Origin of the sequence: Arthrobacter sp. Leaf234 (genome assembly GCF_001422665.1) — a bacterium.
In the GTDB taxonomy this organism is placed as follows: Bacteria; Actinomycetota; Actinomycetes; order Actinomycetales; family Micrococcaceae; genus Arthrobacter_D.
In genome coordinates, this window is record NZ_LMLU01000001.1 from 1,186,881 (window position 1) to 1,299,158 (window position 112,278).

A 112,278-nucleotide genomic window follows, 5' to 3' on the forward strand; every position below is an offset into this window, starting at 1 on the left:
AGATCCTCGAGACGGCCACGGGGGAGAGCTTCGACTTCGCCACCTGGCTCCTGCTCGGCCTCCCGCTGGCGCTGGTCGCCTCGCACGTCTGCGCCGAGATCGTGCTGCGCATGTTCACCTCGGCTGCTGATCGCACCGAGCGACTGGGCATCAGTGCCCGGGACCTCGAGCGGCACTCCGCCACTCCCGTCACCGGGCCCCTGACCGTCGCCGAGTCCCGGGCCGCCCTCCTGCTCGGGGCCGTCGTCGTGCTGTGGTGCACCGAGCCCCTGCACGGGCTGGACCCGGCCCTCGTGGCACTGATCGGGGCCCTGATCGCGGCCTCGCCGAGCTACGGCTCCGTGGAACTGGCCAAGGGACTCAAGTCCGTGCCCTGGTCACTCCTGCTCTTCATGGCCGCGACCCTCGCCCTCGGCAACGCCCTGGTGTCCACCGGTGCCGCCGAGTGGCTGGCCGGCGGGGTGCTGGAGCCGATCCGGTCCCTGGGAGCGGCTGCGGCACCCCTCTTCGTGGTCCTCGTGGTGCTGCTGTCCACCTTCGCCCACCTGGTCATCCAGAGCAGGTCCGCGCGCTCGGCCGTCCTGATCCCGATCGTGATCGCCCTGTCTCCGGCCGTGGGCGTGGACCCGATGGCCGCGGCCTTCGCCTCCACCGCCGCAGCCGGGTTCTGCCACACCCTCACGAGCTCGGCCAAGCCGGTGGCCATGTTCGCCGCCGTGGACGACGTCGAGACCTATGCGGCCAGGGATCTGCTCCGCCTGTCCTCGCTCCTGGCACCCGTCAACGTGGCCCTCGTGCTGCTCTTCAGCTTCCTCGTCTGGCCGCTCCTGGGCCTCCCGCTCTTCCCCTGACCACCCGCACCACAGATCCTGCATCGTCGATCCCGACCGCCACATCCCGAGGAGAACCACCATGTCAGTTCCCCAGCGCGTACTCATCGCCCCGAGCGGCTTCAAGGAATCCCTCAGCGCCGAGACGGTGGCCCGCTCCATCGCCGCCGGCGTCCGGCGCGTCCTCCCCGGCGTGCAGATCACGGCGGTGCCGATCGCCGACGGCGGTGAGGGCACCGCGGCCACCCTCGCCGCGGCAACGGGTGGCGTGCTGGTACCGGTGAACGTCACCGGTCCGGTGGGCGAACCGGTGGAGTCCCACTTCGCGAGGCTCGGCGGCAGTGCCGCGGGGACGGCCGTGGTGGAGATGGCGGCCGCTGCCGGGCTCCGACTCGTCCCCCGTACGCTGCGTGATCCGGGCGCCACCACCACCTACGGGGTGGGTGAGCTGATCCGCGCAGCGCTGGACGAGGGTCTCCGCACGATCATCATCGGGTGCGGCGATTCCGGGACGAGCGACGGCGGCGCCGGTGCCCTGCAGGCCCTCGGCGCCCGCGTCCTCGACAGCAAGGGCCGGGTCCTCCCCGCCGGCGGCTCCGCGCTCATCGACGCCGACCGGCTGGACCTCTCCGACCTGCACCCCGCCGTGCAGGAGGCCACCCTGATCGTGGCCTGCAACCAGCACAACGTCCTCTGCGGCAAGAAGGGCGTGGCACGGGTCTTCGGGCCGCAGAAGGGAGCCTCCCCGCAGCAGGTGGAGGACCTCGCCAAGGCCATGCGGCAGTGGGCCCGGGTGCTCGGGCGGGACGGCCTGGCCACCGGCGTCGACTACCGCTCGGGTCCGGGCACGGGAGCCTCGGGGGGCCTCGGTGCCGGACTCGCCGCCCTCGGAGCGAAGCTGGTGCCGCGCTTCGAAGCTCTCATCGACAGCGGCCTCGCTGGGCTGGATCTCGAGACGTTGATGCGCGGCACCGACCTCGTGATCACCGCTGAAGGCGCGATCGACTTCCAGACCCCCAACGGCAAGGTGCCGGCCGTGATCGCCCGCCGCGCACAGCTCGCAGGAGTCCCCGTCCTGGCCCTCGCCGGGTCGCTGGGCAAGGGAGCACCGGACGTGCATGACATCGGCATCGACGCCATCGCCTCCATCATGACCATCCCCATGAACCTCGAGGACGCCGTGGCCAACGGCGAGCAGCTCCTCATCGAGGCGACGGAACGCACCATGCGGCTGCTCCTCCTGGGTGCGGCGGTGTCCTCGTCCATCGACGCTCGACGCCTCGTCCGCCCGTCCGCCTGACACCGACCGGGGGTCTCCTGCCGGCCCGCGGTGGGTGCGCTACCCCTGGCTCCGGCCCTGGCCCTGGCGCGGGCTGCACCCGGCCCGGTGGTGGTCCGTCACCACTCGGCCGACGCCGGCACGAGGACCCCGTGCGCCGCCGGGAACTGATCGGACGGACCGTCCAGGAGCCTGACCGGCAGTCCTGCGAGATGCCCGCCGGACAACCAGACCCGGGCGTCACCGGTCCGGGCGAAGTACCGGGTGTGGCTCCTCGACTGCGCGATGAAGGCGGCCAGCACCCTGTCCACGGGATCGCTCCCCGTGAGGGCGATCGGTCCTGCGTGGTGGTAGGCGACGAGCATCTGGCGCGCGTCCGGCGTGATGTGCCGGACCAGGTCCAGGTGGATGAGCAAGGGACGGGACCGCCAGCGCGGCGCATGCGTGATCGTGTTGGCGAGCACGTCGAGTTCCGGAGGCCCGATCACGATGCCCGGACGCCAGAGCACCTCGGCGATCCCGGCGTCCTGGGTGATCGTGAAGTCCTTCTCGATGGTGTCTCCTTCATCAGGGCGCCGGCCGGCAGGCGTGATCAACTGAAGTCTTCCACCGTCCTGCCCGGCGCGCTACATCGGGGACGGCGACCGCGTGGTGCGCCAGGCCTCGATCTCGCCGAGCAGCAGGTCGCGTCGTGCCTGGCCGAGGAAGGCGGACCGGACGGAGTTCGAGGCGAGCAGGGCCAGGTCGGCGGGGCCGAACCCGAACACCTCCTCCACCGCGGCGAGGTTGTCGTCCACGTATCCGCCGAAGTAGGCGGGGTCGTCGGAGTTGACCGAGACGTTGAGGCCCCGCTCCAGCATGCGGGGGAGGGGATGGTCGGCGAGGCCGGTGACCGCCCGGAGCCGGACGTTCGAGAGCGGGCACACGGTGAGCGGCACCCGGTCCCCGACGAGCCGCTCCACCAGCGCCTCGTCCTCGAGGCACCGGATGCCGTGGTCGATCCGGTCCACGCGGAGGACGTCGAGGGCCTCCCACACATACGACGGCGGCCCCTCCTCACCCGCGTGGGCGACGCACCGGAGGCCGGCTGTACGGGCGACGTCGTACACCTCCGCGAAGAGCGAGGGCGGGTAGCCGACCTCCGCCGAGTCGAGGCCGATCCCCACGATCGGCGCCTTCATCGCGATGAGGTCACGCAGGACCACGAGGGCCTCCGCAGCGGGCCTGTCACGCAGGAAAGCCGCGATGAGGAGGGTGCTGATGCCGAACTCGGTCTCGCTCGTGGCAAGGGCCGAGGCCACGCCGTCGACACATGTCTTCAGCGGGATCCCGCGGGCTAGGTGGGCCTGCGGGTCCATCATGATCTCCGCATGGCGCACGCCCGCTGCTGCCGCCCTGCGCAGGTAGGCGCGCGTCATGTCCGCGAAGTCCTCCTCGGTCCGCAGCACGTCCATGGTGTCGTAGTACAGGTCCAGGAAGGACTGCAGGTCGCTGAAGTCGTACCGTGCGGCCAGGTCGGCGGCGTCCGCGTAGGGGAGGGTGATGCCGTTGCGGGCGGCGAGTGTGAACACGAGGTCGGGCTCGAGGGTCCCCTCGATGTGGAGGTGCAGTTCGGCGCAGGGCGGCAGGGAGGGCATCACCCCAGCCTACGAGAGCCTGCGAGGCAGGGGGCGCCGTGCCCGTCGTGGTCCCGTGCCGGCCCTGCACGGGCAGCGGGGTCAGCGCCCGGCCGGCTGGTCCGCGTTCCAGCTCGCGAGGAACGGGAGGGTGCGGGCGGTCGGGGAGTCCGGCTGCACGGTGTAGACGATCAGTACCTGCTCGGCGGTCCGGGGAGGCAGGACGGTCTCGATGTCGAAGGACAGTTCACCGGCCACCGGGTGCAGGATGCGCTTGGGAGCCGAGGCGTAGTCCTGGACGCTGTGGTCCGCCCACCAGCGGGCGGCGTCGGGATCCCCGGCGCGGAGCTCGTCGATCAGGGCCACCAGCTGCGAGTCCTCCGGATGACGGCCGAGCTCGCCGCGCAGGGCCGCCATGGTGGTGGCGGCGAAGTGCTTCCAGTTCACGATCCGCTCTCGCGCCACGGGGTCGAAGAACATGAACCGGACCAGCGACGAGGACGGCGGCAGGTCGCGGAGGACCGCAGTGAGCAGGGTGTTCGTCGCCAGGACCTCCCCGCGGCGCCCGAGGATCAGTGCGGGCACGTGGTCGAGCGTGGTCATGAGGCGGAGCAGTCCGGCATCCGGCCGCTGCGCGTCGGGGGTGTGCGTGCGCCGCGCGGGCGTCGGGTCGGCCAGCGCGGACAGGTGCGCGCGTTCCACCTCGTCGAGCCGGAGCGCCCGCGCGAGCGCGTCCAGCACGCTGCGGGAGACGTTCGCCTGCCGGCCCTGCTCGAGCCTGCTGTAGTAGTCGGCACTCACGCCCGCGAGGACGGCCAGTTCCTCCTTGCGGAGGCCGGGGACCCGCCGGGGGCCGGGGAAGGCCTGCATGCCGGCGTCGGTCGGTGTCAGGCCGTCGCGGCGCGCGCGGAGGAAGGCGCCGAGCTGGGACCGGTCTGCAGGCATGGTCCAACCCTAGGTCGTAAGCGCTCGCCCGGCATGGTCCTGCCGTGCCCCGGTTGGTCCTGCTCTGGTTCCTGTCGCGCCTCCCGGACTAGAACAGGACCATGACATCCATCGCTTCACCCTCACCGTCCCCTGCGACGCACGCCCTCCTCGACGGCCGGACGGCCCTCGTCACCGGAGCCACCAGCGGTATCGGTGCGGCCATCGCCCGGACCCTCGCAGCGGCGGGCGCCACCGTCCTGGTAGCCGGCCGCAGCGAGACGCGCGGCCGGGAGGTCGTGCAGGAGATCGACGACGGAGGCGGCAGTGCACGCTTCCTCGCCGTCGACCTCGGTGGGTCCTACGCCGACCTCCGCGCCTTCACCGCAGTGGCGACCGCCCTGCTCGGCGGCCGGATCGACATCCTCGTCAACAACGCCGGCATCTACCCGGCACCCAGCACGCCCGGCCTCGCCGATGCGGACCTCGACGCGATGCTCGCCGTCAACATCCGCGCCCCCCATGTCCTGGCGGCGGAGATCCTGCCGGCGATGGCGGAGCGCGGCAGCGGGGTGGTCATCAACGTGGGGTCGTGGATGGCCTCGGTCGGGCATCCGTTCGCCGCCCTGTACACGGCGACGAAGGCCGCCGTCGAGCAACTGACACGGTCCTGGTCCGCGGAGTTCGGCCCCCGGGGAGTGCGGGTGAACACCGTGTCCCCCGGCGCGACGCTCACGCCGGGCAACGAGGGGGCGCGCGCCGTGCTGGACGCGATGACCGCCGGCACCCCGGCGGGCGTCGTGGTGCAACCGCAGGACATCGCCGACGGCGTGCTCTTCCTGGCCTCGGACGCGGCGCGCATGGTGCACGGGAGTATCGTCGCGGTCGACGGCGGTATCTCCTCGACGCGCGCAGCGTGAGGGCCGACCGCCATGCCACGACGACGGTCAGGAACATCACGATGAACACCTTCGACTCGCCCTTCACCGCAGCGAGCACCGCCCTCGAGGTGGTGCGGGGCATCGACCTGGCCGGCCGCACCGCCGTGGTCACGGGTGCGGCCTCGGGGATCGGGATCGAGACCGCGCGGGCGCTGGCCCATGCCGGCGCCGAGGTGACGATCGCGGTCCGGGACGTCGACGCCGGCCGTCGCGTCGCCGGGGACATCGCCCGGTCCAGCGGCGGCGCCGTCGTGCACGTGCGTCCGCTCGATCTCGCGGACCTCTCCGCGGTCGACCGCTTCACGGGTGGGTGGTCCGGTCCCCTGCACCTCCTGGTCAACAACGCCGGGATCATGATGACCCCCGAACTGCGGACGCCGCTCGGGTGGGAGCTCCAATTCGCGACCAACCACCTGGGTCACGCCGCGCTCGCGATCGGTCTGCACGGCGCCCTCGCAGCGGCCGGCGGAGCGCGGATCGTCTCGCTGAGTTCCAGCGGGCACGGGATGTCGGACATCGTGTACGAGGACCTCTTCTTCCGGCAGCGGCCCTACGACGCGGGGCACGCCTACGGGCAGTCCAAGACGGCGAATGCACTCTTCGCCGTCGGGGCGACGCACCGCTGGGCTGCGGACGGGATCACCGCGAACGCCGTCATGCCGGGCGGTATCTGGACGAACCTGCAGCGCCACTGGGATCCGGACGTCCTCGCCGCGACGAAGGAACGGGTGATCGCCGCGGGGATGAGCGCCAAGACCCCGGAGCAGGGTGCGGCGACCTCGGTCTTCGCCGCGACCTCGCCGCTCCTGGACGGCGTGGGCGGACTCTACCTCGAGGACTGCCGGGAGGCGGAGGTCGTCCCCGCCATCATCGACGGCATCTCCGGCGTACGGCCCTATGCGATCGACCCGGAGAACGCGGACCGGCTGTGGGACGTCACGCTCGACCTGCTGGCCGGGGCACGCCGCTCCGTGTCCTGAACGCACACAGGAGGGCGGACCCTGTGGGCCCGCCCTCCTGTGTGGTCCTGCCGTGCCGCGGGAGGCTCTAGTAGAGCGCTGCCTCGGACTCGGTGGCCGGCGTGACGCCGTGGCCGAGGTTGGCGGCCAGCTTCGCACCGAGTTCTGCGTCCACGTTCGCCCAGTACTGGATGGCCCGGGCGCGGATGTCGTCACTCTGCACGCCACCCACGGCACCCGTGATCGTCTCCAGGAAGCGGGCCCGCTGCGCGTCGTCGAACACGTCGCGGTAGAGGGTCCCCGCCTGGCCGAAGTCGTCGTCCTCGGCGTGCAGCGAGTGCGCCGCGTACACGAGGTCGCCGTCGTTCTCCCAGCCGCCGTGCGCGCCGTACTGCGCCGGGTCGGCCGCGGGTCCGCCCACCGAGTTCGGTGCGTAGACCGGTGTGGCGGCGGAGTTGAAGTGGTAGCGCGCAGCGCCGTCCTTCGAGTAGTTCCGCACCTCGTTCTTCGGCATGTTGACGGGCAGCTGCGCGTGGTTGGTGCCCACGCGGTAACGGTGCGCGTCGGCGTAGGAGAAGATGCGGGCCTGCAGCATGCGGTCGGGGCTCGCGGCGATGCCGGGGACGAAGTTCGACGGCGCGAAGGTGGCCTGCTCGATCTGCGCGAAGTAGTTCTCCGGGTTGCGGTTCAGCGTGAGCTTGCCGACCGGGATGAGCGGGTAGTCGCCCTGCGGCCACACCTTGGTGAGGTCGAACGGGTTGAAGCGGTACGCCTTCGCATCCTCGTAGGGCATGATCTGGACCTTCAGGTCCCAGCTCGGGTGGTTGCCCTTCGCGATGTTCTCAGAGAGGTCGCGCAGGTGGTGGTCGGCGTCCGAGCCGGCGAGCGCCTCGGCCTCGTCGACGGTGAGGACCTCGTGGCCCTGGTTGGACTTGAAGTGGTACTTCACCCAGAACTTCTCGTCCGACTCGTTGATCCACATGTAGGTGTGCGAGCCGTAGCCGTTCATGGTGCGCCACGAGTTCGGCAGGCCGCGGTCACCCATCAGCCACGTGACCTGGTGGGCCGATTCCGGGCTGAGCGTCCAGAAGTCCCACTGCATGTCGGCGTCGCGCAGGTTGGTGCCGGGCAGGCGCTTCTGGGAGTGGATGAAGTCCGGGAACTTGATGCCGTCCCGGATGAAGAACACCGGCGTGTTGTTGCCCACGAGGTCGTAGTTGCCCTCTGAGGTGTAGAACTTCAGGGCGAAGCCGCGGGGATCGCGCCACGTGTCGGGGGAGCCCTGCTCGCCTGCCACGGAGGAGAACCGCAGGAGGGTCTCCGTCGTCGTGCCCTTCTGGAAGAGTGCGGCGCGCGTGTACATGCTGACGTCCTCGGTGGTCTCGAAGACACCGAAGGCTCCGCCGCCCTTGGCGTGGACCACGCGCTCGGGGACGCGCTCACGGTTGAACTGCGCGAGCTTCTCGATGAGGTAGTGGTCGGTGAGCGGGATGGCTCCGTCGCGGCCGAGGACCGACGAGTTGCTGTCGTCGATGACGGGTGCGCCGGACTGGGTCGTGCTGAAGTTGGCGGACATGGTGCTCCTATTCCTGTGGTGCGGATCGTGGACGGCTGTGGGCTGCCGAGCGGCAGTCGTCACAGAGGCCCTGGTACAGGACCTCCGCGATCTGGATGGTCATCCGGGATGCCCCGGGCGACCATTCGGGGGTGAGGCAGGGGGCGTGGCCGACGGCGCAGTCGACGTCCTCGATGCGTCCGCACCCGGTGCAGACCGCGTGGTGGTGGTTGTCTCCCACGCGGGTCTCGTACCGGGCAGGGGAGTGCGGCGTCTCGACGCGGCGCAGTAGGCCGATGTCGGTGAGGTCGGCGAGGATCACGTAGACGGACTGCACGGTGATGTGGGGCAGGCCGGCCCGGACGGCGGCGGCTGCGTCGTCCGCCGTCGCGTGGGGAAGGCGGTCGACGGCGGTGAGGACGGTGAGCCGCTGGCGCGTCACGCGGCGCCCGGCGGAATGCAGGGCGGCGGTCCACAGGGCCTCCCGGTCCTGCAGGGCCATCGCTGTGTGCGTCATGGGACCAGTCAACCAGTAGATCTGAATAACTCACAATAAGGCTCGGCTAAGTTGTGCCCCATCCACCCTCGCGGGTCGGTACCGTGGACGGGGTGAACCTCATCAGACGCGGCTGGGCCTGGGCGCTGGACTACGCGTACGTCGGGTTCTGGCAGGCGCACGCCTTCCTCGTCCGGGCCGACCCCGCGCAGTACCTGATCACCGACCCCGGTGCCCCCGAGGGCAAGGCGCCCGTCCTGCTGATCCCGGGCATCTACGAGACCTGGCAGTTCATGCGGCCCGTCGCGAAGCACCTCCACGCCGCGGGGCATCCCGTCCACGTGGTGCAGAAGCTCGGCTACAACCGCGGAACGGTCGAGGCGATGGCGCAGCTCGCCGCGGCCTACCTGGAGGAGCACGACCTGACCGACGTGGTGGTCGTGGCCCACAGCAAGGGCGGCCTGATCGGCAAGTTCCTCATGACCATGTCCGGTTCCACCGGGCGCGTGAGCCGACTGGTGGCGGTCAATTCGCCCTTCTCCGGGTCCGTCTGGGCCAACTTCTTCATCCTGCCGAGCATCCGCGCGTTCTCCCCGCACAACCCGACGCTGCTGAGCCTGCGGAACAACCTCGAGCTCAACGGCCGCATCACGTCGATCTACAGCCGCTTCGATCCGCACATCCCCGGCGGCAGCTTCGTCGACGGTGCGCGCAACATCCAGCTCGACACCATGGGCCACTTCCGTCCGATCGCCGATGCGCGGGTCCTGCAGGAGATCGACCGGGCCATCGAGGCGGGGGAGCGCGACAGCGCCTGACCGGCCGGCGGCCGTTCCTTGCGGCTGGGCTACGGGGCGGGCAGGGTAGGGGCATGCGAGGAGTCGAGGACGGCACGCCAGGGGCGGCGGACGCGCTGATCGGCGACCTCCGCGCTCCCGTCGATGGACCGGTGCCGGCGGGGAAGCGGCCGGCCCGGCCACGACACTGTCCGCTCCTCGCCGTCGCCGGGATCCTGGCCCTGACGGGAGCCGCGTACAGTGCGACGGCGGCCGTGCCGCCGTCGGTGGGTCCGTCCGCGCCGGGTATGCCGGCGCGCCACGCGGACGCCGGACCCGCGGTTCCCGGCGGTGTCGGCGTGCCCCCGGATGTCTGCTCCGTCCACCCGGGGGCCTGCCCCTCGCCGCCCGGAGCCGGCCCGGACGGGACGGCGCGGTTCCTCCCCGACGAGCTGACCGGGACCACGGGCTCCGTGATCATCTGCGAGCCGTCGACGGGAGCCTGCAGACCGCTGGGCCGGCCCTCCACGGACGGCGATGCGCCGCGCACACGGCAGCTCCCGGCGGACGAGGAGCCCGGGGTTCCCGACCACGGAGAGAGCCACGCCTACCGCACGGTGCCGCCCGGGCAGCTCGAACTCGCGGGAGTCCGCCTGCCGGACGGAGCGGTCGTTCCGGACGAGCCGTAGCAGGCACGTCGGATAGTTGCTGGAGTGAATCATCCCGCCGCTAGACTTCTTCCGTGCCCAGACTCCTCGCCGACATCACCCCGCTGCGGGAGTCGCCGGCGTTCCGTCGGCTCTATGTCGGCACGGCGCTCTCGGCGATCGGCACGCAGCTCACCATCGTGGCCGTCAGCCTGCAGATCTACTCGCTGACGCAGTCCACCCTCAGCGTCGGCCTCCTCAGCCTCTTCGCCCTCGTGCCCCTCGTGGTGGCGGGACTGTACGGCGGCGCGATCGCCGACGCGCAGGACCGCCGCAAGGTCGCGCTGTACTCCGGCTTCGCACTCTGGGCCACCACCATGGCCATCGCGGCGCAGGCCTGGATCGGCGTGGACAGCGTCTGGCTGCTGTACGCACTGATCGCCGTCCAGTCCGGTGCGGCCGGCATCAACCAGCCCACGCGCAGCTCGATCATCCCGCGCCTCGTCCGGCCGGAACTGCTGCCTGCGGCCAACGCCCTCAGCATGATCACCTTCGGCCTCGCGTTCACCGTCGGCCCGCTGCTCGCGGGCCTGCTCGTCGCGCAGGTCGGCTACGCCTGGACCTATACGGTCGACGTCGTCACGTTCACCTTCGCGCTGTGGGCGCTCTACCGGTTGCCGCCCCTGCCCCCGGAGGGTCCGCAGCGGCGCGCCGGGCTCGCCACGGTCCTCGAGGGCTTCCGTTTCCTCGGAACACGGCCGAACATCCGCATGACGTTCGTGCTGGACCTGATCGCCATGATCACCTCACAGCCCCGGGCGCTGCTGCCCGCAGTCGGGGCGGTACTGATCGGCGGCGGCGAGCTGACCGTCGGGATCCTCCTCGCCTCCGCCGCCTTCGGATCGGTCCTGGCGGGTCTCTTCTCCGGACCCCTCGGTCGCATCCACCGGCAGGGCCAGGCCGTCATCTGGTCGATCGTCGGATGGGGGGCGTCGGTGTCGGGGTTCGGCCTCGTCGTCGTGATGGCAGGGTCCTCGTCCCTGCCGACCCCCGGCGAGGGCGAGTTGTCCGTCTGGGTGCTCCCGGCGGCGGCGTGCCTCGTGCTGTCCGGCATCGCGGACTCCATCAGCAGCGTCTTCCGCAACACCATCCTCCAGTCCGCCACGCCGGACGCGATGCGCGGGCGCCTGCAGGGCGTCTTCATCGTGGTCGTCGCCGGGGGGCCGCGCCTCGGGGACATGGTGGCGGGCGGCCAGGCCTCATGGCTCGGCGAGGGCTGGACCGCCGTCGTCGGGGGCCTCGCGTGCATCCTCCTGGTGCTCGCCGTCGCCCGGTGGCAACCGCGGTTCGCGCAGTACGACTCGCGGCGCCCCGAGCCCTGACCCCCTCGCCCTCCCAGCGCGCGTGCAGAGCCACGTCCTACCATGAGGGGACAGGCAACAACCGTGCGCCGTCCACCCGGACGGAGCGGTCGGCGTCCACAGCGCAAGGAGTACGACGTGCACAACCATTTCAACGGTGCCAAGACGGCGTTGTTGTTCGGCGCCCTCATGGGCATCTTCCTCGTCTTCGGTGCGGTCATCGCGGGAGCGACTGGCAGCTCCATGTTCATCTGGCTGTTCGCCCTGCTCGGCGTCGGCTCGATCGCCTACAGCTACTGGAACAGCGACAAGATCGCCATCCGCAGCATGCGCGCCGTCGAGGTCACGGAGCAGCAGCAGCCAGCCATGTACCGCATCGTCCGCGAGCTGAGCATGCGGGCGCAGAAGCCCATGCCGAGGCTCTACGTCTCGCCCACGCAGGCGCCCAATGCGTTCGCCACGGGCCGCAACCCCGAGAACTCAGCGGTCTGCTGCACCGAGGGGATCCTCCAGCTGCTCGACGAGCGCGAGCTGCGCGGTGTCCTCGGCCACGAGCTGATGCACGTGTACAACCGCGACATCCTCACCGGATCCATCGCGGCGGCGGTCGCCGGCGTCATCACCTCGGTGGCACAGATGTTCGCCTTCACCGGCATGATGGGCGGGAACCGGAACCAGAGCGGCGGGAACGCGATCGGCGCGCTGCTGCTGGCCATCCTGGCACCTCTCGCGGCCGGCCTCATCCAGACGGCCATCGGTCGGACGCGTGAGTTCGACGCCGACGAGGACGGCGCGATCCTCACCGACGATCCGCTGGCCCTCGCCTCGGCCCTCCGCAAGCTGGCGGCCGGCACCCAGCGGGCGCCGCTGCCGCAGGAGCAGCGCCTCGTCAACACCTCGCACCTCATGATCGCCAACCCCTTCAAGGGCGGCGGGGTGGGCAAGCTGTTCGCGACGCACCCGCCGATGGACCAGCGCATCGCACGCCTCGAGGGCATGGCCGGGCGGCCGCGGGGCTGAACCCGACGATCCGGCACGACGACGGCGGCCCACCTCCCCGAGGAGGTGGGCCGTCGGCTTCCTCGAAGCCGCGCAGGAGGGTCATGGTCTCCTGCAGGTCATCACGGGACTTCGAGCTGACCCGCAGCTCGTCGCCCTGGATCTGGGACTTCACGCCCTTGGGGCCCTCGTCGCGGATGAGCTTGTTGATCTTCTTCGCGATGTCCTGGGCGATCCCCTCCTTGATGGAGGTCTCCAGGCGGAACTCCTTCCCCGACGGGAACGGCTCGCCGGTGTCGAGGGACTTCAGGGAGATGCCGCGCTTGATCATCTTGGACTGCAGGACGTCGAGGACGGCCAGTACGCGCTCCTCGGAGTTCGCCTTCATCAGGATCTTCTCGCCGCTGAAGTCCACCTCCGCGCCGACCCCCTTGAAGTCGTACCGCTGGGCGATCTCCTTCTGCGCCTGGTTCAGCGCGTTGGCGACCTCCTGCTTGTCCACTTTGCTGACGACGTCGAACGTGGATTCGCTAGCCACGATGCCTCCTGGGGTGATGGGGATTCTTGCCCCCAAGACTATCCGCAACGCCTGTCGCGGAGCGCGCGCGGTCTCACAGGAAGCGGACAGCCGTCTCCGGGTACGTCCACACGGACGGGTGAAACGGTTGGTCTTACCACCTGAGATCCAAGGAGCCAGAACGATGCTCGAAACCGCCCGCCGCCGCTACCGGGTCCGCCTTCGGCGAGCCGTGGCCGGCTCGTTCCTCGCCGCCGCGAGTGCGGCGGCCCTCTCGGGAATGGCTCCGGTGCCGGCCCTCGCCGTCGCGCCGTCGTCCGTCATCGAGACCTCCGACCTCGCGGAGTCGCCGGACTACGACACCGACGGCCTGGTCCGCGGGTTCGACACGGGGTCGACCGTGGGTCTCGCTGTGCCTGCACCGCTCGTACTGGCCGGTCCTGCCGTCGCCGGTTCCGCGAACGCCGGCCCAACAGCGGCCGAGCGCCTGGCCGGGGTGCGATCCGACCTCGACCAGGCCGTCCTCCTCCGCCTCGTGACGTCCGAGCAGGCCGACGGGTTCTACGCGAAGATCCAGCGCCGGGTCGCCGCCGGTCTCTGAGCTGCGCCGTCCCGTGGCAGCCTCCTGGCCCGGTACCTCGGGCCGATTCGTCACCGGGCTGGTTTGTCTGTAAAGTTGTCTTGCCCGCGCTTGCTGCGGGCGGTCTTCCTGTGAAGACGTTCGGCAGATTACCCGAGCGGCCAAAGGGGGCTGACTGTAAATCAGCTGGCAACGCCTACGGGGGTTCGAATCCCTCATCTGCCACAGCAAGGAGAGGCCGGTACAGCCACTGGAAACGGTGGAGGTGCCGGCCTCTCGCGTTGAGACTCCAGGGCCGAGCCCACGGTCTGCACCAGCGCCGACCCTGGAGTCACTGTGGCCCGCCGCACCGCTATCGATCGTGGCGGGCACGCTGCCGTCGCCATGGCCATCCACGCCACGTCAGGGCACGTGAACCGTCCCGGGCTCACCATCTCCGGGTGGACGGGCGCCGACCAGGACGTATCCATCACCAAGGGGGACACGGTGAACGCCTCCGGTCTCGCGTCGGGCGGTCTCCACGGGGTCGGCGGTGACAGCGGTGAGCATCAGGGGGATTGCCGTTCCGGCATCGGCCGCGGGCGCAGCGTACGGGGTGGATCGTCGGTGACTTGGTCCCTGTTCCAGGGATACTCGCTGCCAGGGTCACCACGCGACCAGCAGTAGCCGCACCCGGTCCAGTGTGGTCGCTCGACAGCGCCGTCTCCATCGCGCAGAAACCAGGTGGGGCCCGCCGCTCACCGGGCGGGCCCCACCTGGAATCGACCGTCGGCTAGCAGTTCAGTTCGTCTGGGCCTGCAAGGACCGCAAGGTTGCCCTGAACCCGCTCGATGCACCGGCGGACGATGCTCATGCTCTTCTTCACAATCACCATGGCTGAAACCAACTTCCTTGTCGTACTGCCAGTGAGACCACTACACCTGTCTACCCGACGAACATGGGAACTGGGTGACAACAGCGACCGTGGCGGATGAACGGATGATGACGACGTAGTAGCCGGGATTCTTTTCCTCCGCGATGATCTACCCTTCGGCTTCGGACCACGGGAAACAGTGGAGGTACCGGCCTTCCGTGGTGAAGTGACCATGGCTCTGCCTGCACTCACCGCCCGAGACATGACGTTCCCGCACCGTTCCGGGTGGACGGGTGACGACCTCCACCGTCGCCGCGTGTGCCTGCCGGTTCTACGCGGGGCTTCGATCCACGTGCCCGGCTGCGCCGTCGGCAGTGCCGCCCGGACGCGCCGACGAGCCCACCGGGGGAGGGCGTCCAGCGATCGTCAGGAACGGATCAGTAGCTCAACTCGTCGGGGCCGGCGAGTACGGCGAGATTCTCCTGGACGCGCTCGATGCAACGCCGGACGATGCCCACACTCTTCGACACGATCACCATTTCCCGTACCTGACCTTCGACTTCGACGCTGGTGACACCACATCACCTGTCTACGCGGCGAAGATGAGAACCAGATGAGAAGAATCCAAGGGGCACATGAACGATCGGTGACGAGTACGGTGTCCAGCGGCGCCGGCCCCGCCCGGATCAGGCCGGGGGCCTACCGGAGGCGGGGCGTCCCGAGCAGCGGGCGGGACAGGGCCGACCGGTTGAGCGCCAGGGCGACGGTCCACGGCGCAACGAGTGCCGTGACGAGGACCCAGGCGGAGCGTTCCGCGTCGGGGATGTCCAGTAGCCAGAGGACGTACGTGTGGGTCAGGACGACCATCAGGCACCCGACGGCAAGGCGGGTCGCTCCCGCATGGACCACTTCGGGCAGCCGCGTGAACACGCCTTCGAGGATCAGGAGGAGCCCGCCACTGATCAGCACCGCGACCACGATGCTGAGGACCGGGGTGCCGAGTTCGCCGTACTTGATGTCCAGATGCGCCGAGGCCCCCGCGAGGATCGGGGCCGCACCGGCCAGCAGGCACGCACCACCCGTGCGGACCGGATGCCGGACGTGGTCGCGGACGTGCTGCAGTCCCTGGCCTCCGAGCATGAAGACGAGGGCTGCACCGGCGACCCCGACCGACAGGGGTAGCGGAGCGAGGACGTCGCCGAAGCGGTGGATGACCGCGGTGATCCCGATGATGATCCCGATCCGGAGCGCGAGGGGAACGGCTTCGAGCGCGCGGTAGGCGATCGCCGAGAGGAACAGGGCGGGCATGAACCAGTAGGCGCCGAAGGGCCCCGCATTCTCCGAGCCGCCCACGAGGGGCAGGGCCACCCCGTCGCCCGTCAGTTGGCCCCGGTGATCGAGCATGACGAGATGCACGACGAGGGTCAGCCCGAGCCAGGCGATGTAGGGAACCATGATGGTCGCGAACCGCTTCCTGGCTTCCGCGGAGACCGTCCGACGACTGCCCGGCTCGCGAGGTTTCCAGAGGTACCCCGAGAGCAGGAAGAAGGCGGGCACGTGCCACGTGTACAGGCCGGCATCGACGAGCGGCCCGGACCACACGTGTCCGGCGACGATCCCGACGACCGCGAGGACCCGGAGCGCATCGATGGCACCGGACCGGGACGCCGTCGTGCCGGGCGCATACAGGGTTGCCACGTCATCCTCCGAGGTCTCAGGTGCCCCCTCATCGATTCTAGGCTCGGCCCGGTCACCGAAGTCGGTCCGCACCGGCGCCCGACGGCGCGCTATAGTCCCGCGCCGCCGTGACCTCGAGCGGGGATGCCGGGCCGCGCCGGTCCAAGCACTTCTCCGATCTCCCGTCGACCCGGCCATCCCCGCGGGCGTTCTCCACGAAGAGTCGGTAAGCCCACTTAGGGTGGAGACGTAACGGCAGGGGAGGCCACGATCGGGGACACCGCACACACACGCGTCGGTTGGCTGGACAGCCTGCGGGGCGCCGCCATCCTGCTCGTCGTCCTGCTGCACGCGGGCGAGGCGATCCGCGTCGCCGTGGGGCCGACCGCCGGGGTCGACGAGGTCAATCTCTTCCTCGAGCCGTTTCGCATGCCCGTGCTGATGTTCCTCTCGGGCGTCCTGCTCCCGCAGTCGGTCGCGAAGCCGGGCGGGCGGTACTTCGCCGGCAAGGTCTCCATGGTGGCCTGGCCCTATCTGCTGTGGTCGGTCCTCATCCTCGCCGCGAGCGGGGACATCCACCCGGTGTCCGTGCTGCAGATCTTCTACCTCTCGCCGACCTACCTCTGGTACCTGTGGTTCATCCTCGTGTTCTACGCGCTCGCCTACCCGCTGCGCCGCGTACCGCCGCTCGCCGTCGCCGCCGTCGGGCTCGGTGTGTCCCTCCTGCTCCCGGACGGCAGCCGCCCCGAGACCATGGCCTTCCTGTCGGCGTTCTTCTTCTTCGGTGCCTGGTGCGCGCAGCATCCGGGCCGTGTCGAGCGCGCGATCAACCGCCCGTGGGTTCTGGCCGTGGCGACAGGATCCGCTGTCGCGGTCGGTCTGCTCAACGTCTCCGGCCACGAGGTCCTCTACCGCGCGGAGTACGTGTGGGGCGTCGTCGGTGGGTTGGCCGTGGTGTGCTGGATGTTCCCGCGGCTCGGCAGGAACTGGGCGACGTCGGCCCTCGAGTTCGCGGGGCGCTACTCGATCGTGTTCTATGTCGCCCACCTGGGTCCCATCATGATCACCCTGGCGCTCGCCGATGCCCTCGGGGTCGCGGAGGCCTGGTTCATGCTGCCGCTCCTGCTCCTGGCCGGTGTGGGGGTCCCGCTCGGGCTCGCCTGGATGTATTCCACGCGAAAGCACGCGTCCGTCAACCTGCTGTTCGAACTGCCTGCGCTGAAGCGGCGCCCGCGCGAGCCTGCGCGGCGGACGCGGCGGGCGAGGACCTGATCATGCGGACGGGCAGATCGGTCCGGATACGGTCCGCGTCCGTCCTGCCGGGCCGCGCGTAGCCTCCCCCCGCGTCAGGGTCGTGCTGAGCAGGAGGTCCTTGGCCGGTCCGGTCACCTCCCAGCGGTAGTCGATCCTGCTATTGCTCCCCACGGTGAAGTCGACCAGATAGGTGTCCGGCGGGCAGTCGTGGTGGTCGCGGGCGGATCCTGCGGAGAGATCGAGACGGCAGAGCAGCCGCCCGTCCTCGAAGAGCACCTCCACCGCCGTCCCGACACCGGGCATGACCCGGTAGGAGCGCGATGCCGGCCCCTCGAAGGACGGCCATCGGACCGTGCCCAGCTCTGCCCAGTGCAGGCCGTCGGCGTCGGGGGTGAACGTCGTGGTCCCCGTGAAGGTCCCTACGGCGTTCGTGCTGCGGTCCAGAAGATACCGCCGCGTGGTCCATGAGCCCAGGAGGAAGCCGATCGGGTCCGGGACAGCGAAGGGCGGAGGGATCACGGCAGGACCGAGCCTCGCCCACCGGGTGGACCGTCTGCATCCGTCGGATGCACTTCGTAGGCGCCACATGCGGAACGTGTGGGCACTGCTGGTACCGCTGGTTGTGCCGGATTTGCTGGTTCTGCTGGTTCTGCAGGCCCCGCGGGCGTTGCGGAACCCTGTGACGCGATGTGCTCCGCGGCGGGCCGCAGTCGCGCCCGCAGGTCGGCATAGGCCGTGGCGCCCGCCTTCGTGAGGGAGACCGGGGTGTTGAGGCCCGGACGGGTACCACCCCACCCGAGGTTCACGAGCTCGCGCCGGTCGAAGTCGTCGAGGATCCGGTCGAGGTCCGCCGCCGGCATGCCGGTTGCCTCCCGCAGGGCTCGGAGACCCACGCCGTCGACGGATGCGAGAGCAGCCAAGACCACGAAGGGATTCGACGTCGCGCCGTCCGCCGATGGCGGCAGCGCCGGGCGTCTGCGAACCAGCCACACCCCGCTCGCGGCGAGGGGCGCCATGAGGACTGCGGCAATCACCACCGCGCCCCAGACCGGAACACCGGGCCGGACACCGAACAGGACCCGGGCGCTGTCCACCACGAAGACGGCGAGGTAGGGGATGAGGGCACCTGCCCCGAGCCGGCGGTCCCAGCCTCGCGGCAGGGTGCTTCGTGCGCGGCGGGCGCCCACGGTCAAAAGAATCAGGGCCAGCAGCACGACGAGCGTGAGCGGCAGCGCTGTCGACGGATGGACATTCGAGAGCATCAGGGTCAATCCTGCCGCACCGAAGGCGGCAACCACGATGGTCACGATGCCGGTTCCGGTCGACGGCAGGGACCCGAGCCGGTCCGCGGCGGCGTCCGCCTGCGCCAGTAGGGTCGCGCCAGCGCGGGCGCTGGCCGGCAGTGCGGCGTCCTGCATGGCGTCCCCCTCGGCGTCGTCGGCTCCCACGCTAGCCCGTCGTGGACGGCCGTGCACCTTGTGCGGCACCGTATAAACTGTTAGGCTACCTAACTATGAGCGTCCCCCTGATTGACTCCGAGCTGCTGGTCCTTGCGCAGTCCTTCCGTACCACGCTCCGCCACGCGGTGTACCTGAGCCGCTCGATGGACGGGGACGGCGAGCTCACGACCATGCAGATGAGCACGCTGAGCATGGCCGCCGAGGAGCCGCTCCGCGTGAGCCGCATCGCGGCGAACCTCGGCATCCGGGTCCCGTCCGCCACCGAGCAGATCATCAAGCTCGAGCAGGCCGGGCTCGTGAGCCGCACGCCCGATCCCACGGACTCCCGTGCTGTGCTCGTGCAGCTCACGGAGACGGGCCGCTCCGCCTGGGAGGATGCCGGCCGGCGTCGCAACGAACGCGTCGCCGCACTCCTGGCACATCTGGACGACGACGACCGCGCCACGCTCGCAGCGGCGCTGCCGGTCATCGGCAAACTGAGCCGTACCGCCTGAGCCGGACGGCCAGGGGCGGCGACTCCGCCGGTCCGGCCGGCACAACCACCCCGCCGTACCGCCTGAGCCGGCGGCCGCATCGCGTGAACGGCGCCTTTGCGGGCACTGTCCAGGCGCCCGAACCACCTGACAACGCATCGAGGAGTACCCCAGTGACCACCCATGCCTCCGCAGAGGCACCAGACAACGCATCCGTCCTCGCCGAGGAGAAGCAGTCCTTCTTCCGCCAGCCCAGGGCCGTCTGGGCCACGGCCCTCGCGGCCGTCTTCGCCTTCATGGGCATCGGTCTCGTGGACCCCATCCTGCCTGCCATCGCCGAGAACCTCGATGCCTCGCCCAGCCAGGTGTCGCTCCTGTTCACGAGCTACTTCCTCGTCACCGCCGTCGCGATGCTCGTCACCGGCGTCATCTCCTCCCGCATCGGAGGCAAGCGGACCCTGCTCCTCGGTCTCGGGCTGATCGTGGTCTTCGCCTCCCTCGCAGGCCTCTCCGGCGACGTGGCCACACTGGTCGGGTTCCGCGCCGGCTGGGGTCTCGGCAATGCGCTGTTCGTGGCGACGGCGCTCGCCGTGATCGTCGGGGTCGCCAGCGGGGGCACAGCGACGGCGATCATCCTCTACGAGGCCGCACTGGGCCTCGGCATCTCACTCGGTCCGCTACTCGGGGCACTGCTGGGCGGCTGGCAGTGGCGCGCACCGTTCTTCGGGACCGCGGGGCTGATGGCCGCGGCTTTCATCGCCCTGGCCGTCCTCCTGCCGGCGACGCCGAAACCCGCGACACGGACCTCCCTGCGGGATCCGCTGCGGGCCCTCCGGCACCGCGGGCTGCGCACCACGGCCTCGAGCGCCCTGTTCTACAACTACGGCTTCTTCACGATCCTCGCCTTCACGCCGTTCGTCCTCGGGATGGACGCCTACGGCATCGGCGCGGTCTTCTTCGGCTGGGGACTCATGGTCGCGGTCTTCTCCGTCCTGGTGGCCCCCGTCCTTCAGCGGCGGCTCGGCACCACGCGCGTTCTGCTGCTGACCCTCGGGTCCCTGGCGCTGGTCCTCGCGGGACTCACGCTCGCCGCGGAGCGCTCGGTGACCGCCGTCGTCGTCCTCGTGATCGTCTCTGGAGCCCTGCTCGGCATCAACAACACCCTGTACACGGAGCTGGCGATGGGCGTCTCGGACGCGCCCCGTCCGGTCGCCTCGGCCGGTTACAACTTCGTCCGCTGGCTGGGTGGGGCGCTGGCCCCGTTCGCTGCGACGAAGCTGGCGGAGCTCTACAGCCCGCAGGCCACCTACGGCGTCGCCGCGGCCATGGTGCTCGTCGCGGCGGGCGTGGTGCTGGCCGGTCGGGCCTCGCTCACCCACGCGGCGGAATAGTCACTCCGCCTCCGGCACGACGGCGTCATCCTGCGAGGATCGACGTCGTCGTGCCGTCCGCCTCACCCGAGTAGAACCGGTCGATGACCGCCCTGAACCACGGCTCCTGCGGTGCAGCCTCGTCGAAGAGGGTCATGGAGGACTGCAGCTTGCGGGCGTCGATACCGCCGAGGATCGCCTGCGGATCGTTCCCGTCCAGCTCGAGCAGCGCGTGGACACACTCCATGAGCCGCGGCCCGAGAACCGGGTGCGCCAGGTAGGCGACCGCTTCGTCGAGCGAGGAGACGGCGTAGCGGACCGACGTCGGGCTGCTTCCCAGGCCGGCGACCTGCGGGAAGACGAACCACATCCAGTGACCCGTCTTATGGTCCTGCCGCAGTTCCGCGAGCGCCTGGTCGTAGGTGCCGTGCGCGTCCTGGGCTTCGACGAAACGGCTCAGGCGGTAGGGATCGGCGGTCATGCGGGCCTCCGTGGCAGAGCAGTGGTGGTGGGGGTGGAATCTTCATCGGTAGCGAACAGGCCTGACACGGCGCCGGGTCCTCGCTAGCCTTTAAGGATGTCGACAATCAATATCACCGAGGCAAGCTTCCCGGAAACTATCGAGGGCAACGACATCGTGTTCGTCGACTTCTGGGCCGAATGGTGCGGGCCGTGCAAGCAGTTCGCCCCCGTGTACGACGCCGTGTCGCAGCAGCACGAGGACGTCACCTTCGCGAAGGTGGACACCGAGGCCGAGCAGTCCCTCGCCGCCGCAGCGGGCATCACATCGATCCCCACGCTGATGGCCTTCCGCGACAAGGTTCTCGTCTTCTCGCAGCCCGGCGCGCTGAACGCCACGCAGTTCGGCGAACTGGTCGACGCCGTGAAGGGCCTGGACATGAAGGCCGTCCACGAGCAGATCGCCCAGCAGCAGCAGCAGCCCGGCGCCGCTGCCGGCGAGTAGCGGTACCCGCACAGGCTCCGCCCGCTCCATCTCCACACAGAAGCCCCGCACTCGAGGAGTGCGGGGCTTTCGCTGTCCAGGGACGGCGGGTGGCCGTCAGGCCGTCGCGCCTCAGGCGGGCTGGTCCGAGCGGACGACCTCCGCGGGCTTCGCGAGCAGGGCGCTCAGCGACTCACCGAGGTCCTGGACCGCGGCACCCTTCAGGTGCGTGTCGAGCACCTCGGTGGATTCCCACTGCTCGGTGAGGACGATCCGCTCCTCCTGAGCATCGGTGATCTCGTAGCGGATGCAGCCCGGCTCCTGCACCACCTGCTCGATCGCGATGTCGAGGGCGAGCTTGACGCGGAAGAACTCTCCGTCCAGCGGGGTGAACACGGCGGTGACGTCTACAGGTTGGGTCATGCCTCCCAGCCTAGTGGTGGCCCGGGCACCCCACCCATCGGTGCGGCACCGGGGCGGGAACAGGTGCGGGAACAGGGGTGGCGGCGGCGTGCCGTCGGCGTATCCGAGGCACGGGACGCCGCCCTCCGGTCGCGACCTACCGGCTGCGGTGGTCCTCGGGGGAGAGGCGCGGGCCGAACGTGGGCTTCCGGAACCCGCTCGAGTAGAGCGAGCGCACCACACGCTGCCGCTGCCCCTTCCAGGGCTCGAGCAGCTCGATCATTCCGGCGTCGTCCGTCCTGCGGCCCGTGAGCGCCGCGCCCACGTAGGCGGCGAGGTGGTAGTCACCCACGGAGATCGAGTCGGGGCAGCCGTGCGTGCGCTGCACCACTTCCGCGATCGTCCAGACGCCGATCCCGGGAACGGAGCGCAGCCCGGCGCGGACAGCATCACCGCCCGGCCGTGAGGCGAGTCGTTCGAGTCCGCTCGCCACGAGCGCCGCCTTGAGGATGGTCGCCGACCGCTTGGAGTCGACGCCGGCGCGGTGCCAGTCCCAGGAGGGCACCCGGCGCCACTGCTCGGGGGTCGGCGGGAGGCGCAGCCCTGCCGGTGCCACCTCACCGGTGCCGGGCGCCGCGTCCCCGTACCGTGCCAGCAGGTAGCGCCATGCCCTCTTGGCCTCGATCCCGGTCACTTTCTGCTCCAGGATCACGCGGGCCACGGTATCGAGCATCCGGCCGGACGCCGGAAGGCGCAGGCCCGGATTGAGGTAGCGGCCCTTGCGGGCCAGTTCTGGCAGCGTGGCGCGGAACTCGGCGGTGTCGAAACCGCTCCAGTCGTCGTCGGCGCCGAGGAGCCGGGGCAGCGTGGCGAGGGCCGCGGAAGCGCCGGGGCCCCAGGCCCTCGCCTGCACACGGCTCTGGTTGAGCGACCCGCGCTGCCGGAGGGCGAGCGTCACGGGACCGTCCACCGTGCGGAAGGCCAGCCAGTGGTCGGGGCCCTGGCTGATGAAGCTCGGATCGTGGGCGCCGCACTGCAGCGTGCCGATCGTCCGCGTGAGGTCGTAGGGCCCCTCGGGGATCCACTCGGTCGCCTCCGCGCCGGAGGGGACGACGGCGGGGGCGATACTCATGCGTCCATGGTGCCACGGGCGCGGCCTCCGGCCGAGGCCGCCACGGCGCGACACCTACCCCGCGACGGTACGGGCGATGCTCCCGCCGAGCGACGCCGTCGTGCCCTGGCCGCCGAGGTCCCGCGTGAGCGCGTCCCCACCGGTCGCGAGGGTCGATTCGATCGCGGCCAGGATGCCGGCCGCCGCCTCGGGCTCGCCCAGGTGGTCCAGCATCATGGAGGCGCTCCAGATCTGGCCCACCGGGTTCGCGATCCCCTGGCCCGCGATGTCCGGCGCCGATCCGTGGACCGGCTCGAAGAGGCTCGGGAAGGTGCGGTCCGGATTGATGTTCCCGCTCGGTGCCACGCCGATGGTGCCGGTGCAGGCGGGGCCGAGGTCGGAGAGGATGTCGCCGAAGAGGTTGCTGGCCACCACGACGTCGAACCAGTCGGGGTGCAGGACGAAGTTCGCACACAGGATGTCGATGTGGAACTTGTCCACGCGGACGCCGTCGTAGTGCGCGGCCATCGCCTCCACGCGCTCGTCCCAGTACGGCATGGTGATGGAGATGCCATTGCTCTTGGTGGCCGAGGTGAGGTGCTTCTTCTCCCGCTTCTGTGCGAGCTCGAAGGCGTAGCGGAGGATCCGGTCCACCCCGGTGCGCGTCATGACGGTGTCCTGGATGACGGTCTCGCGCTCCGTCCCCTCGAACATCCGCCCGCCGACGCTCGAGTACTCACCCTCGGTGTTCTCCCGGACCACCCAGAAATCGACGTCGCCCGGCTTCCGGCCGGCGAGCGGGCTCGTGATGCCGGGGAGCAGACGCACCGGGCGGAGGTTCACGTACTGGTCGAAGTGGCGGCGGAACTGCAGCAGGCTGCCCCACAGCGAGACATGGTCCGGGACGACGTCGGGCCAGCCCACCGCGCCGAAGAAGATGGCATCGAAGGTGCGCAGTTCCTCGAACCAGCCGTCGGGCAGCATCTGCCCGTGCGCCTGGTAGTACTCGGCGCTCGCGTAGTCGAAGTCCACGGCGTCCACCCCGAAGCCGTAGCGGTCCGCTGCCGCCCGGAGCGACCGCAGGCCCTCCGGCATGACCTCCTTGCCGATGCCGTCCCCGGCGATGACGGCGATGCGATAGGTCTTCGTCATGGTTCGTGCTCCTCGTCGGCAGGGTGCTTACCGTTCCAGCCTAGGCGCACGGGAGGAAGCGGGTCCGGCCGGTCCGCGGGGCCTTGACGCGGGTCCGGACACCTCGGGGTCCGCGGGAGACCGGCCCGGGTGGGCGTCAGGGGCCCAGCCAGGCCAGGACGGCGACGGCGGCGGGCAGCAGCAGTGCGGTCACCAGCAGCCCGGCGACGGCGAAGGGCACCCATCGGACGGTGACGCCCAGCGACCGGAGCCGCTCGGCCCACAGCAGCGTCGCGAGGGAGCCCCAGGGCGTGACGAGTGGCCCGAGGTTGACGCCGATCAGGAGCGCGGCCAGGCGGAGCGGCGTCGTCCCGGACGGCTCGAGCGCCAGGTAGGCGGGCAGGTTGTTGACCGCGTTGGCACCACCGGCGCCCACCGCGGCGAGTTGCAGCAGGTCCACGAAGCCCTCGCCGTCACCGGCGGCCGGTGCGAGGAAGGCGTCGAGCCCCTGCGCGTGCGCGGTGGTGACCAGGACGAAGAGGCTGAGCGCGAGGAGGAGTGGATTCACCGGGATCAACCGGAAGGTGAGCGTGCCCCGCCGGCGCACGGCGAACAGGACGGTCAGGACGGCGGCGGCGACGGTCGCGCTCAGGGCCACCGGCACGCCGCTGACGAGCGCCGGCAGGAGGAGCACGAGGACGGCGTACCCCGCACGCAACAGCACCGGATCCTCCGTGGCGCGGGCCGGCGCCGGGCTGAAGCGCCCGACGAGATCGCGCCGGAAGATCAGGAGGAGGACTGCGCAGGGAACCACGACACCGACGATCGCCGGGCCCCACACGAGGCCGGCGAAGGCCACCGGACTCAGCCCGAGACGCTCCTGCACCAGGAGGTTCGTCAGGTTGGAGACGGGCAGGAGCAGGGACGCCGTGTTGGCGAGCCACACGATCGTCACGGCGAAGGGGAGCGGCGGAAGCCCGGCGCGCCGGGCGAGGAGGACGACGAGCGGCGTGAGCAGCACCGCCGTCGTGTCCAGGGAGAAGAACACCGTGCACACGACGGCGAGGAGGACGGTCACGAGCCACAGCGCGAGCGTCCGGCCACGCGCGAGACCCGCAGCGGCGGCGATGACCCGCTCGAAGACGCCGGCGGAGAACAGCAGGTCCGTCACCACCGTCATGGCGGCCACGAACAGCAGGATCGGCCAGATCCGGGCCCACAGCTCCGAGAGCTCGGCCCCCGGCAGCAGGCCGGTGACGATACACAGGACGGCGAGGCCGGGCAGGATCGCGCGGGAGGCACTGCGTAGGTTCAAGGGCGGGCTCCGTTCCGCCGGAAAGTATGCCACGCGGCGTCGGCCGCGAGCCCTGCGTGACCGGAGGTATCGGCCGCCCCTGCGGCCCCTGCCGCCACGACCGGGGCTCCGGCGCGGGCCGGGCGCGCATCACGGGATCGTCCCGCGGCGTAACCGGGGCGCGGAGGATCGTTCCCGCAGCCGGTAGCGTTGTGGTCATGAAGTACGCCAATTCCATCGTCGAGCTGATCGGCAACACCCCGCTGGTCAGGCTCAACTCCGTCACCGACGGCATCGCAGCCACCGTCCTCGCAAAGGTCGAGTACCTCAACCCGGGCGGATCGGTGAAGGACCGCATCGCGGCGAAGATCATCGACGCAGCCGAGGCCGAGGGCAAGATCAAGCCCGGTGGCACCATCGTCGAACCGACCTCCGGCAACACCGGCGTCGGCCTCGCCCTCGTCGCGCAGCAGCGCGGCTACAAGTGCGTGTTCGTGGTGCCGGACAAGGTGGGGGAGGACAAGCGCAACGTCCTGAAGGCCTACGGCGCCGAGGTCGTCGTCACGCCGACCGCCGTCGCGCCGGACAGCCCCCAGTCCTACTACGGCGTCTCCGACCGCCTGGTCCGCGAGATCCCGGGCGCCTACAAGCCCGACCAGTTCTCCAACCAGAACGGGCCCCTGAGCCACTACGAGACCACCGGCCCCGAGATCTGGGACGACACCGAGGGCAGGCTCACGCATTTCGTGACCGGCGTCGGCACGGGCGGCACCATCACCGGCACCGGACGGTACCTCAAGGAGGTCTCCGCCGACCGCGCGTCGGGCCCCGTCCGCATCATCGGTGCGGATCCCGATGGCTCCATCTACTCCGGCGGCACGGGCCGTCCCTACTTCGTCGAGGGCGTCGGCGAGGACATGTGGCCGGGCTCCTACGATCCGACCGTCCCCGACGAGATCCTCGCCGTGACGGACGCGGAGAGCTTCGAGATGACCCGTCGCCTCGCCCGCGAGGAGGGCCTGCTCGTCGGCGGCTCGTGCGGCATGGCCGTCGTCGCGGCGCTGCGCGTCGCGCGCACCCTCACGGCCGACGACGTCGTCGTCGTGCTCCTGCCCGACGGCGGCCGCGGCTACCTCGGCAAGATCTTCAACGACGACTGGATGAAGTCCTACGGCTTCATGGACAGTGGCGACGACGCCAGCGTGGGCGAGGTGCTCCGCTCGAAGTCGGGCTCGCTGCCGGATCTCGTGCACACGCACCCCACCGAGACGGTGCGCGATGTCATCTCGATCATGGACGAGTACGGGGTGTCCAGCATCCCCGTGCTGTCCCAGGAACCGCCGGTCAAGATGGGCGAGGTGCTCGGGTCCGTGGACGAACGCTCCTTGACCGCCAAGATCTTCCACGGCGAGGCCAAGCTCACCGACAAGATCTCCGAGCACATGGACGCGAAGCTGCCCCTCATCGGGTCGCTCGAATCCGTCGGGACAGCGCGTGAGCGGCTCCAGGACAGCGACACGCTGATGGTGACGTTCGTCGGGTCCCCGGTGGGAATTCTTACGCGCCACGACTTGCTGACCTATATGAGCAAGTAATCCCCCACCACCATTCGCAGGAGCATCGTGACGCACTCTGACGCCCAGGGTTTCAACACCCGAGCCGTCCACGCGGGCCAGACCCCCGACCCTCTCACGGGAGCGGTGATCCCGCCCCTGTACCAGACCACCACGTTCGCGCAGGACGGCATCGGCCAACTGCGCAACGGCTACGAGTACGGCCGCGGCGGCAACCCCACGCGCGACGCGCTGCAGGTGCAGATCGCCGCGCTCGAGGGCGGGAAGCACGCCTTCAGCTTCTCATCCGGCCTCGCCGCCGAGGATGCGCTGATCCGTGCTGCGCTCCGTCCGGGCGACCACATCGTCCTCGGGAACGACGCCTACGGCGGCACCTATCGCCTGATCGACCGCGTGCTGTCCCAGTGGGGCATCACCAACTCCGCCGTCGACATGGCGGACAACGACGCCGTGCAGGCCGCCATCAGCGCGAACAACACCAGGATGGTGTGGGTCGAGACGCCGTCGAACCCGATGATGAAGATCACCGACATCGCGGCGACCGCTCAGCTCGCCCACGACGCCGGGGCCCTGCTCGTCGTCGACAACACCTTCGCGTCGCCCTACCTGCAGCAGCCGCTGACCTTCGGCGCGGACGTCGTCGTGCACTCGACCACCAAGTACATCGGCGGTCACTCCGATGCCAGTGGCGGTGCCGTCGTCGTCGACGACGACGAGCTGGCGGAGAAGATCGGCTTCGTACAGTTCGCCGTCGGAGCCGTGTCGGCGCCGATGGAGGCCTGGCTGACGACGCGGGGACTCAAGACCCTGGGCGTCCGCATGGACCGGCATTCCTCGAACGCCCTGGCGATCGCCCGCTGGCTGCAGGAGCAGGACGAAGTGGAGCGCGTGTACTACCCGGGCCTGCCCGAGCACCCCGGCCACGACCTCGCCGCGGCGCAGATGAAGGACTTCGGCGGCATGATCTCCGTGACGTTCAGGGGTGGAGCGGAGGCTGCGAAGAAGGTTGCGGAGAACACGAGCGTCTTCATCCTCGCAGAGTCCCTGGGTGGCATCGAGTCGCTCATGAACTACCCGTCGGACATGACGCACGCCTCCGTCAAGGGCACCGAGCTCGCCGTTCCCGAGAACCTGATCCGGCTGTCCGTCGGCATCGAGGACCTCGAGGACCTCATCGGCGACCTCGAGCAGGCCATCTCGGCACTGCGCTGACAGCTGCTGCACGTGAAGGGCCCCTCCGGTCGGAGGGGCCCTTCGTGTTCTCGGGATCCGCGGGCTCGGAATCGGGCTCGGCGACGGGCTGCGGTGTCGTGCACGTCCTCGGCCCGCGGCGACGCTGATCTGCGGCGTGCCGCGGCCCGACCCGCGCCGGGTCGGGTCGGTTGAAGCGCGCACGACGCCGCGGAGAGTGTCGAGTGCCCGGCAGACCCTAGCGGGACCCGGGCAGCCTGAACCGCTTCTTCGCCTTCGGCTGCGTCAGCTGGAAGTAGTCGCTGCTCTGCGGCAGCCACATGAGCAGCACCGCGACGAGCATGGCCACCGCGACCAGGGACAGCCCCGGGGTGCCCCGCACGATGATGGGGACCCCGACGATGATGCCGATCGTGGAGAGCAGTTCACGCCCGCCCCTCCTGCCCCGCCGCAGCGGGAGCAGGAGGATCAGCTGCAGGACGGCCAGCGCCCCGAACAGTGTGCCGAGCCCGATGAAGCCTGCGCGGTCCGAGTCCTCCATCACCGCGGACGCGATGAACGAGCCGGCCGCGACGGCGAGGAGCACCGAGATCACGAGCCACAGGATGATCGCCGCCCGCAGCGTGAAGGGCCTCGGCGGCAGGGGAGCGGCCACCGATGACGGCCTAGACGCGCGGGGCAACGGTGGCGCTGTGCGTCTCGGTGTCGTAGGAGTAGACCTCCGTGCCGCCGATCCAGACCTGCAGTGCGCGCTGCATGACGTCGAGGGGATCGCCGCTCCACAGGACGAGGTCCGCGTCCTTCCCGACGGCGAGCGAGCCGAGGCGATCGGCGAGTCCGAGGACCTTCGCAGGGTTGATGGTGATCGACCGCAGCGCGGTCTCCCGGTCCAGCCCCTCCTTGATGGCCAGGGTGGCCTGGTGCACCAGGAAGTTGATCGGGATGACCGGGTGGTCGGTGATGATCGAGATCTCGACGCCGGCCCTCGCCAGCTTGCCCGGGTTCGCGATCGAGCGGCCGCGGAGCTCCACCTTGGACTTGGTAGTGAAGAGGGGGCCGATCAGGACAGGGGTGCCCCGCTCCGCGAGGACGTCCCCGAGCAGGTGGGCCTCGGTGCCGTGGTCCAGCACGAGATCGTAGCCGAACTCGTCGGCGATGCGGATCGCTGTCGCGATGTCGTCGGCACGGTGAGCGTGCTGACGCCACGGGATCTCGCGGCGGAGCACCATGGCCAGGGCCTCCATGTGCGGATCGCGGGCGTTCTCGTCGGCCTTGCCCATGTAGTTCTGGGCCTTCATGAAGGCCTCGCGGATCACCAGGGCGGTGCCGAGGCGCGTGGACGGCGTCTTCCCCTTGGCGCCGTAGACCCGCTTCGGGTTCTCACCGAGGGCGGACTTCAGGCCGCTGGGGGAGCGCAGCACCATCTCCTCGAGGTAGCGCCCGTGCGTGTGGAGGGCGACGGCGAGGCCGCCGATCGGGTTGCCCGAGCCGGGGTTCACGTTCACCGTGGTCACGCCGCCCGCGAGCGCGTCGTCGAATCCGGGATCGAAGGGGTTGATGGCGTCGATCGCGCGGACACCGGCGGTGTTCGGGTCCGTCATCTCGTTCGTGTCGTCACCGGCGACGCCCTCACCCTCCTCGTGCGTCCCGAGGTGCACGTGGGCGTCGACGAAACCGGGCAGCAGCCACTTGCCGGCGGCATCGACGACGACGGCGCCGTCGGGCACGGTCGCGGAAGCGCCGAGCGCGGAGATCCGCCCGTCCTCGACGACGACGGTGCCGTCGAACGGCTCGCCGTCGATCGGGACGACGTGGGCGTTCGTGATGGCGACGATCTGGGGGGAGGACATCGGTGGATGGACCTTTCGCAGCGGGAGGGGTGATTTCCACCATATCCGCACGGGAGCAGCTTCCCGAGGGGGCGTGCCTACACTGGATGAGCCGTTGCCCGCCGAATCCGCCGTGCCCGGCTCCATCCCCGTCCTTCGGAAGGCACGCATGAGCCAGCGCACTGTCCCGGCGACCCGGCGGGTGCTCGGCGTCGTCGTCGCCCTCGTCGTGGCCGCCGCGCTGGCGACGTGGGCGTACGCCTGGGCCGACTTCATCGGCCTCGACTACCGCGTCTACCGGATGGGTGGCCAGTCCGTGGTCGACGGCGACGGTTCCCTCTACACGCGGTCCTTCGGGGAGGGAGAGGGCTCGCTCCTCTTCACCTATCCGCCGTTCGCGGCGCTCGCCTTCACGGCGCTGACCCTCGTGAGCGCCGAGACCGGGGCCGTGCTCTTCGTGGGATTGTCGGTCCTGATCGCCGCCGCGACCTCGTTCCTCATCACCCGATACCTCGGCGGCTTCCGGTCGGTGCGCGCCGTCATCGCCCATCCGTCCGCCCTGCCCCTCGCGATCGTCGGGACCGGGCTCGTGTGCCTGCTGGGGCCGTGGCGCGAGACGATGGCCTTCTCCCAGGTGAACATCCTGCTGTTCGCGATGATCGCGGCCGATCTCCTGTCCGGACCGCACCGCCGCCTGCCCACGGGCCTGCTCACGGGGATCGCGGCGGGCATCAAGCTCACCCCGCTCGTCTTCGGCCTCTACTTCCTGGCACGCGGCGAGTGGAAGCAGCTGTTCACCATGGCCGCGGGCTTCTTCGGGACCATCGCCCTCGGTTTCCTCCTGCTGCCCGCCGAGTCGGCGACCTACTGGCTGCAGATGCTGCGCGATACGGGCCGCATCGGCGGCGAAGGATATGTGGACAACCTGTCGATCCGTGGCGCCATCCTGCACGTGATGGGGCCAGATTTCCCGTCGACCGTCCCGTGGCTCATCATCTCCCTGCTCCTCGTCGCGGGGACCACGTACGTCATCCGCACAGCGAAGCAGCGCGGGGACCGTTTCCTGCCGATGGCCATGACGGCGCTGCTCATGCTGCTGATCTCACCGATCTCCTGGTCCCACCACTGGGTCTGGATCGTCCTGGTCCTCGCCGTCCTCGCGGGCCAGGCTGCCGGCCTCCCCGCGGAGCTGAAGGCCTACCGGACGACGGCGGCCGTCCTTTTCGTCTCCACCCTCGTGGTGTTCATCTACTCGCCCAAGACCATCGGCCTGCTGTTCGGCGCCGTGGACCTCAACTCGCAGCTGACGACCGGCTGGCTGGTAGCCGCCAGCGCCGGCGTGGTCTGCGCCCTGGCCACGACCGTGTTCTGGGTGCTGCTCTCGCGCATCCCGGCACCCCTGTCCACCGGGGGACGGGCCGCGCCGGGAGCCGGCGCGGACGGGGGAGGCACCGGCGGGGAGGACGTCGTGTCGGAGGACGCACTCCCGGACGACCCCCTCCCCGAGGACACCGCGCGTCACCACGCGCACGGGGACGCCACGGACGAGGCACGGCAGGACGGCGCGTACGACAACGTCGCGCCCGGCACCCGCCGCCGCTGATGGTGCCCGCAGCGCGGCGGACCCTCGTGGCCCCCGTGGGCCGCGCGCGCGTCGCCGCCGGATGCGCGATCGCGCTCGTCCTCCCGCCGCTGCTGGAACTGGCCGTCTTCTCGGTGGGCGGCTCCCTGCTCGCCGTCGACGTCCTGTTCCAGATCGCAGGCGTCATCGCGGTCGCGCTGATCGGCGGATTGTGGCCGGCTCTGCTCGCCGCCCTCTGGAGCAGCATCATCCTGAACTACACCTCGACCGAGCCGTTCGGCTCCCTCGAGATCTCCGAGGCCGAGAACGTCGCCACGGTGCTGATCTTCATCGCGGTGGCAGTGACGGTGTCCCTCGTCGTCGGACTGTCCGCACGGCGTTCCCGAGAAGCGGCCATGGCGCAGCAGGAAGCCGCGTTGCTCGGTGACCTCGCGCGGGGAGCGCTCGCGGAGGAGGACACGCTGCAGGGTTTCCTCCGCCACGTGCAGGCGCAGTTCGATGCCGACGCCGTCGCCCTGTTCGCCGGTGCAGGGGACGGTGGGTCGGCGGAGGGTCGGTCGGTGGGGGGTGGCCCGGCGGACGGTGGGGCGGGCCGCGGTGGGTCGGCGGGGCAGGGGCACGACCAGAGGACCGGGATGGAGCGCAGGGCACTGGCCGTCCGGCCCGGGCCGGAGGGCAGCGCCGCGGGTGAGCCGGTCCGCCGTCAGGACCGGCAGGACCGGGCGGTCCGGCGGACTCCCGCCGGCCCCGCCGATCCCTGGCCGATCGGTGCGGCGACCGCCGTAGAGCAGGTGGGCGACGACGTCTCGCTGGCTCTCTTCGGCACCACCCTCTCCGCCCGGGAGCGGGGGCTCCTGCGCGCCTTCGCGGGGCAGCTCCGCGCCCTGTTGCAGCGCCAGGAACTCCTCGCCAGCACGCGGACCAACCGGAGGCTGGTCGAGGGCAACGTCATGCGCACCGCCATCCTCAGATCCGTCTCGCACGATCTCCGCACGCCGCTGGCCGGGATCAAACTGGCCGTCAGCAGCCTCCGGCGCGCGGACGTCACCTTCTCGCAGGAGGACGAGGACGAGCTGCTCGCGACCATCGAGGACTACTCGGACCGCCTGGACGCCCTCGTGAACAACCTGCTGGACATGTCGCGCATCAGCGGCGACGCCGTCAACCCGCACCTGCGGCCGCTCAGGTGGACCGACGTCGTCGGCCCTGCGCTCGCCAACGTGCCGGGGGACCGCGTGTACGTGGCCATCCCGCCGAACCTGCCGGCCGTCGACGCGGACCCGGGACTGCTCGAGCGTGTCGTCGCGAACATCGTCGAGAACGCCGTGAAGTACGCACCGGGCTCCGCCGTCGAGATCACCGCTTCCGCGGGTGGTACCGGCCGCGCCCTCGTCAACGGCTTCCCGGCCGGTGAACTGCGCGTGATCGACCACGGGCGCGGGGTGTCGCGCGGCGACGTGGAGGCCATGTTCCGGCCGTTCCAGCGGCTCGACGACGCCCCGTCCGGCGCCGGCGTGGGGCTGGGCCTCGCGGTCGCCAAGGGATTCACGGAGGTCATGGGCGGGATGCTCGACGCCGAACAGACACCGGGCGGCGGCCTCACCCTCGTCATCAGGCTGCCCATCTCCACCGGAGCGGTGGAGCTGTGACGCGCGTGCTGGTGGTCGACGACGAACCGCAGCTCCTTCGCGCCCTGGAGATCAACCTCCGCGCGTACGGCTACCAGTGCGTGACGGCAGTGGACGGCGAGACGGCGCTCGGGGCCGCGGCGGAGCACCACCCGGACATCATCGTGCTGGACCTCGGCCTGCCGGACATCGACGGCGTCGAGGTCATCCGCCGCATCCGCGGCTGGTCGCAGGTCCACATCATCGTGCTCTCCGCCCGGCACGGCTCCGAGGACAAGGTGGACGCGCTCGACGCCGGAGCCGACGACTACGTGACGAAGCCCTTCGGACTGGACGAGCTCCTGGCCCGGCTGCGGGCGGCCGCGCGGCGTGCAGCGGTCGAGGCCGAAGCGCCGGTGATCACCACGCCGGACTTCACCCTCGACGCAGGGGCCCGGAGGGTGATCAGGGGCGGCAAAGACGTCCGGCTCACCCCCACGGAGTGGAAGATCGTGGACCGGCTGATCGCGCATCCCGGGAAGCTCGTCACCCAGCAGCAGCTCCTCCTCGACGTCTGGGGGCCCGCCTACGCGAAGGACGTGCAGTACCTCCGGGTGTACATGGCGCAGCTGCGCAAGAAGCTCGAACGGGACCCGGCGGCGCCGCGCCACTTCGTGACGGAGAGCGGCATGGGGTACCGCTTCGAACCCTGACCCGTGCCCGCCCGGGCCGACCCCTAGGATGGTCCCCATGACCACCGGAACGCTCCTCGCCGTCTGTCGTGTGCACGGGCTCCTGCCCACGAAGGACTCCACCGGTGTGACCGCCATCGACAAGCGGCCGGTCGAGGGTCCCGTCACGGTGCATCCGCTCGGTCTCACGGGGGACATCCAGGCCAGCAGGAAGCACCACGGCGGTCCTACGAAGGCCGTCTATGCCTATGCGCAGGACGACGCGGACTTCTGGTCGGCAGAACTCGGACGCGAGGTCACGCCCGGGCTGTTCGGCGAGAACCTCCGGGTCTCCGGCGTCGACGCCTCGCACGCGGTGATCGGTGAACGCTGGAGTGTCGGGGATCAGGTGGTGTTGGAAGTGACCATGCCCCGGACGCCGTGCGTGAACTTCGCGCGCTACCTGGGCGAGCGGTCGTGGGTCAGGCGTTTCGCCGAGGCCAACCGCGTGGGCACCTACCTCAGCGTCGTGACGAAGGGGAGTATCTCGGCCGGGGACACCATCCGGGTCACGGACGTCCCCGACCACGGCATCACCGCGGCACAGGTCTACGCCGGCCTGTCGGAGGGGCAGGCGCAGTCCCTCCTCGGAGCCGCCGACTCGACAGGACTGAAGCTCACCCCCCAGGTGCGGAAGGCAGCGCTGCAGGCCCTGAGAGTGGCGTCGTTCGCCTGACGTGCCGAACGTCACGCGCCCCACGTCGCCCTCCCGGCGCGCGCGGGGGCCCGCATGCCGTAGACTCAAAACATCCCCCACACCGGTATTCCCTTTATTTCCGCCCCTCATCGGGCCGGATAGGTTGTGTTGGGGCTCGGAGCACAGACTCGCGAGCAGATTCATCAGGGAGCGCCGGCTAGAAGAAAAGTCACACATCACTGCTGAGAGAGCAGCGAACCACGTGTGACGAGAAGTCCTGCCGCGGGATTGAAACAGTGCCGGATTTCTATGTTCATTCGGCACTCCGGGCTCCACCCCGTAGGGCCGACCGGCACCTACCTGGAGGATTTTTCCCGTGCCTGAAAACCTGTCCGAGCAGATCATCGACACCACTCCCGTCACCGAGGCGGCCGCAGCGGCTCCCGCCGGCGCACCGGAGGACGACGACGTGAGCATCCGCTTCACCGAGCTCAACCTCGACGGCCGCATCCTCGCAGCCCTGACCGACCTCGGCTACGAGAAGCCGTCGCCCATCCAGGCGGCTACCATCCCCGCACTCCTCGAAGGCCGCGACGTCGTAGGCCTGGCGCAGACCGGGACCGGCAAGACCGCGGCGTTCGCCGTCCCGGCGCTCTCGAAGATGGCGGAGCTCGCCGACGTCAACGGCGGTCCCAGCAAGAACACGCAGGTCCTGGTGCTCGCACCGACCCGCGAGCTCGCGCTCCAGGTGGCCGACGCCTTCACGTCCTACGCCAAGCACATGGACGGTTTCACCGTCCTTCCCGTGTACGGCGGATCCCCGTACGGCCCGCAGCTCAACGGCCTCCGTCGTGGCGCGCAGGTCGTCGTCGGAACGCCCGGGCGTGTCATCGACCACATCGAGAAGGGGTCGCTCGACCTGTCCAACCTCGAGTACGTGGTGCTCGACGAGGCCGACGAGATGCTCCGCATGGGCTTCGCCGAGGACGTGGAGAAGATCCTCTCCTCCACGCCCGAGGAGAAGCAGGTCGCCCTGTTCTCCGCGACCATGCCCCCGGCCATCCGCCGCATCGCCAAGAAGTACCTGAACGATCCGGCCGAGATCTCGGTCAAGGGCAAGACGACCACGGGCACCAACACTCGTCAGCGCTACCTGCAGGTCATGGGCCCGCACAAGCTCGATGCGATGACCCGCATCCTCGAGGTGGAGGACTACGACGGCATCATCGCCTTCGTCCGCACCAAGGCGGCTACCGAAGACCTGGCGGACAAGTTGCGTTCACGGGGCTTCTCGGCAGCAGCCATCAACGGGGACATCCCGCAGCAGCAGCGTGAGCGCACGGTCGAGGCCCTGCGTGACGGAAAGATCGACATCCTCGTCGCCACGGACGTCGCCGCCCGTGGCCTCGATGTGGAGCGCATCTCGCTCGTCGTGAACTACGACATCCCGAACGACACCGAGTCCTACGTCCACCGCATCGGCCGCACCGGCCGTGCAGGGCGCTCGGGTGACGCGATCCTCTTCATCACCCCGCGTGAGAAGTACCTGCTGCGGTCGATCGAGAAGGCCACGCGCCAGCCGGTCGAGCAGATGCAGCTGCCCTCCACCGCCAAGATCAACGAGCTGCGCCTCAGCAAGTTCGCGGACAAGATCACGCAGACGCTCGCCGGCAAGGACGTGGCCCTGTTCCGCGACCTCATCGCCACCTACGAGCGCGAGCACGACGTGCCCGCGACCGAGATCGCTGCCGCCCTCGCCGTCATGGCGCAGAACGGCCAGCCGATCCTCGTCCAGGACATCCCCGTCGCCCCCGCCGGACAGCGTGAGCGTGCCGAGGGTCGCAAGGACGCCTTCGGGTCCCGTGGCCCGACGCGAACGCTCACGGAGGGCAACGCCACCTACCGCATCGCGGTGGGACGTCGCCAGCGCGTGATGCCGGGCTCGATCGTCGGAGCCATCGCCAACGAGGGTGGAATCTCCTCCTCGCAGATCGGCGGCATCGACATCCGGGCCGACCACAGCCTCGTGGAACTCCCGGCGGACCTCTCGACCGATCAGCTGCGGGCTCTCTCCCGTACGCGGATCGGTGGCGAGCTGATCCACCTCGAGTTGGACAAGGGCCGCAAGCCCGCGGGCAACCGCGGCGCGGGCGAGTTCAAGAAGCCCTTCAAGAAGGACTTCCCGAAGCGCGACGGCGACACCCGCTTCTCGGGCGATGCCAATCGCAAGCCACGCTCGAAGGGCGCGGGAGCCGGGGCCGGACGCTCCAGCGCCCAGTCCGACCAGTGGTAGGAATCAGCTCGTAGAACCCCGTCGGACCCGTGCCTGGCACGGGTCCGACGCGGAACCGCGGTACCGCTCCTGAGGGCGGCCCACGATTTCGCACCAACGGTCGGGAACTGGTAAAGTTTCTTGCTGTTGCCCCCCTAGCTCAGTGGTAGAGCGCGTTCTTGGTAAGAACGAGGTCACCGGATCGATTCCGGTGGGGGGCTCGCAAATGAGGGGCCCGTGACGATCAGCCGATCGGTGCGGGCAGCCTCGTTTAGGGCGGTGTAGCTCAGCTGGTTAGAGCGCACGACTCATAATCGTGAGGTCCCGGGATCGAGTCCCGGCACCGCTACCTCGCAGGACAGGGAAGGCCCCGGAGCTTCGGCTCCGGGGCCTTCGGCGTTCCGTCCGCTGCGGCGTCAGCCCGCGGCGCTCTCCGCGTCCTCGGATGCCGGCGCGTCGCCCCTGAGGGCTGCGTCGCGATCCACCTGGCGGCGATCGAGCTCCTCGCGAAGATCATGGTGCCGGCCCTCCGTCTCCGCATCCACGTCACCGTCGCGGATGTACTGGAGATCCCGGTCACGGTGGTTCCTGCTGTTCAGGATGTCGAGGTCATCCCGATCGACGGACGAGAGATCCTCGGGGAAGTCCTTCTCCGGGTCCAACCTGCTGCTATCACTCACGAACTGCCTCATTCACGCGCTCAACCCGATGTGCCCCTTCTTCTAGAGGCGAGACAGACACTACCGCAGCACTCCGACCCCGGCTGCACGCGTCAGCAGGACAGGGGGGGTGCGCCCGCGTGGCTCCCACCGCCCGGCAGCGCTACGGTGGCACGGTGGATGATCGACGGCAGGGCTGGAGGCTGACGGCGGTGCTGGTCGCCGCGACGGCGCTGATCGGCGGCTGCTCCGCGGCGGCCGAGGCGCGGCCCTTCCCTGCAGGGGTGCCCTGGGACTACCAGCTCGGCGGATCCTATCCGCCCGCGGAAGGCACCGGCGTCGTCGTCCGGGAGCTGTCCGACGGACCGGCCGACGGTGTGTACTCGATCTGCTATGTCAATGCCTTTCAGACGCAGCCCGGCGCGTCCTCCGGGTGGCTGGCCGACGGCCTCGTCCTGACGATCGACGGCGAGCCGCTCGCCGACCCCGACTGGCCGGACGAGTACCTGCTGGACACGGGGACGGAGGCGAAGCGGACCGCCATCGCCGCCCGGACCGGAGCCGTCCTCAAGGAATGCGCGGACCGTGGCTTCGACGCCGTCGAACTGGACAATCTCGATTCCTACGTCCGGTCGGACGGGCTGCTCGTCCTCGACGACAACAGGGCGCTGGCGACGACGCTCGTGGCGGCGGCGCAGCGGCTGGGGCTGCTGGTGGGCCAGAAGAACGCGGCCGAGGACACGGCGGAGCTGGCGGGCGCCGGTTTCGACTTCGCCATCGCCGAGCAGTGCGTGGAGTTCGGTGAGTGCGGGGAGTACGCGGCGCAGTACGGTGACGCGGTGCTCGCCGTCGAGTATCCGGGACCGACGACGGACGCCTGCGCCGATGGGGACCGGCCGTCGTCGACGGTGGTGCGGGACCGGGAACTCTCGAGGCCCGGCGATGTCGGCTATCTGTTCCGGAGGTGCTGACCGCGTCCGCAGCGATCCGTCCCGGCGCGGGGGGAACGGCGAAGCCCGGCAGGTCCTCCTGCCGGGCTCCGTGCCGTCGGGTGATGACTAGCGCCTGCCCCGGGCGGCGTCCTTGACGGACTGCGGGGTCGGGCGACCGAGTTGCTGGTCGAGGGCGACCCGCAGCCGGGCCTTGGCGGCGGTGACCCGCGATGTGTCGGCCGGCCGTCGGTCGGTACCCGGGGCGGGCGGAGGTGTCCGTACTGGTGCCCTGTCGGTCATGCGACCTCTCCTTCCACTCGTCCTGCCCGATTCTCCGGTACCGCCGTCGGGCAGTCCAGCGCCCGCACCCTCGGGATCGGCCGTGGGGTTGCCCCCCCAGATCGCGTCCAGGATCAGCCGGTCCTCCTCGGTGGACAGCTCGCTGTAGGACAGCTGCAGCAGCGCCTCGACACCCGCCTCCTGCCGGACGGGGTCGAGCGACGTCGCGGCGTCGATCGCCCACTGGGTCCGCCGCCACCATTCCGCACGGTCGTCCGCGCGCCGTTTCTGGTCGAGGGCGGCGCGGTCCGCCGCGGCGCGCTGGCGCAGGGTCGCGAAAGCCGTCAGCGTCGCCAGCACGGCCGCGAGGAGGACGGCGAAGGGCGCGAGCGCACCGACCTCCTCCCACCAGGACGGCCCGTCGGACACCAGGTCGACGACGATCGGATCCGGCTGCAGGGTGAGGGCTGGGGCGGACATGGCGCCAGCGTAGTCTCCGCCCCTGCCCCTCGGAGGTTCGTGCCGCATCCGGCCCGGGCGCCCACGTCGATCAGCCCGTGCGCACCGCCAGGAGGACGGCATCGCTGATCGCGTGATCGTGACCGTCGGGCGAGCGCTCGACGCGCGGACGGGACTCGCACACGCGGACATCCCAGGAGTCGTCGAGGAGGGCCGCGATCTCCTGGGCCGTGAAGTAGAGGTCGGCCTGGTGCGGCCGTCCTACCCCGGAGTGCAGGTCGGAGGGATCGTGCGCCACGATCAGCAGCGTCCCCCCGACGGCCACGCGGCTCGCGAGTTCCCCGAAGACCCGTGAGCGGTGCGGCTCGGGCAGGTGCATGAACTGGATCGACACGAGGTCGAGGTCGCGGGGCAGGTCCGGTGAGGCCAGGAGGTCCACCTGCTGCCAGTGCAGGCGTTCCGCGAGGGACGGGTCGAGTGCCGCCGAGTGCGCCCGGGCCCGGTCCAGGGCGACCTCGGACACGTCGATCCCGAGGATGTCCCAGCCCTGATCGGCGAGCCAGGCGGCATCCGCGCCCTCCCCGCAGCCGACGTCGAGCGCGGAGCCCGGCCGCAGGCCATCCACCTCGGCCACGAGATGCCGGTTCGGCTTCCCGCTCCAGATGCGGTCCCGCTGCCGGTACCTCTCGTCCCAGAACTCCTGCGTGTACTCAACCAGCACGGCGTACTCCTTCGTCCAGTGACTGCGTCGTCGCTCCCGCAGCGGCGCTGATGACCGCCCCATCATCCAACCCGTGGCGCCGGTCGCCAAGGACACCGGCCGAGACCTCGGCCTCCACCGCCGCGGAGAAGGGCCCGCTCCGGCCCTCGACCGCCCAGGCCGTCTCCTCCTCGATCAGGTGGGCGTTGATCATCGCCCCGGCCGTCATGCCCTCCGCGGCCGCGACGATCACCTGGGCCGAGACGTTCGAGACGTTCCCCGCCACGTAGACGCCCGGCACCGCCGTGGTGCCCATGGGGCCGGGTTCGAGGAAGGTGCCCATGCCCGTGGGGTGGTCCCGGAGCTCGAGGCCCAGCTCCTCGGCGAGTCCGCCCCGGGCGTTCATCCTGCTCCCGACGGCGAGGGCCTGGAGGTCGAAGCCCGTCCCGTCCGCCAGGGTCACCCCCGTCAGTCCGCCGTCGATCGAGTCCACGGAGGCGACGGCGCCGTCGACGACGCGCACGGACCGCGCCGCCAGTTTTTCCCACTCCTCGTCGGAGGGGATCAGCGTGTCGTTCAGGAAGAGGGTGATGTTCTCCGACCACTGCCTGAACAGGAGGGCCTGGTGCGCGGACAGGGCGCCGGTCGCGAGGATGCCGATGTTCTGCCCACGGATCTCGTAGCCGTGGCAGTAGGGGCAGTGCACGACGCCCGAGCCCCACTGCTCCCGGAGACCCGGGATGTCCGGGAGGCCGTCCTGCAGGCCCGTGGCCAGGAGGACCCGACGCCCCGTCACGGTCCGGCCGTGGTCGAGCTCCACCTCGAAGCCCTCGGCCACGCGGCGTGCACCGACTGCCTCGGCGGTCACGACGGCCGTCCCGTAGGCCTCCGCCTCGGCACGGCCGGCGGCGAGGAGGGCGAGAGGATTCATGCCCTCGCGCGAGAGGTACCCATGGACGCCGTCGGCGGGGGCGTTGCGGGGGGTACCGGCGTCGATGACGAGGACGCGGCGCAGCGCCCGGCCCAGCGTGACGGCGGCGCTCAATCCCGCTGCGCCGCCGCCGATCACGACGACGTCGTACCGGGCGCTGGGGGTGTCGATGGTGCGTGGCATGCGCGTTCTCCTTCGGAAGTACTGGTCCACCAAGCATCCGCAGTCACGACCAGAAGGGCAAAGTATCTTGCCGCTATGGCAAACTGGCAGCATGACGACTGAACTCGACGCGGTCCTCGGGGCCGTCGGACCCCGGCTTCGCGCCCTGAGGGCCCAGCGGAACCTGACCCTGACCGAGGTGTCCGCGGCGTCGGGCGTCTCCGTCAGTACCCTCTCGCGGCTCGAGGCGGGGCGGCGCCGCCCCAATCTCGAGCTGCTCCTGCCCATCGCGAAGCTCTACGGGGTGCCCCTCGACGACCTCGTGGGCGCACCCCCCACGGGGGACCCGCGCATCCACCTCCGTCCGATCGAGCACCGGGGGATCACGGCGATCCCGCTGACCAGACGACCGGGCGGGGTCCAGGCGTTCAAGATGGTGCTCGCCGGGGACGCGCGCGGCGCGGACCCGGACCCCCAGGTCCACGAGGGCTACGAGTGGCTCTACATCCTCAACGGGTCCCTGCGGCTCGTACTCGGGGAGAACGACTTCGTGCTCGGGCCCGGGGAGGCGGCGGAGTTCGACACGCACACGCCGCACTGGTTCGCCAGCGCCGACGGACGCACCGTGGAATTCATCAGCCTGTTCGGGAAGCAGGGGGAGCGGATGCATGTCAGGGCGCGTCCACAGCGCGCCGGCAGGGCCGGGACCACTCCATCGGCGTCCTTATAGGATGAGCGCAGTCGGAACGACTGACAGCGGCCCGTCGCAGGGCCGGCGGGGGAACGGAACACCAATGACGCAAGACCAGTCTGCCTGGATGCCGGACGACGCCCCGGAGGGGGCGGGAGGCACACGACGACGCCGGGCCGCCTCGGACGCAGGCCCGCCCCGCTTCGTCGACCGTTTCGCTCCCGAGGACACGGTCGGCGCCGACGCCCCGACGGGCAGCGCCCCGCACCCCGACGACGACGTCGACCTGACGGTCCGTCGGGCACCGACCCCGACCACCCCCGCATCCTTCACGTCCCCCGCACCAGGCACGCCGGACGGTCCCACGCCGGACGGTCCGCCGCCGGGCGCCAACGCGCCGTCCTCCGTGCGCGGACCCGCGGGGGTCCCGGTCTTCGAGGCGCCTGCCTCCGGGCCGGTCCGTATCTCGGTGTCCTCTCCCGGTCCGATCGGGGAGCCGGCACCAGGTGCTGCGAGGGATGGCGGGATGGTCCCGGATCCGATCCCCACCGGCCCCCAGCCGACTGCGCCCGGTCGTCCTGCCACGGGACCGGACGCCGAGAACTCCTCGGTCTCCCCGGCGGAGTTCCCGGTACCGCAGCCGCTCCCGGTGCCCCCGGCGTCCCCCGGCCCGCCCGCCCCGGTGCCCGGTGCCCCGTCCGCACTCGTGTCCAGCCCCTCCGGTGGCCCGGCAGCAGCCGCCGCCGTATCAGCGCCCGCCACGCCTGCCACGCCCGCCGCCCCCGCATCAGCGTCACCGACGGCAGCCGCCCCCGCATCAGCGTCACCGACGGCAGCCGCCCCGGCCGCGGGCGGGGCCTCCGGGCAGTTCGCCGCCATGGCGGCGTCCACCGCGGCGACGGGGCTGCGTCCGAGGGATGGCCGCAAGTCCTTCCTCTCTGCCGACACCGCCGTCGTTCCCGCCGAAACGGGCCTCCGCGGCGTCCTCTCACGGCTCGGCATGCGCATGCCACCGTCCCCTGCCGAACTCTCGATGCGCGAGGATGTCGCGGCGGTCAGCAGGCACTGGCCCGGCCCCCGGACGATCGCCGTGGCGAACGGCAAGGGTGGAGCGAACAAGACACCCACCACGGTGATGCTCGCCGCGGTGTTCGCCCGCAACGGCGGGGCGCCCGTCCTGGCCTGGGACAACAACGAGACCCGCGGCACGCTCGGGTGGCGGACGGAGCAGGGCCCGCACGAGGCGACCGTCCTCGACCTCCTGCCGCAGACGGACGCCCTCCTCGCGCCCTCCGCGCAATCGGCCCTCCTGGCGCGCTACGTCCACCACCAGACGGCGGACAAGTTCGACGTTCTCCGGTCCAAGCCGGACGTCCTCGCCACGCAGCAGAAGGTGACCTCCCAGGACTTCGACGCCCTGCACGAGGTCGCGTCCAAGTACTTCAGGCTGAACGTCATCGACTCGGGCAACGACGAGACGGCCGAACGCTGGCTCCGCATGATCCACCACACGGACCAGCTCGTCATCGCCACCACGACCCTGGAGGAACACGCCGAGGCGGGTGCGCTGCTGCTCGAGGCGCTGCGGGCGCGGGGCGGTCGCTACGGCGAGCTGTCGGAGCGGGCCGTCGTCGTGGTCAGCCAGTCGGACAAGAACGGGACGCAGGCCCAGGCCCGGGCGATCGCCGACGGGTTCGGCGACCTGGCCCGACGCGCGGTGACCATCCCGTTCGACATCGCACTCCTCAAGGGGCGCATCCGCTTCTCCGCGCTGCGACCGGCGACGCAGCGTGCCTGGCTCGCAGCCGCGGCCGCCGTCTCGGAAGGGCTCTGAACACAGATACTCAGCTTGCTTATCACTTCGTTGGTTCCTAGGCTGGGTGGACGTACGCCAGCCACGCTCTACGCAAGGGAGAACAGCATGTCCACACACGACATCTCAGGCAAGAAGGTCGCCTTCCTGCTGACCGACGGGGTGGAGCAGATCGAGCTCACCAGCCCCTGGGACGCGGTCAAGGAAGCGGGCGGCGTACCCACGCTCGTCTCGCCCGCAGCGGGGCCGCTGCAGGGTTTCAACGGCATGGACAAGGGTGACACCTTCGACGTCGACCTCGCGGTCTCCGACGCGAAAGCGGAGGACTACGACGCACTGGTGCTCCCCGGCGGCGTCGTCAACGCCGACTTCCTGCGCGTCGACACGGACGCCCAGCGTTTCGCCCGCGCCTTCTTCGAGCAGCACAAGCCCGTCGCCTCCATCTGCCACGGGCCCTGGCTGCTGATCGAGGCGGGCGTGGTCGATGGCCGTGACCTGACGTCCTTCCACACCCTGGCCACCGACCTGAAGAACGCCGGCGCCAACTGGAGCGACGAGGAGGTGGTTGTGGACCAGGGACTGGTCACCAGCCGCAACCCCGGCGACCTCGACGCCTTCAACGACAAGCTCCTCGAGGAGATCGAGGAAGGTCCGCACGAGGGCCAGACCGTCTGAGTCGACGGCGAGATGCCTCGCGAACGGCGACCCGGGTCCATCCGGGTCGCCGTTCGCGTGACCGGACCTCCACCGGCGCACGGCGTGCGAGGGGCGGCGGCTGGCCGGATCCGCCTCCGATGCGACAGGATCAGGGCATGACAGAGCTGCCGTTCCCCCTCCAACCGATGCTGGCCAAAGCCGTCGACGCCGTGCCGGACCAGGACAGCGTGCCGGGCGGGCTCGTCTACGAACCGAAGTGGGACGGCTTCCGCGCGATCATCCGCATCCAGGACGGGACGTGCGAGATCGGCAGCCGCGGGTCGAAGATGCTCACGCGCTACTTCCCCGAACTCGTCGACGCCCTGCTCGAGCACCTGCCGGAGCGGTGCGTGGTCGACGGTGAGATCGTGGTGCGCCGCGGCGAACCGGGGGCGGAGCGCCTCGACTGGGAAGCCCTCTCCCAGCGCATCCATCCCGCGGAGAGCCGCATCAGACTGCTGGCGGCCCAGACGCCGTCCTCGTTCGTCGTCTTCGATCTCCTCGCCATCGATGAGACGGACCTCACCGCCCTGCCCTTCCGCGACCGGCGCGAGGCACTGGAGGGCATCGGCCAGTCCTTCGGCGGAGCGGTCCACCTCTCCCAGGTCACGCGCGACGTCGAGCTCGCCCGCCGCTGGCTCGTCGAATTCGAGGGCGCGGGGCTCGACGGCGTGGTGGCCAAGCCCCTCGCGTCCGCCTACGAGCCGAACAAGCGCCGCATGCTCAAGGTCAAGCACCACCGCAGCGCGGACACCGTGGTCCTCGGGTACCGCGTCCACACGTCCGGCCAGGGCGTCGGATCCCTGCTGCTCGGGCTGTACGACGAGGACGGCGTACTGCAGAACGTCGGCGGCATCTCCGCGTTCTCCACCAAGCGGCGGCTCGAACTCGTCGACGAGCTCGAGCAGGACGTCATGCTGGACGACGACGGCGAGGTGCAGCGGGGTGCCACCGAGCGCAGCAGGTTCGCCCCGGGCAAGGACGTCTCCTATGTGCGGCTGCACCCGCGCCGCGTGGTCGAGGTGCGGTACGACCAGATGGAGGGCTCCCGCTTCCGGCACACGGTGCAGTTCGAGCGCTGGCGGCCCGATCGCGACGCCGGCTCCTGCACCTTCGACCAGCTCGAGATCCCCGCAGCCTACGACCTCAGCCGGGTCCTGGCCTGACCGCGCCGCGCGGCCCGTCGCCGTCGTCGGTGACGCCTAGGCTTGGACGATGACTCCGATCCTCCTCTGCGGCGGCCCGACCTGGGGGGCCTCGGTCCCCGCCCTGTCGCTGCATGCCGTGCCCGGGCAGGGCGGGGCGGAGGACGTCCCGGGCGTGCCGGACGGGGATCTCCCGCTCGACGTCGGCACCCGGGTGGCCTTCGAGGTCGCCGGGGAGGACCGCTACTGCCTCGGGTTCCACCGCGTGCACGGCCGCGACGACCGCACGTGGGTGCGCTGCGTCGGCCAGGCGCCGGCGGACAGGGGCCACCAGTGCGGCCGGTGCTTCGTGCAGGACGATCTGCGGTTCATGCATGACATCCACCGCTCGGGGATCGCCCCCGCCGGGCTCAAGCGCTATCTCGAGCAGCCGCACTGGCTGTACGTCGCGACCTTCGCCGACGGCGCCACCAAGGTGGGGACGGCATCGCACCTGCGCAAGCACGCGCGCCTCGTGGAGCAGGGCGCCGTGGTGGCCCAGTTCGTCGCGCACGCAGCGGACGGCCGCGTGGTGCGGGTCCTCGAGGACGAGGTCACGCGGACCGTCGGCCTGCAGCAGGCGGTGAGGTCCGGAGCCAAGGCCGCTTCCCTGTGCACGCCGCTGCCGATGGCCCGGCTCGAGCACCTCAACGACGGGTTCGCCCTGGCGGCGCGCGGCCTGCTCGACGGCGGTCTGGGGATCGACGGCTACGAGGTGGTGCACGAGGAGTTCGAGCCGCCGCCCTCCTGGGGCGCCGTCCTCGGGCACCCCGCCCTCCAGCCCTACCCCGAGCCCCTGACGCATGGCCGGCACGGCTTCACCGTGCGTCAGGTCCTCGGTCCCTCGGCGCTGGTCGCGATCGACGGCACCGAGGTACTGTTCGTCGTCGATCTCGCGCAGCTGAAGGGCAGGCGTCTCCGCTTCGGGGACTTCAGCACGCCCGTCCCTGCCGTGCAGGAATCGCTCTTCTGAGGTCCCGCCCGTCGGCAGCGACGCGGACGGCGGTAGAATCGCATCATGCTGAACACGCCCTGGGAGACCGGCTCGGACCTGTACCGGAAGCTGGTGGTCTCCGCACTCGTGACCACGGGTATCGGCATCCTCATCGCGGTCCTCGGCGCGGCGACCGACCAGAGCGTCCTCGTCGTCACGGCGATCCCGATCATCGTCGCCGGTATGGTCTGCCACCTCGCCGGCATGGTGGTGCGGTCCCGGGACGTACGCCGCCGCCTGCGGGACCGCAGCTGACCCACCCCGGCTCCGTCCGCCGGTTCCACCCTGCGCGGCCGTCCATCCTGTCCCCTTCCATCGGAGGATCCATTGACCATCGACCCAGACCTGCAGGGACGCAGCTACCCTGCGGGTGAGATCTACTCCGTGGGACGCGAGGCCATCCGCGACTTCGCCCGGGCCGTCAAGGCGACGCACGCCGCGCATTTCGACGTCGACGCAGCGGTGGCGCTCGGACACGCCGACCTCGTCGCGCCGCCGACCTTCGCGATCGTCGTCGCGCAACGGGCGGATGCGCAGCTGATCGCGGACCCGAGCGCGGGCATCGATTTCACGCGCGTGGTGCACGCGGACCAGCGCTTCGTCCACCACCGTCCCATCGTCGCCGGTGACGAACTGGTCGCCGAACTGCACGTGGACCAGGTCCGTGCGATGGGCGGGGGCGCGATGATCACCACGCGCGCCGAGATCTCGACGGTCGACGGCATCCACACGGCGACGACGACGTCGTCGCTCCTCGTCCGCGGAGAGGACCAGTAGCCATGAGCGCACGATTCGCCACCCTCGAGGTCGGTCAGCAGATCGGCACCCGCACCATCGACGTGACGCGGCAGGACCTCGTCCGCTATGCCGGTGCGTCCGGGGACCTCAACCCGATCCACTGGAACCAGTCCTTCGCGGAGGGAGTGGGCCTCCCCGGCGTCATCGCCCACGGCATGTTCACCATGGGGGCCTCCGTCCAGCTGGTGACCGACTGGTGCGGGGACCCCGCCGCCGTCGTGGACTACCAGACGCGCTTCACCAAGCCCGTGGTCGTCGAGGACACCACGGCCCGTCCCGGCGAGCCGGGCGCCGTCGTCGAGGTGACCGGCACGGTCGGCGCGCTCGACGCCGAGCGGTCGACCGCGCGCATCGACCTGACCGTCACCTACGGCGGTCAGAAGGTCCTCGTGAAGGCGCAGGCCGTGGTGAGGCTGCCATGAGCGCCCCCGTGACCGGCCCGCGCCTGGCCGACCTCACCACCGCGCGCGTGGGCGGTGCCGCCCGGACCCTCGTGGAGGCGGCTACCGAGCAGGAGATCGTGGCGGCCGTCCGGGCGGCGGACGCAGCGGGCGAGCCGCTGCTGATCGTGAGCGGGGGATCGAACCTGCTGATCGGCGACGACGGCTTCGACGGGACCGTCGTGCGCATCACGTCCTCGGGGTTCACCGTGGACGACGACGACGCCACCTGCGGCGGGGTCATGGTCAAGGTGCAGGCCGGCCACGACTGGGACGACCTCGTCCGGTACACCGTGCTCCACGCGTTCTCCGGGCTGGAAGCCCTGTCCGGGATCCCGGGCTCCACCGGGGCGACGCCGGTGCAGAACGTGGGCGCATACGGCTCGGACGTGGCGCAGACCATCGCGACGGTCCGCACCTTCGACCGCGAGACGGACAGCATCAAGAGCTTCACGAACTTCGAGCTCGGGTTCGGCTACCGGGACTCGCTGCTGAAGCGCAGCACCGTCGGCGGGTCTCCCCGCTACGTGGTCCTCTCGGTGGAGTTCCAGCTCGGTCTCGGCCGGATGAGCAAGCCCGTGCGGTACGCGGAACTGGCGGCCGCCCTGGGTATCGGGGTGGGGGAACGGACCTACGCGAACGATGTCCGCCGGGCGGTCCTGCGCCTCCGTGCCGGCAAGGGGATGGTGCTCGACGCACCCGATCCCGACACCTGGAGCACCGGTTCCTTCTTCACCAACCCGATCGTGTCCGAGGACGTCGCCGCAGCGCTTCCCCCCGATGCGCCGCGCTATCCCGCCGGTCTCGAGGGCCAGGTGAAGCTCAGCGCGGCGTGGCTGATCGAGCGGGCGGGCTTCTCGAAGGGCTTCGGCCTCGGGGACGACGACGGATACGCCGCCGCTGAGGGCCGGGCCTCCCTCTCGACGAAGCACACGCTGGCGGTCACGAACCGGGGCGGGGCCACCACCTCGGACCTGTTGTCCGTGGCGCGGCTCGTACGGGACGGCGTCGAGGCGCGATTCGGCATCCGCCTCGAGCCCGAGCCGCTGCTCATCAACTGCTCGCTCTGAGGCGAGGACGGGTCACAGGGCGGGAGAGCGCCGGGCCTGCTCAGCGGCGGCCCGGGTGAGGACGACGTCGTCCCAGCTGTCCTCCCGCTGCACGAGCCGGCGCGAGCACAGCCACTGGGCCAGCCGGGAGGCGACGCTGATCTGGGCCAGCCGGTCGTGGAAGTCGGGGAGCAGCTGCGGGACGGCGAGGAAGTCCGGGAGCGCGTGGAGCAGCTCCCGCGCTCCGAGGAGCCGTGCGTAGGGAGCCTCGGCGTCGAACTGGCGTTCCAGCTCGAGCAACTCGCGCGCGGGTCCCTCGAGCCCCGCGGCGGCCACCTCCTCGAGGTATCCACGGAGGTGGGACTGGACCCGCTCGTAGCGCAGCAGGCTCTCCGGATGCCGGGTGTGGCCGCTCACGGCGAAGAAGCGCCGGAGGATGGTGTCTGCGTTCATCGGGTCCATGCGCCCATGGTGCCGCCGCCCACCGACTTTTTCAGACACCCGCCACGACTGCCCCTGCCGGTCCACCGGGTTGCCCGGTCCCGCCCGCCGGGGGACGGGCGGTGTCCTCGCCGTCGTCGGACCCTGCGACGGGCCGTGCGGGCTAGAGGTTGCCGGTCGCGATCATCAGCATGCGGCGCAAGGGCTCGGCCGCACCCCACAGCAGCTGGTCACCGACGGTGAACGCACTGATGTAGTCCGGGCCCATCTCGAGCTTGCGGATACGCCCCACGGGGACGGTCAGCGACCCGGTGGCGGCGACCGGCGTCAGGGACGCCAGCGTGTCCGTCTTCGTGTTCGGGATGACGCGGACCCAGTCGTTGTCCGCCGCGATGATCGCCTCGATCTCACCGACGGGCAGGTCCTCGGTCAGCTTCAGGGTCAGGGCCTGCGAGTGCGAGCGCATGGCGCCGACCCTGACGCACAGTCCGTCGAAGGGGATGCGCGCGTCGGTGCCGAGGATCTTGTTGGTCTCCGCGCCCGCTTTCCATTCCTCGCGGGACACGCCGTTGCCGAGGTCGCTGTCGATCCACGGGATGACGGAGCCGGCCAGCGGCACACCGAACTGGGAGGCCTCCAGGCTCGGGTGGCGCTGCTTCGCGAGGATGGCCCGGTCGATGTCCAGGATGGCCGACGCGGGATCGTCGAGGTTCATCGCCACGGTGCCGTGGAGGTCGCCGAACTGCGTGAGGAGTTCGCGCATGTGCCGGGCGCCGCCGCCCGAGGCCGCCTGGTAGGTCATGGACGTGCCCCACTCCACGAGACCGTTGCGGAAGAGCCCGCCGAGGCCCATCAGCATGCAGGACACGGTGCAGTTGCCGCCGATGAAGTCGCGGACGCCGCCCGCGAGGCCCGCGTCGATCGCGGACCGGTTGACCGGGTCGAGGACGATCACGCTGTCCTGATCCATGCGCAGGGTGGAGGCGGCGTCCAGCCACAGCCCGGACCAGCCCGCGTCGCGCAGCTTCGGGTACACCTCGGAGGTGTAGTCGCCACCCTGCGCCGTCACGATGATGGGGAGCGTGGCGAGGGTCTCGACGTCGTAGGCGTCCTGCAGGGGGTCCGCGCCGTCGGCGAAGGACGGCGCCGCGCCGCCCGCGGCCGACGTCGAGAAGAACACGGGGTTGATGCGGGCGAAGTCGCCCTCGTCCTGGAGCCGCTGCATGAGGACCGAGCCGACCATGCCGCGCCAGCCGACGAATCCGACGGACGGCAGGGCGGCGCTCTCGGGTGCTGAAGTCATACGCCCAGTTTAGGCGGGAGGGGGAGTCCGGCCCGCTTTGTGACCGGCCCGGCTCAGTCCTGCCTCGTCCAGAGACTGATCCGGTACCGCGGACCCCTGGAGGACTCCAGCCAGCCCGTCTCGGGCGTCAACGCGGTGAGCGACCAGTCCGGACCGAGGGCCGGCGCCAGGGTGTCACCCTCCGCGGCATCCTCGACCACCGTGACCAGGGCGGCGTGGGCGTGGGCCATACCGTCGGCGTACACGCGCCCGCCGCCGATGATCCAGACCTCGTCCGCTCCCGGGGCAGCCGCAGCCGCTGCCAGCGCGGCGTCCAGCGACGGGACGACGACGGCGCCGGGCAGATCGGTGACGGAGGTCGAGATGACGATGTTGGTGCGGTCCGGCAGGGGCCGGAAGCGCTCGGGGAACGATTCCCAGGTGCGGCGGCCCATGATCACCGGGTGCCCCGTGGTGGTCGCACGGAAGTGCGCGAGGTCTTCGGGGACGTGCCAGGGGATGCCGCCGTCCTTCCCGATCACCCCGTTCTCCGTCTGCGCCCAGATCATGCCGATCACGGGCCTGGCCCGGACCGCGTCGGAGACCGTCACGGCCCGGGGCGGGCTGTCCTGGCTCATACCGCGACCGGCGCCTTGATGGTGGGGTGGTGCCGGTAGTCGAGCACGGCGAAGTCCTCCAGCTGGTAGTCGAAGATGCCGGCCGGCTTCCGGGTGAGCTCGACGCGCGGGTACGGGTACGGGTCGCGGGACAGCTGCTCCGCGACCTGCTCCACGTGGTTGTCGTAGACGTGCACGTCCCCGCCCGTCCAGATGAACTCGCCGGGCTCGAAGCCCGTCTGCTGGGCGACCATCAGGGTCAGCAGGGCGTAGGACGCGATGTTGAAGGGCACGCCGAGGAAGGTGTCCGCGGAGCGCTGGTACAGCTGGCAGGAGAGCTTGCCGGGAGTGCCGTCCTGGCCGGGTGTCACGTAGAACTGGAAGAACACGTGGCAGGGCGGCAGGGCCATGTCCTTGATCTCGGAGACGTTCCAGGCCGAGACGAGGTGGCGGCGGGAATCGGGGTTGGTCCGCAGGGCCTCGACGACCTGCGCGATCTGGTCGATGTGCCCGCCGTCGGGCGTGGGCCACGAGCGCCACTGGACGCCGTACACGGGGCCGAGCTCGCCGTCGTCGTCCGCCCACTCGTTCCAGATGGAGACGCCGCGTTCCTGGAGCCAGCGCACGTTCGAGTCGCCGCGGAGGAACCACAGCAGTTCGAGCGCCACCGACTTGAAGTGCACGCGCTTGGTGGTGATCAGCGGGAAGGACTCGGCGAGGTCGAAACGCAGCTGGCGGCCGAAGACACTGCGGGTCCCGGTGCCCGTCCGGTCGCTCTTCGCCGCGCCGTTCGCCATGACGTCGCGCAGCAGGTCCTCGTACGGGGTGGGGATGGGGGAGCTCACCCGGCAAGTCTAGAGCGGATGAGGCGCCGGTAGACTTCCGGGGCCGGGGGAGAGCGCCGGTCATCTGCCGTTCACCTTGCACCGGAAGACTCCAGCCGTGACCATCCCCCCGCCCGAGGCAGCCCCCACCGTCGATCCCGCCGTCGATCCCGCCGTCGATCCCGCAGTCGATCCCGCCGTCGATCCCGCCGTCGACCCCGCTGTCCGGCAGGCGCAGTTCGCCGCCGCCGGACGCGCGCCGGAGCCCCGGACGCTGCTGGGCATCCTCCACGCGACCGCCGCGGCACACCCCAGCGCCTCCGCGCTCGACGACGGCACCTCGGCCCTCAGCTACGCGGAGCTGGTTGCTGCCGCGCAGGCGTTCGCCGGCACCCTCCGGCGGGCGGGGGTCGGCCGCGGGGACTCCGTCGGCGTCCGCCTGCCCTCGGGTACCAGCGAGCTGTACATCGCGATCCTCGGCGTCCTCGCGGCGGGCGCGGCCTACGTCCCCGTGGACGCCGACGATCCCGACGAGCGTGCGCTCGTCGTCTTCGCCGAGTCGCGGGCCGCCGTCGTCGTCGGGCCGGGCCTGGCGCTCACCCCCGCGGGACGCCCCCGGGGGATCGACGGAGGACCGACGCCCGACGACGACGCCTGGATCATCTTCACCTCCGGCTCCACCGGCACGCCCAAGGGGGTCGCCGTCACGCACCGCTCGGCCGCGGCCTTCGTCGACGCCGAGGCCCGCCTGTTCCTGCAGTGCGAGCCGATCGGCCCCGCCGACCGCGTGCTGGCGGGCCTGTCCGTCGCGTTCGACGCCTCGTGCGAGGAGATGTGGCTGGCCTGGCGCCACGGTGCGTGCCTCGTCCCGGCGCCGCGTGCCCTCGTGCGGACCGGCGTCGACCTCGGTCCGTGGCTGATCGCCCGCGGCATCACGGTCGTGTCCACGGTGCCGACCCTCGCAGCCCTGTGGCCCGAGGATGCGCTCGAGAACGTCCGGCTGCTCATCTTCGGCGGCGAAGCCTGCCCGCCGGACCTCGCGCAGCGCCTCGCCGTGCACGACCGCGAGGTGTGGAACACCTACGGGCCCACCGAGGCGACCGTCGTCGCCTGCGCGGCGCGCCTCGGCGGTGGTGGACCCGTCCGCATCGGTCTGCCGCTGGACGGCTGGGACCTCGCCGTCGTCGACGGATCGGGCGTGCCCGTGCCCGAGGGCGCCGTCGGCGAACTGATCATCGGGGGAGTGGGCCTCGCCCGCTACCTCGATCCTGCGAAGGACGCCGAGAAGTACGCGCCGCTGCCGACCCTCGGCTGGGACCGCGCCTACCGCTCCGGGGATCTCGTGAAGCTGGAGGCGGCGGGGCTGGTGTTCGTCGGCCGCGCGGACGACCAGGTGAAGCTCGGCGGGCGGCGCGTCGAGCTCGGGGAGGTCGACGCCGCGCTGCAGGCCCTCCCGGGCATCGCCGGGGCGGCCGCCGCCGTGCGGACGACGCCGTCCGGCAACCAGCTGCTCGTCGGGTACCTCGTCGCTGCCTCCGCCGCCCCCGACGTCGCGGTGCTCCGCGCCCTGCTGGCCGAGCAGCTCCCCGCGGCCCTCGTGCCGCTCCTGACCGTGACCGACGCGCTGCCCACCAAGACCAGCGGCAAGGTGGACCGGGACGCGCTGCCCTGGCCGCTTCCCGGCAGGGAGGAGGCCGGGGGCGCGGCGGCGCTCGAGGCCCTCGACCCTCAGGTCCAGTGGATCGCCGACCAGTGGGCCGCCGTGCTCGGCACCGTCCCGGTCGACGGGGACGCCGACTTCTTCCTCCACGGTGGCGGCTCCCTCGCCGCGGCCCGGCTCGTCTCCCTGATCCGCGCCCGCTACCCGGTCGTCACCGTCGCGGACGTCTACGCGCACCCGCGGCTGGGCGCGCTCGCCGCGCTCGCGGCGAGCACGGGCGACGGCGTCGAGCAGCAGGCCGCCCCCGTCCGGACCGTGCGGCGCACCAGCTGGAGGGCGCAGGCCTTCCAGACCCTCCTGGGGATCCCGCTGCAGTTCCTCGCGGGCATGCGCTGGCTGACGTACGCCATGATCGCGACGAACGTCCTGGCCGGCCTCGGCGTCCTCACCGCGGCGCCCACGGTGTCGTGGCCCTGGGTCGCCGCGTCCTGGCTGGTCTTCGTGAGCCCCTTCGGCCGCATGGCCCTCTCCGTCGCCGCCGCCCGTGTCCTGCTGCGGGGCGTCCGGCCCGGTGTGTATCCGCGGTCCGGCAGGGTGCACCTGCGGCTCTGGCTCGCCGAGCAGATCTCGGACAGTGTCGGCGCCGTGGGTCTGGCGAGTGCCCCGTGGGTCCCCGTGTACGCCAGGGCCCTCGGGGCGAGGATCGGGCCCGACGTCGACCTCCACTCCGTCCCGCCCGTCACGGGGTTCCTGACGCTCGGTGCAGGCGCCTCCGTGGAGCCGGAGGTGGACCTCTCCGGCTGGTGGATCGACGGCGACCGCGTCCACATCGGCGCCATCGACGTGGGCGCCGGTGCCGTCGTCGGTGCCCGCAGCACCCTGATGCCGGGCGCGCGGGTCGGCGCCCGGGCGGAGGTGGCACCCGGATCCGCGGTGCAGGGCGCGGTGAAGGCCGGACAGCTCTTCTCCGGGTCGCCGGCGGTGCGGGAGGGCCGCGCCCGGCAGGACCGGCCCGACGCCCCGCCGCCCCGCTCGCCGTTCCGTGCGCGCATGGCGTTCCTAGCCTTCGCCGCAGCATCCGGTGCGCTGGCGCTGATCCCGTTCGTCGCGGCCGTCGTGGCGTCCCTGCCCGTGGTGGCGGCCCTCCGGGGTGCGCCGTCGCTCGCCGCCGCCTGGCCCACGCTCGTCGGTCCGGTGGTCCTCGCCGCCGTCCTGTGGCTGCTGGTCAACGCGCTCCTCGTCGTCGTCACCGTGCGGCTGCTCGGCCTCGGACTGCAGGAGGGCCACTACCCGGCACGCAGCCGCACCGGGTGGCGGATCTGGGCCACCGAACGCACGCTCGACATGGCGCGCGACCTCCTCTTCCCCCTCTACGCGAGCCTCGTCACGCCGGTGTGGCTCCGCCTGCTCGGGGCGCGGGTCGGACGGAACGTCGAGGCATCCACAGTGCTCCTGATCCCGGCGATGACGACCATCGGTGAAGGGGCGTTCCTCGCGGACGACACCAGGGTGGCGTCCTACGAGCTCGGTGGCGGCCACCTGCGCATCGCTCCGGCGAAGATCGGCCGGCGCGCGTTCCTCGGCAACTCCGGCATGACGTCGGCCGGCCGGCGCGTCCCGAAGAACTCGCTCGTCGCCGTGCTCTCGGCAACCCCCGCGAAGGCGAAGGCCGGGAGCTCCTGGCTGGGCAGTCCGCCGTCGCGCCTGCGCCGCCTCGCGGTCACGGGAGACAGCAGCCGCACCTTCCGGCCGCCTCCCCGGCTCAAGGCCGCCCGGGCGTTCTGGGAGCTCTGCCGGATCGTGCCGATCATCCTGACGGTCATGATCGCCGCCGCCTCCCTGGTCATCATCGACGCGCTCGCCCTGTGGGCCGGGCACGCGGTCGCAGCGCTGCTCAGCGGCCTGGTGTTCATGGCCCTCGGAGCCGTCGCCGCGGGAAGCGCCGTCCTCGCGAAGTGGCTGCTCGTAGGACGCATCCGGGCGGGGGAGCACCCGCTCTGGAGCTCGTTCATCTGGCGCAACGAGGTGGTGGACACCTTCATCGAGAGCGTGAGCGCCCCGTGGTTCGCCCGCGCCGCCAGCGGGACACCCGCCCTGGTGTGGTGGCTGCGTGCGCTGGGGTCGAAGATCGGGCACGGCGTCTGGTGCGAGAGCTACTGGCTCCCCGAGGCGGACCTCGTGACGCTGGGCGCCGGGTCCACCGTCAACCGTGGCTGCGTGGTGCAGACGCACCTCTTCCATGACAGGATCATGAGCATGGACACCGTGGAGCTCGCTGCAGGCGCGACCCTCGGCCCGCACAGCGTGATCCTGCCCGCGGCGGACATCGGCTCCGGCGCCACCGTGGGGCCCGCCTCGCTCGTCATGCGGGGAGAGACCGTTCCCGCCGGCAGCTCCTGGATGGGGAACCCGGTCAGCTCGTGGACCGGGCCCGGACCCGTGCGTGGGCAGTAGCTCCGAGGGCTCCGCGCCCGATCCCTACACGCCGGGCAACGGCAGCACCGCCTACCGCGTGAAGCACTACGACCTCACCCTGGACTACAAGCTCGCCAGCAACCGCCTCTCCGGCCGTGCGGTCCTCACCATGGCCGCCCACCGCGAACTGCACCAGCTCGAGCTCGACCTGAGCGGGCTGCGGACCACGAAGGTCACCTCCGACACGGTGCGCGTGCGCTCGTTCAAGGAGCGGGCGGGCAAACTGGTCGTCGCCTTCCGCGACCCCGTGCCCGACGACGCCGAGCTACGGCTCGACATCCGGTACGAGGGGAACCCGGCACCCATCAGCGGTACCTGGGGGGACGTCGGCTGGGAGGAGCTCACGGACGGCGTCCTGGTGGCCGGGCAGCCGACCGGTGCGCCGTCGTGGTTCCCCTGCAACGACCACCCCTCCGGCAAGGCGGCCTACCGGTTCACCGTGACCACCGACGCCGGCTACCGCGCGGTGTGCAACGGCGTCCTCGTCGCGCGCATCGCGAAGTCCAGCCGCACCACGTGGGTGTACGAGCAGTCGGAACCGATGCCCACCTACCTCGCGACGGTGCAGATCGGCCGGTACGACCTCGTGGCGCTGAACGACCCGGCGCAGCCCGCCGTCGGCCTTCCCCGCCATGCAGGCGGCGGACGCGGGACGGGGCGTCCCGTTCCCCAGTACGCGGCCGTGCCGGCGGCCCTCGCGCACGCGGCGAAGGCCGCCCTCGGCCGGCACCACGAGATGATGACCGCCTTCGAGGAGCGCTTCGGGCCCTACCCGTTCCCCCAGTACCTCCTGGTGGTGGCGGACGACGACCTGGAGATCCCCCTCGAGGCGCAGACGCTGTCCATCATCGGGCGCAACCACCTCGACGAGGGCTGGGAGGCGCAACGGCTGATCGCGCACGAGCTCGCGCACCAGTGGTTCGGCAACGCGGTCACCACCGCCCGCTGGCAGGACATCTGGCTGCACGAGGGTTTCGCCTGCTACGCGGAATGGCTCTGGTCCGAGGCGAGCGGGGCGACGACGGCGGAGGCGCACGCGCGCTCGACGCACCAGCATCTCGCCCGTGAACCCCAGGACCTCGTGATCGGCGACCCCGGCGCCGCGGACATGTTCGACGACCGCGTGTACAAGCGCGGTGCACTCGCGCTGCATGCGCTCCGGACCGCCGTGGGCGACGACGCCTTCTTCGGCCTCCTCCATTCGTGGACGGCCGGGTACCGCTTCGGTTCGGTCACCACGCCGGACTTCCTCGCCTTCGTGACCCGCACCCTGCCCGGGACCGATGCCGAGGTGCTCCTCGGTCCGTGGCTGCACGCCGCGGCGCTTCCCGCCCTGTAGCGCGGCTCGTCCTTCAACGGTCCACGGCAGCCCGGGCCCACCGCCCTGCTCGACGCGCGCGGCCTGCCGCGCGTCGGCCGAGGGCCACGGCCCGGGACTAGGGCCCGACGGCGACGGCGGCCGCCAGTCCTTGCCTGGTCAGCAGCACTCCGTCGATGCGGTGCAGGTCCCTGACCCGGGCATCGTCGAGGACGTCGAGCTCGTGCGGCTCGAGGGGTCGTGTACCGCGCCCCGGGCCGCTGTGCGCCTCGGCGCCTGCACGCGCACCCGTCGGGGGACCGGCGCCGGCACCCGGGTCCGTGCCGCCGCCGAAGCCGGTCCCGAGAGCCTTGGCCACGGCCTCCTTGCGCGCCCAGAGCCGTGCCCGCGTCGCCGCGCGTCCGTCCGGTGGCGTCCCGTGCACGGCCCTGCGCTCGCGGACCGTCAGGGCCACGTCGTCGAAGCCGTCGAAGTCCACCTCGGTCACGGCGGTGAGGTCCACGCCGAGGCTCTGCGGCTCGTCCGCCCGGTCGCCGATCGCGGTGAGGCCGCCGACCAGGACGAACCCCGCGGCGCGGGAGAGGCTGAGGGACAGGGGCGTCCGTACGCCGTCCACGGTGTAGCCGGGCCTCCCGTGGTCGGACCCGCCGGCGGGCGAGCATCTCGGGCAGGAGAAGTCCGAGCGGAGGCGTCCGGGGCCGACGTCGAGCAGCTCCGCGGCGAGCTCCCGGAGGGCCGCACGGCCGGCCACGAACTGCGCTGCCCGAACCGGATCGACGAAACGACCGGCGCGCTCACGTTCGAGGGCATCGAGACCGTGGACCTCGTCGAAGCCGTCGAGCCGGGCAGGGGCCCGGCGGCCCGATTCGCCCGACGCATGGGGCGCAGGGTGCAGGCCGGGGGTGGGGCCGGTCCGGAGGAGCCGCACGACGACGCCGGACGGCTGCGCCGGGGAGGCGGTGCCGGGCAGCGAGGGGGACGTCATCACCCCATGATCGTCGATGGATGCTCCGCCGAGGTGGTCCTGCGGACGGGTGCTGGGCGGAGGGTCCCTGCGCAGGGGTGCGACGGCCGGTCCGTGCCGGTGGACCCCGAGTGGCGGACGCCTGGTGAGGGACCCCGGGCGACGGACCCCTAGAGACGGACGTCGAGGAGTTCGCTGCAGACGTCGTCGCGCAGGATGAACGGGCGCGGTCGGTCGGCGTCGGCGCGCCGGCCGTACACGTAGTAGCCGCGTCCCTCCCCGGGGCCGCCGGCTGCGCGGTCGATCGCGTGCACGAGCCGTGGTGTCAGCGGCCCTGCCGGCCCGATGCTCCGGAGTTCCTCGATCTCGTGCGGTGCGAGTCCCCGCACAACGCCTCTCACATCGGCCATCCCTGCGGTTCCCGTCCGTCGGAGCGTGCTGTGCATGAGCTTCCGACCCTAGGGAAGGCTGATGAACCAGGCATGAACGGCGCGGGACCGGCGGATGATCCTCCGTGAACCGATCATCGTCGTGGCTGATCCGCACGGGTGCGCCCGGCACGAGTGCCGAGGTTCAGTCGTCGTACGCCCTGAACTGCTCCACCGAGACGATCCGTCCCTGGTTGGCGCTGCTGACCTGGCAGATCACGGCCTCGCCGGGCGCCAGGTAGGGGTCCTCGACCGGCAGGAGGGCCCGGAGGGTACCGGTCATGTGGGTGCCGAGCACCGAGAAGACCAGGGGCAGTACGGGCCGATGGGTGCAGATCGCCACGGAGCGGCGCTTGTCGAACACCCGCTCGACGGCGGACCGCGCGCGCCCGGGCCTGCGGGCGGCGTCGTGCTCGGTCAGGGCATCCACGAGCTTCAGCTTCGCGCTGCGCTGGGTGACGTAGGGGGAGACGGTCTGGACGCACCGGACCCAGGGGCTGCTGACCACGCGCTCGGGATTCCAGGCCTGCAGCAGCCTGCCGACCGCGATCGCCTGGCGCCGGCCGGTGGCGGCGAGGGGACGCTCGCCCTCGGCACGGCTCCACGACGAGCGTGGTTTCGCCTTCGCGTGACGCACGACGATCAGCGGCCAGGTCTGCAGGTCCTTCGCGCGGTGCGCGGCGACCAGCGCGTTGAGCGGCTCGACGTCGGACGGGTTGCTGAGCATCGTCCGGGCCCGCTCCGGGGCGACCCACTCGAAGCCGTCCACCTCCTTGCCGTCGGGCACGGGCGTGAGCCGCTCGGTCCTCGCTGCCCAGTAGTGCACCGTCTTCCCGCCCGATGTGACCGGATAGGTGATGGTCGCGAGCGGGATGCCGAGCTTGACGCTCACCCCCACCTCCTCGAACGTCTCGCGCACGGCGCACTCGGGCGTCGTCTCACCCGGATCGAGCTTCCCCTTGGGCCACGACCAGTCGCCGTAGCGCGGCCTGTGGATGATCAGGACCTCCAGGGATCCCTTCTCCACGCGCCAGCACAGCGTGCCCGCAGCGATGACCGTGGCGCCACTGCCCGGTGCGGTCTGGGCGGTCGCGTCCTTCGTCGACGTCGCCATCAGCGGCGCGACACCGCTCGCTGGCGCGCCCGGGAGGCGAGCAGCCACGACTGGATGTCCTCGAGCGGTGCGCCGCCGTCGTCCTTGTGGTGGCGGGTCCAGCAACCCGTCTCGTCGAGGTGCCAGCTGGAGACGGCCGGGTTCATGTAGCGGTCCATGAGGGTCATCAGGTAGGAGATGTCCTCCGGTGCGCTCAACTGGACGAGCGCCTCGACGCGACGGTCGAGGTTGCGGTGCATCATGTCCGCCGAGCCGATGAAGACGGCGGGCTCCCCGCCGTTGGCGAACGCGAAGACGCGGGAGTGCTCGAGGAACCGGCCGAGCACGGAGCGCACCGTCACGTTCTCGCTGAGTCCCGGGACGCCGGGGCGGACGGAGCAGATGCCGCGGACGATCACGTCGACCTGCACACCGGCCTGCGAGGCCCGGTAGAGCGAGTCGATGATGGCTTCGTCCACCATCGAGTTGACCTTGATGACCACCCGCGCGGCGAGACCGGCCTGCTTGTTGGCGATCTCCCGCTCGATGCGGTCGATCAGGCCCGAGCGGACCGAGCGCGGAGCGACGAGCAGGCGCTTGAACGTGGACTTCGGGGCGTACCCGGAGAGCTGGTTGAACAGCCTCGAGAGGTCCTGGCCCACCTGCTCGTTCGCCGTGAGGAGCCCGAGGTCCTCGTAGTACCGCGCCGTGCGGGGGTGGTAGTTGCCCGTGCCGATGTGGCAGTACCGGCGCAGCCCGTCGATCTCCTGCCGCACCACGAGGGAGAGCTTGCAGTGCGTCTTCAGGCCCACGATCCCGTACACCACGTGCACGCCCGCCTGCTCGAGCTTCCGGGCCCAGGAGATGTTCGCCTGCTCGTCGAAGCGCGCCTTGATCTCGACGAGCGCGAGGACCTGCTTGCCGGCCTCCGCCGCGTCGATCAGGGCGTCGACGATCGGGGAGTCACCCGAGGTGCGGTACAGCGTCTGCTTGATGGCCTGCACCTTGGGGTCGGCCGCGGCCTGCTCCAGGAACGCCTGCACCGACGTCGAGAAGGAGTCGTAGGGGTGGTGCAGGAGGATGTCCCGGCGGCGCATGGCGGCGAAGACGTTCGCGGCCTTGGAGGTCTCGCTCTCGTTGAGGTGGCGGCTCGTGTGCGGGACGTGCTTCGGGTAGTGCAGGTCGCCGCGGTCGATCCCGGCGATGACGCTGAGTCCCCGGAGGTCCAGGGGGGCGGGGAGGTTGTACACCTCGTCCTCCTCGACGCCGAGCTCGCGCGACAGCAGGGCGCGGATGCTCGGATTGATGTCCGTGGTCACCTCGAGGCGCACCGGCGGACCGAAGCGGCGGCGGAGCAGCTCCTTCTCGAGGGCCTGCAGCAGGTTCTCGGCGTCGTCCTCCTCGACCTCGAGGTCCTCGTTGCGGGTCACGCGGAACAGGTGGTGCTCGAGCACCTCCATGCCGGGGAACAGCTGGTCGAGGTGGACGGCGATGACCTCCTCGAGCGGGATGAAGCGCGCGATCCGCCCGGCGACGTTCCCGGCACGCGGACCGTCCACGGACATGAGGCGCGGCAGCTGGTCCGGCACCTTGACGCGGGCGAAGAGCTCCTTCTCGCTGACCGGGTTGCGGACCACGACGGCGAGGTTGAGGGAGAGTCCGGAGATGTAGGGGAACGGGTGCGCGGGATCGACGGCGAGGGGCGTGAGGATCGGGAAGACCTTCTCCGCGAAGATCTTGTGCAGTTCCGCCCGCGCGGTTTCGTCGAGTTCCTGCCAGGTGGTGAGGTGGATCTGCTCCTCGGCGAGGGCCGGCCGGATGTGCTCGGCGAACACGGCCGCGTGGCGCTGCTGCAGCTGGTAGCCGTCCTGCATGATCTTCTCGAGCTGCTCGATGGGGCTGAGTCCCGCGGCCGAGGGGACGGCGAGACCGGTCGCGATGCGGCGCTTCAGCCCGGCGACACGGACCATGAAGAACTCGTCGAGGTTGGACGCGAAGATGGAGAGGAAGTTGACCCGCTCCAGCAGGAAGAGCTCGGGGTCCTCCGCGAGTTCGAGCACGCGGGCGTTGAAGTCGAGCCAGCTGATCTCACGGTCGAGGAAGCGGTCCGGCCGGATGTCGCCGGAGGGCAGGAGGCTCGGAGCGAACTCGGGGATGTCGATGCGGTCCTGCGTCGCCCGGGCCGGAGCCGTCTCGGACGAGCCGTAGAGCGAGGCACCCCGGGGTGTGGTCTTCGAATCCATGGCGTCTCCTGCAGGTGGGCGGGCATCATCGCGTACCCCGCCCTGATCGGGCAGGGGTACGCCTCGAAAATAACCTTACAAGGTGGCCTGCGCCGCGGTTGGCGCGTACATGACGTCCACGTCCCACCGGGTGAAACCGAGGGTGCGGTACAGCGCGACGGCGGCGGTGTTGTCCGCGTCGACGTAGAGCATGATTGCCTGCAGGCCCTTGCCGTGCAGGTGGTCGATCCCCGCGATGGTCAGCGCCTTGCCGAGGCCCGTGCCCTGCGCCTCGGGCGCCACCCCGACGACGTAGACCTCGCCCATGGCCGGATGCCCGCCGGTGCCCGGGTGGACCTTCGTCCAGTGGAAGCCGAGCAGGGTGTCGTCCGCGGACCGCACGGCGAGCAGGAAGCCCTCGGCGTCGAACCAGTCCTCGTCCAGGCGTGCCTCGAGGTCCGCGCGCGTCGTCGCGCCCTGTTCCGGGTGGTGCGCGAAGGCGGCGGCGTTGACGGCGAGCCAGGCCTCCTCGTCCCGACCGCGGACGAAGGGACGCAGCACGACGCCGTCGGGCAGGCGCAGGGCGGGGACCGACTGCTCGACGGCGGCGCGCGTGAGCCGCATGCGCCAGAGTTCCCGCACGGGTGCGTACCCGAAGCGCGCGGCGAGATCGGCGGCCGCCGAATGGTTGCCGTGGGACCAGCCCCGGAGATCGGTGATCCCTTCGGCGAGGACGGCCTCGATCAACGCCGTTCCTGCGCCCTCCCCCCGGCAGTCCGGCCCGACGACGAGTTCCAGGACGGAGCCGTCGCCCGACCCGCGGGTGATCACGGCGACACCGGCCAGATCGCTGTCCGGCTGGCCCGCGGAGCGCGCGGTGATGACGAGCAGTCGCTCGCCGGCGTCCTCGGCCCGCAGCGTGACGAGGGTCTGCTCCGAGAGGGGAGGGTTGCCGTCGGCCTCGGAGGCTGCCGCGGCCAGGCGGCGGATCTCCTCGAGGGTCGCGGCCGCCGGCGCGCCGGCGATCCTGTCGACGGACCAGGTGGGTGTGTGCTCGACGGCGGTCATGCGCCCAGCCTAGCCCTGCCCCGGTCGGTGCCGGTTTGCCGGTCGCCCGGGCGTGGGGTAATGTCGTGACCTGCTCGAGGGGGATGCACCAGTGGGGTGCCCGCGATACGTTCGACCCGTATGTCCTCCACCATGGTCCCGTCACCGGGACAGCGAAACCCCCTTCCACCCGTGGTGGAAGGGGGTTTCGTCGTTCCCGCGGGGAAAGGTGTCCGCGCGGACCCGGTCAGGCGTCCTGGTTGACCGAGCTGCGGTCCTCGGGGAGACGGGTGAGTGTGAACCGGTACCCGACGTTGCGCACGGTGCCGATGAGCTGCTCGTGGTCCGAGCCCAGCTTCGCCCGGAGGCGCCGCACGTGCACGTCGACGGTGCGCGTGCCTCCGTAGTAGTCGTAGCCCCAGACCTCGTGCAGGAGCTGGTCGCGGGTGAAGACGCGGCCGGGGTGCTGCGCCAGGTACTTCAGGAGCTCGAACTCCTTGTAGGTCAGGTTGAGCGGCTCGCCGCCGACCCGTGCCGTGTAGCTGGCCTCGTCGATGACCACCCCGGAGGCGTGGATCTCGGTGCTGGTCTCCTCGCCGGCAGCGGCGGACCTCGCGATGACCAGGCGCAGCCGGGCCTCAACCTCCGCTGGCCCCGCGGAGTCGAGGACGACGTCGTCGGCGAGCCAGTTGGCCGCGACGGCGGCCATGCCGCCTTCCGTCAGGACGAGGACCAGGGGCGCACTCAGGCCCGTCGCCTTCAGCAGCTGGGTCAGCGACCGGGCGCCCACGAGGTCCTTCCGCGCGTCCACGAGGACGACGTCGCACGGTTCCGTCTCGAGGAGGGCCGTGGGCTCGGCCGCGAGGATGTGCACCTTGTGGTTCAGCAGTTCGAGGGCCGGCAGGATGTCGACGGACGAACCGGTGGTGTTCGTGAGCATCAGGATGTGCGGCATGTGTCCTCCACGGGTCGGGAATGCGCATCATCGGGCAGCGGCGCCACCGCCCCCTGGACGGGTGGGCGAGGCGGGTAGAGATGTGGGCAAGTATAGCCGCAGGCCTCCCCGGCCTGTGATGCGGCGCACGCGACGCTCCCCCAAGGCCGGGCGTCCCGCCGCCGTTTTTCCCGCCGCCCGAGGACGTAGGGCAGTATTGCTGGGATGAAGAGGACGAGTGTGGCCGTAGCGGCAGGGGCCGCGTCGGGGGCGACGGCGGCGATCGTCGGAGCCTCCTATGTCTCGTTGCCGTCGGTGGCGATCGTCACCGGGCTGCTGTGCGTCGTCGCGGCGATCGGCTGGCCCGCGATCCTCCGGGTGCCCGCCCGGAAGAGCCAGGCCGCGGCGATCGGGTCGAGCGCCCTGCTGGCCGTCGTCCTCACGTCCGTCGATCCCGGGCCGTCCTTCCTGACCTGGTTCCCCGCCTCGGTGGCCCTCGGTGTCGGGGCCGTCTTCATGATCCAGCTGATCCGCGGTACGGGACAGAGTTACCGCCTGGAATCGACGCTCGGGGCGAGCTCGGGGGTGATCGCGGTGGCCATGGGATCCGGCTGGGTGGCTGCCGACCGGCTGGGGGTGAACGCCGCCGATTCGGGTGTCCTCCTCGTCACGGGGGTGAGCGTCGTCATCGCGATCGCCGTGTGCCTCCTGCCCCTGCCCGACCGCCTCGTGGCTCCCGCCGCCGTCGTGCTCGCAGGGCTCGCCGGTCCGCTGGGTGCACTCCTGTTCACCGACGTCCCGGCTCTTCCCGCCGCCGTGGTCGGGGTGGCGTGCGGCGCGGTCCTCGCCGGCACCCGCCGTCTCCTGGTGGCCCGCGAGTCCCCCCTCGACACCACCGCGGCGATCGCCGCGGGCGTGGCCCCGGTACTGGCCCTCGGCGCCGTCGTGTACTTCCTCGAGAAGCTGCTCCTGGCCTGATCGTCCTCCGACAGGGCGTGCCGGCGGTCCTCCCGGGAAGCCGTCCCCGCTGCGGCGAGCACGTCCCGGCACGTCGGCGCCCCGCGCTAGGATGGTGGCATGTCCATCCTCGCTCTTGAAATCTTCTTCATCTCGCTGCTGGTCCTCGCCGGTCTCGGCATGGCCGGTTTCGCAGCCCTCGTGATCACGCGCCTCTACAAGGGCCAGAAGTAGCCGATCGGCCCGGAGCCCCATGTCGATCGATCTGCCTACCGACCTCACGCCCGAGCTCGTCCCGCTGTCGTGGCTCCTCGGAACCTGGGAGGGCACCGGGATGCTCGGTGAGGGGACCGCTGAATCGGAGCGCTTCTCACAGCGTGTCGTCTTCTCCCAGCACGGCCTTCCCTTCCTGCAGTACAGCGCCGAGTCCTGGCTCATCGACGAGCAGGGTGCGCAGTTGCGCCCGCTCTCGGTGGAGACGGGTTTCTGGTCGCTGGAGCGCAAGCTCGACGACTCCGACGTCGGCCCGGGCCTGAACCCCGCAGACATCGTCCCCGCCCTGAAGAGCGCCGACGAGGTGGAGCAGTTCCGCAACGACGCCGGCGGGTTCGACATCACGGCGACCATCGTGCACCCCGGCGGCATCGCCGAGCTGTACTACGGCAGCATCAAGGGTCCGCAGATCCAGTTGAGCACGGACCTCGTGATGCGCGGACAGCACTCGAAGGAGTACACCGCGGCCACGCGCCTGTTCGGTCTGGTGGAGGGTGATCTCTACTGGCGCTGGGACGTCGCGGCGGACGGCAACGCGCTGGAGGCGCACGCGTCGGCGATTCTCAAGAAGTCGTCCTGACCCTGCCGCCCGTCCGGCTGCCGCCCGCACCACCGCAGGAATAGTCACGCCCGGGAGGCGTTACACGGTCATGACCGAACCCAGCCCACTCCTTGCCCGTCCCGGCGCCGTCGAAGGCGGGGGAGCGGACTCCCTCGTCGCGTCCCACTACGGGGATCCCTTCCGTGAGCAGCGTGTCCTCGCCGAGGGGAAGGCCGTCGTCGACCTCTCGCACCGCGGTGTCGTCACGGTCGCAGGACCGGACCGGTTGAGCTGGCTCAACACCCTGTCCTCCCAGCTGCTGCTCGGGCTGCAGCCCGGGCAGAGCTCGGAGACCCTGCTGCTCACCGTCCAGGGGCGCATCGAGTACTCGATCCACATCGTCGACGACGGCACCACGGCCTGGCTGATCACCGAGGGTGGGGAGGCCGCACCGCTCGCCGCCTGGCTCGAGCGCATGAAGTTCATGCTGCGGGTGGAGGTGGCGGACGCCACGGGGGAGTGGGCCGTGCTCGGAGCCACCCGGGCGCTGCCCGAGCTGGGACATGACGTCGTCGTCTGGGAGGATCCCTGGCCCGCCATCGGCGCAGGTGGGTACGCGTACTCCACGGTCGAGGCCGGCGCGCACCCCGGCCGCGAGCGCCCCTGGTTCGAGTACCTCGTACCCCGCGGAGCACTGGACACGACCGTGGCCCGGACGGGCCTCGCCCTGGCCGGTTCGTCGGCCGCGGAAGCCCTGCGGATCGCCGCCTGGCGGCCCCGGCCCGGGTTCGAGACCGACGAGAAGACCATCCCGCACGAACTCGACCTCATGCGTACCGCCGTGCATCTCGCCAAGGGCTGCTACAAGGGTCAGGAGACCGTCGCGCGCGTGCACAACCTCGGGCATCCTCCGCGGCGCCTGACCTTCCTGCACCTCGACGGCAGCCAGCACACGCTTCCCGTGGCGGGCAGCCCGGTGCTCAGCGAGGGCAGGACCGTGGGCCGGGTCACCTCCGTCGGTCACCACTACGAGATGGGCCCCATCGCCCTCGCCGTCCTCAAGCGGTCCGTCGACGCCTCCGCGGACCTCCTGGTGCAGGACGGGGACGAGCTCTACGCCGCGGCGCAGGAGGTCATCGTCGCGCCTGACGCCGGCCAGGTGGTCGGACGCGCCACGGGCTTCCTGAGGGCACCGCGGTGACCGGTGTCCAGGGCGGGCCGGGCGACGCCGGGCGGCAGGGGGCGGCGGGCGACGACGGAGCGGCGGCGGCCATCGCCCTGGCGCATGCCCTGTTCGACGCCGCGCGGCAGGGCGACGCCGCCACGCTCACCCGCTACCTCGACGCCGGGGTGCCCTACACGCTGACCAACACGGCGGGCGACAGCCTGCTCATGCTGGCCGCCTACAGCGGGCATCCCGCGATCGTCCGTGACCTGCTGGCGCGCGGGGCCGACGCCGGCCAGGCGAACGACCGCGGGCAGACCCCGCTGGCAGGCGCCGTCTTCAAGGGTCACACGGAGGTCGCGCGGCTGCTCCTCGACGCGGGAGGGGACCCCGACGCCGGTGCCCCGTCCGCCCGGGCCGCAGCGGAGCTGTTCGGCCGGACCGAGCTCATGGCCCTGTTCGACGGGTGACCGCCTGCGGGCACCCGTCAGCAGGGTGCCCGCCGTTCCGGCCTGCCGGGAGGATCACTTCGCGTCGAGGATGACCGACGTCTGGGTCCCGGCGTAGGCGAATCCCGCCCGCAGCGCGGTGCGCTGCGATGCCGTGTTGTCCGTCCGTGCACGCCACTGGGGCACCAGGCCGGCAGCCATGGACTCCTCCAGCGCCACGGCTGCGATGCGCTGGGCGTAGCCCTTCCGCCGTTCGTCGGGCGGGGTGATGACGGCGAGGTGCGCGAGGATCCCCTCCCAGATGTCGTAAGCCGCGCCGGCCAACGGCACCGGCCGGCCCGCTGCCGGCTCGCCGTCGCCCTCCACCAGGACGAAAGGGTGCTCCGACTCGCTGAGGGCGGCTTCCGCGACATCGTCGGGCGGGCACCGGCGTTCGAGATCGAGGACGAGATCCCGCTCGCCCGACACCACTGCCGGAGGGCCGTCGAAGCGGGGCAGCGCGTCGCAGAAGTACAGCCGTGCCTCGCCGAGTCCCCGGCCGCCGTGGTCGCGGCTCAGGGAGAGCAGGGTCGAGTGGCTCCGGAGGTCGGGACCGGTCAGCGTCCTGCCCGCGTCGACCGCCCACCGCGGGCCCTTCAGGATCTCGCGGCCGAACAGGGTCACGAAGGTCAGGACGCCGGTGTCGTCGTCCACGCTGTAGAGGCGATCGCCGCCGTCGTCCTCGAGGGCGCCGTCCTCCAGTCCGAGAAGCCGTGACCAGGCGAGCCGGATGATCGAGACGGTGCCGGGATCGAGTTCCACGGTCACCCGAAGAGGATGGCGGCTTCGTCGTAGCGGTGCTGCGGAACCCGCTTCAGATTGCCGAGTGCGGCCTCGAAGCCCACGTGGGCGATCTCCGTGCCGTTGAGCGAGACCATCGTGCCCCACAGCTCGTCCTTGACGGAATCCACTGCCGCCATGCCGAGGCGCGTGGCGAGGACGCGGTCGAAGGACGTCGGCACACCGCCGCGCTGGATGTGTCCGAGGATGGTGGCGCGGGTCTCGATGCCCGTGCGCGACTCCAGCTCGGGTGCGAGCTGGTCGGCGATGCCGCCGAGGCGGGGGCGGCCGAAGGTGTCCAGTCCGCGTTCGGAGTGGGCCTGCTCCATGTGCGAGGGCACGAAGCCCTCCGCGACGACCACGAGGGGCGCGCGGCCTCGGGCGTTGGCGTCGGAGACCCATTCGGCGATCTGCTCGATACTCGTCTGCTGTTCGGGGATGAGGATGGCGTGGGCGCCGGAGGCCATGCCGGCGTGCAGGGCGATCCACCCGACATGGCGCCCCATGACCTCGGCGATCATGCAGCGGCTGTGGGATTCGCCGGTGGTGCGCAGGCGGTCGATCGCCTCGGTGGCGATCTGCACGGCCGTGTCGAAGCCGAAGGTGTAGTCGGTGGCGTCGAGGTCGTTGTCGACCGTCTTGGGAACGCCCACGATCTTGAGGCCGAGGTCCGTCAGCCGCTTCGCGGCGGCCAGCGTGCCCTCGCCGCCGATCGCGATCACCGCGTCGATGCCCAACCGGTCGAGATTGGCCTTGATGGCCTCCGCGCCGCCCTTGCCCTCGAAGGGGTTGGTGCGCGAGGTGCCGAGGATGGTGCCGCCCTGCTTGGAGATGCCCCGCACGGCGTGGCGGGGAAGGTCGACGACGTCGCCCTCGACGACGCCGCGCCACCCGTCCCGGAATCCTACGAACTCCTGGTCGTACGTCTTGATGCCCTTGAGCACGGCGCCACGGATGACGGCGTTGAGCCCGGGGCAGTCGCCGCCGCTGGTGAGGATTCCGATCTTCATGGGGGGTGGGTTTCCTTCGGAGAGGGGGTGGGTGGTCCGTCAGGAGCACGCCGTCGGGCCCGCCTATGATTCTAGACACACCCCGGCCCGGCCACCCGAACGCGTCACACCAGGCCCGGACCCCCTGCCGGTCCGGCGTCGGGTCTGCCGGGGAGCACGTAGGCTGGGACGGACCGGCGCACGGCGGACCGAGTCCCGCCGAGCGTTCACCCGCAGGTCCGAGGAGGACACCAGCAGTGCCCCAGGCAGGTTTTGCGCCAGCGGCGCTGCGCATGGTCCACATCTCCCGGCCGGTCCTCTGGATCAACACGCTGGGCACCGGAGTCGTGGGGCTGTGGCTCACCGGGTCGTTCTGGCAGTGGGAGGCCCTGGCGCTCCTGGTCTGGCTCACGCTGCCGTTCAATCTCCTCATCTACGGCGTCAACGACATCTTCGACCAGGACACCGACGCGCTCAACCCGCGCAAGGGCTCCCTCGAGGGGGCGCTCATCAGGGCGTCGGAGGTCCGCGCCATCTGGATCGCGGTCCTCGCGACCAACCTGCCGTTCCTCGCGTGGTTCGCCGTCACGCTGCCTCCTGCGGCGCTCGCCTGGATCGCGGCCTACGCCCTGGTGTTCGTCTTCTACTCGGCGCCACCCCTGCGCTTCAAGGCGCGTCCCTGCCTCGATTCGATCAGCAACGCGGCCTACGCCTTCCCCCTCGTGATCGTGCCCTATGCCCTGGGTGCCGAACCGGTCTGGGCGGCCGCCGTCGGCCTGATGGCCTGGAGCGCGGCGAAACACACCTACGACGCCGTCCAGGACATCGACGAGGACAGGGGCGTGGGGATCACGACGACGGCGGTCCGGCTCGGGCCGCGCGGGGTCGTCGCGTGGAGCGGTGCGTGGTGGGCCGTCTCCACCGTGTGCTTCGCGCTCGTCAACATCCCGGTCGCCGTCGTGAACGCGCTGATCGCCGGGTGGCTCCTCTGGGGGCTGTGGCGTGATCCGCGGCCCGAGACCGGGCACCGGCTCTACCGCTACTCCATCGCCTTCCCCTATGTGGCGGGTACGGTGGCGGGCGTCCAGCTCGTCGTCGCCCTCACGCTGGGCCTCTACCGATGAGCCGCGTCGTCGTCGTCGGGGGCGGGATCGGTGGTCTCACCGCCGCCGCGCTCCTCGGCCGCGCGGGTCACAGCGTCACGCTGCTCGAGGCATCGGACCACGTGGGCGGCAAGAGCCGCCGTATCGAGGTGGACGGCCAGCGCATGGACACGGGGCCGTCGCTGTTCACCTTCCCGACGGTCTGGCGCGAGCTGCTGGACCTGCTCGACGCCGTCGCCCCCGCTTCCGCCGATCCCGCACCGGCCGCCGCCGAGGCCGGCCTCGATCTCGAGCGCCTGGCCGAGGTCGGCACCTACTACTACCGCGGGGAGGCCTGTCCGCTGCCCGTCCCCCCGGGACACCCGTGGAACGAGGCCTGGGAACGCTTCGCCGCCGAGCACGGTGTGCTGGGCGGCGACGTCTCACGCCTGCTGACGACCGGTCCGCTCGACCGCCGGTCCCACCCGGCGCTGGCGAAGCTCGCGGGCCTCTACGGGCGCCGCCTCACCACCCGCAGCTACCTCGACAGCCTCGACTGGCTGCCCGAGGGGCTGCGGGAGGTCATCGCGATCCACACCCTCAACGCCGGGGTCAGTCCCACCCGGACGCCCGCCCTCTACGCGAGCATGCCGGCGATCATGGCGCACGACGGCGTCTGGATCCCGCGCGGTGGCATCTACGAGCTCGTGCTCGCCCTGGAGCGGCTGGCCGTCGGGGCCGGGGTCGAGATCCGCACCGGGGAGCCCGCACGGCGGATCGGTCGGCGGCGCGTGGTCACGGCGGAGGGGACGTACCCGGCCGATGCCGTCGTCAGTGGCCTCGACGCCCACCGGCTCGCGGGGCTGCTGGCCGGTCGTCGTCCCAGGACTCCGCGCAGACTCACCTGTTCCGCCGTCGGGGTGTACGCGGTCCTCTCGCGCCCGCTGCCCGAGGGGACCCCGCGACACGGCGTCATCATGCCGGACGATCCCGCGGCACTCTACGCGAGTCTCGAGGAAGGCTCCGAGCCGGAGCAGACCATGGCGTTCGCCAACTACTATCCCGTCGACGAGGTGTATCCCAACCGGTCGGCGACCCTCGCCCTGCTCCTCACCGCGCCGGCGAACGGCCGGACCTACACGCTCGAGGATCCCTTCGTCCGGCGGGAGTTGGATCGCACCACCAGCGTCCTCGGCCTGCCCGAGCCCCTCGAGAACTACGTCGCGTCGTCGACGGTGCTCGACCCCGGATACTTCGGCGAGCGGGGGTCGGCCGGCGGGGCGCTGTACGGCGCCGTGCACCCGGCCTGGATGAGCGGACCGTTCCATGTCCCGCCGTACTCGGACCCGCTGCGGCCCTGGCTGTGGCGCGTCGGTGCGTCCGTGCACCCGGGAGGTGGGCTGCCCGCCGTCCTCGGCGGGGCCATGATGTCCACGCAGAAGCTGCTGGCGCGGCTGGGACCGGTCGCCTAGGGACTCCACCGGCGCGCAATCGACCGGGCTCCGCCTCTCGGCACGGGATGCGGGACGCGAGCGGTTCAGGCGGTCGGATCGTCCACCCGGCCGCATGGACGCCAGGGGCGGCCTGTCAGCCGGCGTGTGCGGGGGCGCCGGAGGCCTGCGGGGCTGCGATGGTCCGGGTCAGCTGCAGCCGCCGGCGGACGATGCCGGCGATGAGCACCGCGGCGAGGACGGCCGGGAACGCGAGGCCGGAGAAGATGCACACACCGAGCCAGAGGAACATCGACACGAGCAGGCTGTCGAGCAGACCGGGCCGGAGCGGCTGATCGGTGATGCGCCGCCCGCCGATCAGCGCCACGAGTGCCGATGCGATGAGTCCGGAGATGAGCCAGCCGCCGTAGTTGGAGAGCGGTACGCCGTAGTAGGGGCCGCCACCGGGCCAGATCCAGAATCCGAGGGCCACGGCGCCCGGGTCGAGCACGCCGTCGATCACGACCAGCAGGAGGCCGCCGAGGAGGATCCTCCGCAGGAGGGAACCCGCGCCCGACACCATGGCCACGGCTCCGATGACGAGGGGCACGTAGGACAGCGGCAGCAGGTACGGGACGAGGCCGAGGATCGTCGGCCCCATGGCGCTGCCGTAGTAGAACTCGCCGTAGGGGACACCCGTGGCCACCCCGAATCCTTCGATCAGGTAGCCGAAGACCGACACCGCGACCAGCGTCGCGGCGCCGCGTACGGCACCGAACTGGTGGACGAGGGCGACGACGGCGGGAAGCGCGATGAGGAGGTTGAAGCCGTAGGACGCGTATTCGGCACCCTCGACGTCGGGGAACCGCACCACGAAGTAGCCGGAGACGAAGAGGAACGCGCAGGCGACGACGAGCAGGCGGGGGAAGCTTCGGGCAGCTGAGGTCTTCGGCACGGCATCCATCCTTGCAGGTCACGGAGAAGGACGGGGCATCGTCCCCGAAGGCCCCGTCCCCGTCACGCCCGTCCTGGCGGTGTCAGCGGCTCAGTGCCTTCTCCAGTGCGATCGTGCCGTCCGTCGTCGGCAGCAGCAGCCAGAGCACCGCGTAGAGGGGGAGGCCGATGAACGGGAGCAGGAAGCTCAGCAGCATCGCGATGCGGACGTAGCTCACCCGCCAGCCGTACTCCCGGGCGATACCTGAGGCGATGCCGCCGAGGATTCCCCCCGGTGCGCGCTTGATGGGGGAGGAGCGGAGGATGCGGTAGAAGGACTGCATGGTGTGCCTTTCGGGTTCTGGCCGTGGCGGCCGTGTCTGTCGGTCGGTGAATCGGGGTGGTGCCGGGGGTGGTGCCGGGGGTGGTGCGCCGCCTGATGCGGGGATCCGGTGCTCCGCTTCAGTATGCCGTGGGGGAATACGGGCCCTGGCCGGCGGACGGGAGGTCGTCGTCGCCCTCGAACGACGCGATACCCGCGCTGTCCCCGTCCTGGTGACCGATCGGTGTGCCGCGTCCGCGCAGGGACAGAAGGCCTCCCGCGACGAGGGCGAGTCCGACGCCGACCAGGAGGCCCAGGGCCACCACCACCGGATCGATGGACAGGGTCACGAACTGGCCCGCGAGCAGGAGCCCGGCGACGGTCAGGATGACCATTCCCCAGACGACGGTGACGAGGCGCGCTCGGAGCGGAGGGGTGATGGCGGTGCTCATGGGGTGTCTCCTGTGGGGGTGGGTGCGCTGGTCCCGGGTGCCGGGCTGTCCGACGGCGACGCCGTCACGATGGTGACGTCGCTGAGGGCGCCCCTCACGTCCAGCACGATGGCGGGACCGGACGCGTCCGGGTTGAGATCGCGGTTGTCCAGCTGCAGGACGCCGCCGTCGCTCCGGAACTCCGGTGCCGCCGCATCGTCGACGGCGGTCCCGCGGGCTTCCGCGGCACCGAGTGCCATGCGGCTCCGGACCTCCACGGGGATGTCGCCCGGGACGATCACGGTGACCTCGCTGACGAGCGCGTTGACCGGCACGACGACGTCCCGCGTGGGGCGACGGACGTCCGAGAGGTCGATCGTGCTCTGGGCCGCCAGGATGCTGTAGCCGTCGGCCGCGCCGGCAAGTGCTGCGGGCGCCGTCCGGCTCTCCTGCGCGACGATCCACGTTCCACCCATCACCGAGAAGGACGCGATCAGCCCGCCGAGGAGGGTCAGGGTGGCGGCCACTCCGACAAGACCCGAGGTGCGCCCCCGCAGCCCGAGGACGATCACGCCGAGGGCGAGCACGACGGCGGCTGCGGCGCAGGCCACGACCGCTGCATCGGTGACGGCGAGGGCGCCGAGGTAGTCGGCGGCCAGCACGGCAGCCGCGACGACGAGGGCGCCGCCGATGAGCAGCGCCGTGGCGGGCCCCGACGGGCGGCTCGGACGGATGCGGACGGGCCGTGGTGCGCGGAGGGCGACAGGACCTGTCCCCGGCCCCGCTGCAGAGGGTGCGGGGAAGGGTGCAGAGGACCCGGGACCCGTCCAGCCCGGCCCCGCCGTGTCGGCGGCGTAGGGGAAGGGGCCGGGAAGGGAGCGGGTCAGGGTGTCCGGACGATAGGGCAGGGGGACGGTGCGGTCGTCGTGGTCTTCCGTGACCGGGTCATCGCCCTCCGTGGCGACCGGTGCTGCTCCGCCCGACCGGATCAGGGATCCGGTTCCTGTCCCCGGTGCCGCGCCCGGAGCGGTGGAGAAGGACGCGGCGCCGGACGGCGTACTTCCGGACGGCCCGGTATCGGTCGTGTCCGGGGCGGCCCCGCTCGCCGCCGCGGATTCCGGTCCGTCCGGATGTGGTGCGATGGGCACGGGTCCGGTGGGCGGTGGTCCGGCAGGCGCGGAACCGGAGGCCGCGGAGTTCGACGGTGCCGGTCCGAAGGGCTGCGACGGCCCGGACCCGGGTGCACCGAAGCCTGGCCCGCCGAAGCCCGGCCCGCCCGCTCCGGGTCCGCCGAAGCCTGGCCCCCCGAAGCCTGGTCCGCCCGCTCCGGGTCCGCCGGAGCCTGGTCCGCCGAAGCCCGGTTCACCGGAGCCCGGCCCGCCCGCTCCGGGACCTCCGGAAGCGGGCCCGGCCCCGGGCCCCTGGAAGCCGGGCCCCCCGGGCCGGCCCTTGCCACTGTTCCGATTGACGATCCAGTAGACGAAGAGGACCACCGCGCCGATCCAGAAGAGCGTCCAGAGGAGGCCGCCCGTCCCGCCGTCGCCGAACAGCGGGATGTTGGGACGCAGCAGGCCGATCGCCACGAGGGCCGCCGCGCCGGTGAGGCCGGACGTCCACGACCCCCGGCCGGCCTGCTCCACGTGGATGCGCCCGTCCGGTTCGGGCAGCAGTGCCCAGGCCAGGCCGTACAGCAGCACGCCGATCCCGCCGAAGACCGAGAGGATCAGGATGAGCCCCCGGACGAGGGCCTGGTCGAGGCCCGTACGCCGGGCGATCCCCCCGGAGACGCCCCCGACCCATCGATCGGGTGCCCGGGTGATGTCGAGTCCACGGATCCAGCGAAAGAACGAAGAGGAGGCGGGAGGTCCCGCGGTCGGTGCGGCCGGTTCGTGCTGCCAGGACGGCCCGCCTGGGGTGGGTGCTGAGGTCATGCCTCCATCCTCCCGGCGGCGCAGGCGCCGGACCATCGGGGCCTACCCTGACTCGACCCTGAGTCCGCCCTGATTCCGGTCCGGGAGCGCCCCCTGGGATCCCCTGACGTGTTTTGATGAGGGCATGAGACCACCCCTGCTGCGCAGCCCCGACGGCGTCATCGCCGGCGTGTGCGCCGGGCTGGCCGCACACCTGGGCGTCAAGCGCTCGTGGGTCCGGATCGGCATGGGGGTCCTGACCCTCGCCTCCGGCGCGGGTGTCCTGCTTTATGCCTGGCTGTGGATCTTCGTTCCCACCGCGGCGGACCGCGCGGCAGAGTCCGGACGGCAGACCGGCCCTGCGGCCTTCATGCACGGCGTCGGCGCCGGGGCCGGAGCTGCTGGTGGCGTGCCGGCGGGAGCGGGCAGCAGGGCTACGGGCCAGACCGCCCGGGTCCTCGGCGATCCGTCACCCGCACCGGCAGCGGGTGCGTTCGACGCCGAGGGCTGGCGTGAACGGACCCTCCGCGCGGGGCGGCGGGAGGTCCTGTTCGGTACGGCGCTCCTCCTCGCAGCGGCCGTCCTCGTCCTGCAGCTGCTCGGCGTGCAGGTCGACTGGGGGTTCTTCGTGCCGATCGCCGTGGTCGCGACAGGGGCCGCGCTCGCCTGGTCCCAACTGGACGAGGTGCGCCGCGCACGCGTCATGAACCGGGCGGGGGCCGAGCGCGCCGGGGGGACCCTGCGCCTGCTCGCCGGGATCGTGCTCGTCGTGACGGGCGTGCTGGTGGCCCTGTCCAGCAGCGGTTCATGGACCCTGACGATGGCGACGCTCGTCGCCGTGCTCGCGGTCCTGGCAGGAGTCGGCCTGGTGCTCGCTCCGTGGGGGCTGAAGTTCTGGCGCGACCTCGAGGCCGAACGCGCAGCCCGCGTCCGGGAGACGGAGCGGGCGGAGATCGCCGCACACCTCCACGACTCCGTCCTGCAGACGCTCGCCCTGATCCAGAACAGGGCCGACTCCGAGACGGACGTCCTGCGTCTGGCTCGCGCGCAGGAGCGCGAGTTGCGTCAGTGGCTCTTCGCGGACCCCACCCGGGACCCCGGTAGCCTGGCGGAGCGGCTCAAGGTCGCGGCGGGCGAGGTCGAGGACCTGTACGGTCATCCCGTGTCCGTCGTCGCCGTCGGCGACGCCCATCTCGGGTCGGCGGAGGACGCTCTCGCGCAGGCGGCGCGTGAAGCCATGCTGAACGCCGCCCGGCACGCCGGCGTCGCTGTCTCGGTATACCTCGAGGCCGGCCCGGACACCGTCGAGGTGTTCGTGCGGGACCGCGGCGAAGGGTTCGACCAGTCAGCGGTCCCGGCGGACCGGGCCGGGATCCGGGAGTCGATCCACAGCCGGATGCTGCGCCACGGCGGCTCGTCGGAGATCAGGAGCGACAGGGACGGCACGGAGGTCCGCCTGCGCCTGCCGAGGACGGAAGCGAATGCCGCGCCGACCGAGGGTGAGCGACAGCGGTGAGGGGCCGCGCCGCACCCGGGTATCCGGCGCAGGACAATCGGTACGACAGTGATGGACGGCCGAACGGTCGGAGGAGGGACGGACGTGGAGCAAGAGACGTTGGCAGCTGACGGGCCGGTGGCCGGGACGGTCTCGGTGGTGATCGTGGACGATCACGGCATCTTCCGCTCGGGCCTGCGGGCCGCACTGGGTCCGGTGATCAGCGTTCTCGGCGAGGCCGCGACGGTCGAGGAGGCCGAGGCCGTGATCGGGGCCACCGCCCCCGACGTCGTCCTCCTCGACGTACACCTGCCCGGCGGGCTCGGCGGCGGGGGAGCGGAGGTCATCCACCGCTGCACGCGGCAGGGGACCACCGCCCGGTTCCTCGCCCTGAGCGTCTCCGATTCGGCGGAGGACGTCGTCGCCGTCATCCGGGCAGGAGCACGGGGTTACGTGACCAAGACCATCTCGGGACCCGAGATCACCGACGCCGTGCAGCGCATCGCGTCGGGTGACGCCGTGTTCTCCCCGCGGCTCGCAGGGTTCGTGCTGGACGCGTTCGGTACAGCGTCCGTTGCGGTGGACGACGAGCTCGACCGGCTCTCGGCCCGTGAGCTCGAGGTCATGCGCCTGATCGCCCGCGGCTACAGCTACAAGGAGACGGCGAAGGAGCTCTTCATCTCGGTGAAGACCATCGAGACCCACGTCTCGGCCGTCCTCCGGAAGCTGCAGCTCTCCTCGCGGCACGAACTCACACGCTGGGCCACGGAGCGGCGGCTCCTCTGAGGCTGCCCACGGTCCGGCCCGCCGGCCGCGGCGGACGGGCGCACCGGGCAGCCGGCCGGGCCTGCCGACTGTCTCCGGTCAGCCGGCCGCGGCGGACGTGCACGGCCCGCAGCCGGCCGACTGTCTCCCGTCAGCCGGCCGAGCCGAGGAAGTCCTGCAGGCGCTCGACGCCGACCGCCAGGTCCTCGTCCCCGAGCGCGTAGGAGAGCCGCAGGTAACCGCTGGGGCCGAACGCCTCGCCGGGGACGACGGCGACCTCGACCTTCTCGAGGATCAGCGCGGCAAGCTCGGCGGACGTGGCAGGCGTCGCCCCGCCGATGCTCCTGCCGAGCAGGGAGCGGACGTCCGCGTAGGCGTAGAAGGCCCCGTGCGGCGTCGGGCACTCCACCCCGTCGATGGAGTTGAGTGCGGACACCATGGCGCGACGGCGCCGGTCGAACGCCACCTTCATCTCGTCCACGGCCGTCAGCGGCCCGGACACGGCAGCGAGGGCGGCCATCTGCGGGACGTTGGACACGTTGGAGGTCGCGTGCGACTGCAGGTTGGTCGCGGCCTTGACGAGGTCCCTGGGGCCGATCATCCAGCCGACCCGCCAGCCGGTCATCGCGTAGGTCTTGGCGACCCCGTTGAGGATGACCACCTTGTCCCCGAGCGACGGTGCGGCGGTGGCGATCGAGGTGAAGGGGACGCCGTCGTAGGTCAGGTGCTCGTAGATCTCGTCCGTCACCACCCACAGTCCCCGTCCGGCGGCCCACTCGCCGACCTCGCGGACCGCGTCGGCGCCGTAGACCGCGCCGGTGGGGTTGGACGGCGAGACGAACAGCAGCACCTTGGTCCTCGGCGTCAGCGCCGCCTCGAGCTGCTCGACGGTCACCAGGTAGCCCTGCTCGGGTCCGGCGAAGACCTCGACGGGAACACCGCCCGCCAGGCGGATCGCCTCGGGGTAGGTGGTCCAGAAGGGTGTGGGCACGAGAACCTCGTCCCCGGGATCGAGGAGTGCGGCGAAGGACTCGTACACGGCCTGCTTCCCACCGTTCGTCACGAGTACCTGCGCCGGGTCCACCTCGTAGCCCGAATCGCGCAGCGTCTTGTCGGCGATGGCCTGCTTGAGGTCGGGAAGCCCGCCCGCGGGGGAGTAGCGGTGGAACCGCGGCTGGCGCGCGGCGTCGATCGCCGCCTCGACGATGTAGTCCGGCGTCGGGAAATCGGGTTCGCCCGCCCCGAAGCCGATGACCGGCCGGCCGGCCGCCTTCAAAGCCTTGGCCTTGGCATCCACGGCCAGTGTCGCCGACTCCGCGATCGAGTCGATCCGCCGGGAGATCCGGGGAAGTGCTGCGCGGATGGAGTCATCGGTCGTGGCGTTCATCGGGTCCCGTTCCGTGAGGGTCTGTGGCAGGTCCCAGCTTAGGCGGTGGCCCCCTGGCTGCCCCGCATCGCCGGTTCACGACGGCGTCACGGACCGTCGACCACCGGTCCACGGTCCGCCAGGGAGCATGCACCGTCGGGTGCCGGCTGCTCTCCGCGCGGGCCCCGACCAGGCCCGGACGGGCACCGGTTCGACGTTCCGGCGGTCAATGCGTAGACTTGATCCTCGGTGTTGAAACACCATGATGGTTCGTGCCCTGACCGGGGCGGCCGGAGTGGACGCGACAGCGGTTCAAAACCGAAGGGTAGTGGCGCAATTGGTAGCGCAGCGGTCTCCAAAACCGCAGGTTGCAGGTTCGAGTCCTGTCTGCCCTGCGCGTGGCCTTCGCGGATAATCCGCGAAGGTACGGCAGAAACAGATCACGAAGCCCCGGCGCAGGCACAGGCCCCGCGCGGCGGTACACATGATCAGCTGGGTGCGCCACTGGTGGTCCGGCTGGGACACCACAGAGATTGATGAGGTTGACGGTGACCGATACGGCTGCGAGCAGCTCCAAGGGAAGCCCCTCCGAGAAGAAGGCTCCCCGTCGCGGGTTCTTCGGACGCATCATGCTGTTCATCCGCCAGGTCCTCGCGGAACTCGGGAAGGTGGTCACGCCCACCCGCCGGGAACTGGTCCGGTTCACCATCACCGTCCTCGTCTTCGTGGTCATCATGATGCTCCTCGTGACAGCCCTGGACCTCCTGTTCGGGGCCGGCGCGGTGTGGGTCTTCGGCGGCAACTGACGCCGCCCCGCACGACGGCGCGACCCGGAGCGGCAGTTCCGTGACGGCTGCAGTACACGCAAGCAGAACAACTCCCGAAGAATGTCAGAAAGCAGGCGGCTAGGTGTCCGAGCAAGAACTCGAACGGCAGATCACTCCCGAAGATGGTCTGGAGAACGAGGAGTACGGGACGGAGGCGGGCGTGGAAGCCTCCGACCTCGACGTGCCTGCTGACGGCTCCGAGACGTACCCCGCCGACACGGATGTCGCGGCCGAGGACGGACTCCTCGCCGACGACGCCGAGGCGGATCCCACGGAGGCGGACGACGCCGCGGACGAGATCGAGGCGACCGCGACGGACGCCGTCGACGAGGCTGCTTCGTCGGAGACCGACGAGGCCGCGGACGCCGACGAGGCCGCAGACGCCGACGGGTCGGACGAGGCCCCCGCCGAGGATCCGGTCGAGACCTTCAAGGCCAAGCTCCGCCGCCAGGAGGGTGACTGGTACGTCATCCACTCCTATGCCGGGTACGAGAACCGCGTGAAGGCCAACCTCGAGACCCGCATCCAGACGCTGGACATGGAAGATTACATCTTCGAGATCCAGGTGCCGATGGAGGAGGTCGTCGAGATCAAGAACACGACGCGGAAGATCGTCAACCGGGTCCGTATCCCGGGCTACGTCCTGGTGCGCATGGACCTCACCGACGAGTCGTGGGGAACCGTACGGCACACGCCCGGTGTCACCGGCTTCGTGGGCAACGCCCACAACCCGGTGCCGCTGAGCCTGTCCGAGGTCTTCTCGATGCTCGAGCACACGATCGTCCACACCGATGCCGAGTCGGGCAAGCCCGTCCAGCCGCAGTTCACCCCGGCGACGGTCAACTTCGAGATCGGCGAGTCCGTCACGGTCAACGAGGGTCCGTTCGAGACCCTCCCGGCGTCGATCTCCGAGATCAAGCACGAGTCGCAGCAGCTGGTGGTGCTCGTGTCGATCTTCGAGCGCGAGACCCCGGTGACGCTCTCCTACAGCCAGGTCACCAAGATCCAGTAAAGCTTCGACGCCACCCGGCGTGCTTGGCCGGGGAGCGTCGTCAGGCCATCACGCCATGATGGCCACCACCCCGCAGGACGCTCCTGTCCCGCGGGAACGCAATGCAAGAGAAGGACCCTTTCATGGCCCCCAAGAAAAAGGTCACCGGCCTCATCAAGCTGCAGATCAATGCAGGCGCCGCCAACCCGGCTCCTCCCATCGGTCCCGCGCTTGGCCAGCACGGTGTCAACATCATGGAATTCTGCAAGGCGTACAACGCCGCCACGGAGTCCCAGCGCGGAAACGTCATCCCCGTGGAGATCACGGTGTACGAGGACCGCTCGTTCACCTTCGTCACCAAGACCCCTCCGGCCGCCGAGCTCATCAAGAAGGCTGCCGGCGTCGCCAAGGGTTCGGGTACTCCCCACACCGTCAAGGTCGCGAAGCTGACGAACGCCCAGGTCGAAGAGATCGCCACCATGAAGATGGAGGACCTCAACGCCAACGACGTCCAGGCCGCTGCGAAGATCATCGCCGGGACCGCCCGTTCGATGGGCATCACGGTCGAGGGCTGAACACCTCGCACCACCGCCCGACCCGGCCCCGCCGGAGCGGGCACACCACCAATTTCACAGCACGACGCCGCCGCCCTGCGGAGACCGTCGTGAGTGGCAGGGCCCAGCGCGGTCCGACGACCACGACTGCATAAGGAGAACAAGCAGATGGCACAGCGCAGCAAAGCATACAAGGGAGCTGCCGCGAAGATCGAGGCGGACAAGCAGTACGCCCCCCTCGACGCGGTCGTCCTCGCCAAGGCGACGAACCCCTCGACGTTCGATGCCACGGTCGAGGTGTCCTTCCGTCTCGGAGTGGACCCCCGCAAGGCGGACCAGATGGTTCGCGGCACCGTCAACCTCCCCCACGGCACGGGCAAGACCGCCCGCGTGCTCGTGTTCGCGACCGGTGAGAAGGCCGAGGCGGCCATCGCCGCCGGGGCCGACTTCGTCGGATCGGACGACATGATCGAGAAGGTGTCGGGCGGCTGGACCGACTTCGACGCCGCGGTCGCCACCCCGGACCTCATGGGCAAGGTGGGCCGCCTGGGTAAGATCCTCGGCCCCCGTAACCTGATGCCCAACCCGAAGACCGGAACGGTCACGGCGGATGTCGCCAAGGCTGTCACGGACATCAAGGGTGGAAAGATCGACTTCCGCGTCGACAAGCACTCCAACCTCCACTTCATCATCGGCAAGGTGTCCTTCGACGAGCAGAAGCTGGGCGAGAACTACGCCGCTGCCCTCGAGGAGATCCTGCGCCTGAAGCCGTCCGCGTCGAAGGGCCGCTACATCCAGAAGGCCACCGTCTCGACGACCTTCGGACCCGGTATCTCCGTCGACCCGAGCGTCACCAAGGTCTTCGCCGTCTAGGTGAACCCTCCGAGAAGCCCCGCAGCTCATGCTGCGGGGCTTTCTTCGTGGAGGGCGGGATCGTCGGCGATGCCCGCACCAGCGATCCCCTGCGCGACGACCTGCAGGCAGCGCACGTCCAGCTCGAGGTCCTGCCCGGGATGAGCCGGCAGGGCATCGCCTCGGCGCTCCTGGCCTTCGCCGAGCAGCAGCTCAGGCTGCGGGGGCGGACCACCATCATGTCCTGGTGCGAGGCGCGGATGGACGTCGACGGGGATGCAGGTGCGGAAGGGCGCGTGGCCGCGGTCGAGCGGCTCGTTCCACCCACCGGCGCGGGATGGTACCCCGCCGCCGAGCCCGCCGCCCGTCCGGCGGCCGGCAGGGGGTCCGACCTCGTGCAGGTCGATCGTCAGAGCGTCCTGCACTTGGCGGACGTCCGGTCGGATCGAGGCCCGCCGTCGTCCACCAGGAGGAGACTCTGGTCCTCGACGAGCACCGCGGGCACCGCCTCGGCAGTGGCTGAAGGCGAGCAATCTGCGGCGTGCAGCGGACAGCTGGGCCGATGCCGAGCGCACCTACACCTGGAACGCCGAGGAGAACAGCTTCATGGTGGAGGTGAACGTGGGCCTCGGCTTCAGGCCGTCAGGCCGCACCGCGGGGTGACAGTTGCCCGGTCCTGAGTCGATTTGGTGGCGGCGGTGCAGTCCCGTATGCTCGAGAGACCAAAGACCGTCGGTCGATCCCCCTCCGCTTCCCTCTCCTGTTTAGGTACGGGTCGGTGAAGAAGGAGAAGGATCCGAAAGTTCCCGTCAGGGACGGCCTACGCAGGTGAACGAAGCTCCTCTCCGCGGATCACCTCCGCGTCGAGCCAAGCCCCGTGCATCTGCGCGGGGCGTTTTTTATGGGAGCAGGAAAACCGGCGCATATTCCCCGGAAGGAGGGTTATGGCAACGCCAACAAAGGTTTCTGCAGTGGATGAGATCACCACCGATTTCAAGGACTCCACCGCGGCTGTCCTGACCGAATACCGCGGGCTCACCGTTGCTCAGCTCAAGGAACTGCGTCGCGCCCTGGGTGCGGACACGAAGTTCTCGGTCGTCAAGAACACCCTGACGGGCATCGCGGCGAAGGAAGCAGGCATCGACGCGTTCGACGGCCAGCTGTCCGGACCCACCGCGATCGCCTTCATCAAGGGTGACGCCGTCGCTGCAGCCAAGAGCCTCACGGATTTCGCGAAAGCCAACCCGAAGCTCGTCATCAAGACTGGAATCTTCGAGGGCAAGGCCCTCGACGCATCCGAGGTCATCGCCCTGGCGGCCCTCGAATCGCGTGAACTCCAGCTCGCCCGGGTGGCTGGTGTCCTCAAGGCACCGATGTCCGCTCTGGCCCGCACCGTCGATGCACTGCGCATCAAGCTCGAAGAGGGAACTGGTGCTGCACCCGCAGCGGACGCCGATCCTTCTGCTGCCGAGGAAGCTGCTGCACCCGCAGAAGCTGCCGCGGAGGCTCCCGCCGAGGAAGCCGCAGCAACCGAAGCGAACTAGTTTCCCTTCGTCCACATACTGAAGGTGCCGTGCACCACTAAAGGAAGGACGCCTCCCATGGCGAAGCTCACCAACGAAGAGCTCATTGAAGCTTTCAAGGAACTGTCCATCATTGAACTCTCGGACTTCGTGAAGCTGTTCGAGGAGACCTTCGATGTCACCGCCGCTGCAGTTGCAGTTGCAGGCCCCGCCGGTGGCGGAGCCGAGGCCGAGGCCGAGGAGCAGACCGCTTTCGACGTCATCCTCGAAGCTGCCGGCGACAAGAAGATCGCAGTGATCAAGGAAGTCCGCGCGCTCACCTCGCTGGGCCTCAAGGAAGCCAAGGACGTTGTCGACAGCGCTCCCAAGGCCGTCCTCGAAGGAGCCACCAAGGAAGCTGCAGAGAAGGCCAAGGAGTCCCTCGAGGCTGCCGGCGCCACCGTCACCCTCAAGTAGTACCCCTGCTCCGCGGACCGGCCCCGTCGCCGGTTCCGCTGCAGGACAGCAGAAGAGCCCCGTTTCTCACGAAGCGGGGCTCTTCTCGTTGTCACCGGTACAGGCGTCCGGCTGCGTCAGCGGCCTAGCGCCACAGCAGGACGGCCTCGCCCTGACCGCCGCCGCCGCAGAGGCTGACGGCCGAACGGCCGGAACCCCGGCGCGCCAGCTCCATCGCCGCGTGCAGGGCGAGGCGTGTACCCGAGGCGCCGATGGGGTGCCCCAGGGCTATCGCCCCGCCATGGATGTTGCACTGCTCGTGGGGGTAGTCCAGATCCTTGAGGGACTGCACCGCGACGGATCCGAAGGCCTCGTTGATCTCGATGAAGTCGAGGTCGGCGGTGCTCCAGCCGGCGCGGCCGAGCGCCTGCAGGATGGCCGCCGACGGCTGCGAGTGGAGCGTGTTGTCGGGCCCGGCCACCTGGCCGGGCGAGCCGACGACGGCGAGTACCACCAGGCCGGCCTCGTCCGCCTGCGCCCTGGTCATGAGGACGAGGGCCGCAGCGCCGTCGGACAGCGGGGACGAGTTCCCGGCCGTGATGGCGCCATCGGCATTGAAGGCCGGCCGCAGCGTCGCGAGGGACTCGACGGTGGTGGAGGGCCGGATCCCCTCGTCACTGGTCAGGACGATGTCGTCGCCCTTCCGCCGGACGACGGTGACGGGCACGATCTCCTCCGCGAGGATCCCACTCCCGGTCGCAGCAGCAGCCCGCTGGTGCGACGCGGCGGCGACGGCATCCTGCGCCGCCCGGTCGATCTCGAGGCGCACGTTGCCCCGCTCCGTCGAGGCGCCCATCGAGTCGTTGTCGAAGGCGTCGGTCAGGCCGTCGTGTGCCACTGAATCGAGCGCCTGGATGGAGCCGTAGTTCCAGCCCTGCCGTGAGCCGGGCAGGAGGTGCGGGCCCCGTGTCATGGACTCCTGGCCGCCGGCGACGACGACGCGCGCTTCGCCGCTGCGGATGAGCCGGGCCGCGTCGATGACCGCGGTCAGGCCGGAGAGGCACACCTTGTTGAGGGTCACGGCAGGAACGTCCCACGGGATGCCCGCGCGGACGGCGGACTGGCGGGCGGGGTTCTGGCCGCAGCCCGCCTGGACCACGTGACCCATGATGACCGCGTCCACGCTCCCGGGGTCGACGCCCGAGCGCTCCATCGCGGCGGAGATGGCGAGGGCTCCGAGGTCGACGGCGGTGAAGGAGGCGAGCTGGCCGTTGAGGCGTCCGAGGGGTGTCCGGGCGCCGCCGACGATGACGACGTCGTGGGGGGCCGGCGTGGGTGTCGCCATGGCGAGACTCTCTTTCGTCGTTGAAATGGTGCCGCTCCAACCTTAGGCGGTGAGGGCCACGATCAGACGGTGTCGCGCGGACCCGGCCCGTCGGCGCCCTCGGGGTAGAGCAGGGGCAACTGCAGTGTGAGCCACGGCGAGAACGCCCAGGGCGTCGCGGTGACGGCCCGCACCAATTCGGCGGCGTCCACCCACTGCACGTCCATCACCTCGTCCGGCAGGGGAGCCGGCGCACTGTCGGCGACGGCGGTGTACACGGGGCAGATCTCGTTCTCGACGATCCCGGAGGCGTCCACCGCGCGGTACCGGAAGTCGGGGAGTGCCGGGCGGATGTCCCGGACCGTGAAGCCGAGCTCCTGGGCCGCGCGTCGCGTGACGGCGTCCTCGAAGGCCTCACCCGGTGCCGGGTGCCCGCAGAAGGAATTCGTCCACACTCCCGGCCACGCCTTCTTGCTGAGAGCGCGGCGGGTCACGAGGATGCGGCCGGCGTCGTCGAAGACATGCGTGGAGAAGGCGAGGTGGAGCGGGGTGTCCAGGGTGTGGACGGTGGCCTTCTCGTGCGTCCCGATGGCGGAGCCGTCCTCGGCGAGCAGCACCACGACCTCGGTGGCGGACGTCCGGCCGCTGTCCCGGCCGTCGCGGGCGGAGCCCTGCCCGATGGTTCCTGCTTCGCTCGCCATGATCGGCACTCATTTCCGCTGGTCGTCGGTTGCCCGGTGATCGCCCGCGCCGTGCGCACGCACGCTGTCCGCTGCGTGGCGGTGATCGGTCCGGCTGCATTCGCCCCGCGTTTCGTCAGGGGCGCCCTTCTCGTTGTTTACTTTACCTATGGACATGGACACTCTGCTGGTCGAGCCCGTCGGGCTCGAGCAGGTCGAGGGTGCGCTCGACCGGCTCTTCGATGAATCGAAGGTCCGGGCGGCGAAGGTGGGCCCCGGCTACCACGGCCTGTGGGAGACCCTCGAACGCTGCACCGCCGGGGGCAAGCGATTCCGGCCCCGGCTCGTCATGTCCGCCTACCAGATGCTCGGTGGCCGCGACCTCGACAATGCAGCCGGGGTGGGCGCGGCCTTCGAATTGCTGCACACCGCACTGATCGTGCACGACGACGTCATCGACCGCGACTTCGTCCGCAGGGGGATCCCGAACGTCTCCGGTCGCTATCGCAGCATCGCCGAGTCGGCCGGCATGTCGCCCGAGGCGGCCCGCCACGTCGGTTTCTCCGCCGGTGTCATCGCCGGGGACCTGGCCCTGTCGAACGCCTACCGCCTGCTAGAGCGCGTCGAGGCGCCGCCGGCCGTACGGCGCAGGCTCGGCGAGATCCTCGACGAAGCGGTCTTCGCCTCGGCGGCGGGCGAGTTCCTCGACATCGAGACGTCGCTCGACCGCTCCATGCCCCCGCTCGAGGACATCGTCCAGATGGCCCGGCTGAAGACCTCCGTGTACTCCTTCGAGGGCCCCTTGCAGGCCGGTGCCGTCCTGGCCGGTGCCGAGGAGGAAGTGGTCGACCGGCTGGGCGACTTCGGGCGCGACGCGGGGATCGCCTACCAGATCGCGGACGACCTCCTCGGGGTGTTCGGCAACGAGACCCGCACGGGCAAGACCAACTGGGGCGACCTGCGCGAGGGCAAGCGCACGGCCCTGCTCTCCTACGTCTCCTCCCGCCCCGAGTGGGAGAGCATCTCCGCGCTCATCGGCACGCCGGGCATGTCCGCCGCCGAGGCCGACTACGTGAGGCGTGTCCTCGTCGAGAGCGGAGCGAAGGACTACTCGGCGGACCTCGCGGCGGACTACGCGTCGCGGGCCCGGACCCACCTCGAGTCCGACGTCGTGCCGTCCGCCCTCCGGTCCGCCCTCGAGCCGGTCGTGTCCGCCGTCGTGGACCGGGTTCACTAGGTGGGCGTCGAGGACTCGCTCGCCCGCTACAACGCGGCTGCACTGAAGACCTCCGCCGAGGTCATCCGCTGCTACTCGACGTCGTTCGGCATGGCGTCCCGCATCCTCGATCGCACCACGCGGAGCCACATCGAGGCCGTCTATGCGCTGGTGCGCGTGGCGGACGAGATTGTGGACGGCGCCGCGGCCGGGGCGGGCCTCTCCGCGGACGTCGTGGAGCAGTTGCTCGACGGCCTCGAGCGTGACACCGAGACGGCCATGGCCACGGGATACAGCGCCAACCTCGTGGTGCACGCCTTCGCGGTCACGGCCCGGACCACCGGCATCGGCACGGAGCTCACCCGTCCGTTCTTCGCCTCCATGCGCGCCGACATCACGCAGAGCGAGCACGACCAGGAGTCCTTCGACCGGTACGTCTACGGATCGGCGGAGGTCGTCGGCCTGATGTGCCTGCGGGCGTTCCTCGTCGGACGGCGCGTGACCGCGGAGGAGGACGCCGTGCTCGTGGACGGCGCGCGCCACCTCGGGGCCGCGTTCCAGAAGATCAACTTCCTGCGCGACCTCGCGGAGGACTTCTCCACCCTCGGCCGCAGCTATTTCCCGGGCGTCCGTCCGGGGAACTTCACCGAAGCGGACAAGCTCCGACTCCTCGCGGACATCGACGAGGATCTCCGCATCTCCGCCGCGGCCCTCCCGGGCCTGCCTGCCACCCCCCGCCGCGCCGTCGCCCTCGCCCAGGGCCTGTTCACCGAACTCGCCCTGCGGCTGAGGCGGACTCCGGCCGACGACCTGCTCAGGGCACGGATCCGGGTTCCCAATCTGGTGAAGTTCCGCATCATGGCGAAAGCCTTCACCGGTCGCGCGGTACCGGAACTCGCCGCGCAGGAGAGGACGGCATGACAACCGAGCAGAACGGACGTGCGCGCGTGGGCGGACAGGACGTCGTCGTGATCGGCGGCGGGATCGGCGGACTGGCGACGGCGGCGCTCCTCGCGCGTGAGGGCCACGACGTGACGCTGCTCGAGAAGCGCGACCAGGTCGGCGGACGCGCGGGATCGTGGGAACACGACGGCTTCCGCTTCGACACCGGGCCGTCCTGGTACCTGATGCCCGAGGTGATCGACCACTTCTTCAGGATGATGGGTACGAGCGCCGCGAAGGAACTGGACCTCCGGCTGCTCGACCCCGGCTACCGCGTGATGTTCGAGCAGGGCGGCTCCGTCGACGTGCCCGCCGAACGCGAGGCGGTGACCAAGCTCTTCGAGTCGATGGAGGAGGGCGCGGGGGAGCAGCTGTCGAAGTACCTCGACTCCGCCGAGGACGCCTACGAGATCGCGAAGAAGCGCTTCCTCTACTCGACCTTCCAGTCCTTCCTGCCGTTCGTCCGGCCGGACGTCCTCAGGCGGCTCCCGCGCATCGGCTCGCTCCTGCTGCAGCCGCTGCAGTCCTTCGTCGAGAAGCGCTTCAAGGATCCGAGGATCCAGCAGATCCTCGGTTACCCGGCCGTGTTCCTCGGCAGTTCGCCGTTCGACGCGCCGAGCATGTACCACCTCATGAGCCATCTCGACCTCGACGACGGCGTCCTCTATCCGATGGGCGGCTTCACCACGCTGGTCGAGGCGATGCAGCGCGTGGCGGTGGCGGCCGGCGTGACGATCCGGACGGGCGCCGACGTCGTCTCGATCGACACCGATCCCCGGACACCGGGCCGGTCGCCGCTGGACCGCAGGGCGGCATCGGTGCGGTCGGTGACGTACCGGTCCGCGGGAGCGGCCACGACGCTCGACGCCGACATCGTCGTCTCCGCCGCGGACCTCCACCACACCGAGACCACGCTGCTGCCCACGCCCCTGCAGACCTATCCCGAGAAGTACTGGGAGAAGCGCGTCCCCGGTCCGAGCGCCCTGCTGCTCTACCTCGGCGTCCGGGGGAGCCTGCCGCAGCTCGAGCACCACACACTGCTGTTCACCACGGACTGGCGCGACAATTTCGGCCGGATCTTCGGCAAGGAGACCTCGGTGCCGTCACCGGCGTCGCTCTACGTCTGCCGCCCGAGCGCGACCGACGGCTCCGTGGCGCCGGAGGGGCACGAGAACGTCTTCGTCCTGGTGCCGATCCCCGCTGACGTGACCATCGGCAAGGGCGGGCTGGATCGCGGGGGAGACGCCCGGGTCGAGGAGATCGCCGACGAGGTCATCGCGCAGATCTCCGGGTGGGCGGGGATCCCGGACCTGGCGGAGCGGATCGTGGTCCGGCGCAGCTACGGTCCCCAGGACTTCGCCACCGACCTGAATGCCTGGCGCGGGACGAGCCTCGGGCCGGCGCACATCCTGAAGCAGAGTGCCTTCTTCCGCGGTTCGAACCGGAGCGAGAAGGTCGCCAACCTCTTCTACGCGGGCAGTTCCACGGTGCCGGGCATCGGGATCCCGATGTGCCTGATCAGTGCCGAGCTGATGGTGAAGCGGCTGCGTGGGGACACGAGTACGGGACCCCTGCCGGAGCCGGCGCTCGGCTAGGCTGCGCGCCGATCTCGCTCCTCCCGGGCGCGGCGGGCTTGACGGTGATGGGGGAGAAGCGCTATTGGACTTAACGCTGCGCGTGCCGTAGTGTAGGTCTTTGCGTCTTCCCTCTGAACCTCAGCCTTCATATAGCGGTGGGCTTTGCTCTGCTCTCGTCGTTCTACCTGGCCACCTGGTTGGGAATCGCGCGAGTAGACTCCGGTGAGCACTGAGATCCCCGCAGCATCCTGCGGTGGCGGTGCCGAGGCGAGGGCGCTGACAAGCCTGACGGTCTGTGGAAGGATCCCTCTTGGTCGCCCCGAGCACCTCTAATAATGCAACCGCTACCAGCCAGGTCGACGCCGACGGCGCCGCACCCCGGCTCTCATTCGCAAAGATTCACGAACCGCTGGACGTTCCCAATCTCCTTGCCCTGCAGACGGACAGTTTCGACTGGCTGATCGGGAACGAGCGCTGGAAGGCGCGCGTCGAGGAAGCACTGGAGAAGGGCCTGCAGGGTGTGGCCACGACCTCCGGTCTGGCCGACATCTTCGAAGAGATCTCCCCGATCGAGGACTTCCAGGGCACCATGTCCCTGAGCTTCTCCGAGCCGGAGTTCGCCGACCCCAAGTACACGATGGCCGAGTGCAAGGATCGCGACGCGACCTACTCCGCCCCGCTGTACGTCAAGGCCGAGTTCATGAACAACAACACGGGTGAGATCAAGCAGCAGACCGTGTTCATGGGTGACTTCCCCCTCATGACAGACAAGGGCACCTTCGTCATCAACGGCACGGAGCGCGTTGTCGTGTCGCAGCTCGTCCGTTCGCCGGGCGCCTACTTCGAGCGCACCGCCGACAAGACCAGTGACAAGGACATCTTCAGCGCGAAGATCATCCCGTCGCGCGGTGCCTGGTTCGAGCTCGAGATCGACAAGCGCGACCAGGTCGGCGTCCGCCTCGACCGCAAGCGCAAGCAGTCCGTCACCGTCCTGCTCAAGGCGCTCGGCTGGACCGAGGGCCAGATCCTGGAGGAGTTCGGCCAGTACGACTCCATCCGGGCCACCATGGAGAAGGACGCGACGGAGACCCGCGAGGACGCCCTCCTCGACATCTACCGCAAGCTGCGACCGGGCGAGCCCCCCACGGTCGAGGCTGCCCAGACCCTCCTGGACAACCTGTACTTCAACCCGAAGCGCTACGACCTCGCGAAGGTCGGCCGGTACAAGATCAACCGCAAGCTCGGGATCGACAAGGACCTCACGGACTCCGACGCCTCGGTGCTGAACATCGACGACATCGTCGCGATGATCAAGTTCCTGGTGGCCCTGCACGCCGGGGACAAGACCCTCGGCGGCAAGCGCGACGGCGGCGACGTGGAGCTCCGCGTCGAGGTCGACGACATCGACCACTTCGGCAACCGCCGGATCCGCGCCGTGGGCGAGCTCATCGAGAACCAGGTCCGCACCGGCCTGTCCCGCATGGAGCGCGTCGTCCGAGAGCGCATGACGACCCAGGACGTCGAGGCCATCACGCCGCAGACCCTGATCAACATCCGTCCCGTCGTGGCCGCGATCAAGGAGTTCTTCGGAACCTCCCAGCTGTCGCAGTTCATGGACCAGAACAACCCGCTCGCCGGCCTGACGCACAAGCGTCGCCTGTCCGCGCTGGGCCCTGGTGGTCTGTCCCGTGACCGCGCAGGCATGGAGGTCCGTGACGTCCACCCCTCGCACTACGGACGCATGTGCCCCATCGAGACCCCTGAAGGCCCGAACATCGGCCTCATCGGTTCGCTCGCCTCGTACGGCCGCATCAACGCGTTCGGCTTCATCGAGACCCCGTACCGCAAGGTCGTCGACGGCATCGTCACCGACCAGATCGACTACCTGACCGCGGACGACGAGGTGGAGCGCCTCATCGCCCAGGCGAACGCGCCCCTCGATGCGAACAGCACCTTCACCGAGGACATGGTCCTGGTGCGGACCCGTGGTGGTTCGGGCGAGCCCGTGCTCGTCACGCCCGACGAGGTCGAGTACATGGACGTCTCCCCGCGCCAGATGGTGTCCGTCGCAACCGCGATGATCCCGTTCCTGGAGCACGACGACGCCAACCGCGCCCTCATGGGCGCGAACATGCAGCGCCAGGCCGTGCCCCTGCTCCGCTCCGAGCGTCCCCTCGTGGGCACCGGAATGGAGAAGAACGCAGCCGTCGACGCCGGTGACGCCGTCACCGCGACGAAGGCCGGCGTCGTCAAGGAGGTGTCGGCCGACCTGGTCAGCATCCTCAACGACGACGGCACCGAGACGAACTACCCGATCATGAAGTTCGCCCGCTCCAACCAGGGCAACGCGTACAACCAGCGTGTCCTGGTCGCCGAGGGCGACCGCGTCGAGTTCAACACGATCATCGCGGACGGTCCGTCGACCGACCAGGGTGAGCTCGCGCTGGGCAAGAACATGCTCGTGGCATTCATGTCCTGGGAGGGTCACAACTTCGAGGACGCGATCATCCTGTCGCAGCGCATCGTCTCCGACGATGTCCTGACGTCGATCCACATCGAGGAGCACGAAGTCGATGCCCGCGACACCAAGCTCGGTGCCGAGGAGATCACGCGTGACATCCCGAACGTGTCCGAGGAAGTCCTCGGAGCGCTCGACGAGCGCGGCATCATCCACATCGGTGCCGAGGTCGAAGCAGGGGACATCCTCGTCGGCCGCGTCACACCCAAGGGCGAGACGGAACTGACCCCGGAGGAGCGCCTGCTGCGCGCCATCTTCGGCGAGAAGAGCCGTGAGGTCCGCGACACCTCCCTGAAGGTGCCCCACGGCGAGTCGGGCACGGTCATCGGTGTGCGCATCTTCGACCGCGACAACGACGACGAGCTGCCCCCGGGCGTCAACCAGCTGGTCCGCGTCTACGTGGCACAGAAGCGCAAGATCACGGACGGCGACAAGCTCGCCGGCCGCCACGGCAACAAGGGCGTCATCTCCAAGATCCTCCCGATCGAGGACATGCCGTTCATGGAGGACGGCACGCCCGTCGACATCGTCCTGAACCCGCTGGGTGTCCCGGGCCGCATGAACGTCGGCCAGGTCCTCGAGATCCACCTCGGCTGGGCAGCCAAGCAGGGCTGGAAGATCGAGGGTGACCCCGAGTGGATGAAGAATCTCCCGAACCTTCCCCGGGAGATCTCCTCGACCACCGTCGCGACCCCCGTGTTCGACGGCGCCACCGAGGACGAGATCGTCGGCCTGCTGGGCTCCACGAACGTCACGCGTGACGGACAGCGCCTCATCGGCGAGTCCGGCAAGGCGCGCCTGTTCGACGGCCGCTCCGGCGAGCCGTTCCCGGACCCGATCTCCGTCGGCTACATGTACATCCTGAAGCTTCACCACCTGGTGGACGACAAGATCCACGCCCGCTCGACGGGACCGTACTCGATGATCACGCAGCAGCCGCTGGGTGGTAAGGCGCAGTTCGGTGGCCAGCGCTTCGGTGAGATGGAAGTCTGGGCCCTCGAGGCCTACGGCGCGGCCTACACGCTTCAGGAACTCCTGACCATCAAGTCGGACGACATCCACGGACGCGTCAAGGTGTACGAGGCCATCGTCAAGGGCGAGAACATCCCCGAGCCGGGTGTCCCCGAGTCCTTCAAGGTGCTGATCAAGGAAATGCAGTCGCTCTGCCTGAACGTGGAAGTCCTTTCCACCGACGGTACGACGATCGAGATGCGTGACTCGGATGAAGAAGTCTTCCGGGCCGCGGAGGAACTGGGCATCGACCTCTCACGGGCCGAGCCGAGCTCTGTCGAGGAAGTCTAGGTTTCAGGACGCCGTACCGGCGTTCGAACGGGGCCAACGAAATTTCCGCGGCCGCGAGCGGCCTTGAAATATTGAAGGCCCCTTCCTCGAACACCGGTACGGCATCCGCCCGGCTTTCCGCCGCACCCCATAAGACTTCAAGAATTTAGAGAACAAAGAGAGAACAGGGACCCTATGTCCAGCGAATCCTCCTTCGGCCTCATGCGAATCGGCCTTGCCACCGCGGACGAAATCCGCGGTTGGTCCTACGGCGAGGTCAAGAAGCCGGAAACCATCAACTACCGCACGCTCAAGCCCGAGAAGGACGGCCTCTTCTGCGAGAAGATCTTCGGCCCTTCCCGTGACTGGGAGTGCTACTGCGGCAAGTACAAGCGCGTGCGCTTCAAGGGCATCATCTGCGAGCGCTGCGGCGTCGAGGTCACCCGCGCCAAGGTCCGTCGCGAGCGCATGGGCCACATCGAGCTCGCCGCTCCCGTCACCCACATCTGGTACTTCAAGGGCGTTCCCTCGCGCCTCGGCTACCTGCTGGACCTCGCTCCGAAGGACCTCGAGAAGGTCATCTACTTCGCTGCGTACATGATCACCTCGGTCGACGAGGAGAACCGCCACGCCGAGCTGCCCAACCTCCAGGCCGAGCACGACCTCGAGAAGAAGCAGATGACGGACCAGCGCGACTCCGACATCGCCGCGATCGCCAAGGACCTCGAGGACGAGCTCGCCCGCCTCGAGGGTGAGGGCGCCAAGGCTGCCGACAAGAAGAAGGCCCGCGACTCGGCCGACCGCCAGATGGCGAACGTCCGCAAGCGTGCGGACGCCGACATCGAGCGCCTCGTCCAGGTGTGGGAGCGCTTCAAGACCCTCAAGGTCGCCGACCTCGAGGGTGACGAAGGCCTGTACCGCGAGCTGCGCGACCGCTACGGACTGTACTTCGAGGGCTCCATGGGCGCCGAGGCGATCAAGAAGCGCCTCGAGAACTTCGACATGCCGGCCGAGGCCGAGATGCTGCGCGACATCATCCAGAACGGCAAGGGCCAGCGGAAGACGCGCGCCCTGAAGCGTCTCAAGGTGGTCAACGCCTTCCTGACGACGACGAACAGCCCCCTGGGCATGGTCCTCGACGCCGTTCCCGTGATCCCGCCGGAGCTGCGCCCGATGGTCCAGCTCGACGGTGGCCGCTTCGCGACGTCCGACCTCAACGACCTGTACCGCCGCGTCATCAACAGGAACAACCGCCTCAAGCGCCTGCTCGATCTCGGTGCCCCCGAGATCATCGTGAACAACGAGAAGCGCATGCTCCAGGAAGCGGTCGACTCCCTGTTCGACAACGGTCGTCGTGGCCGTCCGGTCACCGGACCGGGCAACCGTCCCCTGAAGTCCCTCTCGGACATGCTGAAGGGCAAGCAGGGTCGTTTCCGCCAGAACCTCCTCGGCAAGCGCGTCGACTACTCGGGCCGTTCGGTCATCGTCGTCGGCCCGCAGCTGAAGCTGCACCAGTGCGGTCTGCCCAAGCAGATGGCGCTGGAGCTCTTCAAGCCGTTCGTGATGAAGCGCCTGGTGGACCTCAACCACGCACAGAACATCAAGAGCGCCAAGCGCATGGTCGAGCGCTACCGCCCCCAGGTGTGGGACGTGCTCGAGGAGATCATCACCGAGCACCCCGTGCTGCTGAACCGTGCACCCACCCTGCACCGTCTCGGCATCCAGGCGTTCGAACCGCAGCTCGTCGAAGGCAAGGCACTCCAGCTCCACCCGCTGGTCTGTGGCGCCTTCAACGCGGACTTCGACGGCGACCAGATGGCAGTGCACCTGCCGCTGAGCCCCGAGGCCCAGGCCGAGGCACGCATCCTGATGCTCTCCTCGAACAACATCCTGAAGCCGTCCGACGGCCGTCCGGTCACCCTGCCCTCGCAGGACATGATCATCGGTCTGCACCACCTCACCACCAAGCGTGAGGGAAGTGCCGGCGAAGGACGCGTCTTCACGAGCGTCGCCGAGGCCATCATGGCGTTCGACATGGGCTCGCTCCACCTCAACTCGGTGGTCCGGATCCGCGTCGACGACTTCGTGCCGAGTGCGGACATCGCCGCTCCCGAGGGCTGGGAGCCGGGGACGCCTGCACTCATCGAGACGTCGCTCGGGCAGGTCCTGTTCAACGAGACCCTTCCCCTGGACTACCCGTGGGTGGAGAAGGTCGCCGACAAGGGCCAGCTCTCGACGATCGTCAACGATCTCGCGGAGCGGTACCCGAAGGTCGTCACGGCGGCGACGCTGGACAACCTGAAGGATGCCGGCTTCTACTGGGCCACGCGCTCGGGCGTCACCGTCGCCATCTCGGACATCTCCGCGCCGATCAACAAGGCCGGGATCATGGAGGGCTACGAGACGCAGGCCGCCAAGGTCCAGTCGCAGTTCGACAAGGGCCTCATCGCCGACGAGGAGCGCCGCCAGGAGCTCATCGACATCTGGAACAAGGCCACCAACGAGGTGGCCGCCTCGATGCGTGCCGCCATGCCGAAGGACAACACCATCAACCGCATGGTGTCCTCCGGTGCCCGTGGTAACTGGCTGCAGGTCCGTCAGATCGCCGGTATCCGTGGCCTCGTGGCAAACCCCAAGGGCGAGATCATCCCGCGTCCGATCAAGTCCTCGTACCGCGAGGGCCTGTCGGTCCTGGAGTACTTCATCGCCACCCACGGTGCCCGTAAGGGCCTCGCGGACACTGCGCTGCGGACAGCGAACTCGGGTTACCTGACCCGACGCCTCGTCGACGTCTCGCAGGACGTCATCGTCCGCGAGGACGACTGCGGTACGGAGCGTGGCCTGAAGGTCACGATCGCCGTGCCGAACGCCGACGGTGAGCTGGTGCTGCACGAGGAGGTCGAGAACTCGGCGTACGCCCGTACGCTGGCGACCGACGTCGTCGACGCCAAGGGCGCTGTCCTCGCTGCCGCGGGGTCGGACCTCGGGGACGTCGTCATCGGGGAGCTGTTCGAGGCCGGCATCACGGAGATCAAGGTCCGCTCGGTCCTGACCTGTGAGTCCAGCGTCGGTACCTGTGCCCTCTGCTACGGCCGCTCGCTCGCGACCGGCAAGACCGTGGACATCGGAGAGGCCGTCGGCATCATCGCGGCACAGTCCATCGGCGAGCCAGGTACGCAGCTGACCATGCGTACCTTCCACACCGGTGGTGTTGCCTCGGCCGAGGACATCACCCAGGGTCTGCCCCGTATCCAGGAGCTCTTCGAGGCGCGTACACCCAAGGGTGTCGCCCCGATCTCCGAGGTCGCCGGACGCGTCACCATCGAGGATGCCGAGAAGCAGCTTCGCCTGGTGGTCACGCCCGACGACGGGTCCGAGGAGATCGCGTACCCGGTCCTGCGCCGTGCACGCCTGCTGGTGTCGGACGGCGACCACGTCGAGGTCGGGCAGCAGCTCGTCTTCGGTGCTGTCGACCCGAAGCAGATCCTCCGGATCCTCGGCCCGCGCAAGGCCCAGGAATTCCTGGTGGACGAGGTCCAGCGCGTGTACCGCAGCCAGGGCGTCGGTATCCACGACAAGCATGTCGAGGTCATCGTCCGCCAGATGCTGCGTCGCGTCACCGTGATCGAGTCCGGCGAGTCGGACCTGCTCCCCGGTGAGCTGGCCGAGCGTCGCCGCTTCGAGGACGAGAACCGTCGCGTGGTGTCCGAGGGCAAGAAACCGGCCTCCGGCCGTCCCGAGCTCATGGGGATCACCAAGGCATCGCTCGCCACCGACTCGTGGCTGTCGGCCGCTTCCTTCCAGGAGACCACGCGTGTCCTCACGCAGGCCGCCATGGAAGGCAAGAGCGATCCGCTGCTCGGGCTCAAGGAGAACGTCATCATCGGTAAGCTCATCCCGGCCGGAACCGGCCTGGACCGCTACACGAAGGTCACGGTCGAGCCCACGGAGGAGGCCAAGGCGAACCTGTTCACCGGTCCGAGCGCGTTCAGCGACTTCGACTACGCCGGTGTCGAGGGCGGCTTGAGCCCCGAGTTCCACGCGATCCCGCTGGACGACTACGACATGGGCAACAGCGACTTCCGCTAGGACGTCGTCGTCACCGGGAGAACGATCCCGGTGACGCCCGGACCCCAGCCGCACTCCGCGGCCAGGGTCCTCAGGACAGGCCCCGGACCACACGGTCCGGGGCCTGTCCTGGTGTGGGAGGACCGAGCCGGAGGACGGGGAAGAGCCGGAGGGAACGGGGGAGCGCACGGGTCGCCGTCGGACCTCTGGTAGACTGGACGGTAATTGTTTGTGTGGCAGTGGATTGGCGTTGCGAAACGTATCTCCGTGTTGTACGTAAGTTGTACAGCGAATGCCACTTTTTCGCACGCCTACAGTCGTTCTGCGGCAGCTTGTCGGTCGGCGTCGCGCCAAACGACTGATCATCCCGGACTTCGGGTGGCACGGCCCCGAGAGGTGGCCGCCACCGCGGAGAAGGGCGACAGAGATCTCATCTTCAGACATTACGGAGAACACGAAAGTGCCTACGATTAACCAGCTGGTCCGCAAGGGCCGGACACCTAAGGTCTCCAAGACCAAGGCGCCCGCACTGAAGGGCAGCCCCATGAAGCGCGGCGTCTGCACCCGCGTCTACACGACCACCCCGAAGAAGCCGAACTCGGCGCTCCGCAAGGTGGCCCGCGTGCGCCTCAACGGCGGCATCGAAGTCACCGCCTACATCCCCGGTGTCGGTCACAACCTTCAGGAACACTCCATCGTGCTCGTGCGCGGCGGTCGTGTGAAGGACCTTCCCGGTGTCCGCTACAAGATCGTCCGTGGCGCGCTGGATACCCAGGGCGTCAAGAACCGCAAGCAGGCTCGCAGCCGCTACGGCGCAAAGATGGAGAAGAAGTAATATGCCACGTAAGGGCCCGGCCCCGAAGCGGCCGCTCGTTGTAGATCCCGTCTACGGCTCCCCCCTGGTCACGCAGCTGATCAACAAGGTGCTCGTCGACGGCAAGAAGTCCACCGCAGAGCGCATCGTGTACGGTGCCCTCGAAGGTGCCCGTGCCAAGTCCGGCGGCGACCCCGTCGCAGCGCTCAAGAAAGCCATGGACAACGTGAAGCCGACCCTCGAGGTCCGCTCACGCCGCGTCGGTGGTGCAACCTACCAGGTGCCCGTCGAGGTCAAGCCCGGTCGTTCGACCGCGCTGGCCCTGCGCTGGCTGGTCGGCTACTCCAAGGCCCGCCGCGAGAAGACGATGACCGAGCGCCTGCAGAACGAGATACTCGACGCGTCGAACGGTCTCGGTGCCGCAGTCAAGCGCCGCGAGGACACGCACAAGATGGCCGAGTCGAACAAGGCCTTCGCACACTACCGCTGGTAGCAGCACTGCCGGGCGGGTCGTGACCCCAGGGTCGCGATCCGGCCGGCGCTCCAGCTGAACTCCATTCTCGTCATAAGGGAGACACCGTGGCACAGGACGTGCTTACCGACCTCAACAAGGTCCGCAACATCGGCATCATGGCCCACATCGATGCCGGCAAGACCACTACTACCGAGCGCATCCTGTTCTACACGGGTGTCAACCACAAGATCGGCGAGACGCACGACGGCGCCTCCACCACCGACTGGATGGAACAGGAGAAGGAGCGCGGCATCACCATCACGTCTGCCGCCGTGACCTGCTTCTGGGAGAACAACCAGATCAACATCATCGACACCCCCGGACACGTCGACTTCACCGTCGAGGTGGAGCGTTCGCTCCGCGTGCTCGACGGCGCCGTCGCGGTGTTCGACGGCAAGGAGGGCGTCGAGCCCCAGTCCGAGACCGTCTGGCGCCAGGCCGACAAGTACGAAGTCCCCCGCATCTGCTTCGTCAACAAGATGGACAAGCTCGGCGCGGACTTCTACTTCACCGTGGACACGATCATCAGCCGCCTCGGCGCCAAGCCGCTCGTGCTGCAGCTCCCCATCGGAGCCGAGAACGACTTCGTGGGCGTCGTCGACCTGCTCTACATGCGTGCTCTCGTGTGGCCCGGTGACTCCAAGGGTGACGTGACGATGGGTGCCAAGTACGAGATCCAGGAGATCCCCGCGGATCTCAAGGAGAAGGCCGAGGAGTACCGCGCGGCCCTCGTCGAGACCGTCGCCGAGTCCTCGGACGAGCTCATGAACAAGTACCTCGAAGGCGAAGAGATCTCCGTCGAGGAACTCAAGGCCGGCATCCGCAAGATGACGATCAACTCCGAGCTCTACCCCATCCTGTGTGGCTCCGCGTTCAAGAACCGCGGCGTGCAGCCGATGCTCGATGCTGTCATCGACTACCTGCCCTCACCGCTGGATGTCCCCCCGATGATCGGACACGATCCCCGGAACGAAGAGGTCGAGCTGACGCGCAAGCCGAGCACCGAGGAGCCGTTCTCGGCCCTCGCGTTCAAAGTCGCCACGCACCCGTTCTTCGGACAGCTGACCTTCATCCGCGTCTACTCCGGGCACGTCACCGCCGGCACGCAGCTGGTGAACTCCACCAAGAGCAAGAAGGAGCGCATCGGGAAGCTCTTCCAGATGCACGCCAACAAGGAGATCCCCGTCGAAGAGGCTTCGGCCGGGCACATCTACGCGGCGATCGGGCTGAAGGACACCACCACCGGTGACACCCTCTCCGACTCGTCGAACCAGATCGTGCTCGAATCGATGAGCTTCCCGGCACCCGTGATCTCGGTGGCCATCGAACCGAAGACGAAGGGTGACCAGGAGAAGCTCTCGACGGCCATCCAGAAGCTCTCGGCCGAGGACCCGACGTTCCAGGTGTCCCTCAACGAGGACACCGGGCAGACGATCATCGCCGGCATGGGCGAGCTCCACCTGGACATCCTGGTGGACCGCATGCGCCGCGAGTTCCGCGTGGAGGCCAACGTGGGCAAGCCCCAGGTCGCCTACCGCGAGACCATCCGCAGCAAGGTCGCCAAGCACGACTACACCCACAAGAAGCAGACGGGTGGCTCGGGTCAGTTCGCGAAGATCCAGATCGCGATCGAGCCGATGGAGGTCGAGGAGGGTGTCATGTACGCCTTCGACAACAAGGTGACCGGTGGCCGCGTGCCGCGCGAGTACATCCCGAGTGTCGACGCCGGCATCCAGGATGCGCTGAACGACGGCGTGCTCGCCGGCTACCCGGTGGTCGGGATCAAGGCGACGCTCCTCGACGGCGCGTACCACGACGTCGACTCCTCGGAGATGGCGTTCAAGATCGCCGGTCGTATGGCGTTCAAGGAAGCCGCGCGCATGGCCAAGCCCGTTCTGCTCGAGCCGCTGATGGAGGTCGAGGTCCGCACCCCTGAGGAATACATGGGTGAAGTCATCGGTGACCTCAACTCCCGCCGTGGCCAGATGCAGTCGATGGAGGACGCCAGTGGCGTCAAGGTCATCACCGCTCACGTGCCCCTCTCGGGCATGTTCGGATACATCGGTGACCTCCGGTCGAAGACCCAGGGCCGTGCCGTCTACTCGATGAAGTTCGACAGCTACTCGGAGGTCCCGAAGGCAGTGGCCGACGAGATCATCCAGAAGACGCGCGGCGAGTAACACCCGGAGACGGGAACCACGGAGAGCGGGGCGGCCTGCCACAGGCAGCCTGACCCGCTCTCCCGCGGCCGGACCACGCGGTCCCGGCAGCAACCAGCAATTTCATCAAAACCAAAAGCCCCCAGTAGACTTGCATGAGTTTCAGCCGCGAACAGCGTGGCTGGGAAGCAATTCTTCTCAAACGTTCTAGGAGGAACCCGTGGCGAAGGCAAAGTTCGAGCGGACTAAGCCGCACGTTAACATCGGCACCATCGGTCACGTCGACCATGGAAAGACCACGTTGACGGCTGCCATTTCGAAGGTGCTGTACGACAAGTACCCCACTCTCAACGAGCAGCGTGACTTCGCGTCGATCGACTCGGCTCCCGAGGAGAAGCAGCGCGGCATCACGATCAACATCTCGCACGTCGAGTACCAGACCGAGAAGCGCCACTACGCACACGTAGACGCCCCCGGCCACGCCGACTACATCAAGAACATGATCACCGGTGCTGCGCAGATGGACGGTGCGATCCTGGTCGTCGCCGCCACTGACGGCCCGATGGCGCAGACCCGCGAGCACGTCCTGCTCGCACGCCAGGTCGGCGTCCCCTACCTGCTGGTCGCGCTCAACAAGTCCGACATGGTCGACGACGAGGAACTCCTCGATCTCGTCGAGATGGAGGTGCGTGAGCTCCTCAGCTCGCAGGGCTTCGACGGTGACGACGCTCCTGTCGTCCGCGTCTCCGGCCTGAAGGCCCTCGAAGGCGACGCCGAGTGGGTCAAGTCCGTCGAGGACCTCATGGAAGCCGTTGACAACAACGTTCCTGACCCCGTGCGTGACAAGGACAAGCCGTTCCTCATGCCCGTCGAGGACGTCTTCACGATCACCGGTCGTGGAACCGTCGTCACGGGCCGCGCCGAGCGTGGAACCCTCGCCATCAACTCCGAGGTCGAGATCGTCGGTATCCGTCCGGTCCAGAAGACCACGGTCACCGGTATCGAGATGTTCCACAAGCAGCTCGACGAGGCATGGGCCGGCGAGAACTGTGGCCTCCTGCTCCGCGGCATCAAGCGTGAGGACGTCGAGCGCGGCCAGGTCATCGTGAAGCCGGGTTCCATCACCCCGCACACCGACTTCGAGGCCAACGTCTACATCCTGGCGAAGGACGAAGGCGGGCGTCACAACCCGTTCTACTCGAACTACCGCCCGCAGTTCTACTTCCGCACCACGGACGTGACCGGCGTCATCACCCTCCCCGAGGGCACCGAGATGGTCATGCCCGGCGACAACACCGAAATGACGGTCGAGCTCATCCAGCCGATCGCCATGGAAGAGGGCCTCGGCTTCGCGATCCGCGAAGGCGGCCGTACCGTCGGTTCGGGACGTGTCACGAAGATCATGAAGTAACACCGTTCCACCGGAGACCGGCTTGCGCCGGTGATCCACGAAGGGCCCCCGCTGTCTCGACAGCGGGGGCCCTTCGGCGTTCCGGGCGGGACAGACCCCTACACTTGCCGGAGGACGCACAGGCGTGGGTCCGAAGTGGGGGAGTGCAGTGGGTGTGATCCTTGTCCTGGTCCTGGTGGTGTTCCTCGGCGCGTTCGTCGGCGTCGGCTGGTTACTCGGCGCACGGAGCGCACGTCGGGCGGGAAGCTGGCCGCGGGATGTACCGCCGCCGGCCGTCGTGTACGGGGAGGGCTTCGAGGCCGGCTACCGGGCGGCCCAGGAGGCTCAGGCTCCCCTCGGAGCGGAGGGAGGCCCCGGAGCGTCGGGCCGTCCGCTGCAGGCCTGGTCACCAGCGCCCGCGCCTCCTCGGACCGGGTCGTCGTCGACCGTCCCGACCGTCCCGACCGTCCCGACCGTCCCGACCGTCCCGACCCCGACCGGGCAGGCCTCGCCGACCGGGCCGCCCGCGGCGTCCGCGCCGCCCGCTCCGGCTCTGACCGGACGGCCCGCTCCGCTCGGACCACCCGCGCCGCCGTCCACCGTAGACCTGGCAGCAGCGAAAGCCGCGCGGGACCTGCGCACGATCAACATCGCGCTGTACTCGGCAAGCCTCCTGCTCGTCGCTGCAGGAGGACTGTTCATCGGGGCCGCGGTGCCGGGTCCGGCACGCGCCGTGACGATCTGTGCAGTCGTCGCGCTGTTCTACGTCGGCGGCCTGATCCTCCACGCCCGGTTACCCCGATTGCGTCCCGCTGCAGTGGCGTTCGCGGGCACCGGGCTCGCCCTGCTGCCGGTGGCTGGTGTGCTGTTCGGTGTCCTGACCGACGAGGGGCCCCTGGCCTGGTTCGGCACGGCACTGATCGGGACCGCCGCCTACCTCCTCGCCGCCGTCCGCCTCCAGAGCCGGGTGGTCGCCTACCTGAGCATCCCGTTCCTCCTGTCGATCGCGTTGTCCTCGGTGTCGCTGATCGGCGGCGCGCTCATCTGGTACTTCACCTGCTCCATCGGTGTGGCGGCGCTGCTCGCCGTGCTGGCTCATCCGGCTCCCCGGTGGATGCCCGAGGTACTCACGCGCGCGGTGCTCGACGCGCACCGTGTCCTGACACCGTTGGCCCTCGGTGCATCCCTCCTGCTCGGCAGTCTTCTGGCGCCGGGTGAGCGTGCACTCCTGTGGGTCGTCGCGGCCGTCCACTACGCCGCCCTTCTGGTGTTCGTCCCTGTGTCGAAGACCGTGCACTTCTACGCGACGCGTCTGATCGCGACACTGGCAGCCGTCCTCATCCTGGCGGCGCTGGACCTGCCCTTCCTCTGGGCCGTCATGGTCCTGGCGCTCTGCCTCGCCGTGCAGGTGGCCGGAGCCCTTGTGCTTGCAGCACCACTGCGTCGTCTCCTCACCCCGGGTGCGCGACCGTCCCCGGTCCCGCCCGGCGCGGGCCCAGGGGGAGCCGACACCGCCGCAGGCCCGGCCCCGACCACCTCGGTCGGCGGAGAGGTCGACCCGCAAGAGCGCGCGCAGGCCCGGTACCGCCGGGATGTCCTGGTGACCTTCGCACTCACCGCCCTGGCGGCCGCCGTCGTGGCGTCCCCGCTCCGGGGCGACGGACCCGACGGCCCCGATGTCCTGGTTCCCGTGCTCCTCGTGCTGGCCCTCGGCCTGTGGATCGCTGTGCGCTTCGGGGGAGCGGCGGAGGTGCTGGTGCTGCCGGGCGTCCTGCTCGCGGTGATCGCGCCGGGCGAGTCGCCGTGGCGCGCCGAGCTGGTACTGGCACTGTCCATCGGATACTTCCTACTCAGGGCGCGAGCTTCAATGCCCGTGCTGCGCGAGCGTTTCCTCCTCGCCGCACGGGCGGGCGGCGTCCTCCTGCTGCCGGTGGCGGTGATGGTCCACCTGCGCACGCTGGAGCTTCCCGACGCCCGACTGGGGGAGCTCGCCCTCCTCGCCGTGGTCCTGGGGGCGGTCGCGAACCACCTGGCCGAGGTGGTGCGGATCCGTGCAATCCGTGCAACCCCGTACAGCCCGTGGGTCATCTGCACCTCGAGTATCGTCTCGCTCGTGGCAGCGCTCGTCGCCGCGGCGGATTCAGGAGTAGGACCGGTCACCGCGATCGCCATCTGGACCACCGTCGCCGGCGGCCTCCTGACGACGCTCCTGCTGCCGCTCGTGGGGGAGAGCACGTCGACGCAGCCGACCAGGGGACCGGTCACCCAGCAGCGTGGACCGCGGGCCCCGCGCCCGGTGCTGCAGGGGTGGTACGTCGAGGCGGCCGGTCCGGTCTCCCTGATCGTTGCGGCATGTGCGTGCGCCGCCGCGGGCTTCGGGTACCGCACCTTCGAGGTCCTGCTCGCGTGCGCCGTCGTGCATGGTGGTTTGACGGCACGTCGTGCCATCGATCACCGGCGCCGCGGTGCCTATCTGCTCGCGGCGCAGATCGCCTTCACCGTGCTCTCCGCACTCGTGTCCAGGGATCTGGACCTCACCGTGCACGGCGTACTGACCGTCGTGGCCGTCGGCATAGCACTGCAGGAGATCGTCCGCGTGATCATCCGACGGCGCCTCCGTGACCTCGGTCTGCAAGCGTCGTCGGCCTGGCTGAGCACCGCGGCACTGGCAGCACTGCCCCTGGCGTACTCGGTGCTGGCGGGTCCGACAGTCCAGCTCGGGGTCATCGTGGTGCATCTGGCTCTGCTGCTGGTCGTCTCCGTCATCCTGTTCACCGTCCAGCACAGGACGGCTGCCGCCTACCCTGCCCTGTACGCGCTGGCTGCCTCGATCGCCGTCCTGGCGGGTGGGCTGGAAACAGCACCGCAGGGATGGCTGCCCCGCGCGCCCCTGGCGATGTGGGGCGGAGCGCTGCTGGCGGCTGCCTTGCTCCTCGCCCTCGTCGTCGTGGGGGTGCGTTCCGGGGAGGAACGCCGAAGGCTCCCCCTCCGGGTGGGAGCGGGACTCTTCGCCCTCGAGGCAGGCCTCTTCTCGTTCGCGGATGGCGGCTGGGACCGGGTCATCGTCGCGGCGGCCGTCGCCGGCGCCCTCTTCGCCTTCTCGCGCGTCGACCGCCTCCCCTGGCTCGACGGGATTGCCGCCCTCGCGGTCATCGTCCTCTCCGCGGCCTTCATCCAGGAAGTCACGCTGGACATGGGGGGTCCAGCCGGATCAGCCGTGATGCAACTGCTGGTCGGCGCAGTCCTGGCAGCAGGCCTCCTGTACCTCGCCCGGGATCTGCTGGCCATGGATGATCACGGCGAGCTCCGCTACCGGATCCTCGGTTCGACGGCGCTCTGCTGGGCTGCCGTGGCCTCGCTGGTCGCTACGGTGCCCCATCAGGAAGCCATTGCCGGGTCGGTGGTCCTCGGAGTGGTGGCTGTCCTGGCGGTGCGCGAGGTGCCGGCGCCACGGCGGCCGGTCGCCGCGGAACTGGCGTTCCTGGTACTCGTCGCCGCGGCGCAGCGCATCACCTGGGCGGTGTCGGGCGGCATCACCTTCTTCTGGGCGGCGCAGTGGTGGGTGGTCGCCCTCGCGGTTCTCGCCGCCTACTCGTTCCTGCGCGGCAGCGCCCGGCGCGGGCCGGTCTGGCTGTCCGCAGGGGCCGTCGTGCTCTCCGGGACCGCACTGCTGACCATCACCGGCGGAACCGCGGGTGCGCAGGTCTGGGCACTCTGCGGTCACGTGCTGCTCCTGGCGGCGGGTGTCGCGCTGTCCCGCCGGCTCTTCAGCATCTGGGGAGCCGTCGGAATAGTCCTCGCCCTGCTGTGGTTCCTGCGGGGGTACACCTTCCTGCTGCTCACCGTCGCAGCGCTCGCGCTGCTCGCCTTCGCGGTCTGGAAGCTCAACAGCCAGACGCGGGGGAGCGAGGCCACCGCTCCTGTCCAGCCCGGGCCACCCGAGGTCCCGGCATGGGATGACGGTGGCGAGGGTCCGGCGCGGCCGGGCGGCGGGCAGGCCGCACCGGACGCCGTGCAGCCGGCCGGCAGGCCGGGCCGGGAGCCCCAAGCGTGACGGGCCGGTGTCCGTCCCGTCCTGATCCTTGCAGCATGGTCCGCGCCTCGCTCGCGCCCTCCCTCACCGTCCGGGCACGATGCGGGTGTGCCGGATCACGGTGCGGCACTTCCCCGCCGGTTCGCAATCATCCCGGCGATCTGCGACACTAGATAAGTTGTTCAAGCGCCAGCGTGCGCGGTCTGAGACCTCATCCCGGTCAGGATAATGCCTGATGCAGGGGTCAGATCCACCGTTCGGTATGGCCCAAAGATAAAATCCACCCCGTTCGGCTCGTCCGGAACAGCGGACCGTGTGTGTCAAAGAAGTGCGACACGCCCGAGCGCGGGGGTCGGAGTCCCGGCAGGGTGAGGAACCCGGATCCATCCGGATTCAGTCTGTTCGGGGAGCGTCGCGCAACGGACGCAGGAAATGTACGTACGTACCGGAACTGCCCAGGCAGTTATGTAGAGAGAGAGTCGAGACGCCATGGCGGGACAAAAAATCCGCATCCGGCTGAAGTCATATGACCACGAGGTCATCGATGTTTCAGCCCGGAAGATCGTTGAGACGGTGACGCGCGCAGGCGCAACGGTAGTGGGCCCCGTGCCCCTGCCCACGGAGAAGAACGTTTTCGTTGTCATCCGGTCCCCGCACAAGTACAAGGACAGCCGTGAGCACTTCGAAATGCGTACTCACAAGCGCCTGATCGACATCATTGATCCCACGCCCAAGGCCGTCGATTCGCTGATGCGTCTCGACCTGCCTGCGGACGTGAACATCGAAATCAAGCTGTAAGGGAGAGCGGATACACATGCCTACTTCACTTACGCGCCAGGTAAAAGGCCTGCTGGGCATCAAGCTCGGCATGACCCAGGTCTGGGACGAGAACAACATCCTCATCCCCGTCACCGTCGTCCAGGCTGACTCGAACGTCATCACGCAGCTCCTCGACGAGGAGAAGGACGGCTACACCGCCGTGCAGATCGGCTTCGGCCAGATCGATCCCCGCAAGGTCACCAAGCCGCTCGCCGGCCACTTCGAGAAGGCAGGCGTCACGCCTCGCCGTCACGTCGTCGAACTGCGGACCTCCGACGCCGACTCCTACTCGCTCGGTCAGGAACTCTCCGTCGGGATGTTCGAGGCCGGCCAGACGGTCGACGTCATCGGCACCACCAAGGGCAAGGGCTTCGCAGGCGTCATGAAGCGCCACGGTTTCCACGGCGTCGGTGCATCGCACGGTGCCCACAAGAACCACCGCAAGCCCGGTTCCATCGGTGGAGCATCCACCCCCAGCCGCGTCTTCCGTGGAATGAAAATGGCAGGCCGCATGGGTGCCGTTCGTCAGACCACGCTGAACCTCAAGGTTCACGCTGTCGACGCCGAGAAGTCGCTGCTGCTGATCAAGGGTGCCGTCCCCGGCGCCCGCGGCCAGGTCGTCCTCGTACGCACCGCCGTGAAGGGAGCATAGCCACATGGCTGCCAATCCAGTTCAGGTCGATCTCCCCGCGGAGATCTTCGACGCACAGACCAACGTGCCGCTGCTGCACCAGGTCGTCGTGGCTCAGCTTGCTGCCGCCCGCCAGGGCACGCACAAGACGAAGACGCGCGCCGAGGTCAGCGGTGCAGGCCGCAAGCCGTTCAAGCAGAAGGGAACCGGTCGCGCCCGCCAGGGTTCGATCCGCGCACCCCACATGACCGGTGGTGGCGTCGTCCACGGACCCACGCCCCGCGACTACAGCCAGCGCACCCCCAAGAAGATGAAGGCTGCTGCACTGCGCGGCGCCCTCTCGGACCGGGCACGCAACGGTCGTATCCACGTTCTCGAGTCCCTGGTCGACGGCGGCAAGCCGTCCACCAAGGGTGCCATCGAGACCCTGCGCGCGATCTCCGAGCGGCCCCGCCTGCTCGTCGTGATCGAGCGTGCCAACGACGTCGCCGCACTGTCCGTGCGCAACGTCCCCGAGGTACACGTCCTTTATGTGGACCAGCTCAACACGTACGACGTGCTGGTGTCCGACGACGTGATCTTCACCAAGGCAGCCTACGACCAGTTCGTCGGTTCGGCTGATGTCATCACCGAGGAGGATGCCACGTGAGCGGCAGCATCGCAAAGGACCCGCGCGACGTCGTCATTGCACCCGTCGTCTCGGAGAAGAGCTACGGCCTGATCGACGAAGGCAAGTACACCTTCCTGGTCGACCCCCGCTCGAACAAGGAAGAGATCAAGCTGGCGGTCGAGAAGATCTTCTCCGTGAAGGTCGACTCGATCAACACCATCAACCGGGTTGGCAAGCGCAAGCGCACCAAGTTCGGCTGGGGTCAGCGCAAGGGCACCAAGCGTGCCATCGTGTCCCTCAAAGAGGGCTCGATCGACATCTTCGGCGGTCCGCTCTCCTGAGAGCGGAGACCACTTTAACGAGGAATTGAGTTATGGGAATCCGTAAATACAAGCCGACAACCCCGGGCCGTCGTGGCTCGAGCGTTGCCGACTTCGCAGAAATCACCCGGTCGACACCGGAGAAGTCGTTGGTCCGTCCCCTTCCCAAGAAGGGTGGACGCAACAACACCGGTAAGATCACGACCCGCCACAAGGGTGGTGGACACAAGCGTCAGTACCGTCTGATCGACTTCCGCCGCCACGACAAGGACGGCGTCGACGCCCGCGTCGCGGAGATCGAATACGATCCGAACCGCACCGCGCGCATCGCCCTGCTGCACTACGTCGACGGCACCAAGCGCTACATCGTCGCACCCAACAAGCTCAAGCAGGGTGACTTCGTCGAGGCCGGCGCCGGGGCGGACATCAAGCCCGGCAACAACCTGCCGCTGCGTAACATCCCCGTGGGTACCGTCATCCACGCCGTCGAGCTCCGACCGGGTGGCGGCGCGAAGATGGCACGCTCCGCCGGTGCCTCGGTCCAGCTCGTCGCCAAGGAAGGCCGCTTCGCCCAGCTGCGACTGCCCTCCGGCGAGATCCGCAACGTCGACGTCCGCTGCCGCGCGACGATCGGCGAGGTCGGCAACGCCGAGCAGTCGAACATCAACTGGGGCAAGGCCGGCCGTAACCGCTGGAAGGGCATCCGCCCGACCGTCCGCGGTGTCGCCATGAACCCGGTCGACCACCCGCACGGTGGTGGCGAGGGCAAGACCTCCGGTGGACGCCACCCGGTCAACCCGAACGGTAAGGCCGAAGGCCGCACCCGTCGCCCCAACAAAGAGAGCGATTCACTCATCGTGCGTCGCCGTCGTTCCGGCAAGAACAAGCGATAGGAGCCTGGAGACATGCCACGCAGCCTGAAGAAAGGCCCCTTCGTCGATCAGCACCTTTATGTAAAGGTCGCTCGCGAGAACGAATCGGGCACGAAGAACGTCATCAAGACGTGGTCCCGCCGCTCCATGATCGTCCCCGACATGCTCGGGCACACGATCGCGGTGCACGACGGACGCAAGCACATCCCGGTGTTCGTCACCGAGTCGATGGTCGGGCACAAGCTCGGCGAATTCGCTCCCACGCGGACCTTCCGCGGCCATGTTAAGGACGACCGCAAGGGCAAGCGCCGCTAGGCGCTGCTCTTACGGCTAAGACGAGAGAAGGAAAGCAATGGAAGCCAAGGCTATTGCGCGTCATATCCGCGTAACGCCTATGAAGGCCCGGCGCGTCGTCAACCTTGTTCGTGGTAAGCAGGCGAATGAGGCTCTGGCTATTCTGAAGTTTGCCCCACAGGTTGCTTCGGAGCCGGTATTCAAGGTGGTCCAGTCGGCGATGGCCAACGCACGAGTCCTCGCGGACCGTGACGGCGTCGCCTTCGACGAGGACAACCTCATCATCAGCGAGGCATTTGTTGATGAAGGCCCCACGATGAAGCGGTTCCGGCCGCGCGCCCAGGGCCGTGCGTTCCGCATCAACAAGCGGACCAGCCACATCACGGTTGTCGTCGCTACCCCTGAGAAAGTGGAGGTCCGCTAAGTGGGACAGAAAGTAAACCCGCATGGGTTCCGACTCGGCATCACCACCGACCACAGGTCACATTGGTTCGCCGACAGCAACAAGCCGGGCCAGCGCTACCGCGACTTCGTTCGTGAGGACATCAAGATCCGCCAGCTGATGTCGACCGGCATGGACCGCGCCGGCATCGCGAAGGTCGAGATCGAGCGCACCCGCGACCGTGTCCGCGTGGACATCCACACGGCACGTCCCGGTATCGTGATCGGCCGTCGTGGAGCCGAGGCGGACCGCATCCGCGGCGAGCTCGAGAAGCTCACCGGCAAGCAGGTCCAGCTGAACATCCTCGAGGTCAAGAACCCCGAGATCGAGGCACAGCTCGTCGCCCAGGGCATCGCTGAGCAGCTCTCCTCCCGCGTGGCCTTCCGGCGCGCGATGAAGAAGGCCATGCAGTCCGCCCAGCGTGCGGGAGCCAAGGGCATCCGTGTCCAGTGCTCCGGTCGCCTGGGTGGCGCCGAGATGAGCCGTTCGGAGTTCTACCGCGAGGGACGCGTTCCCCTGCACACGCTCCGCGCCAACATCGACTACGGCTTCTTTGAAGCGAAGACCACCTTCGGCCGCATCGGCGTGAAGGTCTGGATCTACAAGGGTGACGTCACGGCGAAGGAACTCGCAGCCCAGGCTGCCGCTGCTCCTTCCCGCGGCCGCGGTGGAGACCGTCCGGGCCGTGGCCCTGCCGGCGCCGACCGTGGTGGCGACCGTGGCGGAGACCGTCGTCGTCGCGCTCCCGAGCGTTCCGAGGGCCAGGGTGCGTCAGCACCCGCCGAGACCGCCGCAGCTTCTACAGCCGCGACTGAAGGAGGACAGGCTTAAATGCTTATCCCACGTCGAGTCAAGTTCCGTAAGCAGCACCACCCGGGTCGCTCGGGCGCTGCTACGGGCGGTACCGAGGTCAGCTTCGGCGAGTGGGGTATCCAGGCGCTGAGCCCGGCATACGTCACCAACCGGCAGATCGAGTCCGCTCGTATCGCCATGACCCGCCACATCAAGCGTGGCGGCAAGGTCTGGATCAACATCTATCCGGACCGCCCGTTGACCAAGAAGCCTGCCGAGACCCGCATGGGTTCCGGTAAGGGTTCGCCCGAGTGGTGGGTGGCCAACGTCAAGCCAGGACGTGTTCTCTTCGAACTGTCCGGTGTTTCCGAAGAGGTAGCCCGCGAAGCCCTGCGCCTCGCGATCCACAAGCTGCCGTTGAAGGCACGCATCGTGCGTCGTGAGGGTGGTGAATAGTTATGGCTCTGGGTTCAAAGGAACTGGCAACAGACCAGCTGGACGGCTTCGACAAGGACCGTCTGGTGGAAGAACTGCGCAAGGCCAAGGAGGAGCTGTTCAACCTCCGATTCCAGTCGGCCACCGGCCAGCTGGAGAGCCACGGTCGCCTTCGCTCGGTCAAGCGCGACATCGCCCGCATCTACACGGTGCTGCGTGAGCGCGAACTGGGTATCCGTCCCGAGGTCGTCGCTCCCGTCGAGGAAGCGAAGCCCGCAAAGGCGGAGAAGCCCAAGAAGGCCAAGAAGGCAGCCACGAAGGACGAACCTTCCGTGAGCACCGAGGCTTCTGAGGAGGACGCCGAATGAGTGAGCAGCAGAGCGAGACGACCGTAGGAACCGAGAAGGCCGTCCACGGCGCCGACTCGCGCGGCTACCGCAAGGTACGCCGTGGCTACGTCGTCTCGGACAAGATG

At 69.8% G+C, this 112,278-nt stretch carries 106 protein-coding genes, 4 tRNA genes and 2 pseudogenes (2 of these 112 running past the window's edge); 73 read left to right on the top strand and 39 right to left on the bottom strand.

The window, feature by feature from the left end:
* A protein-coding gene (locus tag ASF21_RS05520) for an SLC13 family permease (protein ID WP_082471253.1) crosses the window boundary here: on the top strand, positions 1–851 show its 3' portion. It extends 679 nt beyond the left edge of the window; only the last 851 of its 1,530 coding nucleotides appear in the window; the start codon falls outside the window, past its left edge; the stop codon is at positions 849–851.
* Positions 852–912: 61 nt separating this feature from the next.
* Positions 913–2,130, top strand: coding sequence for a glycerate kinase (locus tag ASF21_RS05525; RefSeq protein WP_055767828.1), 1,218 nt, complete (start codon positions 913–915; stop codon positions 2,128–2,130).
* A 98-nt stretch (positions 2,131–2,228) separates the two neighbouring features.
* Here ASF21_RS05525 and ASF21_RS05530 read toward each other — a convergent pair whose 3' ends face one another.
* From ASF21_RS05530 to ASF21_RS05540, 3 genes are all read right to left on the bottom strand, one after another.
* Complete coding sequence (locus tag ASF21_RS05530) at positions 2,229–2,705, bottom strand: hypothetical protein (protein ID WP_055767830.1); 477 nt, start codon at positions 2,703–2,705, stop codon at positions 2,229–2,231.
* Positions 2,706–2,735: 30 nt separating this feature from the next.
* Entirely contained in the window at positions 2,736–3,746 is a 1,011-nt protein-coding gene (locus ASF21_RS05535; RefSeq protein ID WP_055767833.1) for an adenosine deaminase, read from the bottom strand.
* Between the two features lie 81 nt (positions 3,747–3,827).
* The gene (locus ASF21_RS05540; protein ID WP_055767835.1) at positions 3,828–4,670 is read right to left on the bottom strand and encodes a helix-turn-helix transcriptional regulator; all 843 of its coding nucleotides are present in this window, start codon (positions 4,668–4,670) and stop codon (positions 3,828–3,830) included.
* A 101-nt stretch (positions 4,671–4,771) separates the two neighbouring features.
* Here ASF21_RS05540 and ASF21_RS05545 point away from each other — a divergent pair, with 101 nt between their 5' ends.
* Together ASF21_RS05545 and ASF21_RS05550 are read left to right on the top strand one after the other, a co-directional pair.
* The gene (locus tag ASF21_RS05545; RefSeq protein WP_055767837.1) at positions 4,772–5,569 is read left to right on the top strand and encodes an SDR family NAD(P)-dependent oxidoreductase; all 798 of its coding nucleotides are present in this window, start codon (positions 4,772–4,774) and stop codon (positions 5,567–5,569) included.
* A 41-nt stretch (positions 5,570–5,610) separates the two neighbouring features.
* Positions 5,611–6,570: an SDR family NAD(P)-dependent oxidoreductase gene (locus ASF21_RS05550; RefSeq protein ID WP_055767842.1), complete on the top strand. Its 960-nt coding sequence runs from the start codon at positions 5,611–5,613 to the stop codon at positions 6,568–6,570.
* A gap of 67 nt (positions 6,571–6,637) precedes the next feature.
* On the opposite strand, the gene ASF21_RS05555 is transcribed toward ASF21_RS05550, so the two are convergent.
* Both ASF21_RS05555 and ASF21_RS05560 read right to left on the bottom strand, forming a co-directional pair.
* Positions 6,638–8,125, bottom strand: a complete 1,488-nt coding sequence (locus tag ASF21_RS05555) for a catalase (RefSeq protein WP_055767845.1) — start codon at positions 8,123–8,125, stop codon at positions 6,638–6,640.
* A 7-nt stretch (positions 8,126–8,132) separates the two neighbouring features.
* Positions 8,133–8,621: a Fur family transcriptional regulator gene (locus ASF21_RS05560; protein ID WP_055767848.1), complete on the bottom strand. Its 489-nt coding sequence runs from the start codon at positions 8,619–8,621 to the stop codon at positions 8,133–8,135.
* A 92-nt stretch (positions 8,622–8,713) separates the two neighbouring features.
* On the opposite strand from ASF21_RS05560, the gene ASF21_RS05565 reads away from it, so the two are divergent.
* From ASF21_RS05565 to htpX, 4 genes are all read left to right on the top strand, one after another.
* On the top strand, positions 8,714–9,418 hold the full coding sequence (locus ASF21_RS05565; RefSeq protein WP_055767851.1) for an esterase/lipase family protein: 705 nt from the start codon (positions 8,714–8,716) through the stop codon (positions 9,416–9,418).
* Positions 9,419–9,471: 53 nt separating this feature from the next.
* Positions 9,472–10,065, top strand: coding sequence for a hypothetical protein (locus ASF21_RS05570; protein WP_055767854.1), 594 nt, complete (start codon positions 9,472–9,474; stop codon positions 10,063–10,065).
* A gap of 53 nt (positions 10,066–10,118) precedes the next feature.
* Complete coding sequence (locus ASF21_RS05575) at positions 10,119–11,405, top strand: MFS transporter (RefSeq protein ID WP_055767857.1); 1,287 nt, start codon at positions 10,119–10,121, stop codon at positions 11,403–11,405.
* A gap of 117 nt (positions 11,406–11,522) precedes the next feature.
* Positions 11,523–12,404 carry a zinc metalloprotease HtpX gene (gene htpX / locus ASF21_RS05580; protein ID WP_055767860.1) on the top strand — a complete coding sequence of 294 codons (882 nt, stop codon included), beginning with the start codon at positions 11,523–11,525 and terminating at the stop codon, positions 12,402–12,404.
* Positions 12,405–12,456: 52 nt separating this feature from the next.
* Here htpX and ASF21_RS05585 read toward each other — a convergent pair.
* A pseudogene (locus tag ASF21_RS05585) lies at positions 12,457–12,921 on the bottom strand (YajQ family cyclic di-GMP-binding protein); the annotation flags it as partial.
* A gap of 163 nt (positions 12,922–13,084) precedes the next feature.
* Between ASF21_RS05585 and ASF21_RS05590 the strand changes: the two are divergent.
* The 3 genes from ASF21_RS05590 (at position 13,085) to ASF21_RS05600 (ending at position 14,146) form a co-directional block, all read left to right on the top strand.
* Positions 13,085–13,501 carry a hypothetical protein gene (locus tag ASF21_RS05590; protein ID WP_055767863.1) on the top strand — a complete coding sequence of 139 codons (417 nt, stop codon included), beginning with the start codon at positions 13,085–13,087 and terminating at the stop codon, positions 13,499–13,501.
* A gap of 122 nt (positions 13,502–13,623) precedes the next feature.
* Positions 13,624–13,705 (top strand) — tRNA-Tyr (locus ASF21_RS05595).
* Between the two features lie 111 nt (positions 13,706–13,816).
* Positions 13,817–14,146 carry a hypothetical protein gene (locus ASF21_RS05600; protein WP_055767866.1) on the top strand — a complete coding sequence of 110 codons (330 nt, stop codon included), beginning with the start codon at positions 13,817–13,819 and terminating at the stop codon, positions 14,144–14,146.
* Positions 14,147–15,032: 886 nt separating this feature from the next.
* Here the strand turns inward: ASF21_RS05600 and ASF21_RS05605 are convergent.
* Entirely contained in the window at positions 15,033–16,031 is a 999-nt protein-coding gene (locus ASF21_RS05605) for an acyltransferase family protein (RefSeq protein ID WP_055767869.1), read from the bottom strand.
* A gap of 282 nt (positions 16,032–16,313) precedes the next feature.
* Between ASF21_RS05605 and ASF21_RS05610 the strand changes: the two genes are divergently transcribed.
* Positions 16,314–17,282 carry an acyltransferase family protein gene (locus ASF21_RS05610; protein WP_268753678.1) on the top strand — a complete coding sequence of 323 codons (969 nt, stop codon included), beginning with the start codon at positions 16,314–16,316 and terminating at the stop codon, positions 17,280–17,282.
* Here the strand turns inward: ASF21_RS05610 and ASF21_RS05615 are convergent, their stop codons facing one another.
* The gene (locus ASF21_RS05615) at positions 17,283–17,783 is read right to left on the bottom strand and encodes a DUF6314 family protein (RefSeq protein WP_055767875.1); all 501 of its coding nucleotides are present in this window, start codon (positions 17,781–17,783) and stop codon (positions 17,283–17,285) included.
* Positions 17,780–18,712 carry a hypothetical protein gene (locus ASF21_RS05620; protein ID WP_055767878.1) on the bottom strand — a complete coding sequence of 311 codons (933 nt, stop codon included), beginning with the start codon at positions 18,710–18,712 and terminating at the stop codon, positions 17,780–17,782. Before ASF21_RS05620 ends, ASF21_RS05615 begins: the two co-directional genes overlap by 4 nt.
* A 65-nt stretch (positions 18,713–18,777) precedes the next feature.
* Between ASF21_RS05620 and ASF21_RS05625 the strand changes: the two genes are divergently transcribed.
* Entirely contained in the window at positions 18,778–19,218 is a 441-nt protein-coding gene (locus ASF21_RS05625) for a MarR family winged helix-turn-helix transcriptional regulator (RefSeq protein ID WP_055767881.1), read from the top strand.
* 152 nt (positions 19,219–19,370) lie between these two features.
* Positions 19,371–20,588 (top strand): MFS transporter, encoded by a 1,218-nt coding sequence (locus ASF21_RS05630; RefSeq protein ID WP_055767884.1) that lies wholly within the window; start codon positions 19,371–19,373, stop codon positions 20,586–20,588.
* 25 nt (positions 20,589–20,613) lie between these two features.
* On the opposite strand, the gene ASF21_RS05635 is transcribed toward ASF21_RS05630, so the two are convergent.
* Positions 20,614–21,048, bottom strand: coding sequence for a DUF1810 domain-containing protein (locus ASF21_RS05635; RefSeq protein WP_055767887.1), 435 nt, complete (start codon positions 21,046–21,048; stop codon positions 20,614–20,616).
* A gap of 96 nt (positions 21,049–21,144) precedes the next feature.
* On the opposite strand from ASF21_RS05635, the gene trxA reads away from it, so the two are divergent.
* Positions 21,145–21,531: a thioredoxin gene (trxA, locus tag ASF21_RS05640; protein WP_055767889.1), complete on the top strand. Its 387-nt coding sequence runs from the start codon at positions 21,145–21,147 to the stop codon at positions 21,529–21,531.
* Positions 21,532–21,642: 111 nt separating this feature from the next.
* On the opposite strand, the gene ASF21_RS05645 is transcribed toward trxA, so the two are convergent.
* The 4 genes from ASF21_RS05645 to ASF21_RS05660 all read right to left on the bottom strand — a co-directional run bounded on the left by ASF21_RS05645 (position 21,643) and on the right by ASF21_RS05660 (position 25,469).
* Positions 21,643–21,933, bottom strand: coding sequence for a putative quinol monooxygenase (locus ASF21_RS05645; RefSeq protein ID WP_055767892.1), 291 nt, complete (start codon positions 21,931–21,933; stop codon positions 21,643–21,645).
* 136 nt (positions 21,934–22,069) lie between these two features.
* A complete protein-coding gene (locus ASF21_RS05650) occupies positions 22,070–23,044 on the bottom strand; it encodes a DNA-3-methyladenine glycosylase family protein (protein WP_055767896.1) in 975 nt (324 codons plus the stop codon).
* Between the two features lie 54 nt (positions 23,045–23,098).
* Positions 23,099–24,175, bottom strand: a complete 1,077-nt coding sequence (locus ASF21_RS05655) for a tartrate dehydrogenase (RefSeq protein WP_055767899.1) — start codon at positions 24,173–24,175, stop codon at positions 23,099–23,101.
* 136 nt (positions 24,176–24,311) lie between these two features.
* The gene (locus tag ASF21_RS05660) at positions 24,312–25,469 is read right to left on the bottom strand and encodes an SLC13 family permease (RefSeq protein WP_055767902.1); all 1,158 of its coding nucleotides are present in this window, start codon (positions 25,467–25,469) and stop codon (positions 24,312–24,314) included.
* A 197-nt stretch (positions 25,470–25,666) separates the two neighbouring features.
* Here ASF21_RS05660 and ASF21_RS05665 point away from each other — a divergent pair, with 197 nt between their 5' ends.
* Both ASF21_RS05665 and ASF21_RS05670 read left to right on the top strand, forming a co-directional pair.
* Positions 25,667–27,043, top strand: coding sequence for a cystathionine beta-synthase (locus tag ASF21_RS05665; RefSeq protein ID WP_055769220.1), 1,377 nt, complete (start codon positions 25,667–25,669; stop codon positions 27,041–27,043).
* 27 nt (positions 27,044–27,070) lie between these two features.
* Positions 27,071–28,234, top strand: coding sequence for a cystathionine gamma-synthase (locus ASF21_RS05670; RefSeq protein WP_055767906.1), 1,164 nt, complete (start codon positions 27,071–27,073; stop codon positions 28,232–28,234).
* 217 nt (positions 28,235–28,451) lie between these two features.
* Here the strand turns inward: ASF21_RS05670 and ASF21_RS05675 are convergent, their stop codons facing one another.
* Entirely contained in the window at positions 28,452–28,868 is a 417-nt protein-coding gene (locus ASF21_RS05675) for a hypothetical protein (protein WP_055767909.1), read from the bottom strand.
* 10 nt (positions 28,869–28,878) lie between these two features.
* Positions 28,879–30,063, bottom strand: a complete 1,185-nt coding sequence (locus ASF21_RS05680) for an amidohydrolase (RefSeq protein ID WP_055767912.1) — start codon at positions 30,061–30,063, stop codon at positions 28,879–28,881.
* 148 nt (positions 30,064–30,211) lie between these two features.
* Between ASF21_RS05680 and ASF21_RS05685 the strand changes: the two genes are divergently transcribed.
* The 7 genes from ASF21_RS05685 to ASF21_RS05715 all read left to right on the top strand — a co-directional run bounded on the left by ASF21_RS05685 (position 30,212) and on the right by ASF21_RS05715 (position 37,220).
* A complete protein-coding gene (locus ASF21_RS05685) occupies positions 30,212–31,645 on the top strand; it encodes a glycosyltransferase 87 family protein (RefSeq protein WP_162237514.1) in 1,434 nt (477 codons plus the stop codon).
* Positions 31,645–33,273 carry a sensor histidine kinase gene (locus tag ASF21_RS05690; RefSeq protein ID WP_055767918.1) on the top strand — a complete coding sequence of 543 codons (1,629 nt, stop codon included), beginning with the start codon at positions 31,645–31,647 and terminating at the stop codon, positions 33,271–33,273. Before ASF21_RS05685 ends, ASF21_RS05690 begins: the two co-directional genes overlap by 1 nt.
* The gene (locus ASF21_RS05695; protein ID WP_055767921.1) at positions 33,270–33,944 is read left to right on the top strand and encodes a response regulator; all 675 of its coding nucleotides are present in this window, start codon (positions 33,270–33,272) and stop codon (positions 33,942–33,944) included. Before ASF21_RS05690 ends, ASF21_RS05695 begins: the two co-directional genes overlap by 4 nt.
* Positions 33,945–33,981: 37 nt before the next feature.
* Complete coding sequence (locus ASF21_RS05700) at positions 33,982–34,638, top strand: MOSC domain-containing protein (RefSeq protein ID WP_055767924.1); 657 nt, start codon at positions 33,982–33,984, stop codon at positions 34,636–34,638.
* A gap of 337 nt (positions 34,639–34,975) precedes the next feature.
* The gene (locus ASF21_RS05705; RefSeq protein ID WP_055767927.1) at positions 34,976–36,892 is read left to right on the top strand and encodes a DEAD/DEAH box helicase; all 1,917 of its coding nucleotides are present in this window, start codon (positions 34,976–34,978) and stop codon (positions 36,890–36,892) included.
* Positions 36,893–37,020: 128 nt separating this feature from the next.
* Positions 37,021–37,092: transfer RNA gene (locus ASF21_RS05710), tRNA-Thr, on the top strand.
* A 54-nt stretch (positions 37,093–37,146) separates the two neighbouring features.
* Positions 37,147–37,220 (top strand) — tRNA-Met (locus tag ASF21_RS05715).
* Positions 37,221–37,287: 67 nt separating this feature from the next.
* Here the strand turns inward: ASF21_RS05715 and ASF21_RS05720 are convergent.
* Positions 37,288–37,551 carry a hypothetical protein gene (locus ASF21_RS05720; protein WP_152812481.1) on the bottom strand — a complete coding sequence of 88 codons (264 nt, stop codon included), beginning with the start codon at positions 37,549–37,551 and terminating at the stop codon, positions 37,288–37,290.
* Positions 37,552–37,670: 119 nt separating this feature from the next.
* Here ASF21_RS05720 and ASF21_RS05725 point away from each other — a divergent pair, with 119 nt between their 5' ends.
* Entirely contained in the window at positions 37,671–38,501 is an 831-nt protein-coding gene (locus ASF21_RS05725; RefSeq protein WP_235498662.1) for an endo alpha-1,4 polygalactosaminidase, read from the top strand.
* An 87-nt stretch (positions 38,502–38,588) separates the two neighbouring features.
* Here ASF21_RS05725 and ASF21_RS05730 read toward each other — a convergent pair whose 3' ends face one another.
* The 3 genes from ASF21_RS05730 to ASF21_RS05740 all read right to left on the bottom strand — a co-directional run bounded on the left by ASF21_RS05730 (position 38,589) and on the right by ASF21_RS05740 (position 41,014).
* Positions 38,589–39,221: a hypothetical protein gene (locus ASF21_RS05730; RefSeq protein WP_055767932.1), complete on the bottom strand. Its 633-nt coding sequence runs from the start codon at positions 39,219–39,221 to the stop codon at positions 38,589–38,591.
* Between the two features lie 70 nt (positions 39,222–39,291).
* Positions 39,292–39,921 carry a class I SAM-dependent methyltransferase gene (locus tag ASF21_RS05735; protein WP_055767935.1) on the bottom strand — a complete coding sequence of 210 codons (630 nt, stop codon included), beginning with the start codon at positions 39,919–39,921 and terminating at the stop codon, positions 39,292–39,294.
* Complete coding sequence (locus ASF21_RS05740) at positions 39,911–41,014, bottom strand: NAD(P)/FAD-dependent oxidoreductase (protein ID WP_082471259.1); 1,104 nt, start codon at positions 41,012–41,014, stop codon at positions 39,911–39,913. The genes ASF21_RS05735 and ASF21_RS05740 overlap by 11 nt, the downstream gene beginning before the upstream one ends.
* Before the next feature lie 91 nt (positions 41,015–41,105).
* On the opposite strand from ASF21_RS05740, the gene ASF21_RS05745 reads away from it, so the two are divergent.
* From ASF21_RS05745 to ASF21_RS05785, 9 genes are all read left to right on the top strand, one after another.
* Positions 41,106–41,723: a helix-turn-helix domain-containing protein gene (locus tag ASF21_RS05745; protein WP_055767938.1), complete on the top strand. Its 618-nt coding sequence runs from the start codon at positions 41,106–41,108 to the stop codon at positions 41,721–41,723.
* Between the two features lie 64 nt (positions 41,724–41,787).
* Positions 41,788–43,518 carry a MinD/ParA family protein gene (locus ASF21_RS17110; RefSeq protein WP_200914772.1) on the top strand — a complete coding sequence of 577 codons (1,731 nt, stop codon included), beginning with the start codon at positions 41,788–41,790 and terminating at the stop codon, positions 43,516–43,518.
* 87 nt (positions 43,519–43,605) lie between these two features.
* Positions 43,606–44,172 (top strand): type 1 glutamine amidotransferase domain-containing protein, encoded by a 567-nt coding sequence (locus tag ASF21_RS05755; RefSeq protein WP_055767941.1) that lies wholly within the window; start codon positions 43,606–43,608, stop codon positions 44,170–44,172.
* 137 nt (positions 44,173–44,309) lie between these two features.
* On the top strand, positions 44,310–45,359 hold the full coding sequence (locus ASF21_RS05760; protein WP_055767944.1) for an ATP-dependent DNA ligase: 1,050 nt from the start codon (positions 44,310–44,312) through the stop codon (positions 45,357–45,359).
* A 49-nt stretch (positions 45,360–45,408) separates the two neighbouring features.
* A complete protein-coding gene (locus tag ASF21_RS05765; RefSeq protein WP_082471260.1) occupies positions 45,409–46,350 on the top strand; it encodes a DUF2797 domain-containing protein in 942 nt (313 codons plus the stop codon).
* A gap of 45 nt (positions 46,351–46,395) precedes the next feature.
* Positions 46,396–46,626 carry a hypothetical protein gene (locus ASF21_RS05770; RefSeq protein ID WP_055767946.1) on the top strand — a complete coding sequence of 77 codons (231 nt, stop codon included), beginning with the start codon at positions 46,396–46,398 and terminating at the stop codon, positions 46,624–46,626.
* A 72-nt stretch (positions 46,627–46,698) separates the two neighbouring features.
* Positions 46,699–47,148, top strand: a complete 450-nt coding sequence (locus tag ASF21_RS05775; protein ID WP_055767948.1) for an FAS1-like dehydratase domain-containing protein — start codon at positions 46,699–46,701, stop codon at positions 47,146–47,148.
* Positions 47,149–47,150: 2 nt separating this feature from the next.
* Complete coding sequence (locus ASF21_RS05780; protein WP_055767951.1) at positions 47,151–47,591, top strand: MaoC family dehydratase; 441 nt, start codon at positions 47,151–47,153, stop codon at positions 47,589–47,591.
* A complete protein-coding gene (locus ASF21_RS05785) occupies positions 47,588–48,679 on the top strand; it encodes a UDP-N-acetylmuramate dehydrogenase (protein WP_414826601.1) in 1,092 nt (363 codons plus the stop codon). The genes ASF21_RS05780 and ASF21_RS05785 overlap by 4 nt, the downstream gene beginning before the upstream one ends.
* A gap of 12 nt (positions 48,680–48,691) precedes the next feature.
* Here ASF21_RS05785 and ASF21_RS05790 read toward each other — a convergent pair whose 3' ends face one another.
* The 4 genes from ASF21_RS05790 to ASF21_RS05805 all read right to left on the bottom strand — a co-directional run bounded on the left by ASF21_RS05790 (position 48,692) and on the right by ASF21_RS05805 (position 51,795).
* Entirely contained in the window at positions 48,692–49,120 is a 429-nt protein-coding gene (locus ASF21_RS05790) for a hypothetical protein (protein ID WP_157365750.1), read from the bottom strand.
* A 142-nt stretch (positions 49,121–49,262) separates the two neighbouring features.
* Entirely contained in the window at positions 49,263–50,402 is a 1,140-nt protein-coding gene (gene asd, locus ASF21_RS05795) for an aspartate-semialdehyde dehydrogenase (RefSeq protein WP_082471261.1), read from the bottom strand.
* 53 nt (positions 50,403–50,455) lie between these two features.
* Positions 50,456–51,019 (bottom strand): dihydrofolate reductase, encoded by a 564-nt coding sequence (locus ASF21_RS05800; RefSeq protein WP_055767959.1) that lies wholly within the window; start codon positions 51,017–51,019, stop codon positions 50,456–50,458.
* Positions 51,016–51,795 carry a thymidylate synthase gene (locus ASF21_RS05805; protein ID WP_055769234.1) on the bottom strand — a complete coding sequence of 260 codons (780 nt, stop codon included), beginning with the start codon at positions 51,793–51,795 and terminating at the stop codon, positions 51,016–51,018. The genes ASF21_RS05800 and ASF21_RS05805 overlap by 4 nt, the downstream gene beginning before the upstream one ends.
* Before the next feature lie 145 nt (positions 51,796–51,940).
* Between ASF21_RS05805 and ASF21_RS05810 the strand changes: the two genes are divergently transcribed.
* Positions 51,941–55,936, top strand: coding sequence for a Pls/PosA family non-ribosomal peptide synthetase (locus tag ASF21_RS05810; RefSeq protein ID WP_414826602.1), 3,996 nt, complete (start codon positions 51,941–51,943; stop codon positions 55,934–55,936).
* Entirely contained in the window at positions 55,926–57,296 is a 1,371-nt protein-coding gene (locus tag ASF21_RS05815; protein WP_055767962.1) for a M1 family metallopeptidase, read from the top strand. The genes ASF21_RS05810 and ASF21_RS05815 overlap by 11 nt, the downstream gene beginning before the upstream one ends.
* A 97-nt stretch (positions 57,297–57,393) precedes the next feature.
* Here ASF21_RS05815 and ASF21_RS05820 read toward each other — a convergent pair whose 3' ends face one another.
* The 6 genes from ASF21_RS05820 to ASF21_RS05845 all read right to left on the bottom strand — a co-directional run bounded on the left by ASF21_RS05820 (position 57,394) and on the right by ASF21_RS05845 (position 63,984).
* Positions 57,394–58,260 carry a 4'-phosphopantetheinyl transferase family protein gene (locus ASF21_RS05820; RefSeq protein WP_055767966.1) on the bottom strand — a complete coding sequence of 289 codons (867 nt, stop codon included), beginning with the start codon at positions 58,258–58,260 and terminating at the stop codon, positions 57,394–57,396.
* A 149-nt stretch (positions 58,261–58,409) separates the two neighbouring features.
* Positions 58,410–58,649 carry a hypothetical protein gene (locus ASF21_RS05825; protein ID WP_157365751.1) on the bottom strand — a complete coding sequence of 80 codons (240 nt, stop codon included), beginning with the start codon at positions 58,647–58,649 and terminating at the stop codon, positions 58,410–58,412.
* A gap of 163 nt (positions 58,650–58,812) precedes the next feature.
* Complete coding sequence (locus ASF21_RS05830) at positions 58,813–59,781, bottom strand: NUDIX hydrolase (RefSeq protein WP_055769240.1); 969 nt, start codon at positions 59,779–59,781, stop codon at positions 58,813–58,815.
* Positions 59,781–62,003 carry an RNA degradosome polyphosphate kinase gene (locus tag ASF21_RS05835; RefSeq protein WP_055767971.1) on the bottom strand — a complete coding sequence of 741 codons (2,223 nt, stop codon included), beginning with the start codon at positions 62,001–62,003 and terminating at the stop codon, positions 59,781–59,783. The genes ASF21_RS05830 and ASF21_RS05835 overlap by 1 nt, the downstream gene beginning before the upstream one ends.
* Before the next feature lie 75 nt (positions 62,004–62,078).
* Positions 62,079–63,050: a mycothiol synthase gene (gene mshD, locus ASF21_RS05840; protein WP_055767974.1), complete on the bottom strand. Its 972-nt coding sequence runs from the start codon at positions 63,048–63,050 to the stop codon at positions 62,079–62,081.
* Between the two features lie 226 nt (positions 63,051–63,276).
* Positions 63,277–63,984, bottom strand: coding sequence for a winged-helix domain-containing protein (locus ASF21_RS05845; RefSeq protein WP_055767977.1), 708 nt, complete (start codon positions 63,982–63,984; stop codon positions 63,277–63,279).
* A gap of 204 nt (positions 63,985–64,188) precedes the next feature.
* Between ASF21_RS05845 and ASF21_RS05850 the strand changes: the two genes are divergently transcribed.
* From ASF21_RS05850 to ASF21_RS05865, 4 genes are all read left to right on the top strand, one after another.
* Entirely contained in the window at positions 64,189–64,941 is a 753-nt protein-coding gene (locus ASF21_RS05850) for a hypothetical protein (protein WP_055767980.1), read from the top strand.
* Between the two features lie 232 nt (positions 64,942–65,173).
* Positions 65,174–65,773, top strand: coding sequence for an FABP family protein (locus ASF21_RS05855; RefSeq protein WP_055767982.1), 600 nt, complete (start codon positions 65,174–65,176; stop codon positions 65,771–65,773).
* Between the two features lie 70 nt (positions 65,774–65,843).
* Positions 65,844–66,935 carry a YgfZ/GcvT domain-containing protein gene (locus ASF21_RS05860; RefSeq protein ID WP_055767985.1) on the top strand — a complete coding sequence of 364 codons (1,092 nt, stop codon included), beginning with the start codon at positions 65,844–65,846 and terminating at the stop codon, positions 66,933–66,935.
* Positions 66,932–67,369 carry an ankyrin repeat domain-containing protein gene (locus ASF21_RS05865; RefSeq protein ID WP_082471263.1) on the top strand — a complete coding sequence of 146 codons (438 nt, stop codon included), beginning with the start codon at positions 66,932–66,934 and terminating at the stop codon, positions 67,367–67,369. The genes ASF21_RS05860 and ASF21_RS05865 overlap by 4 nt, the downstream gene beginning before the upstream one ends.
* A 54-nt stretch (positions 67,370–67,423) precedes the next feature.
* Here the strand turns inward: ASF21_RS05865 and ASF21_RS05870 are convergent, their stop codons facing one another.
* Entirely contained in the window at positions 67,424–68,155 is a 732-nt protein-coding gene (locus ASF21_RS05870) for a GNAT family N-acetyltransferase (protein ID WP_055767988.1), read from the bottom strand.
* Positions 68,152–69,177 carry a 6-phosphofructokinase gene (locus ASF21_RS05875; protein ID WP_055767992.1) on the bottom strand — a complete coding sequence of 342 codons (1,026 nt, stop codon included), beginning with the start codon at positions 69,175–69,177 and terminating at the stop codon, positions 68,152–68,154. Before ASF21_RS05875 ends, ASF21_RS05870 begins: the two co-directional genes overlap by 4 nt.
* A 236-nt stretch (positions 69,178–69,413) precedes the next feature.
* On the opposite strand from ASF21_RS05875, the gene ASF21_RS05880 reads away from it, so the two are divergent.
* Both ASF21_RS05880 and ASF21_RS05885 read left to right on the top strand, forming a co-directional pair.
* On the top strand, positions 69,414–70,280 hold the full coding sequence (locus ASF21_RS05880) for a UbiA family prenyltransferase (protein ID WP_235498663.1): 867 nt from the start codon (positions 69,414–69,416) through the stop codon (positions 70,278–70,280).
* Positions 70,277–71,710, top strand: coding sequence for a phytoene desaturase family protein (locus tag ASF21_RS05885; protein ID WP_055767998.1), 1,434 nt, complete (start codon positions 70,277–70,279; stop codon positions 71,708–71,710). Before ASF21_RS05880 ends, ASF21_RS05885 begins: the two co-directional genes overlap by 4 nt.
* A gap of 115 nt (positions 71,711–71,825) precedes the next feature.
* Here the strand turns inward: ASF21_RS05885 and ASF21_RS05890 are convergent, their stop codons facing one another.
* The 4 genes from ASF21_RS05890 to ASF21_RS05905 form a co-directional block, all read right to left on the bottom strand.
* Positions 71,826–72,623, bottom strand: coding sequence for a carotenoid biosynthesis protein (locus ASF21_RS05890; RefSeq protein ID WP_055768001.1), 798 nt, complete (start codon positions 72,621–72,623; stop codon positions 71,826–71,828).
* Between the two features lie 82 nt (positions 72,624–72,705).
* Positions 72,706–72,945, bottom strand: coding sequence for a PspC domain-containing protein (locus ASF21_RS05895; protein WP_055768005.1), 240 nt, complete (start codon positions 72,943–72,945; stop codon positions 72,706–72,708).
* A gap of 118 nt (positions 72,946–73,063) precedes the next feature.
* On the bottom strand, positions 73,064–73,375 hold the full coding sequence (locus ASF21_RS17115; RefSeq protein ID WP_055768008.1) for a hypothetical protein: 312 nt from the start codon (positions 73,373–73,375) through the stop codon (positions 73,064–73,066).
* The gene (locus ASF21_RS05905; RefSeq protein ID WP_055768011.1) at positions 73,372–75,285 is read right to left on the bottom strand and encodes a PspC domain-containing protein; all 1,914 of its coding nucleotides are present in this window, start codon (positions 75,283–75,285) and stop codon (positions 73,372–73,374) included. The genes ASF21_RS17115 and ASF21_RS05905 overlap by 4 nt, the downstream gene beginning before the upstream one ends.
* A 124-nt stretch (positions 75,286–75,409) precedes the next feature.
* Between ASF21_RS05905 and ASF21_RS05910 the strand changes: the two genes are divergently transcribed.
* Together ASF21_RS05910 and ASF21_RS05915 are read left to right on the top strand one after the other, a co-directional pair.
* On the top strand, positions 75,410–76,780 hold the full coding sequence (locus tag ASF21_RS05910) for an ATP-binding protein (RefSeq protein ID WP_055768014.1): 1,371 nt from the start codon (positions 75,410–75,412) through the stop codon (positions 76,778–76,780).
* Positions 76,781–76,864: 84 nt separating this feature from the next.
* Positions 76,865–77,545, top strand: a complete 681-nt coding sequence (locus ASF21_RS05915) for a response regulator transcription factor (RefSeq protein WP_321166882.1) — start codon at positions 76,865–76,867, stop codon at positions 77,543–77,545.
* 130 nt (positions 77,546–77,675) lie between these two features.
* Here ASF21_RS05915 and ASF21_RS05920 read toward each other — a convergent pair whose 3' ends face one another.
* Positions 77,676–78,911, bottom strand: a complete 1,236-nt coding sequence (locus ASF21_RS05920; protein ID WP_055768017.1) for a pyridoxal phosphate-dependent aminotransferase — start codon at positions 78,909–78,911, stop codon at positions 77,676–77,678.
* Positions 78,912–79,212: 301 nt separating this feature from the next.
* Here ASF21_RS05920 and ASF21_RS05925 point away from each other — a divergent pair.
* From ASF21_RS05925 to rplL, 8 genes and pseudogenes are all read left to right on the top strand, one after another.
* Positions 79,213–79,285 (top strand) — tRNA-Trp (locus ASF21_RS05925).
* 153 nt (positions 79,286–79,438) lie between these two features.
* The gene (gene secE / locus ASF21_RS05930) at positions 79,439–79,696 is read left to right on the top strand and encodes a preprotein translocase subunit SecE (protein WP_235498664.1); all 258 of its coding nucleotides are present in this window, start codon (positions 79,439–79,441) and stop codon (positions 79,694–79,696) included.
* A gap of 103 nt (positions 79,697–79,799) precedes the next feature.
* Positions 79,800–80,729 carry a transcription termination/antitermination protein NusG gene (gene nusG / locus ASF21_RS05935; protein ID WP_055768023.1) on the top strand — a complete coding sequence of 310 codons (930 nt, stop codon included), beginning with the start codon at positions 79,800–79,802 and terminating at the stop codon, positions 80,727–80,729.
* 122 nt (positions 80,730–80,851) lie between these two features.
* The gene (rplK, locus tag ASF21_RS05940) at positions 80,852–81,283 is read left to right on the top strand and encodes a 50S ribosomal protein L11 (RefSeq protein ID WP_043440576.1); all 432 of its coding nucleotides are present in this window, start codon (positions 80,852–80,854) and stop codon (positions 81,281–81,283) included.
* 147 nt (positions 81,284–81,430) lie between these two features.
* Positions 81,431–82,135: a 50S ribosomal protein L1 gene (gene rplA / locus ASF21_RS05945; RefSeq protein WP_055768025.1), complete on the top strand. Its 705-nt coding sequence runs from the start codon at positions 81,431–81,433 to the stop codon at positions 82,133–82,135.
* A pseudogene (locus ASF21_RS17515) lies at positions 82,135–82,794 on the top strand (GNAT family N-acetyltransferase); the annotation flags it as partial. The gene rplA and the pseudogene ASF21_RS17515, both read left to right, overlap by 1 nt.
* Before the next feature lie 264 nt (positions 82,795–83,058).
* The gene (gene rplJ, locus ASF21_RS05955) at positions 83,059–83,658 is read left to right on the top strand and encodes a 50S ribosomal protein L10 (protein WP_055768030.1); all 600 of its coding nucleotides are present in this window, start codon (positions 83,059–83,061) and stop codon (positions 83,656–83,658) included.
* A gap of 57 nt (positions 83,659–83,715) precedes the next feature.
* On the top strand, positions 83,716–84,093 hold the full coding sequence (gene rplL / locus ASF21_RS05960) for a 50S ribosomal protein L7/L12 (protein ID WP_055768032.1): 378 nt from the start codon (positions 83,716–83,718) through the stop codon (positions 84,091–84,093).
* Between the two features lie 124 nt (positions 84,094–84,217).
* Here the strand turns inward: rplL and ASF21_RS05965 are convergent, their stop codons facing one another.
* Together ASF21_RS05965 and idi are read right to left on the bottom strand one after the other, a co-directional pair.
* Positions 84,218–85,417 carry an acetyl-CoA C-acetyltransferase gene (locus ASF21_RS05965; RefSeq protein WP_055768035.1) on the bottom strand — a complete coding sequence of 400 codons (1,200 nt, stop codon included), beginning with the start codon at positions 85,415–85,417 and terminating at the stop codon, positions 84,218–84,220.
* Between the two features lie 62 nt (positions 85,418–85,479).
* Positions 85,480–86,097, bottom strand: coding sequence for an isopentenyl-diphosphate Delta-isomerase (gene idi / locus ASF21_RS05970; RefSeq protein WP_082471267.1), 618 nt, complete (start codon positions 86,095–86,097; stop codon positions 85,480–85,482).
* Between the two features lie 154 nt (positions 86,098–86,251).
* Here idi and ASF21_RS05975 point away from each other — a divergent pair, with 154 nt between their 5' ends.
* The 21 genes from ASF21_RS05975 to rpsQ form a co-directional block, all read left to right on the top strand.
* A complete protein-coding gene (locus tag ASF21_RS05975) occupies positions 86,252–87,313 on the top strand; it encodes a polyprenyl synthetase family protein (RefSeq protein ID WP_235498665.1) in 1,062 nt (353 codons plus the stop codon).
* Positions 87,314–88,213 carry a phytoene/squalene synthase family protein gene (locus ASF21_RS05980; protein ID WP_055768042.1) on the top strand — a complete coding sequence of 300 codons (900 nt, stop codon included), beginning with the start codon at positions 87,314–87,316 and terminating at the stop codon, positions 88,211–88,213.
* A complete protein-coding gene (gene crtI, locus ASF21_RS05985) occupies positions 88,210–89,829 on the top strand; it encodes a phytoene desaturase family protein (RefSeq protein WP_200914773.1) in 1,620 nt (539 codons plus the stop codon). Before ASF21_RS05980 ends, crtI begins: the two co-directional genes overlap by 4 nt.
* A 292-nt stretch (positions 89,830–90,121) precedes the next feature.
* Positions 90,122–93,631, top strand: coding sequence for a DNA-directed RNA polymerase subunit beta (rpoB, locus tag ASF21_RS05990; RefSeq protein ID WP_055768045.1), 3,510 nt, complete (start codon positions 90,122–90,124; stop codon positions 93,629–93,631).
* Between the two features lie 174 nt (positions 93,632–93,805).
* Complete coding sequence (locus tag ASF21_RS05995; RefSeq protein WP_055768048.1) at positions 93,806–97,699, top strand: DNA-directed RNA polymerase subunit beta'; 3,894 nt, start codon at positions 93,806–93,808, stop codon at positions 97,697–97,699.
* Positions 97,700–98,138: 439 nt separating this feature from the next.
* Positions 98,139–98,513, top strand: coding sequence for a 30S ribosomal protein S12 (gene rpsL / locus ASF21_RS06000; protein WP_043440593.1), 375 nt, complete (start codon positions 98,139–98,141; stop codon positions 98,511–98,513).
* A gap of 1 nt (position 98,514) precedes the next feature.
* Positions 98,515–98,985 (top strand): 30S ribosomal protein S7, encoded by a 471-nt coding sequence (rpsG, locus tag ASF21_RS06005; RefSeq protein ID WP_043440595.1) that lies wholly within the window; start codon positions 98,515–98,517, stop codon positions 98,983–98,985.
* 86 nt (positions 98,986–99,071) lie between these two features.
* Positions 99,072–101,186, top strand: coding sequence for an elongation factor G (gene fusA, locus ASF21_RS06010; RefSeq protein ID WP_055768051.1), 2,115 nt, complete (start codon positions 99,072–99,074; stop codon positions 101,184–101,186).
* A 199-nt stretch (positions 101,187–101,385) separates the two neighbouring features.
* Positions 101,386–102,576, top strand: coding sequence for an elongation factor Tu (gene tuf / locus ASF21_RS06015; RefSeq protein WP_055768056.1), 1,191 nt, complete (start codon positions 101,386–101,388; stop codon positions 102,574–102,576).
* Between the two features lie 154 nt (positions 102,577–102,730).
* Positions 102,731–106,609, top strand: coding sequence for a hypothetical protein (locus ASF21_RS06020; RefSeq protein ID WP_157365752.1), 3,879 nt, complete (start codon positions 102,731–102,733; stop codon positions 106,607–106,609).
* A 468-nt stretch (positions 106,610–107,077) separates the two neighbouring features.
* A complete protein-coding gene (rpsJ, locus tag ASF21_RS06025; protein ID WP_026531952.1) occupies positions 107,078–107,386 on the top strand; it encodes a 30S ribosomal protein S10 in 309 nt (102 codons plus the stop codon).
* Between the two features lie 16 nt (positions 107,387–107,402).
* Positions 107,403–108,059 carry a 50S ribosomal protein L3 gene (rplC, locus tag ASF21_RS06030; protein ID WP_055768063.1) on the top strand — a complete coding sequence of 219 codons (657 nt, stop codon included), beginning with the start codon at positions 107,403–107,405 and terminating at the stop codon, positions 108,057–108,059.
* Between the two features lie 4 nt (positions 108,060–108,063).
* Entirely contained in the window at positions 108,064–108,687 is a 624-nt protein-coding gene (gene rplD, locus ASF21_RS06035; protein ID WP_055768067.1) for a 50S ribosomal protein L4, read from the top strand.
* On the top strand, positions 108,684–108,989 hold the full coding sequence (rplW, locus tag ASF21_RS06040) for a 50S ribosomal protein L23 (RefSeq protein WP_049829181.1): 306 nt from the start codon (positions 108,684–108,686) through the stop codon (positions 108,987–108,989). Before rplD ends, rplW begins: the two co-directional genes overlap by 4 nt.
* Positions 108,990–109,021: 32 nt before the next feature.
* Positions 109,022–109,861, top strand: a complete 840-nt coding sequence (gene rplB, locus ASF21_RS06045) for a 50S ribosomal protein L2 (RefSeq protein WP_055768070.1) — start codon at positions 109,022–109,024, stop codon at positions 109,859–109,861.
* A 12-nt stretch (positions 109,862–109,873) separates the two neighbouring features.
* Complete coding sequence (rpsS, locus tag ASF21_RS06050; protein ID WP_026549122.1) at positions 109,874–110,155, top strand: 30S ribosomal protein S19; 282 nt, start codon at positions 109,874–109,876, stop codon at positions 110,153–110,155.
* 37 nt (positions 110,156–110,192) lie between these two features.
* Positions 110,193–110,558 (top strand): 50S ribosomal protein L22, encoded by a 366-nt coding sequence (gene rplV / locus ASF21_RS06055; protein WP_055768073.1) that lies wholly within the window; start codon positions 110,193–110,195, stop codon positions 110,556–110,558.
* Entirely contained in the window at positions 110,559–111,407 is an 849-nt protein-coding gene (gene rpsC, locus ASF21_RS06060) for a 30S ribosomal protein S3 (RefSeq protein ID WP_055768076.1), read from the top strand.
* Positions 111,408–111,824, top strand: coding sequence for a 50S ribosomal protein L16 (gene rplP / locus ASF21_RS06065; protein WP_049829176.1), 417 nt, complete (start codon positions 111,408–111,410; stop codon positions 111,822–111,824).
* A 2-nt stretch (positions 111,825–111,826) separates the two neighbouring features.
* Positions 111,827–112,171, top strand: coding sequence for a 50S ribosomal protein L29 (rpmC, locus tag ASF21_RS06070; protein ID WP_055768078.1), 345 nt, complete (start codon positions 111,827–111,829; stop codon positions 112,169–112,171).
* On the top strand, positions 112,168–112,278 hold the 5' portion of the coding sequence (gene rpsQ / locus ASF21_RS06075) for a 30S ribosomal protein S17 (protein WP_055768082.1). It continues 201 nt past the right edge of the window; only the first 111 of its 312 coding nucleotides appear in the window; the start codon lies at positions 112,168–112,170; its stop codon lies beyond the right edge, outside the window. Before rpmC ends, rpsQ begins: the two co-directional genes overlap by 4 nt.

What these genes read in the sequence shown, in the direction of transcription:
- ASF21_RS05800 (WP_055767959.1), bottom strand. Translation starts at nt 51,019, where the DNA reads ATGAGCCAGGACAGCCCGCCCCGGGCCGTGACGGTCTCCGACGCGGTC.
- ASF21_RS05845 (WP_055767977.1), bottom strand. Translation starts at nt 63,984, where the DNA reads ATGCCGCACATCCTGATGCTCACGAACACCACCGGTTCGTCCGTCGAC.
- ASF21_RS05885 (WP_055767998.1), top strand. Translation starts at nt 70,277, where the DNA reads ATGAGCCGCGTCGTCGTCGTCGGGGGCGGGATCGGTGGTCTCACCGCC.
- ASF21_RS05525 (WP_055767828.1), top strand. Translation starts at nt 913, where the DNA reads ATGTCAGTTCCCCAGCGCGTACTCATCGCCCCGAGCGGCTTCAAGGAA.
- ASF21_RS05665 (WP_055769220.1), top strand. Translation starts at nt 25,667, where the DNA reads ATGAAGTACGCCAATTCCATCGTCGAGCTGATCGGCAACACCCCGCTG.
- ASF21_RS05755 (WP_055767941.1), top strand. Translation starts at nt 43,606, where the DNA reads ATGTCCACACACGACATCTCAGGCAAGAAGGTCGCCTTCCTGCTGACC.
- rpsS (WP_026549122.1), top strand. Translation starts at nt 109,874, where the DNA reads ATGCCACGCAGCCTGAAGAAAGGCCCCTTCGTCGATCAGCACCTTTAT.
- rplC (WP_055768063.1), top strand. Translation starts at nt 107,403, where the DNA reads ATGCCTACTTCACTTACGCGCCAGGTAAAAGGCCTGCTGGGCATCAAG.
- ASF21_RS05570 (WP_055767854.1), top strand. Translation starts at nt 9,472, where the DNA reads ATGCGAGGAGTCGAGGACGGCACGCCAGGGGCGGCGGACGCGCTGATC.
- ASF21_RS05655 (WP_055767899.1), bottom strand. Translation starts at nt 24,175, where the DNA reads ATGACGAAGACCTATCGCATCGCCGTCATCGCCGGGGACGGCATCGGC.
- ASF21_RS05730 (WP_055767932.1), bottom strand. Translation starts at nt 39,221, where the DNA reads ATGTCCGCCCCAGCCCTCACCCTGCAGCCGGATCCGATCGTCGTCGAC.
- ASF21_RS05835 (WP_055767971.1), bottom strand. Translation starts at nt 62,003, where the DNA reads ATGGATTCGAAGACCACACCCCGGGGTGCCTCGCTCTACGGCTCGTCC.
- rpmC (WP_055768078.1), top strand. Translation starts at nt 111,827, where the DNA reads ATGGCTCTGGGTTCAAAGGAACTGGCAACAGACCAGCTGGACGGCTTC.
- ASF21_RS05685 (WP_162237514.1), top strand. Translation starts at nt 30,212, where the DNA reads ATGAGCCAGCGCACTGTCCCGGCGACCCGGCGGGTGCTCGGCGTCGTC.
- rplV (WP_055768073.1), top strand. Translation starts at nt 110,193, where the DNA reads ATGGAAGCCAAGGCTATTGCGCGTCATATCCGCGTAACGCCTATGAAG.
- ASF21_RS05740 (WP_082471259.1), bottom strand. Translation starts at nt 41,014, where the DNA reads ATGCCACGCACCATCGACACCCCCAGCGCCCGGTACGACGTCGTCGTG.
- ASF21_RS05805 (WP_055769234.1), bottom strand. Translation starts at nt 51,795, where the DNA reads ATGGCGAACGGCGCGGCGAAGAGCGACCGGACGGGCACCGGGACCCGC.
- ASF21_RS05690 (WP_055767918.1), top strand. Translation starts at nt 31,645, where the DNA reads ATGGTGCCCGCAGCGCGGCGGACCCTCGTGGCCCCCGTGGGCCGCGCG.
- ASF21_RS05995 (WP_055768048.1), top strand. Translation starts at nt 93,806, where the DNA reads ATGTCCAGCGAATCCTCCTTCGGCCTCATGCGAATCGGCCTTGCCACC.
- ASF21_RS05650 (WP_055767896.1), bottom strand. Translation starts at nt 23,044, where the DNA reads ATGAGTATCGCCCCCGCCGTCGTCCCCTCCGGCGCGGAGGCGACCGAG.
- ASF21_RS05830 (WP_055769240.1), bottom strand. Translation starts at nt 59,781, where the DNA reads ATGGCGACGTCGACGAAGGACGCGACCGCCCAGACCGCACCGGGCAGT.
- ASF21_RS05860 (WP_055767985.1), top strand. Translation starts at nt 65,844, where the DNA reads ATGACCGAACCCAGCCCACTCCTTGCCCGTCCCGGCGCCGTCGAAGGC.
- ASF21_RS05820 (WP_055767966.1), bottom strand. Translation starts at nt 58,260, where the DNA reads ATGACGTCCCCCTCGCTGCCCGGCACCGCCTCCCCGGCGCAGCCGTCC.
- ASF21_RS05540 (WP_055767835.1), bottom strand. Translation starts at nt 4,670, where the DNA reads ATGCCTGCAGACCGGTCCCAGCTCGGCGCCTTCCTCCGCGCGCGCCGC.
- ASF21_RS05920 (WP_055768017.1), bottom strand. Translation starts at nt 78,911, where the DNA reads ATGAACGCCACGACCGATGACTCCATCCGCGCAGCACTTCCCCGGATC.
- ASF21_RS05910 (WP_055768014.1), top strand. Translation starts at nt 75,410, where the DNA reads ATGAGACCACCCCTGCTGCGCAGCCCCGACGGCGTCATCGCCGGCGTG.
- ASF21_RS05875 (WP_055767992.1), bottom strand. Translation starts at nt 69,177, where the DNA reads ATGAAGATCGGAATCCTCACCAGCGGCGGCGACTGCCCCGGGCTCAAC.
- idi (WP_082471267.1), bottom strand. Translation starts at nt 86,097, where the DNA reads ATGGCGAGCGAAGCAGGAACCATCGGGCAGGGCTCCGCCCGCGACGGC.
- mshD (WP_055767974.1), bottom strand. Translation starts at nt 63,050, where the DNA reads ATGACCGCCGTCGAGCACACACCCACCTGGTCCGTCGACAGGATCGCC.
- ASF21_RS05780 (WP_055767951.1), top strand. Translation starts at nt 47,151, where the DNA reads ATGAGCGCACGATTCGCCACCCTCGAGGTCGGTCAGCAGATCGGCACC.
- rplD (WP_055768067.1), top strand. Translation starts at nt 108,064, where the DNA reads ATGGCTGCCAATCCAGTTCAGGTCGATCTCCCCGCGGAGATCTTCGAC.
- ASF21_RS05590 (WP_055767863.1), top strand. Translation starts at nt 13,085, where the DNA reads ATGCTCGAAACCGCCCGCCGCCGCTACCGGGTCCGCCTTCGGCGAGCC.
- rplK (WP_043440576.1), top strand. Translation starts at nt 80,852, where the DNA reads ATGGCCCCCAAGAAAAAGGTCACCGGCCTCATCAAGCTGCAGATCAAT.
- rplB (WP_055768070.1), top strand. Translation starts at nt 109,022, where the DNA reads ATGGGAATCCGTAAATACAAGCCGACAACCCCGGGCCGTCGTGGCTCG.
- ASF21_RS05850 (WP_055767980.1), top strand. Translation starts at nt 64,189, where the DNA reads ATGAAGAGGACGAGTGTGGCCGTAGCGGCAGGGGCCGCGTCGGGGGCG.
- crtI (WP_200914773.1), top strand. Translation starts at nt 88,210, where the DNA reads ATGACAACCGAGCAGAACGGACGTGCGCGCGTGGGCGGACAGGACGTC.
- ASF21_RS05680 (WP_055767912.1), bottom strand. Translation starts at nt 30,063, where the DNA reads ATGTCCTCCCCCCAGATCGTCGCCATCACGAACGCCCACGTCGTCCCG.
- ASF21_RS05745 (WP_055767938.1), top strand. Translation starts at nt 41,106, where the DNA reads ATGACGACTGAACTCGACGCGGTCCTCGGGGCCGTCGGACCCCGGCTT.
- ASF21_RS05560 (WP_055767848.1), bottom strand. Translation starts at nt 8,621, where the DNA reads ATGACGCACACAGCGATGGCCCTGCAGGACCGGGAGGCCCTGTGGACC.
- ASF21_RS05550 (WP_055767842.1), top strand. Translation starts at nt 5,611, where the DNA reads ATGAACACCTTCGACTCGCCCTTCACCGCAGCGAGCACCGCCCTCGAG.
- ASF21_RS05895 (WP_055768005.1), bottom strand. Translation starts at nt 72,945, where the DNA reads ATGCAGTCCTTCTACCGCATCCTCCGCTCCTCCCCCATCAAGCGCGCA.
- ASF21_RS05700 (WP_055767924.1), top strand. Translation starts at nt 33,982, where the DNA reads ATGACCACCGGAACGCTCCTCGCCGTCTGTCGTGTGCACGGGCTCCTG.
- ASF21_RS05625 (WP_055767881.1), top strand. Translation starts at nt 18,778, where the DNA reads ATGAGCGTCCCCCTGATTGACTCCGAGCTGCTGGTCCTTGCGCAGTCC.
- rplA (WP_055768025.1), top strand. Translation starts at nt 81,431, where the DNA reads ATGGCACAGCGCAGCAAAGCATACAAGGGAGCTGCCGCGAAGATCGAG.
- ASF21_RS05645 (WP_055767892.1), bottom strand. Translation starts at nt 21,933, where the DNA reads ATGACCCAACCTGTAGACGTCACCGCCGTGTTCACCCCGCTGGACGGA.
- ASF21_RS05785 (WP_414826601.1), top strand. Translation starts at nt 47,588, where the DNA reads ATGAGCGCCCCCGTGACCGGCCCGCGCCTGGCCGACCTCACCACCGCG.
- trxA (WP_055767889.1), top strand. Translation starts at nt 21,145, where the DNA reads ATGTCGACAATCAATATCACCGAGGCAAGCTTCCCGGAAACTATCGAG.
- ASF21_RS05770 (WP_055767946.1), top strand. Translation starts at nt 46,396, where the DNA reads ATGCTGAACACGCCCTGGGAGACCGGCTCGGACCTGTACCGGAAGCTG.
- ASF21_RS05965 (WP_055768035.1), bottom strand. Translation starts at nt 85,417, where the DNA reads ATGGCGACACCCACGCCGGCCCCCCACGACGTCGTCATCGTCGGCGGC.
- ASF21_RS05545 (WP_055767837.1), top strand. Translation starts at nt 4,772, where the DNA reads ATGACATCCATCGCTTCACCCTCACCGTCCCCTGCGACGCACGCCCTC.
- ASF21_RS05635 (WP_055767887.1), bottom strand. Translation starts at nt 21,048, where the DNA reads ATGACCGCCGATCCCTACCGCCTGAGCCGTTTCGTCGAAGCCCAGGAC.
- ASF21_RS05790 (WP_157365750.1), bottom strand. Translation starts at nt 49,120, where the DNA reads ATGGACCCGATGAACGCAGACACCATCCTCCGGCGCTTCTTCGCCGTG.
- rpsG (WP_043440595.1), top strand. Translation starts at nt 98,515, where the DNA reads ATGCCACGTAAGGGCCCGGCCCCGAAGCGGCCGCTCGTTGTAGATCCC.
- ASF21_RS05905 (WP_055768011.1), bottom strand. Translation starts at nt 75,285, where the DNA reads ATGACCTCAGCACCCACCCCAGGCGGGCCGTCCTGGCAGCACGAACCG.
- ASF21_RS05825 (WP_157365751.1), bottom strand. Translation starts at nt 58,649, where the DNA reads ATGGCCGATGTGAGAGGCGTTGTGCGGGGACTCGCACCGCACGAGATC.
- rpsJ (WP_026531952.1), top strand. Translation starts at nt 107,078, where the DNA reads ATGGCGGGACAAAAAATCCGCATCCGGCTGAAGTCATATGACCACGAG.
- ASF21_RS05555 (WP_055767845.1), bottom strand. Translation starts at nt 8,125, where the DNA reads ATGTCCGCCAACTTCAGCACGACCCAGTCCGGCGCACCCGTCATCGAC.
- ASF21_RS05760 (WP_055767944.1), top strand. Translation starts at nt 44,310, where the DNA reads ATGACAGAGCTGCCGTTCCCCCTCCAACCGATGCTGGCCAAAGCCGTC.
- ASF21_RS17115 (WP_055768008.1), bottom strand. Translation starts at nt 73,375, where the DNA reads ATGAGCACCGCCATCACCCCTCCGCTCCGAGCGCGCCTCGTCACCGTC.
- asd (WP_082471261.1), bottom strand. Translation starts at nt 50,402, where the DNA reads ATGACTTCAGCACCCGAGAGCGCCGCCCTGCCGTCCGTCGGATTCGTC.
- ASF21_RS05765 (WP_082471260.1), top strand. Translation starts at nt 45,409, where the DNA reads ATGACTCCGATCCTCCTCTGCGGCGGCCCGACCTGGGGGGCCTCGGTC.
- ASF21_RS05975 (WP_235498665.1), top strand. Translation starts at nt 86,252, where the DNA reads ATGGACACTCTGCTGGTCGAGCCCGTCGGGCTCGAGCAGGTCGAGGGT.
- ASF21_RS05535 (WP_055767833.1), bottom strand. Translation starts at nt 3,746, where the DNA reads ATGCCCTCCCTGCCGCCCTGCGCCGAACTGCACCTCCACATCGAGGGG.
- ASF21_RS17110 (WP_200914772.1), top strand. Translation starts at nt 41,788, where the DNA reads ATGACGCAAGACCAGTCTGCCTGGATGCCGGACGACGCCCCGGAGGGG.
- rplJ (WP_055768030.1), top strand. Translation starts at nt 83,059, where the DNA reads ATGGCAACGCCAACAAAGGTTTCTGCAGTGGATGAGATCACCACCGAT.
- rplL (WP_055768032.1), top strand. Translation starts at nt 83,716, where the DNA reads ATGGCGAAGCTCACCAACGAAGAGCTCATTGAAGCTTTCAAGGAACTG.
- ASF21_RS05855 (WP_055767982.1), top strand. Translation starts at nt 65,174, where the DNA reads ATGTCGATCGATCTGCCTACCGACCTCACGCCCGAGCTCGTCCCGCTG.
- rplP (WP_049829176.1), top strand. Translation starts at nt 111,408, where the DNA reads ATGCTTATCCCACGTCGAGTCAAGTTCCGTAAGCAGCACCACCCGGGT.